Origin of the sequence: Magnetococcus sp. PR-3, from assembly GCF_036689865.1 — a bacterium.
In the GTDB taxonomy this organism is placed as follows: domain Bacteria; phylum Pseudomonadota; class Magnetococcia; order Magnetococcales; family Magnetococcaceae; genus Magnetococcus.
Genome location: NZ_JBAHUQ010000031.1, coordinates 1 through 80955 on the forward strand (window position 1 = coordinate 1; position 80955 = coordinate 80955).

The window sequence follows — 80955 nt, forward strand, 5'->3', positions numbered from 1 at the left end:
ATAATACCCTTGAGAGGAAATGGGCTGTCAGCACGTGTTTTGGTCGAGCGCTGTCGCCGATTCTGATTCAGCACCGATTGCGCTTTTTCCCACTGGCGCAGGGTAATGATGGGCTCATGCTCACCGGGGTAAGTCTCCCCTTTGGTGACCACCTCTCCCAGATAGGTACGGTTGCCCAAAATACGGTAGAGATGCCCCTTGTCGATGGGTTTGCCTTCTCGGACCCGCCCCGATTTTGCGGTGTAGGATTTAGTGTGGTGACCCTGCTCAGCGAGTTCTTTTACAAGTAGGGTGGTAGAGCCTGTCTTGGCGAACCGGTCGTAGATGTGGCGGACCAGCTCCGCCTCCTGTTGGTTGATCACCAGTTTGCGGTTTTCTACATCATAGCCCAGAGGAGGGTGGCCACCCATCCACATACCCTTTTTGCGTGAGGCCGCCAGCTTGTCTCGGATCCGCTCTGAAGCCACCTCCCGTTCGAACTGAGCAAACGATAAAAGCACGTTGAGTGTCAGTCGGCCCATAGAGGTTGTGGTGTTAAAGGATTGGGTGATGGAGACGAAGGTGACATTGTGCTGATCAAACAGCTCCACCATCTTGGTGAAATCTACCAGGGAGCGGGAAAGCCTATCAATTTTGTAGACCACTACACAGTCGACGCGCCCTGCTCGTATGTCATTCATCAACTGCTGAAGGGCAGGGCGGTTCATGTTGCCACCGCTAAATCCTCCATCTGTATAATGGTCGGGAACCAGTGTCCAACCCTCTGCTTTTTGTGAGATAATAAAGCTCTCGCAACTTTCACGCTGTGCGTCCAAGCTGTTGAAACTCTGATCTAAACCCTCTTCTGTACTCTTTCTGGTGTAGATGGCGCAGCGGATCTTTTTGATAGGCTTTTTCTTGTTCATTTCTTCCCTCCCAGCCAGAAAACCTTCCCGTTCCACCGGGTGCCGGTAACAGCCCTTGCAGCTGCGGAGAGGCTCTTGAATTTGCGCCCCTGGTAATCAAAGCCATCATCGAGCACCGTGCAGGTGTGCTCCACACCTTTCCACTCTCTGACCAATCGAGTTCCTGCCACCGGTAGCCCATCATTACGGATGGGGGTAGGCGTACGATCCATCGTCTTCTCCTCAGCCGCCAGCGCTTCCAGTTTGGCCTTGGTGGCTTGGGAAACTCCACCCCAGGCCAACTCTTGAATACGGTAGGCCAGCCCCCTGATCAGGTAGGTTCGATTGTAGGGTGGAACACTGCTTTGGCAGAGGTTCTGCCACATCTCCTTGAGCTCATCGGTGGATTTCTCCGGTAGTGCGGCCATCCGCTTCAAAACGTCACTGCTCATGGTGTTCATCTCCTTGTTTTTGTGGAATACCTTGGTCACCATGTACGCTCTGTTCGGAAACGGAGTCCAGAGGTTTCTGCTGTTTTTTCAAGGAGGTGCGCAGATTCTTCTTCTCCATAAGGCGCAGAACACCATTGGCAAGAATCTCAGCGATTTCATCCAAACGCTCCTCTATTGTAAGAAGGTCTGGATCGATAGCGTTGCCTTGATAGGGGGTATATGGAATTGAGTCTTGGAGCATGATCAAACACCTTAGGAGTTGAGTTTCATCCTGAGGCTATCACGCTGTTAGTAAGTCAACCAAACACAAAAAAGATCGAAAGTTTTTGAGGTGTTTGAGGAGTAAAACAAAGTGGGAAGAGTGATGAGGTGGATTAGAGTTCGTGGCCTACCCAGACGACTCGGCCGACGATTTCCCATAGCTCCCGTTGCTCTGATGTCACCTCCACAGGAGAGTATTTGGGGTTGTCACTGACAATCTGAATGCGGCCAGGGAGAATCTGCAGGCGTTTTACAAAAAGATGTTCATCAGAACGAAGAACAAACACTTTCCCATCCACAGCCTCGCGCTGCCCCATATCCAGCAGTAAGACATCCCCGTCATTGAATGTAGGGAACATGCTATCCCCTTGAGCCAGAATCATCCCAAGCTTTCTTGGATCCAAGCCTTTTTTCTCTAACCATCCAGCTTTAAAGGCCAAGTGATCAAGAATATCCTCTTGAATCACTTGCTGACCAAGCCCTGCACTCGCATGAACAGAGTAGAGGGGGATAAGGGCATAACCATCTGCGGTAGCATGGTCTGGAGGGACGCCCCCACTTGCATTAGAGGGGTCAACATCGCTTTTGAGGTCTTTGTATTGGGGGTTACCCCAACGCCGGGGCTCTTCGCCACTGTGGAGCCATTCAGGCCGAACATTGAGCACGTTGGCGATGGGCACAAGTTTACCGGTTGAGTCCGTGCCTCCAGATTCAACCTTATGAATGAGTGCTTGGCTTACGCCACACATGTCAGCGAGTTTCTTTTGAGAAACACCAAGTTCCTGACGTGCAGCTCTGAGTCGTGTTCCAATAGTATCCATGTGAAGGAGTGTGCCAGGGTTGTGTTGGCATGTCAAAAGAAATGGTGTTTGACATATGTTTGCTGCTGGTGGTAGCGTATGAGCCATGACGAAATACGAACGAACATCGAATAATAAGAAAGGAATGGTGGTTTAGAATGCCGCTGCCTCCCAAACAGTTTTATACCATCAAAGAAGTAGCTGAAAGATGGCGCTGTTCGGAAAACGACCTGCTGTCCTATGGGATGGAAGGGAAGCTTGAACTGTCCATATGGGTTCCTCATTGCCATGTAGAGCTTTCCTGTATTGAAGAAGATAGCGATGGGCAGCACTATAATATTCCGTTTGAGACCAGATATATGCATGGCCTGCTACCATTATCAGAAAAGGATATTGGAACGCTCTGGTCCTATGGTCAGGTGGATGTAACCTACCTAAAAGATACTGAGGATGGTCATCAACGATTGATTCGTCACTACTCTATGCCAGGATTGGAGTACCAATGTGATGATGCAATTGAGGTGGTCATGGATATGTTGAAACTGTCAGGCGATGAGATACGACAGTTTGAAAAAAAACATCTTAACCAGAGTGTATCTCAATCTCCTGTTGAAGCCGCAAATGAAGAGCCTTTGTCACTGCGTGAGCGTCATCATGAAAGAACGGTAGCCATCGCTCAGTATCTGCTCAGCCTTGATCCTTACACCCCTGCTACCAAGCTTTTCTCATCTGAGGCCATCACCAAGATCGCTTGTGAGGGTAAACCTTACAGTGAGAGGACCTACCGTCGTTGGCTCAAGCCAATTATGCCAGAGCGTAAGCGGGGCCGTCCAAAGAGTTAAATAAGGTTTGGCTCTATCCTAATGTGATCATTCTCCTTCGCCCCGTTCTGGGGTGTTTTTTTGCCCCTATTCATCTTTGAGAGTGGGGTATCCCATCATACGCAGCAAATGAACTTCTTTTGAGCCCATTCAAACTGGCCAGTGTGAGTGTTTAACGTCATCTTTTGCACCCCCTCTTGCGACAGCCTGTAAATCTAAATCCATATAGCAGGTTGCTGCTATATGTAGAATCTCTCATAAAAACAATAAATAACGATCTTTCTATGATAAGTGTTCATCGGTGTTTGTTGTAAAAAACAACCCGTGCAAATAAATACGGCGTTGGTCCCCTTTCCACTTTTTTAAAAGCACCAGTCGAATAATAGCAGGAAATCTTAAAAACCCCTTTCAAATCAAAGGTAGAAAAAACTGGCACCCAGATTCTGGAATTGGCCAAAAATAGGCAGATTTAGCGGTTCGGTGCAAAAGTTGTGTAACAATTGTGTGAAGTCTGGTTGTTTTCGTTTTTATTAAGTCTATGTAAGTTTTTGTGAAAAGTGGTTGTTAACAGAAATAAAACTGGCACCTGTCAGTTGCCAGATTTTTTTGTTGGGTGGTGGGTGTAAGGTTTTCTTCAACAGCAAACATCAACCACTGGAGAAACACTCATGTACACACCTTGTCACCAACATCAAGCCACTCAACTGATCTCACCCAAGCAGACAGCCGCAATGCTGGGCATTGAAGTAACCACTCTCTCTAACTGGCGTGTTTCCAAACGCTACCCCCTCCCATATGTGCGCATCGGTCGAAAAATCATGTACCGGCTGCATGATGTTGAACAGTTCATTCACACACGTTCTGTCAACGTTCAGGGAGGTGCGCCTGCGTCTGGCGCAGCAGTGTGATGAACATTGTCGCGATCAGCGTTCAGCCATCCATAAATTCGGGAGAAGTCGACCTGTGGCGAGCGGTTCTAGCCATGGCCCTTAAAGATGCTGGGTCCCTGTTAAAAAGGGTGAAACATAAACCAAAGCTCTGGAATGAGCACCTGTTTAGACAGGATGTGATTCACCTCAAACAGTGGTTCAAAAGTCGGTCAACAGAGCCGGGCAGTTTCAGGTTTATCTGCCAAGTGTTGGATCTGAGCCATGAAAAGGCTCTGGAGAACATTCAACAGAAATTTTTGCGGCACATGGTGCTTCCTCGCTGGAAGCCAGAGGCCAGAAAAGAGAACAAGATGGAGAAACAGATCATGAAGACAGACCTGTACCCAACCTTAAATGAGCTTCGCAACATGCCTATGGGTGAGCTGGTGGAGCTTTCATCTGAACAACTGGCCATGCTGCAACAGCAGGCGGTAAAAGCTGTGGAGGCAGCCAAGCTAACCAAGGAGCTTCTGGAAGGAATTCTTACTCGGCGCTATGCGGAGAAAGCAGCGCTTATGCGCAAAGAAGCGGGTAAGGACTTCGGCACTGTGCGCTTTATAGATGGTGATGTTCAGGTGGTTGCCGAACTGCCCAAACGCCCACAGTGGGATCAAAAACGGCTCTCTGATCTTTTCGATCGGATTCACAAGGCAGGTGAGGATCCCAACGAATACCTGGAAGTCACCTACAAGGTTCCAGAGAGCAAATTCAAGGCTTGGCCCTCACAGATCCGCAGCGCCTTTGAAGGGGCCCGTACCGTTAAACCTGGTAAGCCCTCGTTCAAGCTTTCCATTCCTGAGCAGGAGGTTGCGTAATGGCTGTCTCTCTCGACTCCCTTAATCGTGCTCAGGATGCGCGGCCACCGCGCATTACGGAGTACGGCGTCGCTGGTGTGGGTAAAACTACCTTGGCAGCGGGTGCGCCCAACCCGGTGTTCATCCTTACCGAAGATGGGTTGGGCCAGATCCAGGCGACCAGTTTTCCCTTGGCCAGAAGTTATGGGGAGGTAATCGGGGCGCTGGATGCCTTGCTCACCGAACAACATACCTTTGCCACCGTGGTGGTGGACAGCCTGGATTGGCTGGAGCCTTTGATCTGGGGCGAGGTCTGTTCCCAGCAGGGTGTACGCAGCATTGAAGATATTGGCTACGGCAAGGGATATGTCTTCGCCATGGACCTCTGGCGCACCTATCTGGACAGGCTCAACCGCCTACGGGATGAGAAGAACATGGTGGTGATCCAAATCGCTCACTCCATCATCAAACGCTTCGACAGCCCTGAGCATGACCCCTACGACCGGTACGAAATCAAGCTTCACGCTAAAGCGTCGGCGTTGATCCAGGAGCACAGTGATTGTGTGTTGTTTGCCAATTACCGCGTCAGCACGACCAAAACCGATGTTGGCTTTCAGAAAAAGGTCAACCGCGCCGTCGGTACCGGTGAACGTGTGCTTTTCACTCAGGAGCGGCCCGCATTTTTAGCTAAGAACCGCTACAACCTGCCTCCCGAGTTACCTATGGACTGGTCTGTCCTGCAGGGGCATCTCACAGGCAACGCACAGCAAAACGCATAGGAGAATGACGTATGGCCAATCTTGGTGGAACCTTCGACGCCTCTCAGGTAGATCCCAGCAAACCCCAAGAGAATCTACCTCCGGGCGACTACCGGGTACAGATCATCAACAGCGAGATGCGGGTTACAAAAGCGGGCACCGGTCAATACCTCTGGTTGGAGATGGATGTTCTAGAGGGCGTTCATGCCGGACGCAAAGTCTATGACCGGCTCAATCTTATTAATCCCAACAACCAAGCCGTGGAGATCTCTCAACGGGCACTCTCTGCCATCTGCCACGCCTTAGGCCGTATGCAAGTGCAGGATTCTGAAGATCTACACTTTCAACCCCTTATCGCAAAAGTGTCGGTGGGCAAAAGCGGCTACAACGAGGTGAAGGGCTACAAGCCGGTCGGTGGTGCTCCAACAGCTCAACCACAGACGGTGCCTCCTGTTCAGCAACAACCTGCACAAGGGCAACAGCCTCCGCCCCCAACAGCCAGTGGTGACGGCCCCTGGAAACGCATGGGGCAATAGGCGCAGCGGGCGGAACCGTTACCTCGCGGCCAAGCATCGGTAACGGCCCGCCCTGTCCACAAACACTCTGAGGAGAAGGTCATGGACACTTCCATTCTGGACCAACTGGATGGAGGGAACAATCCCTCTATGCCTGTTACCCGGCCCGACTGCCAGGAACAGATGATCACTCTACAATCGGAAATTCGTGCCATTCGCGATCAAATCGCGGCGGCAGATCTAAACCGGCAAGCCTCAGGCGGCCAGATTGATGCCGCTTGGTTTCACCGTGCCCGTACAGCATTACGTCATAAACAGGAGCGTTTAGCCCGTATTAAAGAACACATCAAGCAGCTGCCTGGCGGTAAACAGGCGCGTAAACAACGCTTGAAAGACGCCATCATCGAAATCGTGCGATCTGATTATGAGGATTCCCAATGGCGGAAGGTTCTTGACGAGGCCCACTGTATTGCCGATCGAGAGGTGGTGTGATGGCCAAACTCCCACCTCCCCAATCCTTGACGATAGAGGCAATCTACAACGCCTACGAGGCAGATTCTGGAGACGGCTTTCGCCCCCACCTGGGCGCATCCCTTATCGGCAAAGAGTGTGAACGGGCTCTTTGGTTGGATTTCCGCTGGGCCACGCGTCAACATCACCCTGGTCGTCTGCTGCGCCTGTTTGAGACCGGTCAACGTGAAGAGGATCGCCTAGTAGCCAACCTGCGGCGCATCGGCGTTACCATCATGGATATCAATCCAGAAACAGGGCGGCAGTGGCAAGTTGAAGCCCACGGGGGGCACTTTGGCGGTAGTCTGGACGGTGTCGCTCTAGGCGTGCCGGAGGCTCCAAAAACATGGCATGTATGCGAGTTCAAAACGCACAACATAAAATCGTTTAAAGAGCTCCAGAACAAGGGCGTACTGGAGTCCAAGCCGCAACACTACGCCCAAATGCAGGTCTATATGCGCCTCACTGGCATGACTCGGGCGCTCTATCTGGCAGTGTGCAAAGACACCGACGCGCTTTATGCCGAACGGGTTCCGGTGGATCGTGACATTGCTGATCGGCTTGTGGACAAGGCGGGCCGAATTATCTTTGCTGAACGCCCTCCAGAAAAGATCAACGAAGATCCTGCGTGGTGGGTCTGCCGGATGTGTGACCATCACCCCCTCTGTCATGAAAGGAGCTTTGCCGACGTCAACTGTCGTACCTGTATGCATGCATCAGCAATGGGTGAGGGATGGTGGATGTGTGAAACGCATGGTCATCCTCTAGAGGTGGCCAAGCAGAAAGAGGGCTGCGACGACCACCTTTTCATCCCCGATTTGGTGCCAGGTAAGCAGGTAGATGTAGATCCGAATGCCGGAACTGTCACCTATCAACTCCCCGATGGGAATCTCTGGTGCAATGTGGCTGGTGGAGGTGCGCCATGTTAGAGCTGCGCCCTTACCAACGCCAAGCTATTGATGCCATTTATACCTACTTTCAGGAGAAGAACGGCCACCCGTTGATCGTTATTCCTACTGCCGGGGGGAAATCCCTGGTGATGGCCACCTTTATCCGAGAGGCTATTGATCACTATCCGGAGACCCGCATTCTGGTGGTCACCCATGTGCGTGAACTGATTAGCCAGAACCATGCGGAGCTTTTAGGGGCTTGGCCACAGGCTCCGGCAGGCATTCACAGCGCTGGATTGGGTGAGCGGGATGTAGCGTCTCAAGTGCTCTTCTGTGGCATACAGTCGGTACACAAACGCGCTTATGACATTCAGCGCTGTGATCTGGTGCTGGTGGATGAGGCCCACCTGATCCCACGAAAAGCCAACACCATGTACCGCAAGTTCCTGGAGGAGCTGACCGCTATCAACCCCTACATGAAGATCATCGGTTTTACAGCCACCCCATATCGGTTGGATTCTGGGTTGTTGCATAAGGGTAAGGATGCTCTGTTTGACGACATCGCCTTCGACGTCCCCATCAACGATCTGATCGATGATGGCTTCCTCTCCCCATTAATTAGCAAGAAGACAGATACCCAACTGGATGTGACTGGGGTCGGCACCAGGGGTGGTGAGTTCATAGCAGGCCAGCTGGAGGCAGCAGTAAACCGAGAGGATGTTACTCGGGCTGCCGTGGAGGAGATCATCGCTTTCGGGCAGGAGCGGCGCGCCTGGTTGCTGTTCTGTTCCGGTGTCGCCCACGCCGAGCATGTGCGTGATGCGATCAAGGCACGTGGTTACTCCTGCGAGGGGATCTTCGGGCACACCCCCAAGGAGGAGCGGGATTGGATTGTTGAGGAGTTTCGTGCCGGGCGGATTCGGGCATTGGCGGCCATGAATGTGCTCACCACTGGGTTCAACGTCAAGTCTGTAGATCTCATCGCTATGTTGCGCCCCACCAAGTCCACCGGGCTCTATGTGCAGATCGCGGGGCGGGGCACACGTCTCTTTCCTAGCAAGGAAAACTGTCTGGTATTGGATTTCGCGGGAAATGTTGCGCGCCATGGTCCCATTGATCAAATCAAGGCCACAGCAAAGCGGGATAAGGATGAGGATAGCGAGGCTCCCATCAAAACCTGTCCCGAGTGCCAGACCATCAATGCAGCAGCAGTGCGACACTGCATCGAGTGCGATTATGAGTTTCCGCCATCGGAGATCAAGATCAATGCTACTGCCACCACCAAGGAGATCCTCTCCAAAGGCAAACCGGAGTGGGTAGCGGTCTATGACATCGTTTACAAACGGCACCAAAAGGAGGGTAAGCCCCCCTCCTTGCGGGTGGAGTATCTGTGTGGTCTGCAATGGCACAAGGAGTGGGTCTGTTTTGAGCACAGCGGCTACGCCCGCCAGAAAGCCGTCCAGTGGTGGTTTCAACGCGTGGGGCTGAAGGTCCCGGTGCCGGACAGCGTGGAACAGGCGCTATCCCTGGTTGACGGTCTACCCATCCCGGATGAGATCAAAATCCGCCCCAATGGCAAATTTACTGAGGTTGTGGACTGCCGTTTCAGCGACAAGGAGGTGGGTGATGATCGATCCAACGCCGCGTGAACTAGCAGCCATGAACGCCGCCGGGCCGCTGGCGGGTGAGTATATTGAGAGCTTGGGGAAAACCGATCTGGCTAGGTTTTCGGTGGGTGAGTTTCTCATGCTGATTCAGGTGATCGTGACCGCCTATCTGGATGCCAAGGCACAGATGGATGTGGACGATGCTTGGGATGACGTACCGTTTTAGGGGGGTGAGGAATGAACGAGAACTTCATGATGCAGCATGGCGACCGGTTAGTGGCCGCAGGTTTTCCCATACTGCCTATCGCCCCGGGGCATAAGTATCCAGGTAGTTACCTGCAGAGCAAGTGGACCCCTTACAAGGGGTGGAACAAACATGCAAGCCGCGCTACCACCGAGCATGAATTGGCGATTTGGAAACAGTGGCCCGATGCGGGGATCGGCATTCCCGGAGGTATGGTGGCGGGCATTGATATCGACGTAGAAGATGAGACAGTTTCGCTACAGTTGGAGCAGTTAGCAATACAGCTGTTGGGAACTACCCCTGCAGTGCGCATCGGACGTGCGCCGAAGCGGCTTCTGGTCTACCGTACAGACACACCCTTCAAAGGGATTAAGAAGCACCCCCTGGAGGTGCTCTGCCTGGGACAACAGTTTGTGGCCTATGCGATCCACCCAGATACCGGGAAACCATATCAGTGGACCAACCAGGAATTGATTGATCTGTCGTTGGCTGATCTGCCGGTGATTGCCGAGCAGCAGGCGCACGACTTTATCGATCAGGGGTTGGCGCTCTTACCGGAGAGAATACGACCGACTCGGTTGCCAGAGCAGAATACACCAGTTTCGTACCAGCCCACTTACCCCATGGCCACGTCTGGAGATCAACGTGGTACGTTCGAGGCGGTGGCTGATGCCATGCGCTACATCGTCAATGCCGATCTGCCCTACGATGACTGGGTGCGCATTGGCATGGCCATCAAAGGGGCTTTGGGTGAGGAAGGTGCAAGTTTATTTGCCGAATGGTCCTCATGCTCCTCCAAGAATGTGTCTGAGGAGACCGCCAGCGCATGGGCTGGGTTCAAGCCCACCCTTATCGGTGCGGGGACCATCTATCACTTAGCGGGGCAGAATGGCTGGCGGCCAGATCCATCCATCACATTAAACCCGGATAATCTGCCACAGTCCGGACCACATCCAGCAGCTCAGTTCATGCAAAAAATGCACACACTGCCTCCCCCAACATCAGAGGTGGATGGCCCCCCGTTTCTAGATGGTCCGGAGTGGGATCCCACCGATCTAGACGGAGCACTGGGCATGTTGGTGCATCATATGTTGGAGACCGCCACAAGACCTCAGCCCATCTTGGCAGTTGGTAATGCACTCTGCGCCCTCGGATCGTTGATGGGGCGGCGGTATCGGACGGAGACTGACCTGCGATCCAACCTCTACATCGTCGGCATTGCAGATAGCGGTTCCGGGAAGAACCATAGCCGAGAGGTGATCATCGACCTGTTCATGCGGGCCGGGTTAAAAAAGCACCTGGGCGGTAACCGCATCGCCTCCGGGGCCGGTTTACTGCGTGCGGTGCATGACCAACCGGCCATTCTGTTCCAGCAGGATGAGTTCGGCATGTTTCTGGATGCGGCTGCCGACCGAAAGCGCAGCCCCCGACACATCACCGACATCCTGGATTTGATGACCGAACTCTACTCCTCGGCGAGCACCACCTTTCTTGGTCCGGAGTACGCAACACCTGATAAGAAGGGGCGCAAGGACATTAATCAGCCCTGTCTGTGTGTCTACGGCACCACTACGCCTGTACTGTTCTGGGGCGCGTTGAAGAGCGCTAATGTAGCCGATGGCTCCCTTGCGCGCTTTCTGATCCTGAAGACCCAGGATGACTACCCCGAGGGTGGTGGAGGCAATGTCATCAGGCCTCTTCCCGATGCGTTGATCGAAGCCGCTATGGCCATAGCCGAGGGAGGCAGCATGGGGGGTGGCAACATGCAGGGGGTGACTTCTGGCCCAGAAACCGCTATCGACCCCATGGTAGTGCCCATGTGTGATGAAGCCCGTGCGCTGTTTGATGATTTGAATAAGCAGGTGATCACTCTCCTACGTAAGGCTCGCTCGACCCCTTGGTCACCCATTTTAGCACGGGTATGGGAAAACGCTTCCAAAGTGGCCCTTATCCGGGCGGTGTCGTTCACCCCATCGAAACCGATCATCCGGGAGGTGGATGCTGTATGGGCCATTGCCCTGGTGCGTTATGCGGTCAACAGCGTCATCAGTGATGTTGAACAACATGTTGCTGATAACCGCACAGAGCAACATCATAAACGTGTTCTTGGCGTAATCAGGAAGGCGGGCCACTCAGGCATCACTCAAAGAGATCTTACCCGGAAAACCCAGTTTCTCGATAAACGTGAGCGGCAAGATATCCTGCAAACCTTGTTGGAAGCAGAGGTGGTGGTTGCTTGGAATCAAACGACAAAGACCAGGCCTGCTATGACCTACAAAGCAGTCCGTTAAATGTTCAGGAGCCCGTCAAAGACCTACAAAGAAGTCCGTTGAATGTTCAGGAGCCCGTCAAATGATGAGGTTGACGGGCTTTGTTCTCCAACTGCTGGATTTAAAAGGTGAATTTATAATGCTTCAATTTGGCATCTCACTAAAAAAAACACATATATATATAGAATATAGAGTAAGTATCTTTTTGTTTTTTTCTTTATAGGCTTGAGGAATTGACGTGTTTCACTAATCATAATATAAATCAATATGTTATGTGATTTTACGCGTCAATTATTTTGTCAAACGCTGAAAAATCAAATGGTTGCATGATTTATCCAGTAGAGCGCCGATTTTAGGCTTGGCCGCCTCCCATCGTCGCCCTCACCAACTTCACTGAAGGAGTGAGGACGATGACTGTTTCTTCCAACGTGCCTACGGGCAAACTTATCAACAACGCAGGCGCTATTCTCGCCCTGGATCTGGGCACCCAGATGGGATGGGCACTACACCATCCTGACGGCACCATCGTCAGCGGTACGATGTCGTTCAAGCTGGGCCGGTTCGAAGGGGGCGGTATGCAGTGGGTCCGGTTTAAGGCCTGGCTGGATGAGATGACCGGTACGGTGCCTCTGGGACAGATCTATTTTGAGGAGGTACGCAGGCATATCGGCACGACAGCAGCCCACGTCTATGGGGGATTCTTGGCTCACCTTACCGAGTGGGCTGAAAATTCGGAGGTGCCCTACCAAGGGGTGCCGGTGGGCACGATCAAGAAATCAGCAACAGGGAAGGGCAACGCTTCCAAGGCTCAGGTGATCCACGCCATGAAGCGGCTTGGGCACCAACCTGCCGATGACAATGAGAGCGATGCCTTGGCTCTGCTGCACTACGTGCTGGGGACAGGAGGTGCACGATGATCGGTGGCCCCAACATGCCCCGTAGTCCTTTGGCTCGTTACCAGGAGAGCCGGGAGGATGTGGATGAGCAAAAGCGCAAAGGGTGGAACCGCCATGGCATCTTGGTGGTATCGCAGGACGATAACCGTTTGACCTGGCCGGAACGGGAGTTGGTTCAGCAACTGGGAAATCGGTTGTATGGCCGTCGCCACAAGGAGGTGCGCTATGCCTGAAAAATGGGATGCCACTGTTGTGGCCAAGCGGCTTGAAGAGGCGGCTAGAACCATGAAACGCTTGCCGGTAAAAGGATTGAAACCGGAGGAAGCTCGTTCGTCATGGCCAGAGGTGATTCATGAGTTTTACGATGCCTATGGCTGGGGATCAGCGGAGGTCAGGTTGGGGCCACCCTCACCTGAGGCCATCAATCGTATGGACGAGGTCTTGGAGTGGCTCTCGTGGCTGGAAACCGATGATAGGCGGCTATTGTGGTTTCGTGCCGAGAGAGTGCCATGGAAGCTTATTATGCGCCGTTTTGGCCGTGCCAGATCGACTCTGTTTGCTCACTGGAAAGCGGGCATCTTCCAGATCGTTGCTGTCTTGAACCGAGGTTAAAATGTCCGGACGTTTTAATTCCGGACATGCGGACCTGAATTTGGTAGTCTCGTAGCTACAGTCGGCGAGAGCTGAGCAAGAATACACGAAACCCACCCCGGGGTAACCTGGCGGTGGGTTTCTGCGTTTATGGAGTTTGAAATGGGTAGTTCACTGCTGTTGGTAGCGTCGTTAGCCGGGTCAATTCTTGTGGGACTGGTGGCGGTCGCCGTGTTGGGTGTCATGCTGCGTTTTTTACTCGGTGAAGGTGGGGATCATGTCTGAACAGCACTGGCCCCATTTTTCTCACGATGAGCTGCAGTGTCGTTGTGGTTGTGGCCAAGCCCTGATGGATGAGCGATTCATGGCCCAGCTGGAAGAACTACGCATGGCGTTTGGTAAGCCCATGCCCCTGACCAGCGCATACCGTTGTCCAAACCACAACGCAGCCGTGTCCTCCTCGGGGCATGATGGTCCTCACACCACAGGGTGTGCCGTTGATGTCCAGGTGGCTGGGCATGATGCTCATGCATTGCTTGCCCTGGCAACACACCATGGCTTTACGGGACTTGGTGTCAAACAGCGTGGACCACACCAGTCACGCTTTATCCATCTGGACACGCTGAACAATGCACAAGGCCGTCCTCGGCCCTGGATCTGGAGCTACTAAAGCTCAGTAATCAACGCGTTCACGCAGCGATTTCCCCGGTTTGAAATGCACAGCGGTCTTAGCTTCAACCTCAACCCGTTCCCCCGTCTTTGGGTTGCGGGCACCTCTGGGTTAGCGGGCTCTCGGTTCAAAAACACCAAAGCCTCGGATTTCGGTCCGTTCACCACGGGCCAACGCTCTAGACAGGTCATCGAATACAAGATCAATAGCTCTGTCAGCAAGCTGTTTGCTCAGATCACACTTATCTGCAATGGCTACGATGAGCTCTGATTTGGTCATGCTCAGCCCCGTTAGAAAAGTTGTTAAGAAATACAAAGCACTGCGATGTTAACTGACATCGAAAGTGTTTGCAATCATGTCAGAAAGTCAGGAGTACACCATGTCCCTCAATATCATTGTCAACTCTCTCTTGAGTCGGGTGCGGGAACCTTCTTCGTGGAGCGGGGTTGCTGTGCTGCTGGCCATGTTTGGCATGTCCCAGGAAGAAGCCAGTGCCATCACTGAACTGTTGGTAGCTGGAACAGCTGCTGCTTCGGTACTGATGGGTGAAAAAGGAAAAGACGAATGACAGCCCATGAACAAAGCGTAGAGCGTCGTCGGGGCTTGGAACGGCACGTTCAGACCATCCTTACCATGGGGGTGGCGGCCTTGATGGCGTGGCAACTGACGACCATTGAACAGATGCGTGTGGAACTGGCCATCCTCAGTGGTCGGGTAGATGCTTTGGCGGCAAGGGTGGATGATGCCTCTTCGGATCGCTACCGCATCGCTGATGCCCAACGGGATCTGGCGTTGCGGGATCAGGCGATCAAAGCCTTGGAAGGTCGGGTAGTTCAGGTTGAGGAGATCTGTGGGGGTAAGTGACAGTCTTCGCGTGTAAGTCTTTGTTTTCTGGGTCCTTCCTGGCGCACAACCTATGTGGTGCGCCTCAGCTCGGGATTTCGCTACCGACAGAGCAGAATTTTGGGTTCGCACCATAGGTTCGCACCTGATCAAAACTCCAATAGAACAGTAGGTTAAATGTGCGAACCCAGGTGCATTTGGGTTCGCAGCAGGTTCGCACGGGGTTCGCACCTTAGCCTGGGCTTGATCATGGATGACAACGATTTTGAATCATTGCGCAGTAACCGGGAGTTGGCTGCATTCCTTGGCGTTAGTGAAACCGCAGTCCGCAAAGCGATCAAAGCAGGTCGTATCCGCCGGGAACCTGATGGATCTTGGAATCCTGAAAAAGTTGTAGAGCAGTGGGCGTCCAATACACAGGCCACCAAACAGCGCTCAGGCAACAAGCTTGGCCGTAAGCCAGTTCCTGTCGCAGCGGTCAACAGTGTGCGGGATACCCTGAAAAAGCAGGGTGAGCTGCCCAGTGTAGGGGGCATGACCTTGTTGCAGGCGCGTACCGCATCCGAAGTGATCAAGGTGCAGATTGCCAAGATCAAGTTGGATGAGATCAAAGGAACGTTGATCGATCGTCATCAAACTGAAAAACGCCTCTTCCAACAGCTACGACAGCTCAGAGATATGATTCAGAATTGGCCCTCGCGAGTGGTTCCTGAGATGGTGGCTGAGTTAGGGGTAGATCCCCATTTGATGCAGGTATCCCTGGATCAACGGCTGCGTGGTCTATTGGAAGAGATCGCTGAAGCCCCTGTTGAGATATGATTGGACAGCCCATGGAACAGATTGGTGAACTCACGCTGGAGCAGTGGCCGTTGGAACGGTTGGTGCCCTATGCGCGCAACCCCCGTCGTAACGACGATGTAGTGGATCAGATGTGTGCGGCCATCCGTGAATTTGGCTTCCGTATCCCTGTGGTGGCCAAAAGTGATGGTACGGTGGTGGATGGTCATCTACGATTGAAGGCAGCCAAACAGCTATCGCTGGATACCGTACCTGTGGTCCTGGCCGATGATCTCACCTCAGCTTTCTAAGTAGGCTCAAAGGTGTGCAAATAGCAATGTTCTAATCTTACAGTTTTAAGTCTTGCCGTCATGGGGGATAGATCTTTTGGACGTAAATCTATGTGTGGTGGTTCGTAAAGCGAAGAAATAACTGCATAACGATAGAAAATGAGATATTATTGGCTACAATAGAGCATCTCTTGGTTTTTAGCAGATGAAAGCTGGAATACTATGTCTCAATCGGACAAACCGGAACTGCTTTGCTGTCAGCAGAAGGGTGTGGTTCACCTGAAGGTAAAAGGTGACTTTGATCATGCCCTTAACCAAGCATTTCAGGCGGTCATACGCCAATATCCTGGATCGTTGTCCTACCTTATAGATCTACAAAGTATCAGCTCCATTTGTGCCGAAGGTATCGGCCTGATGATGATGGTGTGGAAGCACTGTGGCGGGGACCGCAATCAGCTTTTTGTTGTCACCAATCATGAGGTTGTGGATCGTCTTCTGAATATCGCCTGTGTGGACAAAATGTTCCAGATCAGCCAACTCTGCGCCCAGCAGATTCCTCCTGTGCAGCCTCTTGATGAGACCCTGCTCCAACCGATAGGGGCGAGCAACCCAGATTCCCATGATGCAGTGGTTGCCCAACCATTGCAAAAACGTGATGAAGAGAGACTTTTTTCCCGGCAACTGGATGAGCTGGGTGGAGGGGGGGCTGTTGTGCAACAGCCGGTACAGCCTACAGCTATACAGCCTGAAGCGGTGGATCTGGAGCTGGAGTTTCCTCTGGCGCAAGCAATTCGCCAGCAGGCCACCCAGCAGGTTAAAGGGGCTTTGTACAGCCTGGCCCAAGGGGGTGGGGTGGAAGTCGGCCCCATTGCCAACACCTGCCAACAAATTCAGGAATCGTTTCGGCGTAATAGAAACTCCGCTTTGGCCTTGGCCATGCTCAAAGATAAATCCGCTGAGACCTATACCCATTCGGTAAATGTAGCTACCTATCTAATCGCTTTTTGCCAGCATCTGGGTATGGACGAGCGCACAACGATTAATGTGGGGCTTGGTGGTATGCTACACGATGTAGGTAAATCCTTTATCTCAGCCGATCTTTATCAACATGCAGGCCGCTTGAGCCAGGGGACAATGCAACTGGTGCGCCGTCACGCCCTGTTGGGACATAAAGCGTTGCAGAAGATTCCCGGTATGCCCCAGGAGGTTTTGACTATTGCCCTTGCTCATCATGAGCGGTTGGATGGATCCGGCTACCCCTCCCATAAAATGGGGGATGACGTGCCCGCCATTGCGCAGATGGCTGGTATTGCCGATGCCTTTGATGCCATCACCTCACCACGCCCCTATCATCAAGCCTCAACACCTATCATGGGGTTGCAGAAAATTATGTCACTGGCGGGTAAAAGCTATGATAAGACCCTAACTCAACAGTTCGTTCAGGCTATAGGGGTCTATCCGGTAGGCACGCTGGTGGAACTGGGAAATGGCACGCTTGGTGTGGTGGCAGAAAACCACCCCGATGCGCTGTTGGAACCAGCTGTTCATGTGGTCTACGACAATAAGCGTCGTTCCACCCCGCCAGAACGCGTTTCCCTTGCCGAGCATAAAGGGGATCCACAATTCAAAATTTCCACTGTGGTAAAACAACCCCCACCGGGCTTTAATCCCTTTGCCGCACTGAATCGTTAGCACGCTCTAGGTCCGCTGTTTTCACCACTATTGGTCATCAACAAGAGGAGGGCATAGGCAAGGTCTGCTTTGTGCCTGGGATTGAGGAGGATCGCTACTGATGCTTCTTGTTCATGTCTACACTCTCCTTTTCTGATCCTCTCAGATTATTCGGTTAGATGTGTCCGTGAAAGTGTAGCCACTTCACCCGACATGGGAGTTGTGTAGATTACTGCTCTAGAACCCTTGCTCTATATGGTGAAGGGCCAGCATATTCAGAAAAATTGATGTTCAAGAAGAGTCTTTATCAAGGGAATGAGCAGGCATAGACCCCATGATGCAGTAAGAGGTGTAAAAGCTTTGAGGCTTGGCTCTGCTGTTCAAACAGCCACGCTACGGGCATAGGCGCGGCGGTTGCTGCGGCATCCGGCATAGTGTAGGCAAGCAAAACCTGCACCCACCAGCATGCCTGCGGCAAAACTCGGTGCTGCTAACATCAATCCTGTAGCCCACTTGGCACTGGAACCCCCAACCACTGCTGTACCACCTTTGGTTAGAGCGCCCTTGCTGCTCTGGGCCATCTTCAGATTGTTCTTTGCAGCCTGGGTGCCGGTACTGGTTCCGCTTTTAACCGCAGAGGAGGCCGTGGTTTTGCTGGTAGAGGAGATGTAGACATCATCTAACAGGCTGGCAGGCCCATTCATGAGATCTGAAGATCTGTCACGGCTTTGATCTTGCTTGGGCTGGTTGCTCACGAGATTGTTCTCCACGGAAGAATTAATAAGTTGAGTGTAAATATGAATAATTCTCATTAGCAAGTCAAGCTGAAAATTATTATGGCCTCTGTTACCCCGGATATTTCATAAATCACCTTCGGTTATCGCATATTATCTTGAATTTTAAAGTATTATTTGGCGCGCGCGAGATGCTTGTTGATATTTTCAAGCGCTAAAAAGTTCTTTAAAATATAGATCAAGCGAGAGGGGCTGGGATTTATGAAATGTCAGGGTTAAGTCGCAACTTTCGTAGGAGAACAATAATCAATCAGGATGTCAGATCCTGGATCTCCTGTTCCCCTGGGCTATTTTTTTTCGTTTTGTTGCAGTAGTTGTAGATACCCAGACCAAGGGCCACCCCCCCCACCAGCAGCACGGCCCCCCATGCTCCCATACCCAAGCTGAGGCTGAGATTGAAACCTCCTTTGCCGACACTGCCCAGCAGAGAGGAAGAGCCCGTTGCTGTGGCTGCTTTGATGGTGGCACTTTTAGCGCTGGCTTCGGGTGCGCCGCTGGTTAGAGCCACCTTTTTGGCGGTTGCTGTACTGGAGGCGGCTATGGGCTCCAGTGCGGGTTTGAGCACGAACCATTTGCTGGCATTACCAGCCATTAGTGGAGCCTGCTCCACCGTGAAGGTCTTTCCCATCAAAGGGGTAATCTGGGCGGAAGTCGTGGCGCCATTTTGCAACTTCAACGCCATCATGCCTTGATCAGCAGCCATCGTGGAGGATGCAGGTTTCATGAATACCCAACCTGCCGATTTGGCGCCCATGGCGGGGGAGGGGATGATGGTATATTTCTTTCCAAACATGTAGGGGAGTTGGGCGGCCTGTTTGCCCCCCTCTACCTTCATCATAATGGAAGGGGAACTGTTGCTGGCGGCGGTCATCTTCTTTATGGGGCTTAGCTCAATCCAGCGACTATCGGCACCGATCACCATAGGGGGCTTGCTGACGGTAACCTCCTGCCCGGTCATCTTGGCCAACTGTAAAGATTGGCGTGTGCCCTCTAGCTTGATAGCGGTGGCTTGATCAGCCATGGCCCCTGTGGCATCCAATGGCGTTAACATTAACCACTGACTGGCATTGGCTGTAGAGAGGGTGCTTATTTTGACTGGCGTGCCGCCCAGACGTGCAACCTGGCTCAGTTGACTGGCACCTTGTACTTTGAAAAAAAGGGATTCAGTGGGCATAGCATCACTTTACGATCTGTCGGTCAATCTGAAAAGGGTGTTTCCGCTCTGTTTTAATAAAGATATGACTCTTGATAGTTGGTGAGCCAAGAGCGCAAACGCGAATCATTATGAGTAAGATTTCTATCTCTGTCAAGCCTGCCTACGGTCGTCGCTGTAGGTGGTAAGCTAGGTGCCGCTATGTGTAAATGAGAACGACTCTCTGCAGGATTGAGAACTGTTGCGATTTCAGCTCAGTTAAGTGATTTTTATCTGAAAAAACAGATGATTTGCTTTGAAAATGCAGTGTATAATGCTAAGAATAGGCCTGATATGGACAATCTGGCTCTTTGCATAGAGTTAGTGCATGCAAAAGGATGGTTGTTTGGGATCATCCTTTTGGATCAATGGTTCATGAAGCGATTCTGTTTAAATTGTGGGCTCCTTGTTTAAGTGGGGCGCATTAGATATTTGATCATAAGGAGATCACCATGGCAGCATTTAATCTGGCGATGTATCTGGCCAAAAGTGCCCCTGGCGTCGGTGTGTTGGGTGGTGTGGTGGGTGGCTCGGCTGCGCTGGCAAAAAACCTGAAAGCGAAGCAGGATGGTTCGGATATTAGCACGGAAGAGATCGTCATCGACACCAGCAAGGAGGCCCTTGGGGCCGGTGTAGCCACCACCATAAGTGCCTACACCGTGGGTGTGGTGGGTGGCGGTCTGGTACTGTCGTTGGGAACTGCCTTTGCCGCAGCCGTGGCTGGGAAGTATGCCTGGGACTATGGTGTGGAGATGGTAGAGCAAAAGCTCCAGGAGAAAGCGGCCGATACTCCCATCGAAGGTGAGGTTGTAGAGGGGCTGGACCCTTTTGACCCGAGTGAGCTGGAAACTCCCTGATCTTTGCGTCACACTCTGCTACTCTAACAGGGCCTTTTTTAAGGCCCTGTTCCCTTATGGGGATAAAAAAACCCTGATCATGGTGGTAAACGGATAGATTCATGGAAATTGACGATTGGGAACCCGATCCAAAATCCCGTCCCAAAAGCGCACCAGCTCAAGAGGAGCTGGATGACCTAGTCTCGGCAGATACAGCGGCGACCCCGTCAGCAGATTCCAGTGCTGGCCTGGACGAACTGCGCCTGGATGAGTTGGGCGGGGAGAGCCCCATAGCCACCTCCAACTCCGATCCCCAGGCGTTGAGTCTGGATGAGTTGGGCGGGGAGAGCCCCATAGCCACCTCCAACTCCGATCCCCAGACATTGAGTCTGGATGAGGTGAATGAACCTGCTGCGGGTGAAACCAGCAGTGGTCGCCGTGATCAGCCTCAATCTGAATCTGCTGAGCCCGATTTGGGTTTTTCCCCTTTTGGCTTTATCAAGCAGGAGAGAGCCTGCAAGCCTGACGACTGCGGCAGTTGTGGGGATGCGCCACCTATCGCTTCGGTCTCCAAAGAGCGGCCCAAATACAGCTTTGTGGGTATCTTTGTGGGTGTCGTGGTGCTGGCGGTGGTGCTGTTGCAGGTGTTGCAGAGTGTGGAGGGGCAGAAGTTTGCTGCAACCCTTAACTCTTTGAACGGTCTGCTGCCTGCGGCCCAGCCAGTGGTCATGAACACGCCGATCAATCCAGGCATGAATCAAGCCATGGCCAATCAGACCCCCTGTGGTCAGCCGGTGGCTTTGGGCGGCGCAACCACCCCGTGCGGCCAACCGGTTGCCTTTGGCATGGGGGGCGTTCTGACGCCTGAGGAGAAGCGTTACCTAATCTACATGCGTGAAGAGGAGAAGCTGGCCAGAGATGTCTATCTGCATCTGTATGATACCTGGCGGGTGGCGATCTTCCGCAGTGTCTCCCGTTCTGAACAGCGCCACATGGATGCGGTATTGCGTATGCTTAACCGTTATGGCCTGGAAGATCCGGTGGGGCAGGACGTGCGGGGCCGGTTCCAGGATCGGGATCTGCGGGATCTCTACCAGAAGTTGATCAAGCGTGGGGAGCGCTCCTTGGGTGAGGCCCTAAAAGTGGGGGGGCTGGTGGAGGAGTTGGATATCTCTGATCTAAACAAGGCGATGCGCGAGACCAGTGCCCAGGATGTCACCCGAGTCTACCAAAATATTCAGCGTGGATCCTTTAACCATCTACGCAGCTTTGCCCATGGGGTTGAACTGCGGGGGCAGCGCTACAGGGCGCAGAAGTTGAGTCAAAAGCAGGTGGCCACCATTCTGCACGCCCCCATGGATATGGCTATCGATCTGGGTAAATAGTCGAGAAATCATCGATTCCCATTGAACAAAGAGGCATCCCGAACTACGGGATGCCTCTTTTTTTTGTTCTGCAGTAGAGGCTGGATTGGGGCTCTACTGGTTTGTTGCGAATAAGAATGAGTGTTATTTAAGTTGACAGTGCTTCTGAGAATGATTACTGTTATCCCGGCATTTGGACAGGCATGTTTTTTCAGTCACTTCACCCGGATAGAGGGTAAGATATTATGGCGATGGACAAGATGGTCAACCAGAAGTGTGGTACCGGCGTAACTTCCCAAAAGGGGATCGCGCCTGCAGCAGGTAGCACTCAGCTGATGGTACCTAAAAGTCGCAAGGCGGTCTCTGCTGCGAAAACCTCTGCCTTGAAGACCACCGTGGTGGCAGGTGGTGGGCTATTGGCTCTGACGGGAAAAAAGCTGGGTGTGGTGGCTGGTACCCTGGCCCTAGGCGGCCCTGTGGTGGCCACAGGGGTGACCTTGGCGGTTGGGGCTGGTCTGGTCTATGCCGCCCAGAAGCGTAGCCACTGCTTCTCCCCAATGAAACAGCGTTAATTCAGAATAGAGCAATGATATATCCGGGGAATATCTGCTATGGATGCCCGTGTCGATTTTTATGAACAGCAGACGGAGGCTCTGCCTGCTCACCAGGTAGAGGTTAAGTCCAGAGTTGCCAACTCCAGACGCTCCCTGCCCAAGGGTAAGCGGCGCAGTGTTGGTGCCAAACGCCGTCGGGTTGGGCGTGAGGCGATCAAAGCGGGTATGGCGGCCTCTCTGGCGGTGAGTATGTTGACCGGCATGCGCATGATGAAACCCATGAAACTGCACGGTCCCGCCAGCTGGGTGTTTGTGGGACTGACCCTGGCCCACACCCTGATCTATGAAATTCCCAATAGCAGAGTTAAACGGGCCTCCTGACGGTGGTTGGTGGCTTTGTTGACTTGATCCTCCCTCACCCCTGCAGCCCTTAGGCTCTGTTGACATTTCAGACATGAGCAGCGTTTGTGCCTCAAAAGCCCTTATGCTAGGCGTGAGGAGCAAGTTTAGTGGTTCTCAATGCGCGACGAACAATGACGCAGAAGGGCTTTTGAGGCCAAACCCGAAGGGCCTGGCACTCCGAATCCCTTTCACACCACTCCAGGCGCTGCCATGGATGAAATGTCAACAGAGCCTAGGCTCCAGGGGCTTTTTTCTCTGCTTTGTGTTGGCAGCTTCTTGTTCATCCACGCCTGTGTGAAATGCGCTGGATCTCTATTATCTCAATGATTAAAAGGTCGTGGCATGGGTGCCTATCAGGTAAGCAAGCTGGATGAGATGGTTTTGAAGAATAAGAAATAATAAAAGACATATCAGTCATCTTAAGTAGTGCAACTGCAAAAGTTAGGTTTGATTACGTCTTGTTAATTTGTTGGTTTTATGGTCCAATTGGTATGAGGGAGCGTGTGTGTTTGGAGAGTGTTTATGGTCAATTCAACGGCCCAGCCATTTGATCTTCCAGCAATGCCTTGCAATGGGTTGGGTTCCTGTTGCATCACCCAGCCCTATGAAAAAATCATCAATCCTGCTTGCCTAGACGATCCCAGCGCTCCGCTGTTTATCTCCAAACCCGCTTTTAGCACCTGCCCTCACATGGTGATTGTTAATTGGGATGGCAAACGGTTAAGCCGTCTGTGCAAGGCGATGCGGCATCCTGAATTTAAATCCTCGGACTGCTTTACATTGATGACCGGCCTTATGCAGCACACCCAATACACCACTCGCCTCTGTACTCTATGTCTATCCGATAAATATGCTTGTGTGGAGGAGCAGCTGCATATGCTGGAGACCTTCAACCGTCATGGGCAGAGATCTCTTGAAGTGGTTCAGGCAGCGCCTGAGTAATACCTTGTGTCGGTTGATGGCCTGGGATGATGGTCAAAAAGGTGTGCCAGTCGGCATCTGTGCGCCTGCTACTTAGCTGTTGCCAAGGCCTGGGCAGCCTCTTTGACTTTGGCACTGTCGGGTGCCAGGGATTGGGCTTTGGATAGGAAAATTCTGGCTTTGGCCAGATCCCCCTGTTGGATCTCTCGGTTCACTAAAAACGCGTAGCGATTGGCAACCTTCTGTATGCTTTGTAGGGCACCGGCATGGTTCGGGTGTAGCACCAGTGCCTTACGGATTTTAATCAGTGCATTGTCGTGGGTGGGCCAGCTGAGTCGGTTGCGCCGGATGTCGACCTGTGCAGCCTTCAATAGCGCTTCTATCTTCTGCGCTATAGCTGCCCTCTCCTGATCTGCCGAGGGAGAAGGTTTTTGAGCCGATGAATTGGCGGTTTGTGTAGCCTCTACAGGAGGTTGCTCAGCTTGTTTCTCTTTATGGCCGGGGATGGATGCCGCTGCAGGGGCAGGGGGGTGGGGCGCTGCTGGGGCGCTGGTTTTCGTCTCTTTGGGCGGTTCAGGCGTGACCGGAGCCGTGACCTTGAGCGTCGCTTTTTGCGGCAGTATAGCTGGTTCTGTAGCAGGCGAGGGAGCCTCTTTTAGCTCCGCTTTTTTGGGCGCTATAGCTGGTTCTGCAACAGGTAAGGGGGCCTCTTTTAGCTCCGCTTTTTGGAGGGCGTTGGATGGTTCCGCAGCAGGGGCCGCCGTTATCTTTAGCGCCTTCTTGGGGGGCTGGGGGGCCGCTGGAGGTTGGGGTGCCTGAGCGCTCTGTTGCGTCGGAGCCGTGGTCGGGCTGGAATCGGTGCTGTTTTTGAGGCGATCCGCCGTCTGTCGTGTGGTCGGGGGCGCGGCTGCAACCACGTTCTGGCTGTTGGCAGCCGGTGGTTGCGGGGCGGGGATCACAGGTTGTGACAGCGTAGAGGGTTGCCGGGCGCTGGGAAGAAACTCCTCATAGAGATAGTAGGCCAAGATCAACAGTGGAACGGTGATGGCCAAGGTCCAGATGGTTTTTTTGCCACCTTTTTGGGGGGCGGGTTCGGCGCCTTGTTGTTGCTGCTGTAGCTGCTCTTTTAAGGCAGCCTGTTCGCGCTGTTTCTGCTGGAGCTGACGCTCCATATTCTGTAGATCAACTTTTTGATGACCAAGCTGTTGAATGGTGTGGTTTAGATCATCGATCTGCTGGGAGAGCCGCGTGCGTTGCTCGGTCAGCTTCAGCTCCGCCTCTTGCAGCTTGAGATCTTTTTCCCGCAGTTGGTGGGCCCGTTCATTGACCTGATCGTGCAGTTGTTGCAGGGCCTGTTGCTGCTGCTGGGCCATGGATTCCTGAGCCTGCTGCTGCTGTTGACTTTTTTTCTCCAGACTCTGCAGTGCTTTTTCGCGGGCTTTTAGGGTGGCGCTACGTTGCGCCAGATCTATCTGTTTTTGAATCTGTAACTGCTCATAGGTTGTCAGACGCTGTTCCATTTTTTGCGCTTTTTCCTGCTGCTGCTGGACGCGCTCTTTAAGGTTTAACAGAACCATCTTCTGCTGGTTGACCGACTCCAGCTTTTTAGTAAATCCCTCAAAATCAGCCATGGAGAAGGCGGTTTCTCTGCTTATCAGGGGCTGGGTCTGGGCAATCTGATCCAGAAATTGATCCAGTTTGGTGCTCAGGTGCTGTTTGAGCTGATCCATATCCAGTGCTGGATCGTGTTGCTGCTGGGTGTGCTGAAGTAACTGCTGATACTGCTGGCTAATCTCCCGCTCTTTCCCCTCAATATCGATCTGCCTTTGTTGAAGCAGGCTGGCACTCTCATTGAGATGCAGACTTTGTCGGGTCAACTGGGCAAAGTTCTCCTGGTAGGAGTCCACCAGCAGCATCAACTCCTGATGCAGGGCCTGAAGGTAGGTTTCATCCTCAAAGCCGTTGAGTTGATCAGGCCCCAACTCCTGCTCTACTAATGGGGGCTGGGTCGATTGGGTCTGCAAGGAATGAGAAGGCTGTTGAGAAGAGCGTGCCTGCTCTTGTAGGCGGGCCAGAGGTTGATCTGACACAGGGGCCGTGGTGCTGCTTTGGATAATGCTTGCACCTTGATGATGGGCTTCGGTAGGGGGGAGCTCAATAGCGGATGGCGACAAAAAACTGCTGCCCGCTTCGTCATCTTGCCAAGGGTTCGAATCCGTTGAAGAAGTTGAGCTTTTAAGCTTAATTTTGGATTCTTCTTCAGACATGAATCGTCCCTTTGGTTTCCCAATATGGATGACACTCCGTTTGGCCTGCTACTGTGAGCACAAACCGACGATTATCCATGGAGTCCAGTCCCTTGCTCGCCTCTGGTGGAGGTGGGCTGTGTCTGAAGTCTCTTGGAGTCTAGGAGGTGTCTCTTATCTTACGTCGTCACTTTCTCTCCTGCTTATCGGTAAAAATCCTCTAGTTCTACAGCCTATAACGACCATTGACGTTCTCATCCCTCTCTCAATAGGTAAAGGATCGGTTGGCCTGGGGGCGTAGCTAAGAGTATGGGGAGGAGGGTGCTTGTTAAAAAATAGGTAAGAGAAAAGGTGCATATGGATGAAATGAGCAATCTGCCCCTTGCGCATAGAGCATAGATGAATGGTGCTGGTGAGCCAGAAAAAAGGTTCATCCCGAAACAGTGGGATAGGCTTTTTTTTGGACAGATCGGCAACAGGGTCGCCGCCCTGACTTTTTAAACAAACTCCAGCCCCAGCAAGATCGAAACTATTAAAAGAAGAGAATCTTTAGTCTTTAAATCTTTTGACTTTTCTTTTAAGCCTCACATCGCAATACGGATAGGGGAAGCTGCTAAAGGTCAGTAGGGCTCTAAAAGGGTTGGATGATGTGAGGCGTCTGCTAGCGATGCGAGCTTGCGAGCGGGCGGATCACAGGCAGCCAAGCCCGATTAGAAATCCCGTCGCTTACCGGCCATGATTCGGTTTTTCTTTTTCATAGATGACGCCCCCTATTCCCCCTATTCCCGCTATTCCGAGATGGGCCAGAAAAAAGCCCCCGGTCATATGGCCGGGGGCTTTTTTTGTATCAGGTGTCGTGCTTCTTACCTGGAAAGGGGAGGGGGGCTTGCTTCTGCTCAGCTTCCGTTGTGGGACACTGGCTCGGCAGTGTGGGGTTGCTGCTGTCGCAGGAACATCCCGATTTGCCACAGCCCCCTTCACTGGGAGAGAGGCTGCGTTTAATACCCCGTCCGATGTAGAACACCACCCAGGCCCCGATGGGAATGAGGATAAACCACTCCCACCAGGCGACTTCACTCATAGGAGCATACCCCCCACCGTGACAATGATCCAAGCCATGCTCCATGCCAGGGTGAAGGAGAAGGCCACCGAGAAGATCGCCCACTTCCAACCACCGGTCTCCCCCTTGATGGTGGCGATGGTGGCAATGCAGGGGGCGTAGAAGAGGGCAAAGATCATAAAGGCGAAAGCCACCAGCGGCGTCATGTTCTGGGCCAACGCCGAGCGTAGGGTGTCAGACTCCTCGGTAGACTCCTCATCCTGGGCGTAGATCACCGCATAACTGGCCACCACCACCTCTTTGGCCAATAGACCGGTAAGAATGGCCACCGTATCCTTCCAATTGAAACCCAAGGGCTCAAAAACCGGGGTGACGCTCCGGGAGATCTGTCCCAGATAGCTCTTCTCCAGAGCCTCCTGCTTCTCAGCACGTTTCAGGGTGATGATCTGCTCATGAACGGCATCGGTTTTGGGCTGGCTCTCAAGCTGGCTGATCTGGGTGGGGAAGTCCTGGGACCATTCAATCTCCTTGGGAAACTCCTGAAGAACCCAGATCACAATGGACCCCACAAAGATCACACCGGCGATCTTTTTAAGGAAGTTCATCCCCTTATCCCACATGTGAATGAACACACCACGTACGGTGGGCATGCGGAAGGGGGGTAGTTCCATAACAAAGGCGCTGTCATCACCTTTGAAGAAAAATTTACTCAGCAACACCGCCGCACCCATGGCACCAAAGATGGAGATCATGTACATGGAGAACACAACTGTACCGGCATTTTCCGCAAAAAAGGCTCCAGCAAACAGAATGAACACCGGCAGTCGGGCAGCACAGAGCATAAAGGGGTTGACCAGAATGGTCACCATGCGGGCGCGATGATCCTCAATGGTACGGGTGGCCATCACCGCTGGCACGTTACAGCCAAAACCCATCACCATGGGGATCAGCGCCTTACCGTGTAGGCCAAACATGTGCATCACGCGATCCATCAGAAAAGCGGCACGGGCCAGATAGCCTGTTTCGCTGAAGATGGCCATAAAGAAGAAGAGGATGACAATGTTGGGAAGAAAGATAATGGTCCCCCCAACCCCGGCAATAATACCGTCTACAATGAGATCTTTGGCCATTCCCTCAGGCATGATGCCAGCTACAAAGTCGGAGATTGCCCCCACACCGCCTTCAATCCAGCCCATGGGAATCTCACCCACGGTAAAGGTGGTGTGGAACATCAGCCACAGCAGCCCGAAGAAAATCGGCATACCCAGAAGACGGTTGAGAAAGAGCATGTCCAGCCAGTTGGTTACCTTGTGGCGTACATCCACAAAGGTGGGCTTCTTGACCGCTTCGGCCAGGATGCCGTTGACATAGCCGTAGCGGGCATCCGCGATCATGGCAGAACAGTGCATGCCATGGTTGTGGGAGAGGTCATAACACTCTCGGTGTACCATCTCCAGCAGATGCTCGTGATCATCCTCACGGCTGACCACCTCTTCATCCCCTTCCAGCAATTTGATGGCCAGCCAGCGGCTGTTATCCCCATCTGGGCTGTTGGGGTGAAGTTCGTTGACCAGCGTGGAGATCTTACCAACTGCTTTATCCAGGTGCATGTCAAAGTTGATAAAACGGCGGGGGCGAACTTTGCCCTCTTCTGCCTGACGTACCACCGCCTTAATCAGCGCTTCGGTGCCCTGACCGGAACGGCCCGAGGTTTTGACTACCGGTGCACCGAGCATTTCACTGAGAGTTTTTTCATCGATGATGGTCTCATCCTTCTCCACCTCATCCACCATGTTCAGGGCAAACACCATGGGGGTGCCCATCTCCACCAACTGGGTAGTCAGGTAGAGGGAGCGCTCCAGGTTGCCCGCATCGATAACGTTGACGATGACATCGGCCTTGCCCTCCAGAATGTAACCACGGGTCTCCCGCTCTTCGGGGGTGTCTGAGGAGAGGGCGTAGATGCCGGGCATATCCACCAAACTGAAGGTGTGATCCTGCAGGCAGACAAGGCGCTCTTTAAGGGAAACCGTCACGCGAGGATAGTTGCCCACCTGATCTTTGCCGCCGGTCAGGCGGTTAAGAAGAGAGGTCTTGCCACAGTTGGGGTTACCAACCAGGGCTACGGTGATTGCATCCTGAGTTACCTCAGAGGGTGAATTTTCAAGCATGGAGGTGGCCTTTAAACCGTTTTAGAGCATGGGAAGTGGTACTGAAAAGGAGCGTTGCGACTCTAGATCAGGCGATGGGTTCGATCATGATCTTCTGTGCTTCTTTGTTGCGCAGGGTCAGTTCATAGCCCATGACAGTATAGATGCGGGGGTCACCGAAAGGAGCCTGATTGCGCAGGGTGATCTCTTTGCCTTTGGTCAGTCCCATGGAGATGAAGCGGTTACGCTCGTCATCGGAACACTTCAGACTGGCCACGCGCATCTTTTCCCCTTTTTTTAGATCTGCAAGTGTCACTTTAGACTCTCCTTAATGGTTACAATCCATTAGAACGGATTAGGGCGCTACGCATAGAGCGGGTCATGGGCAGACTGCTTAAGGTGAGAAGCTTTGAGATTCTTCTTATTTGCGCACTCTAAATGAGACGCATTACTGTATTTGTGCTCATTTCCCCAGTCCTTTTATGCGCTTTCCTAAAGGGTTTTGCAACTGCAAAATGCAACTGCAAAAACAGTTTATTGAACAGGTTTTTGAGCTTATGCAGGGGGGGGGGATGGGAATGATTCGTGTTTATTTCTTTGAAATTTCGAAAGAAAAGTTTTGACTGTTGCGCGGCTATGGGTATGATGTCCGTGTTCACAAAATGGCTGTTTCTGCCATTTTAATTGTTGATGGGTTGTTTTTCTGTCTAGCCGTGAGGATTTAAACCATGCCTGCTGCCGCGCCTACTCCAGCTACTCCTATGAAAATGCCTGCCGAACTGGAAGGGGCTAATAATATGAAAGCCTTTGCTTGTCCAGCAGCTCAAGGCACTAAGGCCAAAGGTACTGCTGCTGCCAAGGGCCAACAGCTGGCTGCAGGTGCTGGTCAGCCCCAATGTATTCCCCAAAAGGCCATTGTCGCCGGTGAGTGGGAAGCACCAGAGGCTACTAAAGCAGCCAAGGCTGCTAAAGGTGTTAAAGCGGCCAAGGCAGCCAAAGCGGGTGCAGCCAAGACTGCCCCTTTGGCAGCTAAAGCACCGGCTGCAGCCAAGGCGATGCCGGTGGCCTTGACCACCACCAAACAGGCCGCTACCGGAACCGCAGCCGCAGGTGGCGCGGCGGTTGCTTCCACCTCCTCCGTAGGGCCTAGCCTGGGGTTGGGGTTGGGGCTGGGTGCCTGGGGTCCCGTAATTTTACTGGGCGTGGCTGGTGCAGTGGGGTATGGTATCTACTCTTATATGAAAAATCGTGGCGATTCCGACAGTGAGCTGGAAGAAGCCATTAGCTGACGGAGTCAGGTTTATGTTACCACGTCGTGAAAAAGGGGTTGTGGCCAAACAGCGCACCCCACGCAGTCGCATTTTAGCCATGCTCAGCTACCTCGGCATTCTCTGTCTGGTACCACTGATCTTTAACCAGGATGATGAGTACGTGGATTTCCACGCCCGTCAGGGGATTGTGCTGTGGACCTGGGGGGTGCTCTCCATTTTGGCGCTGCATGTGCCGGTGGTTGGGCCGTTCTTTTTCAGCTTTTCGGCCATGGTTATCGGTATGCTCTCTCTGGTGGGGCTGGTCTCGGTGTTGCTCTCCCGAGCATGGCGGATTCCTGGTATTGGTGTGATTGCGACCAAGCTGTAAGGGGTGCAATCACCCATGAAAAAAGCCCGGCTACATAGCCGGGCTTTTTTTTTCGAAACTTAAACAGACCTTAGGGACTCAAAGGTTGCTCAGGTCTGGCGTTTGTCGCGTTTATTGATGGCATCCCCCGCCATTTTGGCCAGATAGGCCATGCCCAGGGTTACCCCCACCAGCCCCATGGCAGGGCCCATAAGTTTCAGCCCCAGCAGGGTGGGTTTGGCGGTGGCGGCCAGGGAGGGCAGGGAGAGGGAGGAGCCCTTGAGAATGGCCACCTTTTTAGATGCCGTGATCTTGATCTCGCCTGGACCGGTAAGGGTCAGGGTATCATCACGGCCCAATTTGGTGGCGACAACGGTTTGTGTCATAACAGGCTCCGATTCAAAGCGTTCTGTAGCTCCCCACACAAGGTTGCTTAGCTAGAGGCTAACCGATCCTATGCAAGAATGGAACGCTATATTTTCAAGCGATTTTTTTTTTTTTTTGAGTTTTGAACGGCTTTTCTGTCGAGTTTTAATGGGCTTATCTTTATATTCCTGCAAGCGCATACATCGCAAATTGTTTAGGGTGATGGTCTCAATGCGTTATTACTTGATGCATTCTGACGCTTCACGTAAGTCGTAAAAAGCGTTTCAACACAACGTTGTTGTGGCATCATGCGCTATGTTTTCATGCTTGTGCCCACCGCTCTTTATCAATTAAAGTGGCGCAACCATTGTACATTGTTGAGGAGCGTGCATGTTAGGCAGTGTGGCCGACTGGATCTGGAGTCCCTTCTTCAGTCTGATCTATCTGGAACTGGGGTTGCTGTTTCTGGTCATAACCGGAGGCTTTGCGGTACGCCGTCTGCTGCCGGTCTTCTTTGCCATGCGACGTAAAGGGCTGCATCGCGGTGCTGATGGTGCGCCCATTGATCATGCCAAGGGGTTCTTTGCCGCCCTGGCCACCAGTATTGGGGTGGGCAACATGGCGGGGGTGGCCACAGCCATCCACCTGGGTGGACCGGGGGCGCTTTTCTGGATGTGGGTTTCAGCGCTGTTAGGGGTCTCTTTCCGTATGTGCTCCACTTACATGGCGCTGCGTTATCAGCCTCAGGATCCCAATCATCCTCTGTTTGGTACCCCGCTGAGTTATCTAAGCCGCTTCTTTGAGGGGCGTTGGCGCTGGATACCCACGGTGTTCGCCGGTCTGGTGATCGTTAAGGGGATGGTGGCGGCCAATCTGATCCAGACCAACTCTGTAGCCCATGCGGTGGAATCAGATCTGGGACTCTCCCACGGTATCGTGGCGTTGGCGCTGTCGGTGCTGGTGGCCATGGTGATTGTGGGCGGTCTGAAAAACATTCTTACCGTCAGCAATATTCTGGCCCCCTGGATGGCAGGCATCTATATCCTATTTGCCTTTGGTATCTTGATCGCCCACCCAGATCAGGCCATGACCGCGCTGGAGATGGTGTTCCGACACGCCTTTTCCCCCTATGCCATGGCGGGCGGGGTGGCGGGCTTTACCGTGTTGCAGGCGGTGCAGTTTGGTATCTCCCGTGGGGTGTTTTCCCACGGATCAGGTGTGGGAATTGCACCCTTCCTACATGCGGCCAACCATGATCAGCCCATTCGTGGCGCGATTATGGCGGGGATGATCCCTATGGTGGATACCCTTCTGGTGTGCAGTGCTACAGGCTTGGTCATCTTGAGTGGCGGTCTGTGGCTGGAACATACCGGGGCCTATCTGACGGTGACCTCATTCCAACTTTACGCCGGTCCCATGGGGCGTCTGTTGGTTACCCTATTTTTGGTGGTGTTCGCCTTTACCACCATCATTAACTGGTCCTACTTTGCCGAACGCAGTTTTGTCTATCTGGGGGGGCGTAATCGGTTGGCATTCCGATGGCTGTTTGTGGCCATCGCCTTTTGTGGACCGTTTATGCCGGTGGCCGCTATCTGGTCGCTGGGGGATATTTTAATCGCATTGATGCTCAGCTTTCATCTGGTTCCTCTGACCTATCTGGTTCTGCGCAAGCAGAAACAGTTGGGCAAGGATCTTCAAGAGGTGGTGAGCCATATGTTGGGAAAACCCCGAACCTGACGGTGGTGTTATGATCGATCTGTCCGTGGCGCGTATGCTGCACCTGGATTATGAGTTTCAACTGGAAAAGGCGATCCAGACCCGTAAGATCTCACGTGTGACCGGCTCCAAGATCCATGTCTCTCACCATCAGTGCGAGCTGGGGATCTGGCTGGACCGATTTGGACAGGCCCGTTACAGCCACTTTCCAGAGATGGAGCCGCTGATTGCCCACCATAAGGATTTTCATCTCTATGCCGAGAAGGCTATGCGTGCCATCAAACTGATGGAGGATGAGCAGGCCGGGGCCGCCTATCAGCGGGTTAGAAACGAGAGCAAAGAGTTGATCTACCTTATGACGTTGATGGAGTATCGACTGCTGCATGAGAAGGATATTGGCCAGTTGATCAAGAAGCCTTTCAGGCTTTTGACGGGGCTTTTTCGATAAAGCTCGATTCAACGCTAGAAAAAAAGTGGGGGGTAACGTAAAATCCCCTTTCGATGCCAGATGTTGGTGTCATTCGTAATGAGAATAGATCCAATTTATCTTGGAGTGAAGTCATATGGCCATTACCAATCTGAGTGCCACCCTGATTGAAGGTGAAAAGGTCACTTTGACCGGTCCAGGCAAGTTGAAGTTCAAGGCAGTTAAGCCTGTGGCCAAAACCGCTAAGGCAGCAGCGGCCACTAAGGGGGTAGCTGCCACCAAGGGGGTAGCGGCGACCAAGGCTGCTGGTGTCAAAGGTGCTGCCACTGTCCAGAACGCCGCCCAGGCTGCCGCCATCAAAGGGGCGGCACCTGTGGCTACCGTAGCTACCGCTGGCAGCAGCGGTTCGCTGTTGGGTGGCCTGGGGTTGAACCTGGGGCTGGGTATTGGCTCCATGGGGACCTTGGCGATTGGTGCCATTCTGGTGGGGGGCGGTTACTACCTCTACCGTCGTCAGAAGGCCAAGCGTTTCTGGTCTTTCTAACCTAAGGTCTGACAGGGTTGTGGTTTACAAGGAACGGTGCTCGCACCGTTCCTTGTCGTATCGTTGTCTTGAGTCAAACACCTTGAAACGGGTAGGTAAATAAGCGCGCATGTCTGTATCCCCCATTATTCTTGAGCGTCATCACAATACGCTCTATCTGATTGTGGCCCTAACCATGGTGTTCATGACCCTGGTGCTGGCCACCCAGCCGTTGTTTCTACGCAATGTGCTGGATATCGGGCGGGAGAATGCGGGATTCGTCAATGCCAATATTCAGGTCATTACCGAGATTCTGGATCTGGCGCTGGTGGGTTACCTGGGCTATCTCTCCGACCGCTTTGGCCGTATCCCCATCATCATGTGGGGGTTTCTGGTGGCGGGGATCACCGCGCTGCTGGCCCCCCTGAGTGGCTGGTTGGGGGTGGTGCTGGGCATCGATGCGCTGGCCATCTTCTATCTTGCGCGGATTATGATGTCTCTGGGGACCGCAGCGGTGTGGCCTCAGCTCTCCACCCTGACCGGGGACTACACCACCAAGAAAAGCCGTCCGGGACTGCTGGCAAAAGTGGGCTTTATGATGGCCTTCGGGGCCACCCTGGTCTACGCGGTGTTGATGCAGTTACCCAAGTATGTGGGGGTGGAGGTGGTGATGCTTATACCGGCCATCGTTGCCCTGTTGGGGGCTTGGCTGGTGCGCCAGTTCCTGGTGGAGACCGCCACCAAACTGGAGTCCAGCTCCTTCCCTTTGAAACGGGTGGTGGGGCTGGTCAAGACGCGTAAAGAGTTGCGCCTAAGCTTTCTGGCCGCCTTTACCTCCCGCAACGACATGGTGCTCATCGGACTGTTCCTGATGACCTGGTTTATCTACTTTGGCGATCTGGTGCCAGGGGTGGATCATAACCAGGCCGCCGCCAGGGCTGGTTTTGTCATTGGCTTTATTGGTCTGATGGTGCTGGTAAGTATTCCGTTGTGGGGTTGGTTTATTCGCCGCCATGGCCGGGTTGAAGCGGTGATTCTGGGATTGCTGCTCAGCGGCCTTGGCTTTTTGGGGTTCAGCCTGATTATTAATCCTATGACCTGGTGGTCACTGCTGCCAGCACTGTTTGTAGGGTTGGGGCAGGCGGGGTGTCTGCTGGCACCACAGATTTTGGCCCTGGACAATGCCGAGCCGGAGATTCGCGGCTCCATTATGGGGGCGTTTAATACGGCGGGCTGTATTGGGATTATCTTTTTCCTGCAGATCGGTGGCTTTCTGTTTGACTATATGAGTCCCACCGCACCGCTGATGTTTACCGGTATGGCCAATCTACTGATCATGGTCTACGGCTTGGGCGTAAAGAACTGGCGCAGCCAGGAGAAGAAAGGCGACGATCCGATTCTGGATTATGAGCCGTAACCGGTAACGGTTGTCTGCGCATCTGTTGTGGATCTGTTTATTTACACGCTGGTATCGGAAATTTAGTCTGTGCTATGATGCAGTGTTTGAGTGAGTGTAGGATATCTTTGTCTGTCCATATCTAAAGTAGGATGTGAATGCGATGCCCAGCATCATCTTTGGCTTGATCGCCATCTCCCTAGGACTGTGGGGGCTCTCCGCCTGGTGGTGGTCCGTGGTGGAATTTTTGCGCGGATTTGTGCCCATCGGTCTGGTTTTTCTGGGCTTTATTGCTCTGGGGGCCGGTGTGACACGTCTGCGTGAAGTGGATGAGCAGATTGTGGATTCCGAGCCTACGGCAGCGGAATCGGTTCAAGAGTCTACCCGAGAGTAATGCCGTATGACACCCGAGCAAGATCCCAGCTGCGGGAAACACTACCTGAAATACCTCTATATGGTATGGGTTGGTTCGTTTCTGCTGATGTTGGGCAGTTATTGGTGGATCGACTATCAGGCTAAACAGGAGATGGCGTTGGCTAAGGCCAACGGCTCTGCGGTCCAGCAGCCTGCACAGAACCGTGGTCCGAACTCTACTGGCCAAGGCCTGGTTAATCCAGGCACTCAGGGGGGCGGTAACGCTGCTGCATTGCCGGTGGCGCTGAACCAGCCTCTCATGGCGCCTGGTGGCGGAGAGCTGTCCATTCCTCAGAATGTGACCGGTCCGGCCCCCTTTGCCCGGGTGGCCAAGTTCATGATGCCCAGTGTGGTTAACGTCAGTGCCACCACCATGCGACCTGGGGATCCCAACAAAAAGACCAAGACAGGATTGCAGTTTGCAAATCCTTTCAGTGGTATGGCGACCGAGAGTATTGGCTCCGGCGTGGTGGTCACTGAGGATGGTTACATCCTGAGTAATTTCCATGTGGTGGAGAATGCTAAACAGGTGTTCGTGACTCTGTTCAATGATCAGGGTACCGTTAAACTGCCTGCCGAGATTGTCACCCTGGACTCCCGCCGGGATCTGGCGCTGCTGAAGGTGGAAGCAGATAATCCGTTGCAGCCTGCACCCCTGGGAGATAGTAAGCTGGTCAACGTTGGTGATCCGGCCATCGCCATTGGTAGCCCCTTTGGGCTGGACCAGACCGTTAGTCAGGGTATTATCTCCGGTAAGCGTAAGGCGGTGAACATCGGTGGTACAGTGCATCGTAACCTTCTACAGACCGATGCTGCGATCAACCGTGGCAACTCCGGTGGTCCTTTGGTGGGGGCTGATGGTAGCGTCATTGGTGTGAACACTGCTATTTACACCACCACCAGCGCCTTCTCCGGGGTGGGTTTTGCGGTACCTTCCAATGCAGCCCGCGAGTTTTTGGAAGAGCGTATCCAGTTGCCCAACGTCACACCCATCAACGGTACCATGATGCCGGTAGCGGCTCAGAATGCGCCGCCCATCCCGTCAGATGCGGTATTGACCCACGATGATCGTGGTCCCTGCGAAAATTGCCACCAGATTTTGCCTCCAGCCGGTGGTGGTCAGCCTGTGGCTGCCCGCCCGCCACCGCCTATCCCTTCGGATGCGGTGATGCCCCATGGGGATCGTGGTCCCTGTGAAAACTGTCACCAGATCCTGCCAGCCGGTGGTACAGGCCAACCGATAGCTATGCAGCGTGGTCCCGGTATGGGGCAGGGCATGGGCCAGCATCGTAACCGTGCCGACCGCATGTTCTCCTTCGATCCCAACGGTGCCTTTGCGCTGCCAGCAGCAGCCACCACTATGAAAGAGAGTCCCACCCTGGCCCCGGCGGAGTTGGTGGCCATGGTTACCAGCGGTGTTGGGGCGACCTTCCAGGTTCTCAATGTGGATCTGGCGGCTAAACTGGGCTCTCCCTATCCTAAAGGGTTGGTTGTGGACCAGGTAAAGGCTGGTTCCAGTGCGGAGCAGGCGGGTTTGAAAAAAGGGGATGTCTTGATCAAGGCCAATGGCAAATGGCTTGAGTCCCTGGAGAGTCTGGCGGAGTTGATCCAAGCCGGTAACCAAGAAATTCGTCTTTCGGTGGTGCGTGATGGCCGCCGGGAAGAGTTGCTCATCGGTGTAGCCCGTCTGCAGGCGGGCCCCGGTGCCCAGATGCAACCGGTGGCCATGAATCAGCAGGCTGGGATGCCCCTAGCGCAGATGGGTAATAATCTGCAGCAGCCCATGGCACCTTCCATGCCCCCCCCCATGGCACCTTCGGCCCAGGGTCAGAACTGGAACGGCGCTATGCAGGGTGGCGGTATGCAAAATGGCGCAACACCTGCATGGCAAACCAATGGTACCGCACCCAGAGCAAACCGGGCCGCACCCAAACCGGTTCCCACCGAGTTTGAGTGGATGGGGATGGAGATTATTCCCATCACATCGGCCCGTATGAACCGCCAGCCCATGTTGAAGGGCAAGAGTGGTGGTTTGATCACCGATATGGGTGCCGCTTCGCCGGCCATGCGTGCCGGGGTGCAGCGTAACGATGTGGTGGTGGCCATCAATGGGCAGGCTGTCAGTGACGGTCGCTCCATCGATAAGGCCATCAAGGCTGCCAAAGGACGGCAGTGGGCTCTGCTGGAAATTGAGCGCAACGGAACAAGGATGTTCGTCAAGGTACAGTGACGGCCCTTGTTTTCCAAGGGCGTCAAGTCTCTGGCTGTATGCTCCGCTATGCCAAAGGGTGTAAGGAAATATGGACACCGATCAGCACAATGCGGGTGGCGCGTCACCTGACCAGGGTTCCGCCCAGGAAGCCAGGGATCGACGTGCGGCCAGAAAAAAGCGACGTATGAAGGGCATTGCCGCCTTTCGCGCGGCGGCTCAGGAGATCTCCGACAGGGCACGACAAAACCGGGAGGCCCATGAGCGCGGCGAGGATGTGGCGGCTGACGTGCGCCCAACTGCAGAGGTTTCGCAACCCACGCAGAAGGTAACCGCCGCTCAGGAGAAGCCGTCTCAGCGTAAAGCGGCAAGCAAACCGAAGAAACAGGCCACGGCCCAAGGGTCAAGTGACCCTAATCGGGTCCCTGAAGCAGCCAGCCAGCCGGTGGTGGAGAAACGCGAAGCGGACCAACCTACGGTCTCTAAGGCACCACAACCAGCCAAGGCGGTGGTTGAAGAGAAACCTGAATCCGCCCCCATCGACACGACGTTGGCGGACAACCTACTGGTTATGGATGAGGGTAGCTCCAAACCCATGCCGGAACCAGTAAGGGAGCGCCAGGCTGAGGAGCCGTTGGGTGGGCCTAACCAACCGCCCATATCCACCTCTGAAGCCGTTCGGGTACAGCCCGTTGAGGCAAAGGAGCGGGAAGCGGGGGGGCGCGACCACGATGTTTTGGCCAAACTGGTCAAGCAGAAGTTGGCGGCGGCAGCGCCCAAACAGAAGCTGGCCCGTGTAGAGGCCAAGCTGGATTCCGCTGAGTTGGATGAGGCGACGGTAGAGGCCAAGCCGGTGGCGGCCGCGCTGGATATGCTGGAGAAGGCCTCCCGCGATCGAGCGGTGGAGTTGGAACGTCACCTCCATGATGATCGCTTGCTGCGCCCGCAATCCGCAGGGGAGGGGGCGCAGGATGACGAACAACCCCTGGATGCCACCTACTTGGCAGTACGCCCACGTGGGGTTAAAGTAATCAATGAAGAGTCCGGTATGCCATGGCCCAAAGAGGGCTGGGGGCAGTCGGTCAATGTTAATAATAACGATTCTCATGAAGAATCGCAACCGGTTCCTGCAAAGGAAGTGAAGCACGTGGCTGCAGATCAGACCAAAGCAGATCTGTCCGAGCATCCCTGGCCCAGTGGGTTAGCCGGTTTGGTGCGCCCTGTTGCATCCGCTGAAGAGGTGCCGGAGAGCCAGGATGACAGCGCTGGTTCGGTACGCAAGGCTTCCATCACGCTGGATGAGATCAAGCAGCGCATGCTCACCCTGGAGCCTGAAGCTCCTTGGTTGGATATGGGGGCGCCCAAAAGCGCAGCCGAGCCCAAAGAGCCGGTACGTCCCGTGCCCCAGGCCTCATCGCGAACCGTGTTTGATCAAGCGCCTCAAGAGCCGGTGGGTAAGCCGTTGGCATTAACGCCAACTAAAAGCGAGCCTGTGACCACGTTGGTCGATACACCGCCCTCCAAGGCAGCCCCTTCGACGGTGGAGATGGATACCCTGACCCAACGTCTGTTTGCGAGTAAGAGTCAGGATCCCTGGCAGTTGGATGCCCAGGTGGCGGGCAATCTCTCTGTACTGCCTGACAGTTCCCCTGTTAAGGATGTGCAACCGGCATCTGTTCAGCAGAGCAGTCAAGCCCAGAGTGATCAGATGGTTCCATCCAATCCGGTGCAGCACCATCCTGAAGTGAGCCAGCAGCGTCAGTTGATGGATGGTTGGATGGATCTGCTCACCACTTTGCCGGTCAAAGAGCATGAGGTGGAAGCGGAAGAGGATGAGGCGAAGTCCACAGATCAGGATGATCAGCCGTGGCTGGAGCTGCTCAACCAACAACCTGCCAAAAAGCCCCATGATGGTGCAGATCGTCTCACCCCTGTGGCCATGCAGGAGCCTAAGAGTAAGGCCGGCAGCGGCTGTCCCTGGTTGTCCAAGGAGCAGGTGGAGCCCGCAGTGATGGCCTCTCTCACAATCCTTGAGCACGAAGAGGTCACGCCCCCCAGTTTTGTAGAGAATCTGCAGCAGTCGTCACCCTCTGAGGTCCAAGAGCCTGCCCAGCCGGCTGAACAGAGTCCTGAACCGACAGCTCAAGAAACGGTGGCTACTCAAGAGGCTGCCGTTCAAGGGGATGAAAAGGATCAGGCTGAACAACGGCCTGTGGAGAAGGAAACCTGCGAAGAGGTTAGGCCCAAAGAGATCAGTTTATTAAGTGCGGCCTCTGTGGTTCACCGTAAAAAGCGGTTGATTCAATCTGCAGAGTTGCGCCAGTTGCGCAGTTTCATGGGGGATCCGTTGGTACGGGGCCCGTGGGGCGTGGAGCGCGAAGACCCTTTTGTTTCCTCCCCTCATTGGCGCTACAGGACAGTAGCGATCCAGCGACGGAAGAAGAGTTTGGAAATTGGAGCCACCCCATTCGAATCCGGCTCCCTAAAAACTCATCGTTCCGACCTTCGCCCTGGTGAAAACCGGTGGGGGGAGATGTTTGAATCCTTAACCAGCTCAGATGCTTCCAAGCAGGCAAGGCCAGATGTTGATCATTTTCCCCCGTCGCTCTCCATGGAGATGCAGGGGACGATTTTTAACGATGAACTGCTTGGCGGTATGGATGCTATGCGTTGGCACTTGGGTGAGGTAAGCGCTCTGAACGAGCATATTAACCTTCCCTGCAGTGACGATGAAGTTGGGGTGCGCCGCAGTGGCTTTAGAGCTCCAGCTCAAAAACAGCACGCCATCTTGGCCAAGAGTGATGCGCTCTGTTTTGTGGGGTCACCCTTTGATCCCATGAAGCGGCAGACTGGGCGCTCCGTTGCCCCCAAGCCCCTTGAACTTGACGCTGCTTCCACAGTAGAAACGCTGGCAGCGGATAAAGGGTTGGCCCAGCATGTTGATCAGTTTGAGCAGGATCAGCAGCTCAGTAGTCTGCCCCAACCTGACAATCTACCGGTTGCAGAGCCTGTGGCCTCTGTTGATGCAGTAAATACTGCGTCAGAGCCTGTGGTTTCTGTTGATACTGAAAACAGCGTGCCAGAATCTGTGGCCGCTTCTGTAGAAAAAACGCCCCAGCAGCGGGTTACCCATATCAGCCTGCCTGCTAAGGTGCGGCCGTCGGCGACCCCCTCAACGCCCCAAAAGCCTAGCAAGCGCTTGCGGGCCAAGGTGGTGCGTCGGGATAAACCTCAGCAGCAGGCTCCCATGGTCCCCCAAGCAGGTGGCGCTACGGTGCAGAGCATTGGTAATAAGCGGGTGACGGTGATGCAACCGCAGCGGGTGGTTAAACCGGTCTCCTTAACGGAGCAGATCAGCCAGCCCCCCAACCCCAGCCGTGCCCTTCCTGTGGATCAGTATGTGGAAGCGGTGGAGGTTGAGAGCCTGGGCAGCGGCGTAGCCAATCTGCTAGGTGATGCGGTAGGGGGGGTGATCACCAGCGCCCGGTGGACAGGTGGTAAAGTACGAAAGATCATTCCTTTTTCGAAAAAGTGATGGTGTAGGCTTTAACCGACCTCTATCAGATTGTAATGTTTCAAAGTGCCTTTATTGGGAAGTGACGACGGTTTGTTGGGAGAGGTTTTTCGGTAAGCAATCTCATTTCCAACCATTTTTCGCGACTTAAGGGGCATTAAAGTGATGATTGTGCAAATGGTGACTTGAAATTTGGTGCCAATGCCGCGACAATCACTGAATTTGGTGGCTTCGCTCTAACCAGCAGATGTTGGGTAACACAGAGCTTAAGCCATTGGAAAAAACAACACGCATTTGTGTTCACTGTTTCAAGGAGGGGTCATGCAGTCTCCTGCAGGTAATGATAAGCAACTGTTTGTCGGTATTGATCTGGGGACTTCCCGTACGGCCATTATGACCCGGCGTGGCGTCAAGACCATGGTACGTTCCGTGGTTGGCTATCCTAAAGATATCATCGGTGTGAAGATTCTGAACAACACCGTGGTGGTGGGGCAGGAGGCGCTGGATAACCAGGCCTATCTGAATCTCTACTACCCCCTGGCCGATGGTGTGCTCAAAGAGACCAGCGAAAAGGATGAAATGGCGGCCAAGGAGCTGCTGCAGTATGTCATTAATCAGGCTCAGCCCCAGGGCGATGAGCAGATTCTTGGCATCGTTGGCGTACCAGCCCGCACCTCCATCTACAACAAGAGCCAACTGCTCAAGATCACCGATGAGCTGATGAACATGTCCATGGTGGTCTCCGAGCCCTTCATGGTCGCTTATGGTCTGGACAAGCTCAACAACGCCATTGTCATCGACATCGGTGCTGGTACCATCGACATCTGCGCCATGAAGGGTACCGTGCCTTCGGACAAGGATCAGATTACCCTGCTCAAGGGTGGCAACTATGTGGATGAGGTGTTTACCCACGCCATTGCTGAATCCTATCCCGATGTACAGATTACCTCCTACATCGCCCAGAAGATCAAAGAAAAACACGGCTTTGTAGGCGAGCCTACTGAAGAGGTGGTGGTCAATCTGCGTGCGGGTGGTAAACCCATGTTGCACGATGTCACCCGCGAGTTGCGTTTCGCCTGTGAGACGGTGATTCCCGATATTCTGGAGAGTGTGGAGAAGCTGGTGCTCTCCTTCGATCCCGAGAATCAGCAGGAAGCGCTGAAGAACATCATCCTCGCCGGTGGTGGCAGCAACATGATCGGTCTGGATGCGGCCCTGTCGGAGGGGCTTAAAGAGTATGGTAAGGTCAATGTTTCCCGTGTGGCCGACCCCGACTTTGCTGGTGCTGCTGGTGCTCTGAAGCTGGCAACCGAGCTGCCCACGGAGTACTGGAATCAGGTTGGTGATATCGTAGGCGGATGATTCCCTTTGGGGGTTTCACCCTATCCTGATGTGACAAAGGGGGCGGATGGTTGCAGAGGGGGTGTTCCCCCGTGGCCCTCCGCCCTTGTGTTTAGTCCCTGTTTTGGTGAACCAAATGGCTGCATTTCGTCTAATTAGTGACCGGGATCGTCTGGTGGCGCAGATTCTGGCAGGTATGAGCTATCTGGGTATTCTGGCCCTGGTTCCTTTTATGATCGGTCGTCGCGACCCCTTTGTGGCGTTCCATGCCAGACAGGGTATTGTGATCTGGATCTGGGAAGTGGCTGCTGTCTATGCCCTGATCGTGCCGGGTATCGGCAAGCTGTTTTTCCAACTCTCCAGTGTGCTGTGCTTTGTGCTGTCACTGGTGGGGCTGGTTTCGGTGATTATGGGACGGGCCTGGCGCCTGCCTCTGGTGGGCTCGGCGGCTGAAAAGCTTTAATTGACATTTAGGTTTTGACGAGTCGGAGAGATCCTTGTTCAGGCTGTTACTATCACTGATCATCACCTTTTTTCTGCTGATCTTCTCCTCGCAAAACATGCATGATGTTGAGGTTCGCTTTGTCTTTGGCGAACCGGTGGAAATGCCACTGATCCTGGCCCTGGCCGGTGCCTTTATCGGCGGCTTTGGTATTGCCACCTTCAGCTTTCTGGTGCAGAGTGCCTCTGGGAGCAAAAAAAAGGATGTGGATGAGTTTTAACCCTGATTTTCATGGATCCAATCTCTAAGTAAGAGCGTCTGGTATCCATGAAATATCCGGGTTAATCCAACTCGCCACGCTTGAGTATAGAAACGACCCCGTACAGACACGGGGTACTGGGGCGCAACACCGGCTCCATTGAGATATGACGGGAAAAACATGCGTTACTCAAAATGCATCGTCTGCTATGAGATGATTGGATGGGTGGGGTTGCTGGTCAACCTGGTGCTCTCCACCATGAAAATTTTTGTGGGGATCATTTCCGGCTCCCACGCGCTGCTGGCGGATGCCCTCTACTCCGGTAAGGATGTCATTACCTCAGCCCTGATTATCGTGGGGTTGAAGGTCTCCAATCAGCCCATTGATGAAAAGCACCCCTTTGGCCACGGTAAGATTGAGTTTCTGCTCTCCCTGATCGTTAGCTTTGTGCTGCTGGGCATCACTGGCTGGCTGCTTTTTAATGTGGCCACGGTGCTGCTGGAGGGGGAGCATAAAGCGCCCCATATGATCGCCTTATGGGCAGCGATTATCTCGATTGTGGTCAATCTATTCTTCTGGGGTTACACCCGCTGTGTGGCCTTTGAGATTAACAGTCCTATGGTGCAGACCCTGGCCAAACACCACCATGCCGACGGTATCTCCTCCATGGCGGTGGCCCTTGGTATCATTGGTTCTCACTACTTGGGTGTGCCGTGGCTCGATAGTGTGGTGGCGGTGGGTGAGAGCATTCATCTGCTGATTCTTGGTGGTGAGGTGTTCTGGGATTCGGTGCAGGGTTTGATGGACCAGTCCGGCACCAAGGAGACCAATAATGAGATCCGTCGCCGTGCCAATGAGATCAAGGGTGTGGAGATGGTCGAAGAGGTCCGTACCCGTCGTGTTGGTCAGGAGTTGTGGATCTCCATCAATATCGGCGTGACCCCGGATATCGATATCGGAGAGGCCAAGATAATAGCCGATCGGGTGGAGGAGCATGTGGCAGACACCATACCCCATGTGGGGGATGTCAATGTGCACTTTATCTCCTTACCCGGTTCGGTACCGGAGTTTGGTGAGGTGGAAGAGGATCTTGACAAGCTGGCTAAGCTCCGTGAGACCGCCCAACAGGATGAGATCCTGGCGGACGATGAGGTTTTGACTGATCCGGCCAAGAGTTGATCTTGGGCGTTGTGAATAGGGAATGGCATTTTCACCCATGAAGAAAAAAGCCGCTAAAAAATTGAATGTGCCCTTTTGCCGTCAGAGCTGGCGCATTCCTGCTGTGATCCTGACGCTGGCCTGTCTGGCCACCTTCGCGTGGGGTTTCCATCTGCTCAGTGATCATCGTGATCAACTGGGTAAGCTCAGCTATCTGCCTGATATGCGTGCTGGTGGGGCGCCCAACCATGTACTGCCTGGTAGTGGTCAGGGCGTGGCCCTTGGCAACGGTCAGGCGCAAGGTATGCCTGCAGCCATGGCCAACGCGCCGGTTCAGTCGGCCTCGGCACTGGTACGCTCTTCGGTGGTAAGCCTGTTTGTGGCCTTGAACAAGGGCGGCAACCTTAACCCGGTGGGTTCTGGGGTGCTGGTTAACGCCAAGGGCTACGTGGTTACCGCGGCCCATTTGGTTAACGGTGGTGTCTCCATCAAGGCCCGTGTGGCCACCCCTGCAGGACGTAAAGAGTATCAAGCCCGTGTGGTTAAGATCATACCGGAACACGATCTGGCGGTGGTCAAGCTGATCACCCGCGATAGCTTTCCCTACCTAACCCCCACCGATACCCGTACCTATCCTCAAGGGTTCCCACTGGTGGCTTGGGGGGATGGCTTGCAGCGTAACATCATCTCTCAGAGTGGCAGCATTACCGGTGCGCCGGTGAGTTTGAGAGTGACCGGCGATCCCTACCGGGGGTTGGTGCCGCTGAACGCTGTCTATCACTGGTCCCAGAGTGGTGGTCCGGTGGTGGATGCCCAGGGTACCCTGCTGGGTGTTGGGGTGATGTTTCAGGAGAACAACGGCACGGTGCGGGGCTTTTTGATTCCCGGCTATCTGATTCGCGCCCACTTCCGGGATGTGTTGGAGTTGGCCCCGCCGGTTGGCAACGGTATGCAGCCTCGGGCCTCGCTGGGAGGCGGGCCCAATGTGGCCCCACCAGTGATGCAGGTGGTGGCGGCCCAGGGGCCACCGGGGGGAGGCGCGGTGAACTCCGTGGGGCAGACCCAGGCACCTCCGGACACCAGTAGTCGCCCATCGGACGCCTGGTGGGAAAACGCCAGAAACCTCATGCATGACCAGTTCAACCTGCACCTCCCTTCCTCTCCCTTCGATTTCTCCTGGCTCTCCCTAGACTCCAATAGCGCCCATAGTCAACAAAACCAGATCTTCGGTTATCCGGTCAGTACCTTCTTTGGGCTGATACTGTTGGGACTGGTTGCAGGCATTAGCGGCGGTATGATGACCATGGGGGGAGGGATCATCAAGGTAACGGGTTTGATGATGGTGTTTGGTTATGGATTGGTGCTGGTGCGTCCGGTGGCCTATCTGACAAATATTTTTATGTATGGTGCAGCATCACTGCGCTATAAACGTTCGGGAACCATTCACTGGCCTGCGCTCAAACCGTTGATCCCTTGGGTGATCGCTGGCGTAGTGGTGGGTTACTTTATTGGTAATGTGCTTGATGCCTTCGTCATTCGCATGCTGCTGGGGTTGTTTGCCACGGCGCTGGGTCTGAAGATGGTGGTGGAGATCTGGGATCACCATCGTCATGGCATTGATGATGAGGTAGACCGCATTAAACGTTTCCAGGAGCGTGCCCACATCGATAGCCGCTGGTTGCGGGAGGGGATCCTGGGGCTGCCCATGGGCTTGATCAGCGGCATTCTGGGTATTACCGGTGGTGTGGTCGAGGTGCCCTTGCAGCGCTATATTAATGGGGTGCCCATGCGCATGGCCATCGCCAATAGTGCGGTGCTGGTCTTTTTCGCCTCCATCGTCGGTTCGGTGGTGGCGATGTGGCACGGTATCTCCAGCGGAGCCTTTGAAGCGGAAACCCCGCTTATCATGGCCCTTATCTTATTGCCTGGATCGTACCTGGGTGGTATGATCGGCGCTTGGCTCACAACCGTCGTGCCGATGTACCTGTTGCGCTGGGTATATGCCGTTCTAATGTTTGTTGTCTCCATTCGGATGTTCGTTGTATGAAGCTCAAGGGAACCACCATCGTTGCACTGGGTATGTTGGTGGTCGCCATCATGGTGCTGGCCAGTATGATCGATCTACCCGGATCGGATATGTCGGTGACCCCGGCCCCGCCTGAGACACCGCGGGGTGCCCCCATTGTGGGCAGCCAGGGGCAAGCCATGGGCCTGCCGGTGGCCATGCAGCGACGCCGTGGTGAACAGCGGGCACCGGTACCGGCGCTCTCTGATGCCAACGGAGGGTTCGTGGCACCTAATGTGCAGTTCTCCGAGGCCCACTGGCAGGGCATGGAGGCGCTGCCGTTGAGTATTGAGCTAAAACGTAAATTAAAACTGCCCCTGGATCTGGAGGGGCTGTTGATTGATGAGACTAGCCTGAATGCCGCCGTTAGCGGTATGTTGGCCGGGGATGTGTTGGTGGCCATCAATGGCCGCAAGGTCAAGACTTTGAAGAAGATGCAGAAAGAGACTCGGCGGGTGCAGATGGACCGCCGCGCCAGTCTGACCGTATACCGTAAAGGGCGGCTGTTGACCCTGACTCTGAGCGAGGAGAAAAACCTCGGCTTGGCTCAGGTGGAGACCGCGCCGATGATTTTACCTGGGGATATCATGCCCCACCCGTACCGTGGGCCGTGTACACAGTGTCACGCCATCGGTACAACCGGGCACATCACGCCCGATCCGGACGGAATCGTCCTGCCCCCTGGCCCGATTCGGGCGGGAGCCAAAATGCCGCATAGAGACCGAGGTCCCTGTGCGGCTTGCCATGCCATCATTCAGTGAAACGGGTAGAGTGAGATGGGAAGCAGACCGACCAAAGGTACAATCTGGGATGAAGTGGGCTTTTTTGGTCACACAGTGAGCATGGTTTTGAAGCGCTCCACCGGTGCCGCAATCCGCTGGTTCGATGATACCTTCAGCGTGGATCATGACTATCGTTCCGAATATTTCCGCGATAAGGGCATCAAATACGCCAAGCAGGGGCGCTATACCCATGCGGCGGAGGTGCTTGAAGATGTGGTGCAGAGCAATCCCGATGATTTCGATGCGGGATTCCATCTGGCTTTTTGCTACCTGAAACTGGAGAAGATCCAGTCTGGGGTGCAGCTGCTCAGCTACTTCTATGCACGCGGCCACACCGAAGCTAAAGTCTCCTCCATTCTGGGTATGGCTCTGATTCAGAGTGAGCAGTATGAGGAGGCGGTGGAGGTGCTTAAGAGTGCCATGGCCGATAACCCAGATAACTTTAATATCCACTACCGTCTGGGTCTGGCTCTGGACCATCTGGAGCGTTATGAAGAGGCTTTGGAGGCGTTTCAGGGTGCCATGAAGCTGCGCCCGGAAGAGCCCCGTGTCTACCGCTCCATCGGTTTTGCTATGGAGCAGTTGGGCATGCGTGATCAGGCGGTACAGCTGTTTAAGCGGGCCGCCCAGTTGGAAGAGGGGCGCAGCGCTTAATGACGGTGTTAGCGCACATGTTCTGTTGTTGGGATACCATCGTCTATCAAGGGGTTGGATGATGGCTGGTGCCGAAAACAGACGGCTGCAACAGTGGCTTGAGTCCCTGGCTGGTGATGCGCCTGAGCCGCCAAATGGCCTGTCGTCAGATAGGTTGCCCCCAGATAGCCTGCAAACTGCCTTGCAGCAGGTGGCTCAGGATCAGGGACAGCCTCTAAGCGAGACCCCTCATGCCCAGATGCCAGTCCATCGGCTGGATCCTACTGCCGCGTCGGATCTGTTGATGGCTCCATCCCAAAGAGGGGGAGGGGCCGCCACCCAAGCGCAAACGCCAGCACGCCAACCGAACCGTGAGCACCCGCTGACACATCGTCTTACGCGTCAAGAGGCCCCTCTCCCCAGCATTCATAGTGAGGGGGCAGAGCCCACCCGTCGGGTGGTGCAGGTGGGGATGCCTGTTAATCGTTCCAATGTGGTGATCCTGCCCAAGCGGGAGCGGGTGGGGCAGGTGGATTACGGCTCTTTTCTCTCGGCGAGCCACAGTGCGCCAGCCCAGGATGAGGAGACACAAACCCTACAGCAGCAGCCGGATCCCCCCTATAACGCCCCAGAGGATTCACAAGAGCGTAGTCCTGCTGCTCAGGCTTGGCTGCTCCAACAGTCCACAGCTGAACCTTCCCCTGTTGAACCACAGATGGCCCCTCAGGATACCCATACGTGGCAGCCTGCGGTTGAAGTGCCTGCTCTCCAGCAGCAACAGGATGGGATGCAGCCGCAAGAGCGGGAAGCCCCTCTGGAGACGCTGGGGCATATGGCTGAGGCCATCGTGGATGATGCGTTAGAGCCCGTTACCAGTGATACCCAACAGGAGGCGTTTATTGCCCCGCCTGAGGATCGTCAGCCTGAGCAGAGCGTGACGCAAGAGGAGCGTGAGAAGGATATCATCTCCATGGTGCAGATTGAGGCACTGCTCAATCAGGCGCTATCAGAACGGCTGCAACAGCAGCGGGATGAGGCCCCCGCCCCCCAGGAACTCCCGGTTGATCAGAGTGCTCAAGGATCTCAGGAGATGCAGGAGGGCCTGGAGGCCCAGGTGGTGCCCGAGCCAACCGAAGCGTTGGAGGATCTGTCCGCCATACCGCTGGATGAGACACCTGCCATGAGTGTGGCCCAGGTGCCTTTGCCCTCTGCGGATGAGATGGCTGAGTTGACAGCTATGGAGCTGGATAGCTCCCCATCGCTAGAGGTGGAAGAGGCCACAGAGTCCTCGCCTCGTGAGACTCGGGATCACGCCGCGTTGGAGCTGGATGGACCGTTATCAACCCTGACCTGGATTGAGGATGAGCCAGCCCAGCCTGAAGCAGAAAGGGTGGAGAAACTACCAGCGGTGGATGAGCCTGCCCAAGAGCTGGTCGCTGAGCCTGCCCAAGAGCTGGTCACTGAGCCTGCCCAAGAGCTGGTTGCTGAGCCTGCTCAAGAGCTGGTCACTGAGCCTGCTCAAGAGCTGGTCACTGAGCCTGCCCAAGAGCTGGTCACTGAGCCTGCCCAAGAGCCGGTCACTGAGCCTGCCCAAGAGCCGGTGGTCGAACTGGCCCAAGAAGCGATCAGCCCCAGCGAGCATGCGCCGCTGACCGAGGCGCAGCAGGTTGACGCCTCCACCTTGGAGGCCCCTCAATTAACTGCGCAAGTGCAGAGCGATGCCAACGAAAGCGGCGTTGCAACTAAGATGGATGAAGCGGGTGAGGAGACCCAACAGAGTTCAGCTTCTGCCTCGGAATCCCCCCAAGAGCTGGACGAGGCTCCACTGGTAACCAACCGTGTGGCCAAGGAAATTTTGCAGCAGATTGAACAGGATCTGCCCGTTGCGTCCCAAGAGTCTACAGCGGCGGACCCTGAGCCTTTACCAGCCAGTAGCCAGACCACCACGATTCCTGCCGCTGAACTGGCGGATGTGGAGTTGGATGAAAAGAGTGGTGAGGTGGTGGATGAACTGCCGGTGCCCAAGGTATCCCGCATCCAACAGCGCCGCCGTTTTGCTAAGGCTTCTAAGGAGGAGCCGCTGGCCCCTGAGGTGGTGCCCCCAAAACCGACATCCAATCCTGGCTTTCTGTTTGGACGGCTAAAGGATCGTCGGGTCAAGCTGGCCGCGGCAGCCCTGGAGGATCCAGCGGATGTTGAGCAGCAGATGCGCCAGCCTAAGCCCCTGGTCAGTACTCTGAAACGCCGCATTGGGCTACCCAAATCCATGTGGTTGCCCTTTGGTTGGTACGCCATGGGAGTGGTCGTCAACAACATCAGTGACGGGGCGATTCGCTGGTATCAGGGTATCACCCGTATGGATGCCGATGTGCAGTCCGCCTTTCTGCTGGATCGCGCCCGCCATCTGCAGAGACTGGAGCGCATGGAGGAGGCCAAAGAGGTTCTGGAGATGGCCACCGCCCTGGATGGCGTCTCCAGCAGCGCCTATCTGCTGTTGGCTGAGGTGCTGCAGAGTCTAGATATGCAGACCCAGGCTGAACAGGTCCTGTTTAAGGCCCTTAATAACGGTTATGATGATGCCTATCTCTACCTGCGTCTGGGCACCTTGATGCTGGATGGGGAGCGCGCTGAAGCAGCCATCGCCTATCTGCGTCAGGCGGTGACCATGGCACCGGACCTCTATGATGCACTCTGTGCCCTGGCCAAAGCGCTGTGGCAGTCCAATGGCCATGAAGAGAGTCTGGCCCATCTGGAACGGGCCAGGGAAATCCGCCCCTTTGATCCCCGTGCATTTATGCTCACTGGAGAGGTGCTGGAGAGTCTGAAACGGGATGAGGATGCCGCCCTGTTCTATCAACAGGCCGATGCCCTGAACAATATGTTGCAGGTCAAACCCGCCCATGAGCGGGTGGAGCCCGATGAACTTAGCTGAACCCTACCCCCTGTGGCGTGTGAATGGATAGATGGTCATGAGCAGTAGAGGTCACGACGACGAATTAGACGGTTTGGAGGCGCTTGAGTCTGAAACGCTCAACAGTGAGCGTGTGCGCCGTATGAAACGTCTGATGAAGGATATGTACAAGGAGGAGTTTGAGTCGCAAAAACTGCGTCTGCCCCCCATCAAATCCCGTTCGTTGATCATCACCATCTCGTTTCTCTCCATTGTGATTTTTGGGGTGACGACCCTCTATAACTTCAACCGTTTCGTGACCTTGGAGGAGCGGGTGCTATCCTCACACGGTCATATTGAAGATGCCCTGCAACGGCGTTTGAACCTGGTACAAAATCTGGTCAACCTGACCCTCAACCAGGCAGCGTTGGAGCAGGAGGTCTACCGCCATGTGGCCGATGTGCGCAAGCAGATTGGCCAGCCCGCTCCACCCCAAGCCCAGGGCGCAGAGCCCACGGCGGCGGATATGGATGCGGCTCTGGCCGGTACTGATAACTCGACCTTTCTTAAGCAAATGCTGGGTATGGATGGCAATGTCAGCAGCGGTGCCCTGGCCAATCTGTTGGCGGTGGTGGAGCAGTATCCTAATGTTACCGCCTCCGTCACCTACCAGCAGTTGATGGATAAGTTGGTGGAGATTGAGAACCGCATTACTCTGCGGCGGGATGAGTACAATGAAGAGGTGCGGATTTACAACACCCTGATCTCCTCCTTTCCGTGGTATATTCTGGCCAAGGTAACTGGATTTGATCGTTATGACTACTTCACCGCCCGTGTTGACCGTAACGATCCCATCCTGCGGGTGCCGGATGTGAACAAGAAGACCTTCAATCGGTTGCTGCCGGTATTTGATGGTAGCGCACCTGAGGGTGCGACCGTACAGCCTCAACCAACTGAGGACAAAAAAGAGCCATGAAGTACGATCAATGTCGAAATTGCCGGGAGCAGGTGACCTGGTACTCCATTATCTCCAACATCTTTTTGGTGATTATCAAAGGGGTACTGGGGGCGATCTCTGGCTGTCAGGCGCTGGTAGCGGATGCCTTTCACTCCTCGGCGGATGTGATGGCCTCGGCGGTGACCATGATCAGCCTGAAGATCTCAGCGCAGCCCGCCGATGAGGATCATCACTATGGTCACGGTAAGGTGCAGTTCATCTCCTCCTCTATTGTGGGATTAATTCTGATTACCGGGGCGATTTTTATCTTGATCGATGCCATCAAGGCCATTGTGACCGGTGATTATGATGCGCCCAACCGTATCGCCATTCTTGGCGCGGCCATCTCGGTGGCTTCTAACGAGTTGATGTATCGCTATCAGAGCTGTGTGGGTAAAGAGAACAACAGCCCCGCCATTATGGCCAATGCCTGGGATAACCGCTCTGATGCCTTCTCCTCCATCGCAGTGATGGTGGGGGTGGCTTTTGCCACCTTTGGTTTCCCCATCGCCGACCCCATCGCCGCTGTGGGAGTCTCCATTCTGGTGACACGGATCGGTGTGGAGCTAAATCTGGAAGCGGTGGATGGTCTGATGGATGCCTCCCCGGAGATGGAGGAGTTGGAGGATATCTATAAGATCGTCAAGGATGTCTCCAGTGTCCATGGCATCAACTACATGCGCGCCCGTACTATGGGGGATAAGCTGCATGTAGAGTTGAATGTGGAGGTGGCCAGAGAGTTGAAAGTCTACGAAGGGGATCTCATCGTCGATCTGTTGCGACGGCGTATCTTCCAGGAAATGAAACACATCGGCGAGTTGCAAATCTTTTTGACGCCGGTGGAGATGGAAGCGGTATAACCTGCCAGGAAGCGTGCTGTAAAAGGGGAGGGTGCAATGCACTCCTCCCTTTTTTAGTCTCTGATAAGGCAGAAAAGGGTGGTGAATTGTAACCGGATGGTCTATAATTAATCTCTTGATGTGTGTTAGTAAGAACTGTTCTCTAGAGAGTGTTATGAACCAAACAAGGCCACGTTATCAGTTTGATGCAGGCATACCAAGTCTAACCATACCTGGTAGATTGAATTCTGCAGATCTGTCGGCTATGCAGTCTCAAGCGGGCATGCTGCCTTCCGGTATTCAGTTGAAGGTGTTGTTGGGTGGAGCCCAGGAGATAGTGGATAGCATCACGCTGGGTGGATTGATCATGTTGCGCTCCTCCTTGGATAAGGCTGGTAGTTCACTGCATTTGAAGATCTTGGACCAGCAAAATGCACGTATTGTGCAGATTGCCAACCTGCAAAAATTGTTCAGTGTTGAATTTGAGCACTAACCTCCCCCTGTACCACTTCCTTTAAAAAAGGCGGTAACCTCCGCTGGCAACGTTGCCCTCTCCAGCGCTTTTGATCTTTCCCCCTTTCTGTTCTATAGTGTGGTTTAAATTGACCCATCTATCTCTGTGCGTTAGCATAGTGCGTTTGCTTATGTCGGTATAACCCCGTAGTTGCGATGTGGATGGATTTATGAAGTGGGAAGAGTGGATCGGCGTACTTGCCGCCCTGTTTATCGCTGGCCTGATTGTGATGGCCATTGTTCCCAATCAGGTGGGTTCTCTGTTTTCAGGAGAGACCGGGTTGGGGCAGGTAGCGCAATTCAACCTGCCACAGCCGGGTACCGTGGGTCAGATAAACCAGGGTCCGCAACCCCAGGCTCTACAGGTGGCAGCGCAGCAGCCTGCCCAGAACAGAGGGGGGATCGGTAAACCCCAAGCGGTGGGGGATGCCCTTAATCCGGTACGTAACGATGGGGGGGCACCGGTTCAGCCGGGGCTGGTACCCTTTCGCAAGGCACCGCTGATTCGCTTTGATGGTACCATTCAGCAGATCTCTGAGATTCAGTGGCAGGATAAGCAGATCCATATCTGGCTTAGTCAGGCGGGCAACCGGGAGCTGCACATTTCCGTAGCCCCCAGTTGGTTCCTTGCCTTTATGGGCTGTACCTTGCAACACGATATGCAGGTCAGTGGGCGCGGCTTTAAGTTTGACCGGGTTAATAAAGATGCGGTGATCTATGCCAAGTATTTAAAGATCAATGGCCGCAACTGCCACCTGCGCAATGATGAAGGGTTTGCGTTGTGGTCCAACAAGCTACGCTAGGGGTCGATGGTGCAACTAAATGGTAAACCGACCTCTCCGCTTGCCGCCATGATTGTGCTGTTGGTGGTGATGGTGGGGGCGTGGCTGCTCTATGATAAGAACAAGGATACCCTGGAGAACTGGTCCAACACCCGGGTGCCTAGATATCTGCAGGGCGAGATCTTTGGTAGCTATCCCATGCCCACCCAGCCCACCATTCAGGAAGAGGTGGTGCAAAAAGTGCAACGAAAGAAAAAGCAACCGGCCAAAATGGTCGTTAAGATGCTTCCGGTAATCGCCAAAAATGCCAAGCTGCCGCACACCTATTGGGGGCTGTGTACCAAGTGCCACCTGATCAAGGGGGGCGCGCCGCCGGGTAGCCAACCCATAACACCGGTTGGTAAAGTGCTTGAAAAAGCATCGATGATTACCAAGGTGGGGCCGCCGATCTATCCGGACTCCACACGCCACCATCCGGCGGCGGGTCGTTGCATCAAATGTCATGATATTGTGGTGAAGCTGCCACCCAACTAGAGTTGATTGCCATGCTTGAAGATGCGGTCACCCTATTGACACACCCAAAGGCAACCCTATGGTTTGCCGTGGCTCTGGCCATTTGGGCGCTGTTTATGTGGATCTCCCTGCGCATCCGCCAGATTGGACCGGTGCGCCATGCGCTGGATGAGGGGCTCTCCACGCTGGAGTCCGCCCTCAATGGCCATTCTGCCGAATCCTTTGAAACTGCCTCCACCCTGCTTAGCCAAAACCCGGTGATCGGTGCTGCTTGGTGCGACTACCGTAACACCATTGTTAGCGCTGGTGGCGATGCTCTGGTGCGCAGTGTGGAGCGGGCTGAACAGTTTTTCTCTCCCCAGCAGATTCTTCCCTATCACGTTAATCTAAGACAGATCCGTAGCATTCCGCTGGTGGTGGTGGGGCTGGCTCTGGTGGTCTCCCTGTTTGGGCTGATGACCGCCCTGCACGGCCAGTTGGCTGGGGCAGAGAGCCTGGATGTGAATACCATTCGGGTGGCGCTGGCGGGGGTGCTACAAGCGGCCTCCACCAAATTGATGGCCCTGGGAATCGGCCTGTTGGTGGCCATTCTGTTCAGCGTGGAGATGCGCAGCAGCATCGATGGCTTGGAGGGGCGTCTGCAGGCCTTTGCCGAAAGCCTGAGCCGCTTGATTGAGTATGTCCCCGCCGAAACGCTGCTACTGGAGCAGTTGCAGCGTGGTGGCACCACTGGATCGGACCAGACCCAGATGGGGGTGGACCTGGAGGGGTTGACCGCCAAACTGACCGCATCGCTGCAAGAGGCGTTGGAAGAGAGTGCGGTGCGGGCCGAGACCCGCCATGAGCAGCTGGCCAACCTCATGCGCGATGCCCTGTTGGGGGGTATGAAAAGAATGCGCCTGGAGGAGGGGGATCGCCTGCAGGCGTTCCAACTGCACCAGGATCGCCTGATTGAGCGCCTGGAAGAGGGGCTCTCCAGCACCTTCCGTAGCGCCATGCTGCCGCTTTCTGAAGAGCGTGGGCGTGAGAGTGCAGCGGTGGCCCCCGCGCAGCCATTCGCCGATAACCGCAACCAACAGCAGGAGCGTCTGCTGGAGCGCATCGCCCAGGGTCTGGAGAAGGGAATTCAGAATTTCTCTGAGGAGCTGGAGCAGCGGGACCAGCAGCGGGATCATCTGCTGGAACGGGTGCGTGATGGGGTGGATCAGAGTGCCGATCTGGTCAGCAAGCGTATGGAAAAGGCGTTGGATGGTCACTCCGAGCGCATGGAAGATCAGTTAAAGCGGGTGGTCAACACCCTTGAGGATGATGGCCGTCAGCGGGTCCAGCAGATGGATCATCTGGGGCGCCGCCTGGATGAAGGGGCAGCACTGCGGGATGAAAAATTGACCCAGCGCTTCTGCACCATGAGTGAACAGCTGGAGCAGCAGAGTAAAGGGCAGGGTGAGCAGCTACAGCAGGCCTTGGGCCGGGTGGATGAAGGGCTGCAGGGTCAGACCAAACAGTTGGCCCAGCAGGGTGAGCAACTGCAGGCCGGGTTAAGCCAGATCGATGGCGCGATCCAGGGTCAGACCCAGCAGTTGGCCCAGCAGGGTACGCAGGTCCATGACGATATGAACCGTCTGCACGGTGGTATCCAGGCTCAAAGTGAGCAACTTAAGCAACAGGGTAAGCTGCAGGGTGAACAGCTACAGTCCGGTTTCAACCAGTTGAGCCAGGAGATCAGCACCCAGACCCAGAAACTGGAGACGGGGCTGGATAGTCTGGCTGAACGGCTGGAAAAAGGGGCCCAGGAGCGGGCTGAACAGCTCCTACAATTTATGCGTCGTGGTGAGTGGTGGCGTGGGGAGTTCCTCAATCAGCTCAAGGAGCTGTTGGGGGATGTGGGGCGCCGTGTCATCGAGGGGGTGCGGGAGGATCTGCAGGGGCTGAAACAGGCTGCTGACCACTCGGCATCGGCTCTGGAGCAGCTTAAGGAGGCGTTGAGTCGTCAGGATCTCTCCCTGTTGCGCAGTGATCTGGCCCGTGCGGTTCAGGAGTCCCAACGTGTCATGGAGAACAATACCGAGCGACTGCTGCATGGTATGCAGAACATCAATGGCGATTTGTTGCGTGGGCAGCAGGGGCTGGGGGAGAAGATCGCCCTGCAGGGGCAAAATCTGAGTGCCGAGAATCGTGAAACCCAACGCATGGTGCAGGATCTGAATGAGGATGTGGGGTTGCTGCCAGAGCGTCTTACCGCACAGATGGAACCGGTATTGGAACGGGTCAACCAGAGTCTGCTCAAGTGGCAGAAGCGTCGTGACAGTCAGCCCGAGGTGAGCAGCGATAGCAGTTGGCAGGCCGATGCCGAACAGCATATTAAGGCGTTGGTGGAAAGCCAGCGGCAGACGTTGACCAGCGAGTTGGCGCAGATTAAAGATCAACTGTCGGCCATGGCCCCCATGGAGGGGGCGCGTTTTCAAAGCTTGAGTGAACAGCTTGAGCGGGTCATGACGCTGCTGGCCAGCAAGGGTGGTGAGGCGGCAGGGGTCTCCCTGGAGCCGGTTCTGGCGTGGATCAAGGAGGAGAGCGGCCAACTGGCAGCGCAGAGTCAATCCCAGGTGGATGCGGCCATGCAGGGCTTCTCTGAATTGATGCAGGGGCAGCAGCAGGATCTGCAAACCTTAATGCAGCAGGTGGGGCGTGGGGTGACGCAGATGGAGCAGTTGGCGGCGGTGGAGAGTCTCTCTCTGGAGCAGGCTGAATCGCTGTTTGCCCAGGCCCGCAGCCAGTGGGAAGGGATGTTGTTGGAGAGCCGTGAAGTACTGCGCCAGGGGTTGCGTAGCCTGCGTGATGAGGCTCAGACCACCCCCGAGGGGCTGGTACCCTCCCTGCAAGGTATGGAACAGTTGGTGGAGCGAACCCATCAGCAGCTGCATGAACGTCTGGCGACACTGGTGGTCGAGCGTCTTAACAGCGTGGGCCGCTACGATCAGACACAGCTGGCCGAGCCAGCAACGCTGCAGTTGGAACAGCTACAGCAGAGTTTGATGGAGATGATGCAGCGTCAGCACAGTGAGGCCCGCGCCCGTCATGACGAGCTGATGCAGAGCATGGAGCAGGTCAAGCGCCAAAAGGTGGACCTGGAACCGGTGTTGGATGCGGTGCGGGAGCAGGGGGATCGGCTCAGCCAGCGCCACGGCAGCCTCGCCTCCATGGTGGATCTCGTGCGTGAGGAGCTGCAGGGCCTGACAGGCCGTATCGGTGGTCTTAAACTCTCTGAAGAGATGTTGGAACAGGCGGTAGCCAGTGGCTTTAGTCAGGTCAGTAGCAAGCTGCCCGCCGCCCTGGATATGGAACGCATGCGGCAACTGGTCAGTGAAGAGCTGCAAGGGGCCATGGCCAGCATGCCCCGTGGGGATGCTTCCCAGGTGGTTGCCGTGCCCACCTCAACGGTGGAGCTGGAGCAGAGTGTGCGCCAGACCATGGAGCAGATCGCCCAGCGCATCGGTGAACGGTTTGAACAGGATAGCGCCGCCATCCGTCGTGCCCTGGAGCGTCTGGAACGCTCCAGTGAAGCGCTGGATGAGCGCTCCAGCCGTTTGCATACGGAGCTGCTGGAGACCTTAAGCCAAGGTCAGGGCCAGGAGCAGGCGCAGTTGGAAAAGAGTCTGCGCGATACCCTGGAGCGAGGCTTCCGTCAACTGCGTGAACAGGTAGAGGATGAGAGTGGCCGTCTACGTCATACCGCCGATGGTCTGATCAAGCGGCTGGAAGGGTGGCAACAGCCTGAAGCGGTGGATCTAACCCCCATTCTGGAGGCGATTCAGAGCGAAGGTGGTCAGCCTCAGAGCCTGAGCAGTGCCACCCTGGATGGTCTGCTGCAAGGGCTGCGTGGGGAGCTGCAGGGACAGCTGCGGGAGAGTGCCGATAAGCTGGCCTTCCTCTCCGGTCAGGTGACCCAATTGAGCAGTGGTTTTGAGGCACAATTGGAGCGTCTGGCCCCCGCTTTGGCCGCCAAGGTGGGCAATGGCAACGGGGTGGATCAGGATGCCTTGCAGGCGCTTCAGCAGCAGGTGGAACACATTGGTCAGAAGCTCTCTGATGCGTTGAGTCAGCGGGTCGATTCGGGGTCCAGTCAACTGGCCGCCCTGAGTGAGCGTATGGATGGTCTGTTGGCGCGTGTGGATCAGCGCATGCAGGGCATGTCTGAAGCCGATGTGCGTACCCTGCTGGAGAAACATAGCGCCGATGCCAATCTGGCGGAGATGGATCAGCAGCAGCTACAGCAGATCATGGAGGGCATGGCCAGTGCGGTGCAGGAGCGCCTGACCGGAGAGGCATCACGCCTGCAGAGTCTGTCCCAGACCCTGGAGTCAACTCTGCAGACCTTGCGCAGCAAGGCGGAAAATATGGATGAGACCTTCCTGGACAGCGCTCTGGAGTTGCTGCGTGAGGAGGGTGAGCGTCTTTCCGACGGTGGGGTGCAGGCAGTGTCCGAGGCCATGGGCAGCCTGAGTGAGCAGATGCGCCTGGAGGTAAGTCGGGATGCCAGCCAGATGCGCCAGACCGCTGAGAAGTTGGAAAGCGTGATGGGGCGTATGGAGAAGGCCTCCCACAGTCTGGATGGCGAGGCCTTCCTCAACCGTCTTAATGCCGCCCTTAAAGAGAGTGGTCGCATTCAGTTGGAGGCGGTTAAAGCCTCGGCCAGCCAGTTACGTAAAGATCTGGATAAGCTGTTCAAACAGGCCATGGAGAAGATGGCCTTAAGCAGTGGCGGTCTCTCTGAGGCACAGCTGCAGAGCCAGTTGGTGGAGCCGGTTGTTAGCCGTCTGCAGGCGCACAGTGTAGAGTTGGCCCAGGCCCGTGATAAGGCGTTGACCCAGACGGTAACAGAGCTGGGCGAGAAGCTTACTGGGCAGATGAAACAGGGGCTGGAGCCGATCCAGACCGCCCTGGAGAGTCTGCGTGAAACGGCCGGGCAGAGTGGTGACACCCAGGTGGTGCTGGACAAACTTCTGACCTTGGCCGATCAGGTGGCGGCGCTGCAGGAGAGTTCGGAAATCACTATGGAGGAGCTGGAAGCGCTGGATCAGCCCTTTATGCAACTTGCCGAATTCCTGCATGAAAATGCCGAAAATATGAATCAGACCCACAATGCGGTGGTGATGTTGACCGAAGAGTTCCCCTTGCTGCTGGCCGATATGCTGGCGCAGATGGAGGATGAGTTCGAGGAGGAGCCGCTGTGAGTCATGTAAGGATACCAAGGATGATGGCCAGGAGAGTGGCTGAGCAGAGCAACTGGGCTGCGAAGAGGGTGGTGCCATGAGAGGCTATGAGAAGGGATTTCTCTTTATTATGGTAGAGCTGCTGGCCCTGTTGCTGGTGGGTGCCATATTCCTGTTCCTGCTGTTGGATCTGGAGCAGCCAGGGGTGGCCAAGGTGATGGTGCAGCCGCAGCCGGCCCAGCCAGCAAAACCGGCGGAGCCGGTGGTGGTGGTTAAAGAGGCGGTCTGTCCCGAGCCACCGGAACCCATCATCAAGGTTGAGCATGTCTTTCATGGAGATCCCAGCCGTCTGGCCCTTCAGGATCTGCTAAGCCGCATCAGTCAGGGTCTGGAAGCGGCGGGCATCGCCCATCAGGTGGATGAACAGGCGGCGGGCATCTTTCTGCCCGATCTGTTCCAGTTTCCCGCAGGCCGGGTCGCACTGGGCAAGGATAAGTTGACGGAGTTGGGGCAGGTGGTGACGGTACTCAAATCGGTACTGCCCTGCTTTACCATCGATGCACCGGGCTTAAGCTGTTCAGGGGAACCGGGCAAGGTGCTGCTGGAAGGGGTCTATGTGGAGGGCCACTCTCCCCAATCAGCCGTGGGTAAGCCACGCTTTAAGGGGAACTGGAATGTGGCCATGAAACGGGGCTTCTCCCTGTTTAACTCCATGATCAAATCTGACCCCCTGCTCAACGGTCTGCGCGGTTCCCAGGGCCATGGGCTGTTCAAGGTGGCGGGTATGGCAGCCAACCATGAAGTGCGGGCTGAAGGGCGGCGGGTGGAGCTGCGTTTTGTGATGCAGCAGACCCTGGCCATGGCTGCGGAGGCACCCCAGCCCAAGCCCTGAAACAGAGCATGGCAGGCTCCTGTCCGATCTGTCGTCAGGAATCAGACTGTTACTCTGATAGTGATCTGATATACTGGACAAATCATAGAGAAGGAGTAAAACCATGTTGTTTCTTGTACCGTTGGGTATCAGCACAAGTGTAGGGGTGGGGCTGGCCTACTTTCTGGCCAACCGTGGTACCAAAAAAAACGATGGAAAAAGAGAGGGTTTGCTCAAAAGGTTGGTTAAACCCAACCCTTTGGATATTGAGATCCTCGATGAGGTGCTCATCGACGAGCAGGTTGTCACTCTGGCCAGTGAAGATGTGATCCTGGATAACCGGCATGGCAACCACAATATCATAAGCGAACACGATTTTTCCCGTACTGCGGATATCAAGCTGGAGATCTCAGCAGGCAAGGATTCCAGCATGGGCAGTCATAGTAAGCTGTTGACTTTTCTGGAAACCAAAGCCAACCACATGATGTCTCAGCGGATCGGTGGATTGTCGGGTACCCAGATCCATCGGCGTGTGCAGTTGCGGTTTGTGGCGGTGCAGAAGCAGCGCACCCACTATCGAATTCACTGGAAACAGAGCAGCTATCGGGGCCTGTTTGTGGTGCGGGTGGGCAATCGCCAGATGGAGTTCCCCTTTTTGGCCACCTATGGGCTTTATCATGAGGTGGAGAGTCTGGAGTGCATCTAGGTTTCAGCGGTCTTAAACGGGCTTCTGATCCCAAAGGTGCCAATCTTTCGTTACGCGGCATGTTGTGATCAGAAGGGCTGTTAGGATTGCGTTTTGAGTGAGCCGAACCAAAAGAAACTGACCATTTTAGGCCAGTATGGTCAGCTGGTGGTACGCCTTTTCGACGGTGTGACAGAAGTTGATGCCCCCATTCGCCTTCTCACCACCACCAGTGGCTATGAGCGTCTCAGTGATGAAGAGAGCGAGGCGTTTTTTCAGATGGTCTCTCCGCAACTGCTGAAGGATCTCACCGACACCATCCGCGCCCTGCGTCACCATCTTCTGCAGGAGTGGGCCAACCACAGTAGCGACCGCCACGACGCCGGACCCTTTGCCCAAGCCTACCACAACTTTGAAAATGCGGTACGTCAGAACGATGAAGATGCGTTGGCAGACAACCCCTTCTATGATCTGGCTAAGCTGATCTATCGCCTGCATCTACAGGCCCTGCAGAATAACTTTCAGCAACTTCTGGTCAGCAGTGAGGGCGCCCCGGATTTCGAGATGCCGGTGGTGCGCAGTTTTAAACAGATCTGGAGCAAGGGGTTAACCCCGGAACCGCTGTGGCGCAAGTTGTGGCACTCCGTCCGCCGTATGATCATCACCAGTAAAACCTTGCTGGCCATGGCGCTGTTTATCTTCTCCACCTTTACCACCTCTCGCGGCGTTAACGAACTTCTGCAGATGTCCATGGTGGAGGAGCTGTTCGGTAGCCTGTTTGCCGGACAGGAGGGGGAGATCCCACGGGCTATGGTCTCCTGGGGCAGCGGGGTGCTGCTGTCATCGGCCATTCTTGATTATAAAAACCGTATCTTTATGGGGATGGCCGAAACCGGCAAGGTGTTTAAAGGCATCTTTTTGACCATGCGCCGCAATCCCCGTTGGTTTGTGCTGGCCTTTTTTCTTACCTTTGTCTCCATCTTTACCAACTATGACGGCATTGTTACCCTGCTCTCTAAACATGGGGATCTGGCCAAACAGGCGGAGCAGATTCAGCAGCGGGTGGAATTGGCGTTGGGGCAGCGGGCATTGGCCAACCCGGACAACCCGCAATCCCTCAATGGTCTGCTGCGCTCTCTGGAGCAGACCGCAGCGGCGGCCATCGATACCTTTCATCGAATTCCTGAAGATGAAATCTCCGGGGTTGCCTCCAGCCGGGACCCCCGGAAAGGGCCGCGCTACTGGGCCAAGCATTTCATCGTCTTTGGGGGCTTCTCCGAAGGGGTAAACGATATCCCCACAGTGTTCCGTAACTCCACCGCTGGGCGGCAGGTCAACCAGATTTTGCTGGAGTCCGGCGTGGATATGACCCAGCCGGTGGATCAGCGCATCAAGGATCTGTTGGCGCTCTATCGGGATCATTTTATCCATACAGAGCGTCAGGTTACACAGAAGCTGGCCGCCCTTAAGGCGTTGATGACCCTGGATCAGTACACCCCTATTGAGCTGCAGCGCATTTTGGCGCTAGAACACTACAAGGTCAACCAGCGGGTGGCGGAGATCATCAAGCTGGTGGAGGAGAACAAGACCGTCTATGACGAGGTGGCTTCAGATCTGAACCTGCTCATGGCAGAGCGGGTGGCGTTGCTACAGTTGGTAGATAAGTATGGTAAGGCCATCAACACCACCTACAATGTGGCGGTCAATGTGGATGTGCCGGAGATCACCTCCATTGAAGCGTTGAAATCCGGCTCCATTCCGGTGGCCACCCATAAATCCCTGGCAGAGCTTAAAGGGTTCCTGACCGAGAAATATGGCATCGCCATGGGGGGCTTGATCCTGACGGCGATTCTCTATTTTGCCATCAGCATCGATATGGCGGACCTGATGTTCTTTATGAATTTCAGTGCCTACCTCGGGCGCAGGGATAAGCTTCAGCTTAATCAGAGGAAAGAGCGGCTGGATCAGTGGGAGAAAGATCTCATTGGCAGACTTGTGCTGTTCTACCAGGGGGGGCAGGTGGGTGCCATCCTCAACTGGTTGCCCACCGCCTCCAGTATCATCATCCGCTATGGACTGTTTAAACACGCCATGCGGGAACAGCCTCAGCTACGTCCTGAGCGGAAACGGCATGTTTTTACTGCCCTTAGGCTCTGGTTTGTGGGGCTGTTTCACACCGCACGCCACCCCCATGTCAACATTCTCAACGCCTGGTTCTACTATGCTCAGAAGACTCAAGCTGGGGATAAGACGATGGCCCAGAATCTTTTTCTGGCCTTCTATCCTGGGATCTCTTTAGGACAGGGGGTACCCAAACAGGGCTTTGCCCATCTGGAGAAGATTGCCAGAACTGGTATCTCCCAGAATCAGGAGCAGTTTGCCCTGGAGGCCAAACAGGCGGTGGAGGGGCCCCAGGAGTGCCAAGGTCCCAATTGGCGCGTTCTACTGCGCCGTGAGACTGATGGGGATTTCAGACGTTTGGAGTCCACCCTGGCCAAGCTGCAGCAGACCACCGATGAGGAGGGGAACAGCATCGCCGGGGCTGGTGTGGGCAACCGTCCCAGTAGCCTCTGGCAGCTCATCCAGGCAATTTTGCGTCAACTGCGCTGCCTGTGGCGCAGCCTGTTCTTGAGTAATTTTGCCCCCCCCATTGAGCAGTTCTCCATGGACTACACGGTGTGGCTGAAGGATCTGGAACAGAACCTGGTGGACTCCCGTAAGATTAACGAGGCGGTCAGCCATACGGTGCCCCTGGCCGAGCGGGTGGTGATGGAGTTGCCAGTATTCCATGCCACCACCTTGCTGCCGTTACAGAACCAGATTGAACAGAGTCAGGAGGATTGGGTTCTACCCTACCGGGCTCTGATTAACTACTTCCGCCCTATGCTTCATGATCTTGAGGTGGAGGCGATGCGGCTGCTGGGCTTTCACTCCCGCGCTGAAAAACTCTCCATTGAGGATCCCTGGTTGGATCAGCCCGATGAGGGCATTATTAAGCTGATGTATGACGTCTCCGAGGACTCCTTTCCCATCCTGGATAAGTTTGAGTTTTTGACCGGGCAGATCAAGGAGGCCCAGGAGAGTATTGAGCTGATTGGTCAACGGGTGACCCGGCAGAAGGGGCTTATTCAAGATATTCGCGAGAGTGAACAGCGTTTCTCTCATCTGACCATGCGGGTGCGCATGCGCAGCTATGGTCAACCCATGACTGGGCATCAGCAGGCGACCAATCTTATTGAGCGGGTCAAGCATGAGATGCAGCTTATGCTCGATACAGCCGAAGAGTTGGTTGACGGCGGTCAGGTGCCCACTGAGGCGTCTCTGACCAGTCTGCAGCAGATCCACGACCATATGAAAGAGGTAGAGATGCGCATTGATGGGGGCGATCCATCCTCGCTGGATGAGGTGTTCAACAACCCCAATTATTTGATTCCCGACGATCTCTTTCCAGATGAAGCCCCAGTCGCTGGGGAAACTGTGGAGCATCCCCCCCTTAACGACTGGGGGGAGCCTCAACCCATGAGCGACCCGCAGCCATTTGCCGGGCAGCATGGTCAACTGGAGCCCTTTGCTACCACCGGCCAGGGGATAGATGCAGCGCCTCAGCATCCCGGTCAGTCATCGCAGCAGGCCCCGATTCCGACGCAGCACGTGCCATCGCAGCAGGCCCCGGTTCAGCCGATTCCGACGCAGCATGTGCCATCGCAGCAGGCCCCGGTTCAGCCGATTCCGACGCAGCATGTGCCATCGCAGCAGGCCCCGTCGCAACAGGGGTTTGCACCGCTGTCGCCTGGGCAGTTGCCTACTGGTCACTATCCCAGCCCCCAGCCCCCAGCCGAGGTGATTCCAGCCCCCCTGGCACCACAACAGCCGCCCCCTGAGCCAGCAGCACCGGTGGTGCGGCGCTCCCGCTATGCGGAAAACCGCTGGCCTCAGCAGCAGCCGGCACAGCGTGTCCAGCCTACACCGTCCGACACCATGGCCATGCCCCAGGTGCGGACCTCAGTGGCCAGTCCCGCCCTGCCCGGTGCCCAGGTGCCACCAGCGGAACCGCCGCCCTTGGTGGTTGAACTGTCCAAGACCCGGCGTCGGGGCGAGCGGGTGCAGCACGCCTCCAAGGTGGAGTTTGTGAATGAAAATGGCTGGATCTACCGGGGTTTGACCGAAGATATCAGTGTCACCGGTGTACGGGTGATGATGAAAGATCCCCTAGATGGCATTCACAGCGGCGAAACCGGCGCTTTTTTCCTCATGGAACATTCCAATGAGCGCGGTTTTCCCTGTCAGATCGTACGGGTGGATGGCGGTCAGTTGGTGTTGAACATTACCGGTGACCTCTCCCGCTACAGCCTGTTGGTGATGCAGGGAGCCTTCTCCCATTTCAATTTCTCCAATAGGGGCTAGCGCTAGGCTATGATTATTCTTTGGCCCCTAATGTGCTTGCTCTACTGTGTCAGAAGCAAAGCATTTTAAGAGGTTGGATCTGTGGATCCAGGGTGAAAAACCTGCTGTCGGAATAGGGTGTTCCCATGCAACAAGAATACAAATCTGAAGAGAAAGCCCAGCTTAATGAAGCCCTCACCCGCTGGGTGGAGCAGGAGGGTGGGGCGTGGTTTCAGAACGTGAGCAGAGAACTGACCCGTACCTATGACGAAATCGCTCAGGTCCGTGCCATTCCTGTGGATGTCAGCGGCGTTCTGAATGTGTTAGACAGCTGCCAAAAGCTGGTTGTCAGCCGTATCTGTTCAGCTATCACCGAAAGTCTGGATCTGCAGCAGGCCCCTTCAGCGGAACAGCCGGTTATCCGTAAATCCCCAGCCCCCGCTGCCAAGCCTCCGCCACCCGCGCCCCAGCCGGAACCAGCCCCCCCCAGAGCAGCCCCAGCGGCCCCAGCGGCCTCTGGAATGGTGCCGGTCTCCCACCCCCCTCAGCAGGAAGCCCCCCCCAGTGAGGATCTGTTTCCTCAGGTGGCCCAGCAGAACTTGGCGGTTCGACGCTCCTCCCGCGCCCAGTGGAGTAACCCGGTAGATTCCAAAAAGATGGTGCGCGAACCCAGACCCGATCAACCCGCGGCCCCCCAGCAGGCCGCAGCCCCCCAGCAGGCCGCAGCCCCCCAGCAGGCCGCAGCCCCCCAGCAGGCCGCGCACCCCGTCCAGCAGCAGCCGCTCCATAGGCCTCCTGCCGGGCAACCAGGATCTCAGCCAGAACCCACAGCCCAGGCCGCTGCCGGGCAGTCGCAGTTGGGGGCGGAAGAGCTGGCTATGGTGGAGATGCTCAACGGGGTGGCCGCACGTCTGCAGACCCTCTCCGGGCATGCCCAGGGACAGGCGTTGATCCACGGAATGAATAACTTGATTCAGAGCATGAGCCAACCCGGATGCCTGAACAGTCCCACCCTGCGTCAGCAGTTTATGGATATGGCTGTAGCCTTGGCCGATGCCGATGCCCATGGACTGTTGCAACAGGCGGGACTCTCCGGTGTGGAGCGTGCATTTGATCAGATGGCGCAATTTTTTCAAAGCGCGCCACCACCACCACCACCAGCCCAGCCCGCGCCCCAAGTCGATGGACGCGCCCCTGTGCTGGCCCAGGAAACGGGCGCTGGTGCCGGTGAGCAACCCTTTGCGCAAAATCTACAGAGCCACTTTAACCGTCAAGGACGCCGGGGATAACCATGTCTCAACCCACCATACGTCGATCCTCGGTCTACCGCGTGGCATCCCAAAATAAGCCACGTAAAATCCGTTATCAAAACCGCCATGAAGTGTGGGTGGAAAAGGCGGGGCAGGCACTGCTGGATCATAAACAGAAGAATATTTTTGATCAGATCGCTTTTGTTGAGTTGGATGAACAGGATACGCCAGAGCCTGTTCAAAAGGTCTCAGAGAGCGAACTGGTCCAGGAGATCCTGCCCCCCGAAGAGCCCCAGGTTGAAAGCCGTGATACCATGACCGTAGCAGTGGCCGGGCGCGATGGCATGAAGCTGGACCTCAGCGCCTTTCGCGATATTCGCGACTACGATAAAACCGTGGGACGGATTCTTGATGCCATGGCTGCCCACTTGATCTCCCGGGAAGAGGCAACCCACCTCTGCTGGCAGCTTAATCGTATGCGTCAAGCACAGTTGGAGAGCGCGTGAAACCCATGTCCATCAGCGCCGCCCGCCTGCCTTTTATCCTGCTGCTCATGCTGTGGCTGCCTCTGGCTGAGGCGGCGACCAATGCCAAGGAGAGCGGGGGGGGTGAGGAGAAACTGCAACAGACCCTGGATCTACAGATTCGCCAATCCTGGTCACGGCTCAATCAAGTGGCTCTAGGTAGCAGTACCCGCTCCGAGGCCTATCTACATGCCCTGCAGACTCTGATTCAGCTCTATATGGATGCTGAGATGAAAAATCAGGCTGAGCCGTTGATCCAGCAGGGGTTAGATATTCTCAATCGTCTCAATGGGCCTAATCATTATCGTACGCTGAAGATGCGCATTCTCATGGGTAAAGTGGACTATGCCAAGGGGCGTTATGAACGGGTCTCCGGTGCCCTGAACAGTGTATTGCAGGTTAATCGCTCGAAAAAGGTGCTTACGCGTCGTCAGATCAAGGAGGCGGAACTCTACCTCTACCTCGCCCGTCTGGGGCTGGCCCGTGAGTTAGCCAATAAAAAGGGCAAACTGGCCCGCGCCGATCAACTGCTGTTGGTATTGATTCCCAACTTTGAAAAGCTGCTGGGAACCAAAGCTCCTGAGTTTCTCGATACTGTGCGTTTGCGTGCCGAGGTGATGTTAAAACGACGCCGCTATGGTGATGCGGAGTTGCTGCTGGAACAGTGGCTGACCTTCGCCAAAAAATCCAACGATGTGAGCATGGATGAGCGGGTCCAGGTCTATCGCCTGTTTGCCGTGCTAAATGGCGAACGCCGTCAAAGTGATAAGGCGATCAAGTGGATTGACCGCGCCCATGGTGAACTGTCTAAGATTAAAGGGAAAAGAGCTTGGCAAACCCGTGTGGAGGTGATGGCCGCCCGTCACGCACTCTACCTCAGTAAGGGGCTGGTTAAGGAGAGCATGGCCATCTTGGAAAAGATGAGCGCTATGGTGGGAACCTCGCTGGGGCACCATAGCCTCAAGCATGCCCGTTTTGTTATAGGTGTCGCCGGGGTTCTGGACTATCTGAATATGGGCGATTCTGCCGCCAAGCTAAGGGAGAGTGCCGAGCAGATGGGGCAGCGTATTTTCAGTGGCGAGCCCAAATTGCAGTTCCATTGGTGGAGTTCCCTGGCCAAGGAGAAGCCCTCTACCAAACGCATCGGCAACGATGTGGCTATGGTGGTGCGTTATATGGATGGTTTGATCCTTCGTCTCTATCAGCAGTCAGAGAGCGTGATGCTGTGGCGTACCAAATATCAACAGAAGGATCCCCAGTGGGCTCCCAGCCAACCTCGTGAAATTAGCGTTAAAGAGCTGGTTTCTGTTAAGAAGCCGGAGAAAAAAAACGTCATCCAGAAGGTTAAGAGTCTGTTGAGCAACAAGGGGGAGGCCGATAAAAAAACGAGCCGCTACCCTGGTAATGGTGGTGCGGTAGGTTTTGATCCTCCTGAGCAGAGCAGCGGTTACCATGTATCTATGGGCTGCTTTTCCAGCAAATCCTTCCCTCTTAAGATCCTGCGTAAGGGGTCGAGGGAAGGGCTGAGTGTTTACATGCGCAGACTCAAGCGTTCCAATGGTGGCATGCTCTACTGTGCCGTGGCAGGACCCTATGCCAAACGACCCGGCGCCGTGCAGGCCATGGAAGCCATTGATGCCCTGCATCTGAGTAAGGATCGTGCCATCGTCTTCTATAAATAGGCAGGATTACAGTTGGGGGCGCTTGGGACGGAAACGGGTGAAGGCAAGAAAACGGGCAAACACAAATTTGAAGGCCAAACCGATCAAAGCAGAGATGCCGATTACTTTGAGGGCCTTGATCAAAAGACGCCGTCGCTCCGGATTAACCGGTTTTTGATGGGATGAGTCAACAGGCATAAAGCGATTTTAATCCAGAGAGGTCAAGAAACCGAAATAGGGTAGCATCACGCCTGTAACATGCTGTGAAAGCGTGGGTAAGCATTGGGTGAAATCGGGGCAGAAAAGAGGGCCTTCCTTATGCAAGGGAGGCCCTCTTTGTATCCATCTATGCTGGGCAGTCGGGGCTTTAAGCAGGATTGGGCTGCGCCTCTTCCTGGGCTGCTGAGGCTTCGGCTTCTTCAGGTCCGGTCTCCAGATCCGCCTCATCTTCGGCCTTATCGCGTTTCATATAGTTGTAGACGCCGATGCCCACCGCAGCCGTAACCACACCACCCAGAGCTATCGTACCCCAGACCCCAAGGCCTAGTCCTAAACCCAGCCCCCAGCCGCTGCCCGTCCAGATGCTACCCCCTGTGGCCGCTTGGGTGGCCGCAGCCGCTCCGGTGGCCACCTTGGTGGTGGCAGCCGTCCCGGTGGTGGTGGCCGCCGGTTTGGTCATGGCCACCGTTTGGGCTTTGGCCAAACCGGCCGCCTTGGGTGTGGCCGCTTTGGCCACCGCCTTGGGGGCGGTGGTAATCTTGGCCTCGCCCCCGGTTAGAGTGACACCGTTGTTGGTGCCCTCCATCAAGGTGCCGTTGGCCTCAAAAGATTTCAACGTAGTGCTCTTGCCGCCAGCCATGGTGGTGGCGGTGCCCGCACCCTCAATCTCCACAATGGGATTGGCACCAGGGGGCAGCCCCTGAAACTCAGCACCGTTGAGCATGACCTTCCCCTTAAGAATAATCGGGTCGGTGGCATCCAGTGGCGTCAGCTTCACTTTGCCCGCCCCCAGATCCTGTACCGTAAACTGCTTACCAGTCAATTTGGAGAGTTGTCCCTGTCCAATTAGCTCAGTCGTTGGCATATCAGTGGCCTCCCGCCCCGTGGTATGGCGATAAATGGGAATGGTTATCGTGCTCAATTATGCGAAATATCAACATCTTATAGACAATAACAGGGCTGAGGTCAGGATGCAACGCTGCAATTGTCTGTAAGGATTTCTTGCAAAAGATGCACCGATTGGCATGCAGCCCAGGGTGTAAATGTGTATGCTATAGATGTTGTCTCATCTGTAGTAGGGGGGGCCATGTCCAGACTATTCAGATATCTTGGTGTTGATCGTACCACCACCATGGTGGAGCTGATCTGGCAGTTTCGCAAGCGGCTGGCGCTTATTCTGCTCATCTGTCTGCTGCTCTTCTATATCTCCATAGATCATTATCTTGTATTTCATATGTTTGTGGAGCTGTTTGCCGTTGGGGTGGCGGTGGGGCTGTTCATCATCGTGTTGCAGACCTACCCCTTTTCCGGCAACAGCTTCATGCTGTTTCTGGGGATTGGCTATTTCTGGGTGGGGGGGCTGGATTTTGCCCATACACTGCTCTATAAAGGCATGCCCACAGCCCATGATCATGGCAACATGGCCACCCAGTTGTGGGTGGTAACCCGTTTGCTTGAAGCGGTGATACTGCTGGCCGCACCCTACTTCATCAGTAAAACCATCTTTTTAAAACGTACCTTCTTGCTGTTTGGAGGGCTGTCAGCCGCACTGTTCTTTGCCATCAGTCAGGGGCTGTTCCCCGATGCCTTTGTGGCGGGAGAGGGGCTGACCCTGTTCAAGGTGATGATGGAGTATCAGATCATCCTGATCCTGTTGCTGGCCATTCTCCATCTGCATAGCAAACGACACTTGATGGATGCCCATATCCTGCACTTCACCATGCTGGCTATTCTGGCCACCATGATGGCGGAACTCGCCTTTACCATCTATCAGGATCTCTATGGGGTGTTCAATCGGGTAGGGCACCTGTTTAAACTGGTTTCGTTCTGGCTGCTGTTTATCGCCATGATTGACACCATGTTAACCCGCCCCTTTAAGTGTCTCTCCCGTGCCCATGGGAGTTTTGATGCCATCCCCATCGCTACCGTGCTGGTCAACCCCAAGGGACGGATTCTTAACGCCAACCGGGTGGCCCATGACGAGCGCGGACGCCTGCGGGGCGAACTGGTAGGACGGGACAGCCATAAGGAGTTCCACCCCGCCCATCTGGAGCCAGATAACTGCCCCCTGTGCACCGCCCAACGCACCGTCACCGAACTGCTGGGCAAAGAGATAATGAATGGGGATCGGTGGATTGAGTATTCGGTCACGCCGCTGGTTAGTTCCAGCTATGGTGAAACCACCATTCTGGTCTGCAACAACATCACCGAGCAGAAGCGCCTGCAGGAGTCCCTGCAACAGTCCAACGAGGCGCTGGATCACTACGCCAAGACCATCGCCAAGCAGCTGCAGGAGCCCGTAGAGGCGATGCACAAGCATTCCAAAATCCTTACAGAACATCTGCAGCAGCGTCAGGATTGGGCGGATCAGGAGCATCTGCATGCCATGTTGGACAACATTTCTGAGCAGCGGGAGTTATTGAGAGACTTGCTGGTGTTCAGTCAGGTGGGGCAGAAGCGCTGCCAAAAGCGCCATGTGAACTGCAATATCATCATCAAAGAGGTGATGCAGGTGTTGACCAAGAACCTTGCCGAACATAAGGCGGTGTTAGACATCGGCCCCCTGCCCATGGTATGGGCCGATCCTGAAGAGGTACACCATCTGTTCTACCATCTCATCGAAAGCACCCTAGCAGCGATGGAGGGGTATGCACCGGAGTTTCGTCTCTCTGCCACCATTGAGATGGAAGAGCCCCAACGCATCTGCCGTTTCCTCTTTCATGAGCGCCACAGCGAGTGGGATAAAGGGTGTCAGAAACGTCTTCTGGAGCTGTTTTTAGCCTTGCAGAGGGATGAACCTGGCAGCGGTGTAGGGGTGGGGTTGGCGCTTTGCAAACGCATTGTGGAACAGCAGGGGGGGAAGATTGTCACCAGCTCTGATCTGGAACATGGGGTGACCGTCGCCTTCACCCTGCCCATCAAGGAGGGAGGGATGATGGAGGCGTAACAGATCAGGAGGGCAACACCTTATGACGTGTACGTTGCAGGTCTGAGGTGCCTTGGCGACGTTGCCACGCCTGATGCAGACGATACCCCAGCAGCACCGCCACCAGGGAGGCGTAGGCATAGGCCTCGCCATTCTCATGGGTGGCGGCAAAGATAAAGTGCAGTGCCACCAAAATATTCACCGCATAGGTCAGCTTGTGCAGCTTCTTCCACTGCTTGCCTCCCATCTTGCGGATGATCTGGTTGTGGGATGTGGCCGACAGTAGCACCATCATCAAAAAGGCCACCACGCCCAGCAGTACAAAGGAGCGTTTGGCCACATCATCCAGAATTTCATGCCAGTTAAATACCCACTCTAGCCATACATAAGTCAATACATGCAGTAGGGCGTAGAAAAAGGCATAGAGACCGATCATGCGTGAATACTGGGCCAGTTTTTTCACCCCCGTGATCTCATAGATGGGGCGTATGGCCAGGGAGAAGAGCAGAAAGTTAAAGGCCCAATCCCCCAAATAGCGGTTGATGAACCCCACCGGCATCTGTCCCACCGAGTTACCCGGCACATAGCCACTCATCAGCACCCGCCCCACCAGCCAGATCAGTGGCAGCAGGGAGGCCATAAAGATCATCGGTTTCAGATCAAGTTGGCGCTTACGTTTTTTGGTCTGTATCTCATGCTCAGCACTCTCATCGAAGCCATTGCGGATCAACCACACCGCATAGAGCATGAACAGCAGGTTGCCGGTGCCCATGAGCACAAAGGGAGAGCTTGGTCCCACCGCGTCAAAATAGTAACCACCACTCTGCACCAGCAGCACCAGTCCGATACCACCAGTGAGAAAAAACAGCCCCTGCAGCGGTCCCAGAATATCCTTGGGGGCCAGATCGTTGGCCAGTACCTTGGGGGCGATGAGTGCCCCCCCACTACCCATGCCGATGATGACCAGGGGGAGCAGTACAATCCACTGGAAGGGGTTGACGACCAAGGCCAACATGACAAAGCCCAGCCCTGACAGCGCCAGAGCTGCACCCAGTGCTGCAACCCGGCTGTGACGTTCCATAAAGCGGACCCATACTGGAATGGAGAGCAGGGTAGAGATCCCCACCACCCCCATCAAGGCAGCGGCATGGGCGGTGGCATAGAGGCGCGTCTCCCCCACCACATCAGCCATGGAATTGAGCCACAGGGAGAGAAACAGGCTCACCACAATCATGTCCGCACGGGTGTAGAAGGAGGCAGCAAAGCAGAGCTGCATGCGCGAATCCCCTGTCACCAGCTCCCAGATGCGGTCATAGGGGCGCTCTTTCAACTCGGTGCCCGGCCCGCTGCTGCGTCGTAGATTGTAGCGGGTCAGGAGCGCTCCGGTCAGACCGATCAAAACTGGCAGCCCCAGCACCACATTGACGGTGCCGGTGTCATGGGGCATCTGCATAATGATGCTGTAGAGAATGGTGGAGCCCAGCACCATCATCATGATCACCCCCAGCATTAGCTTAGGTTTGTGATCATGTACCGAGACATCTCCCATCCAGGTGGTGGTCTCCAGCTGCACGGTGTTGGTGCCGATGGATATCAGGGTGCGCATGAGATAGTAAAAGGCCAATCCCCCCACCCCCATGGCCAGTTGCAGACGGCCACTCCAGGGGGCCAGCAGAGAGCCGACCAAAATGAATAAAAACCCAAAAAAGATCAGCTGTGCCCGGCCACTACGGCCATAGCGGAAACCGGTATAGGCGACGATAAACAGGCTGATCATCTCGGTGACCACCGTCAGGTGGGCGTTGATGGTGCCCGCTTTTTCAAAGGGGATCTTTAGTACCTCATCCAGAAACAGAGGCTGCATACCCACCGCCAGAGCGATGGCCAGGGTGCTCATCACCGACAGCAGATAGAGGGTGTGTTCAGTACGGAAACGATGGGGGAGGGAGATCATGGGCTACTCCTCATCCATTTCTTCACCGTCGGCCCAGATCCAGGCACCCACCAGGTGGTTGTTACGAATCATACAGAACTCACCGTTCACAGAGAGGGTTCCGGCATAGCGTAGACTGCCAGGGGCGACCCCCATCTCTTTATAGGCTGTACCTTTCACAAAGGTGCCGGGCATGGGCATGCACCCCTCCTCACGCAGAAACCAGCTGGGGGCTACATTGATCCACTGGGGGGTGTTGATGTTGTCATGCACCAGAATATGCAGATTCTCCCGCCCTGAACGTGGGGTCTTGTCCACCACCCGCAGCACTTTGCCCTGAAAACGCAGTGGCCTGAAACGCTCGTGCCACTCGGGATCCATAAAAGCAGTATCCGTAGATTGGGGCAGGGGGGGCAGGGGGCCGTTCCAGGCGACAGTTAGCGCTTGTGCTCCCCCTGGATTGGGCTTGGCCATCTTACCTGCTGCCCCGTTGGCCGGGGTTAAGATATGGCAACTGGTGCAGACCCGTTTGCTGCGCCCATCGTTGTGGGTGGCCGGTGCAGGCTGGCCCTGGCGGATGGGCGGGGTGGCCTGTTTGCGGCCCTGCTGCAGCATCTGTAGCTGGCTGGGCTCCAGAACCGCATGGCAACTGGAGCAGACCCGTTTATCACGGCCACCCTTATGGTTGGCTGGGGCCGGTTCACCACGGGCGATGGGGGGAACCCCGTTCTGGGCTGATGTTCCAGCCGTTTTGGCAAACTGGTGGCAGCTTGAGCAGACCCGTTTGTCGCGGCCATCATTATGGGTGGCTGGGGCTGGCGCGCCACGGGCGATGGGGGGCGTGCCCCCGCCTGCCAACTTACCACCCTTTTTCTTGATGATCTCATGACAGCTGGAACAGACCATCTTCTCCCGTCCATCCCGGTGGGGAGCGGGCATGCCTGCGGCAACCGGCGGGGCCTGATCATAGGCGTGATCTTCCCACGGATCATCCCGCACCACGGAGAGCAGGAAAAAAGCCAAGCTGAAGACAATCGCTACAGCCATGATCCATTCAGCAACTTTCATACGTAAAACAGATCCGTGGTTAACCAGAGGTCGGCATGTAATTGAGGATAGGCCCTAGAGTTGGGGCTGTACCCCAAATCAACGCTTAAGAATACGCTACTCTGAGAGGGATAAAAAGCATTGGTTCCCAATCGAGGATAAAAAGGGCAAAAGGATGGACATTTGGCTTGCCCACTAAAAAAGGGCCATGCATAAGTATGGCCCTTTTAAAACCTAGTAAACAGAGCTGGTTAAGCTGGGGCTGCTGCTTCAGCAGCTTCGGGCTCCTCAGGGGCGTCCTCCACCACTTCGGCCTCAGCCGCGACAGGCTCTTCGGCTGCCACGGCCTCAACAACCTCGGCCTCTTCAGCCACGGCACCTTCATCGGCGGCCAGTTCACCTTCCAGCGCAGCCTCAGCCGCCTCGGCTTCCGCTTGCTTCTCTTTATACTTTTTGTAGGCCAGCCAGCTGCCGTAGCCGGACCCCACCAGCGCTGCACCCAACAAAACCGGACCTGCAGCACCCAGCCCCAGACCCAGACCCAGACTCATGCCGCCACCGTTCCAGATGGTGCCGGAAACCGCCGTGCCGGTTGCTGCCGTGGCCGTTGCGGGATCAAGGGGGGCCTGCATGGCCACAGTCTGCATCTTGGGCATGGTCATTTCAGGAGCAGGAGGAACCTGATCGGTACCCGCCACGGTAACAGATGCCGCTTCGCCGCTGGGCTTAAACAGCAGCCAGTTGCCTGCGGTGTTGCCGGTGGCCATGGGGGCCTTGGTAATGGTGTAGCTCTTGCCGCTCATGCCGCCCAAGTCCATGGCATTGGCATCCTGAATTTTCAGACCAACCGATGTCTGACTGCCAGCAGGGTTGAAATAGATCATGCCGTTGTTGGCGTTGACCATGTTGGGCGCTGGTACAATGGTGACCTTTTTGCCGATATATTTGGAGACCTGCATCGCTTGACGCTTGCCCTCCACCTGAACCAGGGTGGCCGGATCGGTCATCTGGGTGGCACTGACGGCTGTGGCGTTTTTAACCGGTGTCATCACCAGAAATTTGCTGGTCTTACCTGCCACCAGAGTGGGGGAGGGGTCGATAAAAACATTTTTACCGGCCAGATTGTTGGCCGCGGCCATCTGACGAGCCCCTTCGATCTTCAAGGTGATGGGGGCGGAGGTGCCGGTGTTGACCGGGGTTAGAGTGATCCACTTGGTCACCCCCATAGCACCGGTGCTACTGGGTACAACGGTGTAGGTGTTGCCAGCCATTGTGGCCACCTTGGCCATCTGCTTAGCCCCTTCGATTTTCAACATCGTCGGCTCGGTGATCATGCCCAAATCCTTATTATATTGATCTGTTTAAGCGATGGTTGCGCTGCGTGCAGAAGGTTGTTGTTCTTCTTGATCGCGATCGCAGGCCGTGGATTCTTAATACTACCAACCGTTAAAAGGCTGTATGGATCCATTGATCATCTGGCACACTATACACGTTTGTATGCCGGGTTGAACATTTTTTTTTGCAGGGATGTTTTGGATAGGCGCTTGATACTATTGAGACTGTTTCTCATTTTTTTTTACGCATTAACCGCATCCGTATGTGATGCGACGTTTGATTTTTAGGTGTAACCCTGTGTATCGTGTTTACACCATTGCGTATATCACGTCATGGTTGTGGGTATCTTTTTAGAAGTTTAATGCAGGGTTTCATGCTCAGCGGCACAGGGTGGATTGGGCATTCATGTTTAGGGGAGTTTACCATGCCAGTTAATGAGATGATGGCCAAGCTGCAAGCCGGGGAAACCTTTATAGCACCAGCACCGGGTACCGTGGAGTTTGTTGCCGCCCCCCAGGCGGCTCCTGTGGCCAAAGTTGCCGCAGCCAAAGGAGCCGGGGCCGCCATGGTGCCTGCCGCAGCTACCACCACGGCGGCTGGTGCGCAATCCATGCCGGTGGCGCTGCTGTCTGGCAAAGTGTTGGGCTTCTCCTTGGGGGCGGTCAATCCCTGGTTGCTGTTGGGCGTTGGCGCGCTGGGTGGCTACTATTACTGCAAAAAAAAGCGTTTCTCCTTTTTCTGAGTAGAGCCTAGGGCGTTGTGGGGCTGGTTGAGCGCTTGCACTGTTGGTGTAGCTGTTGGTCCTTAACATGCATGCCTCGTGGGTGGCGAACGATTATCCACCAGGAGAAGTACCATGTTGGAGCAAAAGTTGGACCCAGCCATGATGGAGAGATCCACTCCTACCATGGCTTTTAATCCCCCTAACGATGACAACCACCCCCAATGGGATGCGACCGCTATGGGCGATCAATCCCACCACGGCCATGAGCCGGGTATGCTGGATCAGGCGGACCAGGCTGTGGATCGGGTGATCGACCGTCTGGAACGGCTGTTGGGTTTTGTGGAGCGGGTTGATCTTCAAAACGAACCGTCTATCCCTGTTATGCCAGCAGCGGCAGCACTCCAGACGATGGCTGATTCCCAGACCACCGAGAAGGTTCATCCCCAGGCCCGATCCTATGGGCTGGATGCCGTCAAACGTCGCGCCTATGATGAAGCTATCGACGCTTTGGGCCATGTGTGGCACAAGGGTGGCGATCGGGATGGCGAGCTGGCCCTGAATCTGGGCTTTGCGCTGTTGAAGAAAGGGCGTATGGAAGAGGCGGCGCGGGTGTTGTCTATCCCCTTCCAGAAACAGCCGGAAGATCCCGCGTTGGCGACTCTGCTGGGCAAGGCATTGCTGTTCCAGAGCCGTTATGAGGATGCCGCCAAAGTAATGGTACCTGCAGCCCTTAAGCACGACAGCCGTTTTAATCTGCACTTCTACCTGGGGTTGGCCTTTGCTAAGTTAGAGCGTTTTGCTGATGCCCAGCGGGCGTGGCAGATTGCCGCCAAGATCCGGCCTGAAGATCGCGATACCCAGGGGTTTCTGGAAAAGGTGGAGATGGAGCTTGCTGCGGATTGATAAAGCGTCATCTACGCAAAAAAAAAAGATCCTGCACCGATCATGGGGCAGGATCTTTTTTTTATGGTGTGCTGGGTAACAATCAGATCTTACAGGCCAGATTGTAGACCACTGGGATACGCCAGGATTTTCCCAGAATCACCGAGATAATGCCCATGATGGAGAGCATCACGCTGACCCAGATGGAGAGCATCAGCACCAAAGCGCCGATGCCGGGCAGCACGGTGCTAAATGAGCCAAGGATGTAGACAAAGAAGATCACAAACCCTTGACGGGCGTGAAACTGCACATAGTCATGATCCTTGAAAAAGATCAGCGGGATCAGGCAGAGAAAACCCATATAGCTCAGCATGGCCCAGATTCGGTCACTAAGGCTGCGGCCACTGGTGTACTGGCTGACATTTTCCTGAATTTTATCAAAAAACATGATGGTAATATCCACATTCATCAAGGTTGAAGGGGCGGCGGGGGCAGCTTGCCCTTACGGTTTCGCCCGGACAGGTGTAAAATAGCATACTCGTTAGATCGGTTCAGGCGTAAATCTGTCGTGGTCTTGTTTTTTTCATGGCGAGGATCTTTTGCAAGCTTGAAAGAGATCTGTTGGACCGTCCAGGTTTTGTTGATACCCCTGGTCGATGCATTCCCAGGTATGTGAAGGTTTTTAATGAAAGGTAGTGGTCAGGGGGCGAGGCTCCTGCTGCTGTGGTGAGAAATGACCGTTCTGTTTACCGATGTGCATGGCGATGGTGTGTGGCTGCAGTATGACTGGTATGAGTTTAAAACCGCGCCGTGGATGGGGCGTCGCTACGGCATCGAGCAGCTGAGCGATTTTAAAATTTTAAAGCGGGGAGATCGTGAGACCCCCACACGCGGGGTGTTGCAAGGGGCAGGGTTTGGTCTGCTTGGGGTGTTGGCCGCCGGTCCACTGGGTATGCTGATGGGGCTGCTGTTCGGTTATGAGCGAGGACGCCATACCGCCATGGTGCGGGTAAGGCTAACCTTTGATGATGGGAAATGGTTTAGCGGCAATGTCAGCCGTGACGCCTTGAAACGGATGCTGGAAGATCACACAGCCCGCCTGCAGGAGTTGGAGGAGCAGGTTTGATGTATAATATTGGCTTTTAAATAGAAGGTTTCTTTTGTTGCATGGAACCTCCTGTCACAAGGGTGTGTGGAAGTCATGCGACCAATGTAGCTCAGTGGTTCCTGTGCAGGTTTTACCGTGGATTAAAGTTGAGTGTTTGATATGTAAGTCGTTTTTTTTTTGATTTTTTTGCCAAGTTTTGTGCTACAAGTAATAGACGAAATTGAGTCATTATAACTAGAACAATGAGTGCTAAATATGGGGCAGGCTGCAGCGATATCTTCATCAACCCGTTTATTGCAGTGGCATGATCGGTATGCCATCGGGATTGATGATGTTGATGAAGAGCATAAAAAGCTGCTGGCGATGATCAATGTGTTGCTGGTGGGGCTGCGCATGGAGGATCTTAATGGGGCCAATATGGCGCTCAATGAACTGCTTCTTTATACAAAATATCATTTTGAGCATGAAGAGCTGTTTTTGGAGAGAGAGGGGTACAGCAAGCTTGACTCTCACAAAAAGCTACATGGGGCTATGATCAAACAGATTATCGGGTTGAAGTTGGATTTTCGTGGCGATCTGAATGAAAAACTCTATGTTCAGACTGCAGGCACGCTACGTGCTTGGCTCTACGACCATATCCAGACCCATGATAAAGCCTATGCCAACGAGTTGAAGCGTTTGGGAAAATTATAGTCTATTAATCTCTCTGTCATATTTTGTTTCTAATTAGTGAGACCGGTTTAAGGGGTGGGCTGCTATAGTTGCAATAGGGGGGTGTAGTCGCATCGGTGGGCTGCTATAGTTGCAATAGGGGGGTGTAGTCGCATCAAGCGAGCGATGGTCTTCTGAGTGCCGTGCTTGTATGGATGTGATGAGAGGAGCGTTTGTATGGTCTTTGAGAATAATGTCGAGGTGCAGTTTGTGGGGGATATCGCACGCCTCATCGTTAAAGGTGGTTTAACATTCCACCACTCTGAACAGTTGCAGAAGTTGGCCAAGTCGTTTACGTCACAACGAAGGGTAGAGGTGGATCTGTCAGCTATTGATCTGTTGGACAGCACCAGTCTTGGTCTACTGTTGGTTTTTAAAAAGAGTCTTCCGAATCCTCAGATTTCCGTAAAATTGGTTGGTCTGAGTAATGAACTGAAACGAATGTTAAAGATTGCTGCATTCCAACAATTTTTTGAGTGGGAATAATCAATGCCAAATCTAGTTGACCTGCCTGAGAAGTATCGGTTGGGGCAGTTGGATATCGATGTGCAACATTCCGTGTTGTTCTCTTTGATCAATATCACGACAAATCAGCTGGATTCTGGGGGGTTGCAGTGTGAGTTGGTCGTCGAGTCGTTCAAAGAGTATGCACAGATGCATTTTGAGTATGAAGAGGGACGAATGATCGGCGAGAGCTATCCCGATCATGCCATGCATCTGCAGGAGCATGTTGCCTTTATAAACAAAGCTGCCGGTTTTGAGCAGGAGTTGAAACAGGCCCAAAGTCAAGAGGATCAGCGTGAGTTAGTCATGCATGTGTTGGAGTATCTTCAGGAGTGGCTGGAGCATCACATTGCTGAGATAGACCGCCAACTGTTTGGTTCTGCAAAGCACTATCATCCTCTTGATTATTAAGTTGAAGCTTCCAAATGTTCTGTTGGGAGCTTCATGGCGGTGATGCTGACCACCTAAATAGAGGTTGAGCTCTTCGAACCATTAGATTGCCTATCGAGTAGAACTTCTTTGCGAAACGAAAATGCCTAAAAAATAGGTGGAGAAGGTTTGCAAAGAGGTGGTGCTTGCTCAACCAAGTATCTA

The 80955-nt window shown here is 54.7% G+C and carries 77 protein-coding genes and 2 pseudogenes; 61 read left to right on the top strand and 18 right to left on the bottom strand.

The annotated features are described in order from the left end of the window. The 4 genes from V5T57_RS15690 to V5T57_RS15705 all read right to left on the bottom strand — a co-directional run. A partial coding sequence (locus V5T57_RS15690) for a recombinase family protein (protein ID WP_332892192.1) occupies positions 1-905 on the bottom strand: 905 nt, incomplete at its 3' end. After that, positions 902-1336, bottom strand: a complete 435-nt coding sequence (locus V5T57_RS15695; protein WP_332892193.1) for a DUF2924 domain-containing protein — start codon at positions 1334-1336, stop codon at positions 902-904. The genes V5T57_RS15695 and V5T57_RS15690, both read right to left, overlap by 4 nt. Beyond that, positions 1326-1577 carry a hypothetical protein gene (locus tag V5T57_RS15700; RefSeq protein ID WP_332892194.1) on the bottom strand — a complete coding sequence of 84 codons (252 nt, stop codon included), beginning with the start codon at positions 1575-1577 and terminating at the stop codon, positions 1326-1328. Before V5T57_RS15700 ends, V5T57_RS15695 begins: the two co-directional genes overlap by 11 nt. A 133-nt stretch (positions 1578-1710) precedes the next feature. Further along, positions 1711-2418 carry an XRE family transcriptional regulator gene (locus V5T57_RS15705; protein WP_332892195.1) on the bottom strand — a complete coding sequence of 236 codons (708 nt, stop codon included), beginning with the start codon at positions 2416-2418 and terminating at the stop codon, positions 1711-1713. A gap of 137 nt (positions 2419-2555) precedes the next feature. Here V5T57_RS15705 and V5T57_RS15710 point away from each other — a divergent pair, with 137 nt between their 5' ends. The 15 genes from V5T57_RS15710 to V5T57_RS15780 all read left to right on the top strand — a co-directional run bounded on the left by V5T57_RS15710 (position 2556) and on the right by V5T57_RS15780 (position 13892). Next, positions 2556-3239, top strand: coding sequence for a hypothetical protein (locus V5T57_RS15710; RefSeq protein ID WP_332892196.1), 684 nt, complete (start codon positions 2556-2558; stop codon positions 3237-3239). Between the two features lie 647 nt (positions 3240-3886). Further along, positions 3887-4126, top strand: coding sequence for a helix-turn-helix domain-containing protein (locus V5T57_RS15715; RefSeq protein WP_332892197.1), 240 nt, complete (start codon positions 3887-3889; stop codon positions 4124-4126). Between the two features lie 347 nt (positions 4127-4473). Continuing rightward, on the top strand, positions 4474-4962 hold the full coding sequence (locus V5T57_RS15720; protein WP_332892198.1) for a hypothetical protein: 489 nt from the start codon (positions 4474-4476) through the stop codon (positions 4960-4962). Continuing rightward, on the top strand, positions 4962-5720 hold the full coding sequence (locus tag V5T57_RS15725; protein ID WP_332892199.1) for an ATP-binding protein: 759 nt from the start codon (positions 4962-4964) through the stop codon (positions 5718-5720). Before V5T57_RS15720 ends, V5T57_RS15725 begins: the two co-directional genes overlap by 1 nt. A gap of 11 nt (positions 5721-5731) precedes the next feature. Then, complete coding sequence (locus V5T57_RS15730) at positions 5732-6235, top strand: DUF669 domain-containing protein (protein WP_332892200.1); 504 nt, start codon at positions 5732-5734, stop codon at positions 6233-6235. A gap of 81 nt (positions 6236-6316) precedes the next feature. Continuing rightward, a complete protein-coding gene (locus tag V5T57_RS15735; protein WP_332892201.1) occupies positions 6317-6706 on the top strand; it encodes a hypothetical protein in 390 nt (129 codons plus the stop codon). Further along, positions 6706-7653 carry an oxidoreductase gene (locus V5T57_RS15740; RefSeq protein WP_332892202.1) on the top strand — a complete coding sequence of 316 codons (948 nt, stop codon included), beginning with the start codon at positions 6706-6708 and terminating at the stop codon, positions 7651-7653. Before V5T57_RS15735 ends, V5T57_RS15740 begins: the two co-directional genes overlap by 1 nt. Next, entirely contained in the window at positions 7647-9263 is a 1617-nt protein-coding gene (locus tag V5T57_RS15745; protein WP_332892203.1) for a DEAD/DEAH box helicase, read from the top strand. The genes V5T57_RS15740 and V5T57_RS15745 overlap by 7 nt, the downstream gene beginning before the upstream one ends. Next, complete coding sequence (locus V5T57_RS15750; RefSeq protein WP_332892204.1) at positions 9241-9447, top strand: DUF6511 domain-containing protein; 207 nt, start codon at positions 9241-9243, stop codon at positions 9445-9447. The genes V5T57_RS15745 and V5T57_RS15750 overlap by 23 nt, the downstream gene beginning before the upstream one ends. Positions 9448-9458: 11 nt before the next feature. Further along, positions 9459-11756 (top strand): bifunctional DNA primase/polymerase, encoded by a 2298-nt coding sequence (locus V5T57_RS15755; protein ID WP_332892205.1) that lies wholly within the window; start codon positions 9459-9461, stop codon positions 11754-11756. Positions 11757-12145: 389 nt separating this feature from the next. Continuing rightward, the gene (locus tag V5T57_RS15760; protein WP_332892206.1) at positions 12146-12652 is read left to right on the top strand and encodes a crossover junction endodeoxyribonuclease RuvC; all 507 of its coding nucleotides are present in this window, start codon (positions 12146-12148) and stop codon (positions 12650-12652) included. Beyond that, positions 12649-12864 (top strand): hypothetical protein, encoded by a 216-nt coding sequence (locus tag V5T57_RS15765; RefSeq protein WP_332892207.1) that lies wholly within the window; start codon positions 12649-12651, stop codon positions 12862-12864. The genes V5T57_RS15760 and V5T57_RS15765 overlap by 4 nt, the downstream gene beginning before the upstream one ends. Then, positions 12857-13243, top strand: a complete 387-nt coding sequence (locus tag V5T57_RS15770) for a DUF6362 family protein (protein ID WP_332892208.1) — start codon at positions 12857-12859, stop codon at positions 13241-13243. Before V5T57_RS15765 ends, V5T57_RS15770 begins: the two co-directional genes overlap by 8 nt. A 141-nt stretch (positions 13244-13384) precedes the next feature. Next, on the top strand, positions 13385-13507 hold the full coding sequence (locus V5T57_RS15775) for a hypothetical protein (RefSeq protein WP_332892209.1): 123 nt from the start codon (positions 13385-13387) through the stop codon (positions 13505-13507). Then, the gene (locus V5T57_RS15780; protein ID WP_332892210.1) at positions 13500-13892 is read left to right on the top strand and encodes a D-Ala-D-Ala carboxypeptidase family metallohydrolase; all 393 of its coding nucleotides are present in this window, start codon (positions 13500-13502) and stop codon (positions 13890-13892) included. The genes V5T57_RS15775 and V5T57_RS15780 overlap by 8 nt, the downstream gene beginning before the upstream one ends. Before the next feature lie 3 nt (positions 13893-13895). Here V5T57_RS15780 and V5T57_RS15785 read toward each other — a convergent pair. Next, a pseudogene (locus V5T57_RS15785) lies at positions 13896-14171 on the bottom strand (HU family DNA-binding protein). A gap of 100 nt (positions 14172-14271) precedes the next feature. Between V5T57_RS15785 and V5T57_RS15790 the strand changes: the two are divergent. The 5 genes and pseudogenes from V5T57_RS15790 to V5T57_RS15810 all read left to right on the top strand — a co-directional run bounded on the left by V5T57_RS15790 (position 14272) and on the right by V5T57_RS15810 (position 17494). Beyond that, positions 14272-14460 carry a hypothetical protein gene (locus V5T57_RS15790; RefSeq protein ID WP_332892211.1) on the top strand — a complete coding sequence of 63 codons (189 nt, stop codon included), beginning with the start codon at positions 14272-14274 and terminating at the stop codon, positions 14458-14460. Then, the gene (locus V5T57_RS15795; RefSeq protein ID WP_332892212.1) at positions 14457-14756 is read left to right on the top strand and encodes a hypothetical protein; all 300 of its coding nucleotides are present in this window, start codon (positions 14457-14459) and stop codon (positions 14754-14756) included. Before V5T57_RS15790 ends, V5T57_RS15795 begins: the two co-directional genes overlap by 4 nt. 228 nt (positions 14757-14984) lie before the next feature. Then, complete coding sequence (locus V5T57_RS15800) at positions 14985-15554, top strand: elements of external origin (protein ID WP_332892213.1); 570 nt, start codon at positions 14985-14987, stop codon at positions 15552-15554. 11 nt (positions 15555-15565) lie between these two features. Then, positions 15566-15808, top strand: a pseudogene (locus V5T57_RS15805) (ParB N-terminal domain-containing protein); the annotation flags it as partial. A 216-nt stretch (positions 15809-16024) separates the two neighbouring features. Continuing rightward, entirely contained in the window at positions 16025-17494 is a 1470-nt protein-coding gene (locus V5T57_RS15810; RefSeq protein ID WP_332892215.1) for an HD domain-containing phosphohydrolase, read from the top strand. A 359-nt stretch (positions 17495-17853) separates the two neighbouring features. Here the strand turns inward: V5T57_RS15810 and V5T57_RS15815 are convergent, their stop codons facing one another. Further along, on the bottom strand, positions 17854-18228 hold the full coding sequence (locus V5T57_RS15815) for a hypothetical protein (protein ID WP_332892216.1): 375 nt from the start codon (positions 18226-18228) through the stop codon (positions 17854-17856). A 289-nt stretch (positions 18229-18517) separates the two neighbouring features. Further along, positions 18518-19441, bottom strand: coding sequence for a magnetosome protein MamD (gene mamD, locus V5T57_RS15820; protein ID WP_332892217.1), 924 nt, complete (start codon positions 19439-19441; stop codon positions 18518-18520). A 470-nt stretch (positions 19442-19911) separates the two neighbouring features. Here mamD (V5T57_RS15820) and mamC point away from each other — a divergent pair, with 470 nt between their 5' ends. The 5 genes from mamC (at position 19912) to V5T57_RS15845 (ending at position 23557) form a co-directional block, all read left to right on the top strand. Then, positions 19912-20316 (top strand): magnetosome protein MamC, encoded by a 405-nt coding sequence (gene mamC, locus V5T57_RS15825; protein WP_332892218.1) that lies wholly within the window; start codon positions 19912-19914, stop codon positions 20314-20316. Positions 20317-20417: 101 nt separating this feature from the next. Beyond that, positions 20418-21680: a DUF2202 domain-containing protein gene (locus V5T57_RS15830; RefSeq protein WP_332892219.1), complete on the top strand. Its 1263-nt coding sequence runs from the start codon at positions 20418-20420 to the stop codon at positions 21678-21680. A gap of 224 nt (positions 21681-21904) precedes the next feature. Beyond that, the gene (locus V5T57_RS15835) at positions 21905-22231 is read left to right on the top strand and encodes a hypothetical protein (protein WP_332892220.1); all 327 of its coding nucleotides are present in this window, start codon (positions 21905-21907) and stop codon (positions 22229-22231) included. Positions 22232-22270: 39 nt separating this feature from the next. Further along, positions 22271-22594 (top strand): hypothetical protein, encoded by a 324-nt coding sequence (locus V5T57_RS15840; RefSeq protein WP_332892221.1) that lies wholly within the window; start codon positions 22271-22273, stop codon positions 22592-22594. Between the two features lie 543 nt (positions 22595-23137). Continuing rightward, a complete protein-coding gene (locus tag V5T57_RS15845) occupies positions 23138-23557 on the top strand; it encodes a hypothetical protein (protein ID WP_332892222.1) in 420 nt (139 codons plus the stop codon). Between the two features lie 68 nt (positions 23558-23625). Here the strand turns inward: V5T57_RS15845 and V5T57_RS15850 are convergent, their stop codons facing one another. The 4 genes from V5T57_RS15850 to V5T57_RS15865 all read right to left on the bottom strand — a co-directional run bounded on the left by V5T57_RS15850 (position 23626) and on the right by V5T57_RS15865 (position 29308). After that, a complete protein-coding gene (locus V5T57_RS15850; RefSeq protein WP_332892223.1) occupies positions 23626-25803 on the bottom strand; it encodes a hypothetical protein in 2178 nt (725 codons plus the stop codon). An 826-nt stretch (positions 25804-26629) separates the two neighbouring features. Further along, complete coding sequence (locus V5T57_RS15855; RefSeq protein WP_332892224.1) at positions 26630-26863, bottom strand: hypothetical protein; 234 nt, start codon at positions 26861-26863, stop codon at positions 26630-26632. Then, positions 26860-29013, bottom strand: a complete 2154-nt coding sequence (gene feoB, locus V5T57_RS15860) for a ferrous iron transport protein B (RefSeq protein WP_332892225.1) — start codon at positions 29011-29013, stop codon at positions 26860-26862. Before feoB ends, V5T57_RS15855 begins: the two co-directional genes overlap by 4 nt. Positions 29014-29080: 67 nt before the next feature. Then, positions 29081-29308, bottom strand: coding sequence for a FeoA family protein (locus tag V5T57_RS15865; protein ID WP_332892226.1), 228 nt, complete (start codon positions 29306-29308; stop codon positions 29081-29083). A gap of 412 nt (positions 29309-29720) precedes the next feature. Between V5T57_RS15865 and V5T57_RS15870 the strand changes: the two genes are divergently transcribed. Beyond that, a complete protein-coding gene (locus V5T57_RS15870) occupies positions 29721-30281 on the top strand; it encodes a hypothetical protein (RefSeq protein WP_332892227.1) in 561 nt (186 codons plus the stop codon). 13 nt (positions 30282-30294) lie between these two features. Continuing rightward, the gene (locus V5T57_RS15875) at positions 30295-30630 is read left to right on the top strand and encodes a hypothetical protein (RefSeq protein ID WP_332892228.1); all 336 of its coding nucleotides are present in this window, start codon (positions 30295-30297) and stop codon (positions 30628-30630) included. Positions 30631-30719: 89 nt separating this feature from the next. Here the strand turns inward: V5T57_RS15875 and V5T57_RS15880 are convergent, their stop codons facing one another. Continuing rightward, on the bottom strand, positions 30720-30995 hold the full coding sequence (locus V5T57_RS15880; protein WP_332892229.1) for a hypothetical protein: 276 nt from the start codon (positions 30993-30995) through the stop codon (positions 30720-30722). A 370-nt stretch (positions 30996-31365) separates the two neighbouring features. Here V5T57_RS15880 and V5T57_RS15885 point away from each other — a divergent pair, with 370 nt between their 5' ends. The 27 genes from V5T57_RS15885 (at position 31366) to V5T57_RS16015 (ending at position 68993) form a co-directional block, all read left to right on the top strand. Then, entirely contained in the window at positions 31366-32712 is a 1347-nt protein-coding gene (locus V5T57_RS15885) for an alanine/glycine:cation symporter family protein (protein WP_332892230.1), read from the top strand. Between the two features lie 10 nt (positions 32713-32722). Then, positions 32723-33139, top strand: a complete 417-nt coding sequence (locus tag V5T57_RS15890; RefSeq protein WP_332892231.1) for a CZB domain-containing protein — start codon at positions 32723-32725, stop codon at positions 33137-33139. 115 nt (positions 33140-33254) lie between these two features. Further along, positions 33255-33662: a hypothetical protein gene (locus V5T57_RS15895; protein WP_332892232.1), complete on the top strand. Its 408-nt coding sequence runs from the start codon at positions 33255-33257 to the stop codon at positions 33660-33662. Between the two features lie 109 nt (positions 33663-33771). Beyond that, positions 33772-35058, top strand: a complete 1287-nt coding sequence (gene mamH / locus V5T57_RS15900) for a magnetosome biogenesis transporter MamH (RefSeq protein ID WP_332892233.1) — start codon at positions 33772-33774, stop codon at positions 35056-35058. Positions 35059-35200: 142 nt separating this feature from the next. Beyond that, on the top strand, positions 35201-35431 hold the full coding sequence (gene mamI / locus V5T57_RS15905; protein ID WP_332892234.1) for a magnetosome protein MamI: 231 nt from the start codon (positions 35201-35203) through the stop codon (positions 35429-35431). A 6-nt stretch (positions 35432-35437) separates the two neighbouring features. Next, a complete protein-coding gene (locus V5T57_RS15910) occupies positions 35438-37681 on the top strand; it encodes a trypsin-like peptidase domain-containing protein (RefSeq protein WP_332892235.1) in 2244 nt (747 codons plus the stop codon). 70 nt (positions 37682-37751) lie between these two features. Then, complete coding sequence (locus tag V5T57_RS15915) at positions 37752-41195, top strand: hypothetical protein (protein ID WP_332892236.1); 3444 nt, start codon at positions 37752-37754, stop codon at positions 41193-41195. A 300-nt stretch (positions 41196-41495) separates the two neighbouring features. After that, positions 41496-42536 carry a MamK family actin-like protein gene (gene mamK / locus V5T57_RS15920; protein ID WP_332892237.1) on the top strand — a complete coding sequence of 347 codons (1041 nt, stop codon included), beginning with the start codon at positions 41496-41498 and terminating at the stop codon, positions 42534-42536. Between the two features lie 115 nt (positions 42537-42651). After that, on the top strand, positions 42652-42978 hold the full coding sequence (locus V5T57_RS15925) for a magnetosome magnetite crystal formation protein family (protein ID WP_332892238.1): 327 nt from the start codon (positions 42652-42654) through the stop codon (positions 42976-42978). 34 nt (positions 42979-43012) lie between these two features. Then, complete coding sequence (locus tag V5T57_RS15930) at positions 43013-43237, top strand: lipopolysaccharide assembly protein LapA domain-containing protein (RefSeq protein ID WP_332892239.1); 225 nt, start codon at positions 43013-43015, stop codon at positions 43235-43237. A gap of 159 nt (positions 43238-43396) precedes the next feature. Beyond that, positions 43397-44395, top strand: coding sequence for a magnetosome biogenesis CDF transporter MamM (mamM, locus tag V5T57_RS15935; protein ID WP_332892240.1), 999 nt, complete (start codon positions 43397-43399; stop codon positions 44393-44395). A 22-nt stretch (positions 44396-44417) separates the two neighbouring features. After that, on the top strand, positions 44418-46421 hold the full coding sequence (gene mamO, locus V5T57_RS15940) for a magnetosome protein MamO (RefSeq protein WP_332892241.1): 2004 nt from the start codon (positions 44418-44420) through the stop codon (positions 46419-46421). Continuing rightward, on the top strand, positions 46418-47200 hold the full coding sequence (gene mamP, locus V5T57_RS15945) for a magnetosome magnetite formation protein MamP (RefSeq protein ID WP_332892242.1): 783 nt from the start codon (positions 46418-46420) through the stop codon (positions 47198-47200). Before mamO ends, mamP begins: the two co-directional genes overlap by 4 nt. Positions 47201-47215: 15 nt before the next feature. Continuing rightward, positions 47216-47875 carry a magnetosome protein MamA gene (gene mamA, locus V5T57_RS15950; RefSeq protein ID WP_332892243.1) on the top strand — a complete coding sequence of 220 codons (660 nt, stop codon included), beginning with the start codon at positions 47216-47218 and terminating at the stop codon, positions 47873-47875. Between the two features lie 61 nt (positions 47876-47936). Further along, on the top strand, positions 47937-50786 hold the full coding sequence (locus tag V5T57_RS15955) for a tetratricopeptide repeat protein (protein WP_332892244.1): 2850 nt from the start codon (positions 47937-47939) through the stop codon (positions 50784-50786). A 37-nt stretch (positions 50787-50823) separates the two neighbouring features. After that, entirely contained in the window at positions 50824-51720 is an 897-nt protein-coding gene (gene mamQ / locus V5T57_RS15960) for a magnetosome protein MamQ (RefSeq protein WP_332892245.1), read from the top strand. Beyond that, complete coding sequence (gene mamB, locus V5T57_RS15965) at positions 51717-52601, top strand: magnetosome biogenesis CDF transporter MamB (RefSeq protein ID WP_332892246.1); 885 nt, start codon at positions 51717-51719, stop codon at positions 52599-52601. The genes mamQ and mamB overlap by 4 nt, the downstream gene beginning before the upstream one ends. 154 nt (positions 52602-52755) lie before the next feature. Then, positions 52756-53073, top strand: a complete 318-nt coding sequence (locus tag V5T57_RS15970; RefSeq protein ID WP_332892247.1) for a hypothetical protein — start codon at positions 52756-52758, stop codon at positions 53071-53073. A gap of 190 nt (positions 53074-53263) precedes the next feature. Further along, on the top strand, positions 53264-53896 hold the full coding sequence (gene mamS / locus V5T57_RS15975; protein ID WP_332892248.1) for a magnetosome protein MamS: 633 nt from the start codon (positions 53264-53266) through the stop codon (positions 53894-53896). Between the two features lie 6 nt (positions 53897-53902). After that, positions 53903-54409, top strand: coding sequence for a magnetosome protein MamT (gene mamT / locus V5T57_RS15980; RefSeq protein WP_332892249.1), 507 nt, complete (start codon positions 53903-53905; stop codon positions 54407-54409). 11 nt (positions 54410-54420) lie between these two features. After that, positions 54421-59619 (top strand): hypothetical protein, encoded by a 5199-nt coding sequence (locus V5T57_RS15985; protein WP_332892250.1) that lies wholly within the window; start codon positions 54421-54423, stop codon positions 59617-59619. A 76-nt stretch (positions 59620-59695) separates the two neighbouring features. Continuing rightward, entirely contained in the window at positions 59696-60490 is a 795-nt protein-coding gene (locus tag V5T57_RS15990) for a hypothetical protein (protein WP_332892251.1), read from the top strand. Between the two features lie 103 nt (positions 60491-60593). Further along, positions 60594-61175: a hypothetical protein gene (locus V5T57_RS15995; RefSeq protein WP_332892252.1), complete on the top strand. Its 582-nt coding sequence runs from the start codon at positions 60594-60596 to the stop codon at positions 61173-61175. A gap of 93 nt (positions 61176-61268) precedes the next feature. Next, positions 61269-65558: a PilZ domain-containing protein gene (locus tag V5T57_RS16000; protein WP_332892253.1), complete on the top strand. Its 4290-nt coding sequence runs from the start codon at positions 61269-61271 to the stop codon at positions 65556-65558. A 125-nt stretch (positions 65559-65683) separates the two neighbouring features. Then, entirely contained in the window at positions 65684-66826 is a 1143-nt protein-coding gene (locus tag V5T57_RS16005; RefSeq protein WP_332892254.1) for a hypothetical protein, read from the top strand. Positions 66827-66828: 2 nt separating this feature from the next. Next, positions 66829-67293, top strand: coding sequence for a hypothetical protein (locus tag V5T57_RS16010; protein ID WP_332892255.1), 465 nt, complete (start codon positions 66829-66831; stop codon positions 67291-67293). Further along, positions 67290-68993, top strand: coding sequence for a tetratricopeptide repeat protein (locus V5T57_RS16015; RefSeq protein WP_332892256.1), 1704 nt, complete (start codon positions 67290-67292; stop codon positions 68991-68993). The genes V5T57_RS16010 and V5T57_RS16015 overlap by 4 nt, the downstream gene beginning before the upstream one ends. Positions 68994-68999: 6 nt before the next feature. Here V5T57_RS16015 and V5T57_RS16020 read toward each other — a convergent pair whose 3' ends face one another. Both V5T57_RS16020 and V5T57_RS16025 read right to left on the bottom strand, forming a co-directional pair. Beyond that, positions 69000-69170, bottom strand: coding sequence for a hypothetical protein (locus V5T57_RS16020; RefSeq protein ID WP_332892257.1), 171 nt, complete (start codon positions 69168-69170; stop codon positions 69000-69002). 169 nt (positions 69171-69339) lie between these two features. Continuing rightward, a complete protein-coding gene (locus V5T57_RS16025) occupies positions 69340-70056 on the bottom strand; it encodes a hypothetical protein (RefSeq protein WP_332892258.1) in 717 nt (238 codons plus the stop codon). Between the two features lie 222 nt (positions 70057-70278). Here V5T57_RS16025 and V5T57_RS16030 point away from each other — a divergent pair, with 222 nt between their 5' ends. Further along, the gene (locus V5T57_RS16030; protein WP_332892259.1) at positions 70279-72138 is read left to right on the top strand and encodes an MASE3 domain-containing protein; all 1860 of its coding nucleotides are present in this window, start codon (positions 70279-70281) and stop codon (positions 72136-72138) included. A gap of 4 nt (positions 72139-72142) precedes the next feature. On the opposite strand, the gene mamZ is transcribed toward V5T57_RS16030, so the two are convergent. The 3 genes from mamZ to mamD (V5T57_RS16045) all read right to left on the bottom strand — a co-directional run bounded on the left by mamZ (position 72143) and on the right by mamD (V5T57_RS16045) (position 76431). Further along, positions 72143-74071 carry a magnetosome biogenesis transporter MamZ gene (gene mamZ / locus V5T57_RS16035; protein WP_332892260.1) on the bottom strand — a complete coding sequence of 643 codons (1929 nt, stop codon included), beginning with the start codon at positions 74069-74071 and terminating at the stop codon, positions 72143-72145. 3 nt (positions 74072-74074) lie between these two features. Further along, positions 74075-75118, bottom strand: coding sequence for a magnetochrome domain-containing protein (locus V5T57_RS16040; RefSeq protein WP_332892261.1), 1044 nt, complete (start codon positions 75116-75118; stop codon positions 74075-74077). A gap of 230 nt (positions 75119-75348) precedes the next feature. Continuing rightward, entirely contained in the window at positions 75349-76431 is a 1083-nt protein-coding gene (mamD, locus tag V5T57_RS16045; protein ID WP_332892262.1) for a magnetosome protein MamD, read from the bottom strand. A 425-nt stretch (positions 76432-76856) separates the two neighbouring features. Here mamD (V5T57_RS16045) and V5T57_RS16050 point away from each other — a divergent pair, with 425 nt between their 5' ends. Both V5T57_RS16050 and V5T57_RS16055 read left to right on the top strand, forming a co-directional pair. Further along, on the top strand, positions 76857-77174 hold the full coding sequence (locus V5T57_RS16050) for a hypothetical protein (protein WP_332892263.1): 318 nt from the start codon (positions 76857-76859) through the stop codon (positions 77172-77174). 114 nt (positions 77175-77288) lie between these two features. After that, positions 77289-78059: a tetratricopeptide repeat protein gene (locus tag V5T57_RS16055; protein ID WP_332892264.1), complete on the top strand. Its 771-nt coding sequence runs from the start codon at positions 77289-77291 to the stop codon at positions 78057-78059. 82 nt (positions 78060-78141) lie between these two features. Here the strand turns inward: V5T57_RS16055 and V5T57_RS16060 are convergent, their stop codons facing one another. After that, the gene (locus V5T57_RS16060) at positions 78142-78486 is read right to left on the bottom strand and encodes a magnetosome magnetite crystal formation protein family (RefSeq protein ID WP_332892265.1); all 345 of its coding nucleotides are present in this window, start codon (positions 78484-78486) and stop codon (positions 78142-78144) included. 285 nt (positions 78487-78771) lie between these two features. Here V5T57_RS16060 and V5T57_RS16065 point away from each other — a divergent pair, with 285 nt between their 5' ends. The 4 genes from V5T57_RS16065 to V5T57_RS16080 all read left to right on the top strand — a co-directional run bounded on the left by V5T57_RS16065 (position 78772) and on the right by V5T57_RS16080 (position 80772). Continuing rightward, positions 78772-79164 carry a hypothetical protein gene (locus tag V5T57_RS16065; protein ID WP_332892266.1) on the top strand — a complete coding sequence of 131 codons (393 nt, stop codon included), beginning with the start codon at positions 78772-78774 and terminating at the stop codon, positions 79162-79164. Between the two features lie 237 nt (positions 79165-79401). Next, positions 79402-79839 carry a bacteriohemerythrin gene (locus V5T57_RS16070; RefSeq protein WP_332892267.1) on the top strand — a complete coding sequence of 146 codons (438 nt, stop codon included), beginning with the start codon at positions 79402-79404 and terminating at the stop codon, positions 79837-79839. A gap of 195 nt (positions 79840-80034) precedes the next feature. After that, entirely contained in the window at positions 80035-80343 is a 309-nt protein-coding gene (locus V5T57_RS16075) for an STAS domain-containing protein (protein ID WP_332892268.1), read from the top strand. A 3-nt stretch (positions 80344-80346) separates the two neighbouring features. Beyond that, complete coding sequence (locus V5T57_RS16080; RefSeq protein WP_332892269.1) at positions 80347-80772, top strand: hemerythrin domain-containing protein; 426 nt, start codon at positions 80347-80349, stop codon at positions 80770-80772. Positions 80773-80955: the final 183 nt, after the last annotated feature.

Bases quoted from the DNA above. Each gene is read 5' to 3' on its own strand.
- V5T57_RS15695 (WP_332892193.1), bottom strand. From the start codon at position 1,336: ATGAGCAGTGACGTTTTGAAGCGGATGGCCGCACTACCGGAGAAATCC.
- V5T57_RS15700 (WP_332892194.1), bottom strand. From the start codon at position 1,577: ATGCTCCAAGACTCAATTCCATATACCCCCTATCAAGGCAACGCTATC.
- V5T57_RS15705 (WP_332892195.1), bottom strand. From the start codon at position 2,418: ATGGATACTATTGGAACACGACTCAGAGCTGCACGTCAGGAACTTGGT.
- V5T57_RS15710 (WP_332892196.1), top strand. From the start codon at position 2,556: ATGCCGCTGCCTCCCAAACAGTTTTATACCATCAAAGAAGTAGCTGAA.
- V5T57_RS15715 (WP_332892197.1), top strand. From the start codon at position 3,887: ATGTACACACCTTGTCACCAACATCAAGCCACTCAACTGATCTCACCC.
- V5T57_RS15720 (WP_332892198.1), top strand. From the start codon at position 4,474: ATGAAGACAGACCTGTACCCAACCTTAAATGAGCTTCGCAACATGCCT.
- V5T57_RS15725 (WP_332892199.1), top strand. From the start codon at position 4,962: ATGGCTGTCTCTCTCGACTCCCTTAATCGTGCTCAGGATGCGCGGCCA.
- V5T57_RS15730 (WP_332892200.1), top strand. From the start codon at position 5,732: ATGGCCAATCTTGGTGGAACCTTCGACGCCTCTCAGGTAGATCCCAGC.
- V5T57_RS15735 (WP_332892201.1), top strand. From the start codon at position 6,317: ATGGACACTTCCATTCTGGACCAACTGGATGGAGGGAACAATCCCTCT.
- V5T57_RS15740 (WP_332892202.1), top strand. From the start codon at position 6,706: ATGGCCAAACTCCCACCTCCCCAATCCTTGACGATAGAGGCAATCTAC.
- V5T57_RS15745 (WP_332892203.1), top strand. From the start codon at position 7,647: ATGTTAGAGCTGCGCCCTTACCAACGCCAAGCTATTGATGCCATTTAT.
- V5T57_RS15750 (WP_332892204.1), top strand. From the start codon at position 9,241: ATGATCGATCCAACGCCGCGTGAACTAGCAGCCATGAACGCCGCCGGG.
- V5T57_RS15755 (WP_332892205.1), top strand. From the start codon at position 9,459: ATGAACGAGAACTTCATGATGCAGCATGGCGACCGGTTAGTGGCCGCA.
- V5T57_RS15760 (WP_332892206.1), top strand. From the start codon at position 12,146: ATGACTGTTTCTTCCAACGTGCCTACGGGCAAACTTATCAACAACGCA.
- V5T57_RS15765 (WP_332892207.1), top strand. From the start codon at position 12,649: ATGATCGGTGGCCCCAACATGCCCCGTAGTCCTTTGGCTCGTTACCAG.
- V5T57_RS15770 (WP_332892208.1), top strand. From the start codon at position 12,857: ATGCCTGAAAAATGGGATGCCACTGTTGTGGCCAAGCGGCTTGAAGAG.
- V5T57_RS15775 (WP_332892209.1), top strand. From the start codon at position 13,385: ATGGGTAGTTCACTGCTGTTGGTAGCGTCGTTAGCCGGGTCAATTCTT.
- V5T57_RS15780 (WP_332892210.1), top strand. From the start codon at position 13,500: ATGTCTGAACAGCACTGGCCCCATTTTTCTCACGATGAGCTGCAGTGT.
- V5T57_RS15790 (WP_332892211.1), top strand. From the start codon at position 14,272: ATGTCCCTCAATATCATTGTCAACTCTCTCTTGAGTCGGGTGCGGGAA.
- V5T57_RS15795 (WP_332892212.1), top strand. From the start codon at position 14,457: ATGACAGCCCATGAACAAAGCGTAGAGCGTCGTCGGGGCTTGGAACGG.
- V5T57_RS15800 (WP_332892213.1), top strand. From the start codon at position 14,985: ATGGATGACAACGATTTTGAATCATTGCGCAGTAACCGGGAGTTGGCT.
- V5T57_RS15810 (WP_332892215.1), top strand. From the start codon at position 16,025: ATGTCTCAATCGGACAAACCGGAACTGCTTTGCTGTCAGCAGAAGGGT.
- mamD (WP_332892217.1), bottom strand. From the start codon at position 19,441: ATGCCCACTGAATCCCTTTTTTTCAAAGTACAAGGTGCCAGTCAACTG.
- mamC (WP_332892218.1), top strand. From the start codon at position 19,912: ATGGCAGCATTTAATCTGGCGATGTATCTGGCCAAAAGTGCCCCTGGC.
- V5T57_RS15830 (WP_332892219.1), top strand. From the start codon at position 20,418: ATGGAAATTGACGATTGGGAACCCGATCCAAAATCCCGTCCCAAAAGC.
- V5T57_RS15835 (WP_332892220.1), top strand. From the start codon at position 21,905: ATGGCGATGGACAAGATGGTCAACCAGAAGTGTGGTACCGGCGTAACT.
- V5T57_RS15840 (WP_332892221.1), top strand. From the start codon at position 22,271: ATGGATGCCCGTGTCGATTTTTATGAACAGCAGACGGAGGCTCTGCCT.
- V5T57_RS15845 (WP_332892222.1), top strand. From the start codon at position 23,138: ATGGTCAATTCAACGGCCCAGCCATTTGATCTTCCAGCAATGCCTTGC.
- V5T57_RS15850 (WP_332892223.1), bottom strand. From the start codon at position 25,803: ATGTCTGAAGAAGAATCCAAAATTAAGCTTAAAAGCTCAACTTCTTCA.
- V5T57_RS15855 (WP_332892224.1), bottom strand. From the start codon at position 26,863: ATGAGTGAAGTCGCCTGGTGGGAGTGGTTTATCCTCATTCCCATCGGG.
- feoB (WP_332892225.1), bottom strand. From the start codon at position 29,013: ATGCTTGAAAATTCACCCTCTGAGGTAACTCAGGATGCAATCACCGTA.
- V5T57_RS15870 (WP_332892227.1), top strand. From the start codon at position 29,721: ATGCCTGCTGCCGCGCCTACTCCAGCTACTCCTATGAAAATGCCTGCC.
- V5T57_RS15875 (WP_332892228.1), top strand. From the start codon at position 30,295: ATGTTACCACGTCGTGAAAAAGGGGTTGTGGCCAAACAGCGCACCCCA.
- V5T57_RS15880 (WP_332892229.1), bottom strand. From the start codon at position 30,995: ATGACACAAACCGTTGTCGCCACCAAATTGGGCCGTGATGATACCCTG.
- V5T57_RS15885 (WP_332892230.1), top strand. From the start codon at position 31,366: ATGTTAGGCAGTGTGGCCGACTGGATCTGGAGTCCCTTCTTCAGTCTG.
- V5T57_RS15890 (WP_332892231.1), top strand. From the start codon at position 32,723: ATGATCGATCTGTCCGTGGCGCGTATGCTGCACCTGGATTATGAGTTT.
- V5T57_RS15895 (WP_332892232.1), top strand. From the start codon at position 33,255: ATGGCCATTACCAATCTGAGTGCCACCCTGATTGAAGGTGAAAAGGTC.
- mamH (WP_332892233.1), top strand. From the start codon at position 33,772: ATGTCTGTATCCCCCATTATTCTTGAGCGTCATCACAATACGCTCTAT.
- mamI (WP_332892234.1), top strand. From the start codon at position 35,201: ATGCCCAGCATCATCTTTGGCTTGATCGCCATCTCCCTAGGACTGTGG.
- V5T57_RS15910 (WP_332892235.1), top strand. From the start codon at position 35,438: ATGACACCCGAGCAAGATCCCAGCTGCGGGAAACACTACCTGAAATAC.
- V5T57_RS15915 (WP_332892236.1), top strand. From the start codon at position 37,752: ATGGACACCGATCAGCACAATGCGGGTGGCGCGTCACCTGACCAGGGT.
- mamK (WP_332892237.1), top strand. From the start codon at position 41,496: ATGCAGTCTCCTGCAGGTAATGATAAGCAACTGTTTGTCGGTATTGAT.
- V5T57_RS15925 (WP_332892238.1), top strand. From the start codon at position 42,652: ATGGCTGCATTTCGTCTAATTAGTGACCGGGATCGTCTGGTGGCGCAG.
- mamM (WP_332892240.1), top strand. From the start codon at position 43,397: ATGCGTTACTCAAAATGCATCGTCTGCTATGAGATGATTGGATGGGTG.
- mamO (WP_332892241.1), top strand. From the start codon at position 44,418: ATGGCATTTTCACCCATGAAGAAAAAAGCCGCTAAAAAATTGAATGTG.
- mamP (WP_332892242.1), top strand. From the start codon at position 46,418: ATGAAGCTCAAGGGAACCACCATCGTTGCACTGGGTATGTTGGTGGTC.
- mamA (WP_332892243.1), top strand. From the start codon at position 47,216: ATGGGAAGCAGACCGACCAAAGGTACAATCTGGGATGAAGTGGGCTTT.
- V5T57_RS15955 (WP_332892244.1), top strand. From the start codon at position 47,937: ATGGCTGGTGCCGAAAACAGACGGCTGCAACAGTGGCTTGAGTCCCTG.
- mamQ (WP_332892245.1), top strand. From the start codon at position 50,824: ATGAGCAGTAGAGGTCACGACGACGAATTAGACGGTTTGGAGGCGCTT.
- mamB (WP_332892246.1), top strand. From the start codon at position 51,717: ATGAAGTACGATCAATGTCGAAATTGCCGGGAGCAGGTGACCTGGTAC.
- V5T57_RS15970 (WP_332892247.1), top strand. From the start codon at position 52,756: ATGAACCAAACAAGGCCACGTTATCAGTTTGATGCAGGCATACCAAGT.
- mamS (WP_332892248.1), top strand. From the start codon at position 53,264: ATGAAGTGGGAAGAGTGGATCGGCGTACTTGCCGCCCTGTTTATCGCT.
- mamT (WP_332892249.1), top strand. From the start codon at position 53,903: ATGGTGCAACTAAATGGTAAACCGACCTCTCCGCTTGCCGCCATGATT.
- V5T57_RS15985 (WP_332892250.1), top strand. From the start codon at position 54,421: ATGCTTGAAGATGCGGTCACCCTATTGACACACCCAAAGGCAACCCTA.
- V5T57_RS15990 (WP_332892251.1), top strand. From the start codon at position 59,696: ATGAGAGGCTATGAGAAGGGATTTCTCTTTATTATGGTAGAGCTGCTG.
- V5T57_RS15995 (WP_332892252.1), top strand. From the start codon at position 60,594: ATGTTGTTTCTTGTACCGTTGGGTATCAGCACAAGTGTAGGGGTGGGG.
- V5T57_RS16005 (WP_332892254.1), top strand. From the start codon at position 65,684: ATGCAACAAGAATACAAATCTGAAGAGAAAGCCCAGCTTAATGAAGCC.
- V5T57_RS16010 (WP_332892255.1), top strand. From the start codon at position 66,829: ATGTCTCAACCCACCATACGTCGATCCTCGGTCTACCGCGTGGCATCC.
- V5T57_RS16020 (WP_332892257.1), bottom strand. From the start codon at position 69,170: ATGCCTGTTGACTCATCCCATCAAAAACCGGTTAATCCGGAGCGACGG.
- V5T57_RS16025 (WP_332892258.1), bottom strand. From the start codon at position 70,056: ATGCCAACGACTGAGCTAATTGGACAGGGACAACTCTCCAAATTGACT.
- V5T57_RS16030 (WP_332892259.1), top strand. From the start codon at position 70,279: ATGTCCAGACTATTCAGATATCTTGGTGTTGATCGTACCACCACCATG.
- mamZ (WP_332892260.1), bottom strand. From the start codon at position 74,071: ATGATCTCCCTCCCCCATCGTTTCCGTACTGAACACACCCTCTATCTG.
- V5T57_RS16040 (WP_332892261.1), bottom strand. From the start codon at position 75,118: ATGAAAGTTGCTGAATGGATCATGGCTGTAGCGATTGTCTTCAGCTTG.
- mamD (WP_332892262.1), bottom strand. From the start codon at position 76,431: ATGATCACCGAGCCGACGATGTTGAAAATCGAAGGGGCTAAGCAGATG.
- V5T57_RS16050 (WP_332892263.1), top strand. From the start codon at position 76,857: ATGCCAGTTAATGAGATGATGGCCAAGCTGCAAGCCGGGGAAACCTTT.
- V5T57_RS16055 (WP_332892264.1), top strand. From the start codon at position 77,289: ATGTTGGAGCAAAAGTTGGACCCAGCCATGATGGAGAGATCCACTCCT.
- V5T57_RS16060 (WP_332892265.1), bottom strand. From the start codon at position 78,486: ATGTTTTTTGATAAAATTCAGGAAAATGTCAGCCAGTACACCAGTGGC.
- V5T57_RS16065 (WP_332892266.1), top strand. From the start codon at position 78,772: ATGACCGTTCTGTTTACCGATGTGCATGGCGATGGTGTGTGGCTGCAG.
- V5T57_RS16070 (WP_332892267.1), top strand. From the start codon at position 79,402: ATGGGGCAGGCTGCAGCGATATCTTCATCAACCCGTTTATTGCAGTGG.
- V5T57_RS16075 (WP_332892268.1), top strand. From the start codon at position 80,035: ATGGTCTTTGAGAATAATGTCGAGGTGCAGTTTGTGGGGGATATCGCA.
- V5T57_RS16080 (WP_332892269.1), top strand. From the start codon at position 80,347: ATGCCAAATCTAGTTGACCTGCCTGAGAAGTATCGGTTGGGGCAGTTG.